The sequence below is a fragment of the Clostridium beijerinckii genome, assembly GCF_018223745.1.
GTDB classification, from domain to species: domain Bacteria; phylum Bacillota; class Clostridia; order Clostridiales; family Clostridiaceae; genus Clostridium; species Clostridium beijerinckii.
Genome location: NZ_CP073653.1, coordinates 3,310,001 through 3,425,343, shown reverse-complemented (window position 1 = coordinate 3,425,343; position 115,343 = coordinate 3,310,001). Strand labels below are relative to the sequence as shown.

At 29.8% G+C, this 115,343-nt stretch carries 109 protein-coding genes, 4 pseudogenes, 1 riboswitch and 1 other annotated feature (2 of these 115 running past the window's edge); of the genes and pseudogenes, 90 read left to right on the top strand and 23 right to left on the bottom strand.

The window, feature by feature from the left end; all coding sequences use genetic code 11:
* The 35 genes and pseudogenes from hypF to KEC93_RS15225 form a co-directional block, all read left to right on the top strand.
* Positions 1–101: the end of a carbamoyltransferase HypF gene (hypF, locus tag KEC93_RS15390; RefSeq protein ID WP_077868181.1), read on the top strand. 2,200 nt of this gene lie to the left of the window's left edge; only the last 101 of its 2,301 coding nucleotides appear in the window; its start codon lies off the left edge, out of view; the stop codon is at positions 99–101.
* A gap of 159 nt (positions 102–260) precedes the next feature.
* Entirely contained in the window at positions 261–488 is a 228-nt protein-coding gene (locus KEC93_RS15385) for a HypC/HybG/HupF family hydrogenase formation chaperone (protein WP_023975572.1), read from the top strand.
* Positions 485–1,564 carry a hydrogenase formation protein HypD gene (hypD, locus tag KEC93_RS15380; protein WP_077868182.1) on the top strand — a complete coding sequence of 360 codons (1,080 nt, stop codon included), beginning with the start codon at positions 485–487 and terminating at the stop codon, positions 1,562–1,564. The genes KEC93_RS15385 and hypD overlap by 4 nt, the downstream gene beginning before the upstream one ends.
* Positions 1,565–2,566 carry a hydrogenase expression/formation protein HypE gene (gene hypE / locus KEC93_RS15375; RefSeq protein ID WP_039771517.1) on the top strand — a complete coding sequence of 334 codons (1,002 nt, stop codon included), beginning with the start codon at positions 1,565–1,567 and terminating at the stop codon, positions 2,564–2,566.
* Positions 2,567–2,880: 314 nt separating this feature from the next.
* Positions 2,881–3,903, top strand: a complete 1,023-nt coding sequence (locus KEC93_RS15370) for a methionine ABC transporter ATP-binding protein (protein ID WP_023975569.1) — start codon at positions 2,881–2,883, stop codon at positions 3,901–3,903.
* Positions 3,900–4,553 carry a methionine ABC transporter permease gene (locus KEC93_RS15365; protein ID WP_023975568.1) on the top strand — a complete coding sequence of 218 codons (654 nt, stop codon included), beginning with the start codon at positions 3,900–3,902 and terminating at the stop codon, positions 4,551–4,553. Before KEC93_RS15370 ends, KEC93_RS15365 begins: the two co-directional genes overlap by 4 nt.
* Before the next feature lie 124 nt (positions 4,554–4,677).
* The gene (locus KEC93_RS15360; RefSeq protein ID WP_077868183.1) at positions 4,678–5,523 is read left to right on the top strand and encodes a MetQ/NlpA family ABC transporter substrate-binding protein; all 846 of its coding nucleotides are present in this window, start codon (positions 4,678–4,680) and stop codon (positions 5,521–5,523) included.
* A 175-nt stretch (positions 5,524–5,698) separates the two neighbouring features.
* Entirely contained in the window at positions 5,699–7,033 is a 1,335-nt protein-coding gene (locus KEC93_RS15355; protein ID WP_171786303.1) for an amidohydrolase, read from the top strand.
* A 129-nt stretch (positions 7,034–7,162) separates the two neighbouring features.
* Positions 7,163–8,311 (top strand): ROK family transcriptional regulator, encoded by a 1,149-nt coding sequence (locus tag KEC93_RS15350; RefSeq protein WP_023975565.1) that lies wholly within the window; start codon positions 7,163–7,165, stop codon positions 8,309–8,311.
* 4 nt (positions 8,312–8,315) lie between these two features.
* Positions 8,316–9,098, top strand: coding sequence for a prolipoprotein diacylglyceryl transferase (gene lgt / locus KEC93_RS15345; RefSeq protein WP_077868185.1), 783 nt, complete (start codon positions 8,316–8,318; stop codon positions 9,096–9,098).
* Between the two features lie 392 nt (positions 9,099–9,490).
* Positions 9,491–9,579 (top strand): annotated as a pseudogene (locus KEC93_RS26905) (4Fe-4S binding protein); the annotation flags it as partial.
* Positions 9,580–9,750: 171 nt separating this feature from the next.
* Positions 9,751–10,569: a sulfite exporter TauE/SafE family protein gene (locus KEC93_RS15340; RefSeq protein WP_039771509.1), complete on the top strand. Its 819-nt coding sequence runs from the start codon at positions 9,751–9,753 to the stop codon at positions 10,567–10,569.
* A 121-nt stretch (positions 10,570–10,690) separates the two neighbouring features.
* A complete protein-coding gene (locus KEC93_RS15335) occupies positions 10,691–11,557 on the top strand; it encodes a ferredoxin-like domain-containing protein (RefSeq protein WP_172462763.1) in 867 nt (288 codons plus the stop codon).
* A gap of 339 nt (positions 11,558–11,896) precedes the next feature.
* Positions 11,897–13,597, top strand: a complete 1,701-nt coding sequence (locus KEC93_RS15330) for an FAD-dependent oxidoreductase (protein WP_077868187.1) — start codon at positions 11,897–11,899, stop codon at positions 13,595–13,597.
* 299 nt (positions 13,598–13,896) lie between these two features.
* On the top strand, positions 13,897–14,784 hold the full coding sequence (locus KEC93_RS15325) for a prenyltransferase (RefSeq protein ID WP_039771504.1): 888 nt from the start codon (positions 13,897–13,899) through the stop codon (positions 14,782–14,784).
* Between the two features lie 229 nt (positions 14,785–15,013).
* On the top strand, positions 15,014–15,457 hold the full coding sequence (locus tag KEC93_RS15320; RefSeq protein ID WP_023975559.1) for a hypothetical protein: 444 nt from the start codon (positions 15,014–15,016) through the stop codon (positions 15,455–15,457).
* A 50-nt stretch (positions 15,458–15,507) separates the two neighbouring features.
* Positions 15,508–15,711, top strand: a complete 204-nt coding sequence (locus KEC93_RS15315) for an SHOCT domain-containing protein (protein ID WP_031276011.1) — start codon at positions 15,508–15,510, stop codon at positions 15,709–15,711.
* A 551-nt stretch (positions 15,712–16,262) separates the two neighbouring features.
* Positions 16,263–16,619: an NADH-quinone oxidoreductase subunit A gene (locus KEC93_RS15310; protein ID WP_012059188.1), complete on the top strand. Its 357-nt coding sequence runs from the start codon at positions 16,263–16,265 to the stop codon at positions 16,617–16,619.
* Positions 16,610–17,119 (top strand): NADH-quinone oxidoreductase subunit B, encoded by a 510-nt coding sequence (locus tag KEC93_RS15305; RefSeq protein ID WP_023975556.1) that lies wholly within the window; start codon positions 16,610–16,612, stop codon positions 17,117–17,119. The genes KEC93_RS15310 and KEC93_RS15305 overlap by 10 nt, the downstream gene beginning before the upstream one ends.
* Positions 17,112–17,549, top strand: coding sequence for an NADH-quinone oxidoreductase subunit C (locus KEC93_RS15300; protein ID WP_023975555.1), 438 nt, complete (start codon positions 17,112–17,114; stop codon positions 17,547–17,549). Before KEC93_RS15305 ends, KEC93_RS15300 begins: the two co-directional genes overlap by 8 nt.
* An 18-nt stretch (positions 17,550–17,567) precedes the next feature.
* Positions 17,568–18,680: an NADH-quinone oxidoreductase subunit D gene (locus KEC93_RS15295; RefSeq protein WP_077868188.1), complete on the top strand. Its 1,113-nt coding sequence runs from the start codon at positions 17,568–17,570 to the stop codon at positions 18,678–18,680.
* A 295-nt stretch (positions 18,681–18,975) separates the two neighbouring features.
* Positions 18,976–20,010: an NADH-quinone oxidoreductase subunit NuoH gene (gene nuoH, locus KEC93_RS15290; protein ID WP_077868189.1), complete on the top strand. Its 1,035-nt coding sequence runs from the start codon at positions 18,976–18,978 to the stop codon at positions 20,008–20,010.
* 172 nt (positions 20,011–20,182) lie between these two features.
* Positions 20,183–20,572, top strand: coding sequence for a NuoI/complex I 23 kDa subunit family protein (locus tag KEC93_RS15285; protein ID WP_012059183.1), 390 nt, complete (start codon positions 20,183–20,185; stop codon positions 20,570–20,572).
* Between the two features lie 89 nt (positions 20,573–20,661).
* Positions 20,662–21,153, top strand: a complete 492-nt coding sequence (locus tag KEC93_RS15280) for an NADH-quinone oxidoreductase subunit J family protein (RefSeq protein ID WP_041897377.1) — start codon at positions 20,662–20,664, stop codon at positions 21,151–21,153.
* On the top strand, positions 21,154–21,462 hold the full coding sequence (nuoK, locus tag KEC93_RS15275; protein WP_012059181.1) for an NADH-quinone oxidoreductase subunit NuoK: 309 nt from the start codon (positions 21,154–21,156) through the stop codon (positions 21,460–21,462).
* Positions 21,463–21,470: 8 nt separating this feature from the next.
* Positions 21,471–23,324, top strand: a complete 1,854-nt coding sequence (nuoL, locus tag KEC93_RS15270; protein ID WP_307725788.1) for an NADH-quinone oxidoreductase subunit L — start codon at positions 21,471–21,473, stop codon at positions 23,322–23,324.
* On the top strand, positions 23,325–24,848 hold the full coding sequence (locus tag KEC93_RS15265) for a complex I subunit 4 family protein (RefSeq protein ID WP_077868191.1): 1,524 nt from the start codon (positions 23,325–23,327) through the stop codon (positions 24,846–24,848).
* Positions 24,849–24,850: 2 nt separating this feature from the next.
* The gene (locus KEC93_RS15260) at positions 24,851–26,254 is read left to right on the top strand and encodes an NADH-quinone oxidoreductase subunit N (RefSeq protein ID WP_172462762.1); all 1,404 of its coding nucleotides are present in this window, start codon (positions 24,851–24,853) and stop codon (positions 26,252–26,254) included.
* A gap of 371 nt (positions 26,255–26,625) precedes the next feature.
* Entirely contained in the window at positions 26,626–27,309 is a 684-nt protein-coding gene (locus tag KEC93_RS15255) for a response regulator transcription factor (protein WP_023975547.1), read from the top strand.
* Complete coding sequence (locus KEC93_RS15250; protein ID WP_023975546.1) at positions 27,306–28,679, top strand: sensor histidine kinase; 1,374 nt, start codon at positions 27,306–27,308, stop codon at positions 28,677–28,679. The genes KEC93_RS15255 and KEC93_RS15250 overlap by 4 nt, the downstream gene beginning before the upstream one ends.
* A gap of 292 nt (positions 28,680–28,971) precedes the next feature.
* Positions 28,972–29,475 carry a cupredoxin domain-containing protein gene (locus KEC93_RS15245; protein WP_077868193.1) on the top strand — a complete coding sequence of 168 codons (504 nt, stop codon included), beginning with the start codon at positions 28,972–28,974 and terminating at the stop codon, positions 29,473–29,475.
* A gap of 167 nt (positions 29,476–29,642) precedes the next feature.
* Positions 29,643–29,873 (top strand): heavy-metal-associated domain-containing protein, encoded by a 231-nt coding sequence (locus KEC93_RS15240; RefSeq protein ID WP_012059175.1) that lies wholly within the window; start codon positions 29,643–29,645, stop codon positions 29,871–29,873.
* A gap of 30 nt (positions 29,874–29,903) precedes the next feature.
* Complete coding sequence (locus tag KEC93_RS15235; RefSeq protein ID WP_077868194.1) at positions 29,904–30,188, top strand: hypothetical protein; 285 nt, start codon at positions 29,904–29,906, stop codon at positions 30,186–30,188.
* A 217-nt stretch (positions 30,189–30,405) separates the two neighbouring features.
* Positions 30,406–30,615, top strand: a complete 210-nt coding sequence (locus KEC93_RS15230) for a DUF378 domain-containing protein (RefSeq protein ID WP_077868195.1) — start codon at positions 30,406–30,408, stop codon at positions 30,613–30,615.
* Between the two features lie 225 nt (positions 30,616–30,840).
* Positions 30,841–31,398 (top strand): TVP38/TMEM64 family protein, encoded by a 558-nt coding sequence (locus KEC93_RS15225; protein ID WP_077868196.1) that lies wholly within the window; start codon positions 30,841–30,843, stop codon positions 31,396–31,398.
* Positions 31,399–31,461: 63 nt separating this feature from the next.
* Here the strand turns inward: KEC93_RS15225 and KEC93_RS15220 are convergent, their stop codons facing one another.
* Positions 31,462–31,746 (bottom strand): TlpA family protein disulfide reductase, encoded by a 285-nt coding sequence (locus KEC93_RS15220; RefSeq protein ID WP_238892967.1) that lies wholly within the window; start codon positions 31,744–31,746, stop codon positions 31,462–31,464.
* Between the two features lie 396 nt (positions 31,747–32,142).
* Between KEC93_RS15220 and KEC93_RS15215 the strand changes: the two genes are divergently transcribed.
* Positions 32,143–33,855 (top strand): methyl-accepting chemotaxis protein, encoded by a 1,713-nt coding sequence (locus KEC93_RS15215; RefSeq protein ID WP_077868197.1) that lies wholly within the window; start codon positions 32,143–32,145, stop codon positions 33,853–33,855.
* A gap of 151 nt (positions 33,856–34,006) precedes the next feature.
* The gene (locus KEC93_RS26545) at positions 34,007–34,201 is read left to right on the top strand and encodes a YncE family protein (protein WP_238892966.1); all 195 of its coding nucleotides are present in this window, start codon (positions 34,007–34,009) and stop codon (positions 34,199–34,201) included.
* 147 nt (positions 34,202–34,348) lie between these two features.
* Here the strand turns inward: KEC93_RS26545 and ftsX are convergent, their stop codons facing one another.
* Together ftsX and ftsE are read right to left on the bottom strand one after the other, a co-directional pair.
* On the bottom strand, positions 34,349–35,242 hold the full coding sequence (ftsX, locus tag KEC93_RS15205) for a permease-like cell division protein FtsX (protein ID WP_077868222.1): 894 nt from the start codon (positions 35,240–35,242) through the stop codon (positions 34,349–34,351).
* A pseudogene (gene ftsE / locus KEC93_RS15200) lies at positions 35,232–35,918 on the bottom strand (cell division ATP-binding protein FtsE). The gene ftsX and the pseudogene ftsE overlap by 11 nt, the downstream one beginning before the upstream one ends.
* Positions 35,919–36,126: 208 nt before the next feature.
* On the opposite strand from ftsE, the gene KEC93_RS15195 reads away from it, so the two are divergent.
* From KEC93_RS15195 to KEC93_RS15145, 11 genes are all read left to right on the top strand, one after another.
* A complete protein-coding gene (locus KEC93_RS15195; protein WP_077868198.1) occupies positions 36,127–37,230 on the top strand; it encodes a C40 family peptidase in 1,104 nt (367 codons plus the stop codon).
* Between the two features lie 70 nt (positions 37,231–37,300).
* Entirely contained in the window at positions 37,301–37,441 is a 141-nt protein-coding gene (locus tag KEC93_RS15190; RefSeq protein WP_155715492.1) for a hypothetical protein, read from the top strand.
* A 41-nt stretch (positions 37,442–37,482) separates the two neighbouring features.
* A complete protein-coding gene (gene lgt / locus KEC93_RS15185; RefSeq protein WP_077868199.1) occupies positions 37,483–38,316 on the top strand; it encodes a prolipoprotein diacylglyceryl transferase in 834 nt (277 codons plus the stop codon).
* A gap of 312 nt (positions 38,317–38,628) precedes the next feature.
* Complete coding sequence (locus tag KEC93_RS15180) at positions 38,629–39,456, top strand: polyprenyl synthetase family protein (RefSeq protein ID WP_039771463.1); 828 nt, start codon at positions 38,629–38,631, stop codon at positions 39,454–39,456.
* Positions 39,457–39,497: 41 nt separating this feature from the next.
* Entirely contained in the window at positions 39,498–39,992 is a 495-nt protein-coding gene (locus KEC93_RS15175; protein WP_039771460.1) for a DoxX family protein, read from the top strand.
* A 77-nt stretch (positions 39,993–40,069) separates the two neighbouring features.
* Positions 40,070–40,609: a FixH family protein gene (locus KEC93_RS15170; RefSeq protein WP_077868200.1), complete on the top strand. Its 540-nt coding sequence runs from the start codon at positions 40,070–40,072 to the stop codon at positions 40,607–40,609.
* A gap of 26 nt (positions 40,610–40,635) precedes the next feature.
* A complete protein-coding gene (locus tag KEC93_RS15165; RefSeq protein ID WP_039771456.1) occupies positions 40,636–42,027 on the top strand; it encodes a 4Fe-4S binding protein in 1,392 nt (463 codons plus the stop codon).
* Between the two features lie 126 nt (positions 42,028–42,153).
* Positions 42,154–43,053 carry a 1,4-dihydroxy-2-naphthoate octaprenyltransferase gene (gene menA, locus KEC93_RS15160; RefSeq protein WP_077868201.1) on the top strand — a complete coding sequence of 300 codons (900 nt, stop codon included), beginning with the start codon at positions 42,154–42,156 and terminating at the stop codon, positions 43,051–43,053.
* Between the two features lie 15 nt (positions 43,054–43,068).
* Positions 43,069–43,695 carry a CPBP family intramembrane glutamic endopeptidase gene (locus KEC93_RS15155; protein ID WP_077868202.1) on the top strand — a complete coding sequence of 209 codons (627 nt, stop codon included), beginning with the start codon at positions 43,069–43,071 and terminating at the stop codon, positions 43,693–43,695.
* Between the two features lie 117 nt (positions 43,696–43,812).
* A complete protein-coding gene (ubiE, locus tag KEC93_RS15150) occupies positions 43,813–44,517 on the top strand; it encodes a bifunctional demethylmenaquinone methyltransferase/2-methoxy-6-polyprenyl-1,4-benzoquinol methylase UbiE (RefSeq protein ID WP_077868203.1) in 705 nt (234 codons plus the stop codon).
* 334 nt (positions 44,518–44,851) lie between these two features.
* On the top strand, positions 44,852–45,298 hold the full coding sequence (locus tag KEC93_RS15145) for a DUF134 domain-containing protein (protein ID WP_012059156.1): 447 nt from the start codon (positions 44,852–44,854) through the stop codon (positions 45,296–45,298).
* Between the two features lie 88 nt (positions 45,299–45,386).
* Here the strand turns inward: KEC93_RS15145 and KEC93_RS15140 are convergent, their stop codons facing one another.
* The gene (locus KEC93_RS15140) at positions 45,387–45,743 is read right to left on the bottom strand and encodes a NifB/NifX family molybdenum-iron cluster-binding protein (RefSeq protein WP_077868204.1); all 357 of its coding nucleotides are present in this window, start codon (positions 45,741–45,743) and stop codon (positions 45,387–45,389) included.
* 301 nt (positions 45,744–46,044) lie between these two features.
* Here KEC93_RS15140 and KEC93_RS15135 point away from each other — a divergent pair, with 301 nt between their 5' ends.
* The 3 genes from KEC93_RS15135 to trxA all read left to right on the top strand — a co-directional run bounded on the left by KEC93_RS15135 (position 46,045) and on the right by trxA (position 47,785).
* Positions 46,045–46,716 (top strand): cytochrome c biogenesis CcdA family protein, encoded by a 672-nt coding sequence (locus KEC93_RS15135; RefSeq protein WP_077868205.1) that lies wholly within the window; start codon positions 46,045–46,047, stop codon positions 46,714–46,716.
* A 9-nt stretch (positions 46,717–46,725) separates the two neighbouring features.
* On the top strand, positions 46,726–47,328 hold the full coding sequence (locus KEC93_RS15130; RefSeq protein WP_039771447.1) for a TlpA disulfide reductase family protein: 603 nt from the start codon (positions 46,726–46,728) through the stop codon (positions 47,326–47,328).
* 139 nt (positions 47,329–47,467) lie between these two features.
* Entirely contained in the window at positions 47,468–47,785 is a 318-nt protein-coding gene (trxA, locus tag KEC93_RS15125) for a thioredoxin (protein ID WP_012059152.1), read from the top strand.
* 193 nt (positions 47,786–47,978) lie between these two features.
* On the opposite strand, the gene KEC93_RS15120 is transcribed toward trxA, so the two are convergent.
* On the bottom strand, positions 47,979–48,875 hold the full coding sequence (locus KEC93_RS15120; RefSeq protein WP_012059151.1) for a cation diffusion facilitator family transporter: 897 nt from the start codon (positions 48,873–48,875) through the stop codon (positions 47,979–47,981).
* 333 nt (positions 48,876–49,208) lie between these two features.
* Here KEC93_RS15120 and KEC93_RS15115 point away from each other — a divergent pair, with 333 nt between their 5' ends.
* Complete coding sequence (locus KEC93_RS15115; protein WP_077868206.1) at positions 49,209–49,367, top strand: peptidoglycan-binding domain-containing protein; 159 nt, start codon at positions 49,209–49,211, stop codon at positions 49,365–49,367.
* A 20-nt stretch (positions 49,368–49,387) separates the two neighbouring features.
* Here KEC93_RS15115 and KEC93_RS15110 read toward each other — a convergent pair whose 3' ends face one another.
* The gene (locus KEC93_RS15110) at positions 49,388–49,693 is read right to left on the bottom strand and encodes a hypothetical protein (protein ID WP_039771444.1); all 306 of its coding nucleotides are present in this window, start codon (positions 49,691–49,693) and stop codon (positions 49,388–49,390) included.
* 242 nt (positions 49,694–49,935) lie between these two features.
* Here KEC93_RS15110 and KEC93_RS15105 point away from each other — a divergent pair, with 242 nt between their 5' ends.
* The 9 genes from KEC93_RS15105 to helD all read left to right on the top strand — a co-directional run bounded on the left by KEC93_RS15105 (position 49,936) and on the right by helD (position 59,309).
* Positions 49,936–50,523 carry a cupin domain-containing protein gene (locus KEC93_RS15105; protein ID WP_077868207.1) on the top strand — a complete coding sequence of 196 codons (588 nt, stop codon included), beginning with the start codon at positions 49,936–49,938 and terminating at the stop codon, positions 50,521–50,523.
* Positions 50,524–50,825: 302 nt separating this feature from the next.
* Entirely contained in the window at positions 50,826–52,934 is a 2,109-nt protein-coding gene (locus KEC93_RS15100) for a methyl-accepting chemotaxis protein (protein WP_077868208.1), read from the top strand.
* Positions 52,935–53,135: 201 nt separating this feature from the next.
* Complete coding sequence (locus tag KEC93_RS15095) at positions 53,136–53,372, top strand: SHOCT domain-containing protein (RefSeq protein ID WP_077868209.1); 237 nt, start codon at positions 53,136–53,138, stop codon at positions 53,370–53,372.
* A 113-nt stretch (positions 53,373–53,485) separates the two neighbouring features.
* Positions 53,486–54,202: a response regulator transcription factor gene (locus KEC93_RS15090; RefSeq protein WP_077868210.1), complete on the top strand. Its 717-nt coding sequence runs from the start codon at positions 53,486–53,488 to the stop codon at positions 54,200–54,202.
* On the top strand, positions 54,199–55,608 hold the full coding sequence (locus KEC93_RS15085; RefSeq protein ID WP_077868211.1) for a sensor histidine kinase: 1,410 nt from the start codon (positions 54,199–54,201) through the stop codon (positions 55,606–55,608). The genes KEC93_RS15090 and KEC93_RS15085 overlap by 4 nt, the downstream gene beginning before the upstream one ends.
* A gap of 124 nt (positions 55,609–55,732) precedes the next feature.
* Positions 55,733–56,206: a spore coat protein gene (locus KEC93_RS15080; RefSeq protein WP_077868212.1), complete on the top strand. Its 474-nt coding sequence runs from the start codon at positions 55,733–55,735 to the stop codon at positions 56,204–56,206.
* Positions 56,207–56,365: 159 nt separating this feature from the next.
* Positions 56,366–56,623, top strand: a complete 258-nt coding sequence (locus KEC93_RS15075) for a hypothetical protein (protein ID WP_241394824.1) — start codon at positions 56,366–56,368, stop codon at positions 56,621–56,623.
* 8 nt (positions 56,624–56,631) lie between these two features.
* Positions 56,632–56,754: a hypothetical protein gene (locus KEC93_RS26720; RefSeq protein ID WP_276517136.1), complete on the top strand. Its 123-nt coding sequence runs from the start codon at positions 56,632–56,634 to the stop codon at positions 56,752–56,754.
* Positions 56,755–57,041: 287 nt separating this feature from the next.
* The gene (gene helD / locus KEC93_RS15070; protein WP_077868213.1) at positions 57,042–59,309 is read left to right on the top strand and encodes an RNA polymerase recycling motor HelD; all 2,268 of its coding nucleotides are present in this window, start codon (positions 57,042–57,044) and stop codon (positions 59,307–59,309) included.
* A gap of 208 nt (positions 59,310–59,517) precedes the next feature.
* Here helD and KEC93_RS15065 read toward each other — a convergent pair whose 3' ends face one another.
* Positions 59,518–60,894, bottom strand: coding sequence for a DUF2334 domain-containing protein (locus KEC93_RS15065; protein ID WP_077868214.1), 1,377 nt, complete (start codon positions 60,892–60,894; stop codon positions 59,518–59,520).
* Between the two features lie 822 nt (positions 60,895–61,716).
* Between KEC93_RS15065 and KEC93_RS15060 the strand changes: the two genes are divergently transcribed.
* Together KEC93_RS15060 and KEC93_RS15055 are read left to right on the top strand one after the other, a co-directional pair.
* Entirely contained in the window at positions 61,717–64,203 is a 2,487-nt protein-coding gene (locus tag KEC93_RS15060) for a CoA-disulfide reductase (RefSeq protein WP_077868215.1), read from the top strand.
* Between the two features lie 189 nt (positions 64,204–64,392).
* On the top strand, positions 64,393–64,755 hold the full coding sequence (locus KEC93_RS15055) for a DsrE family protein (protein WP_077868216.1): 363 nt from the start codon (positions 64,393–64,395) through the stop codon (positions 64,753–64,755).
* A 60-nt stretch (positions 64,756–64,815) separates the two neighbouring features.
* Here KEC93_RS15055 and KEC93_RS15050 read toward each other — a convergent pair whose 3' ends face one another.
* The 8 genes and pseudogenes from KEC93_RS15050 to dapB form a co-directional block, all read right to left on the bottom strand.
* Entirely contained in the window at positions 64,816–65,181 is a 366-nt protein-coding gene (locus tag KEC93_RS15050; RefSeq protein ID WP_077868217.1) for a DUF4363 family protein, read from the bottom strand.
* A 14-nt stretch (positions 65,182–65,195) separates the two neighbouring features.
* A complete protein-coding gene (locus KEC93_RS15045; RefSeq protein ID WP_077868218.1) occupies positions 65,196–65,924 on the bottom strand; it encodes a DUF421 domain-containing protein in 729 nt (242 codons plus the stop codon).
* 412 nt (positions 65,925–66,336) lie between these two features.
* Positions 66,337–67,128, bottom strand: a complete 792-nt coding sequence (locus tag KEC93_RS15040; RefSeq protein WP_012059135.1) for an SDR family NAD(P)-dependent oxidoreductase — start codon at positions 67,126–67,128, stop codon at positions 66,337–66,339.
* 296 nt (positions 67,129–67,424) lie between these two features.
* Positions 67,425–67,760, bottom strand: coding sequence for a hypothetical protein (locus tag KEC93_RS15035; protein ID WP_238892964.1), 336 nt, complete (start codon positions 67,758–67,760; stop codon positions 67,425–67,427).
* Between the two features lie 8 nt (positions 67,761–67,768).
* Entirely contained in the window at positions 67,769–67,924 is a 156-nt protein-coding gene (locus KEC93_RS26540; RefSeq protein WP_241394823.1) for a hypothetical protein, read from the bottom strand.
* A gap of 270 nt (positions 67,925–68,194) precedes the next feature.
* Entirely contained in the window at positions 68,195–69,775 is a 1,581-nt protein-coding gene (locus tag KEC93_RS15030; RefSeq protein WP_077868219.1) for a chloride channel protein, read from the bottom strand.
* A 247-nt stretch (positions 69,776–70,022) separates the two neighbouring features.
* Positions 70,023–70,301 (bottom strand): annotated as a pseudogene (locus KEC93_RS15025) (putative beta-lysine N-acetyltransferase); the annotation flags it as partial.
* Positions 70,302–70,527: 226 nt separating this feature from the next.
* Positions 70,528–71,388: a 4-hydroxy-tetrahydrodipicolinate reductase gene (gene dapB, locus KEC93_RS15020; protein WP_077868220.1), complete on the bottom strand. Its 861-nt coding sequence runs from the start codon at positions 71,386–71,388 to the stop codon at positions 70,528–70,530.
* A 120-nt stretch (positions 71,389–71,508) separates the two neighbouring features.
* Positions 71,509–71,640: riboswitch (cyclic di-AMP (ydaO/yuaA leader) on the bottom strand.
* Between the two features lie 330 nt (positions 71,641–71,970).
* Here dapB and KEC93_RS15015 point away from each other — a divergent pair.
* Positions 71,971–72,588: a GGDEF domain-containing protein gene (locus KEC93_RS15015; protein WP_077868221.1), complete on the top strand. Its 618-nt coding sequence runs from the start codon at positions 71,971–71,973 to the stop codon at positions 72,586–72,588.
* 86 nt (positions 72,589–72,674) lie between these two features.
* Positions 72,675–72,730, top strand: a sequence feature (sodium ion sensor (DUF1646 type); this cis-regulatory element may regulate processes involved in with the transportation of sodium ions).
* Between the two features lie 200 nt (positions 72,731–72,930).
* Here the strand turns inward: KEC93_RS15015 and KEC93_RS15010 are convergent.
* Positions 72,931–74,236, bottom strand: a pseudogene (locus KEC93_RS15010) (IS110 family RNA-guided transposase).
* Between the two features lie 419 nt (positions 74,237–74,655).
* Here KEC93_RS15010 and nhaA point away from each other — a divergent pair.
* A complete protein-coding gene (gene nhaA / locus KEC93_RS15005; RefSeq protein ID WP_077869069.1) occupies positions 74,656–75,870 on the top strand; it encodes a Na+/H+ antiporter NhaA in 1,215 nt (404 codons plus the stop codon).
* 122 nt (positions 75,871–75,992) lie between these two features.
* On the opposite strand, the gene KEC93_RS15000 is transcribed toward nhaA, so the two are convergent.
* On the bottom strand, positions 75,993–76,445 hold the full coding sequence (locus KEC93_RS15000) for a MarR family winged helix-turn-helix transcriptional regulator (protein WP_077869070.1): 453 nt from the start codon (positions 76,443–76,445) through the stop codon (positions 75,993–75,995).
* A 199-nt stretch (positions 76,446–76,644) separates the two neighbouring features.
* On the opposite strand from KEC93_RS15000, the gene KEC93_RS14995 reads away from it, so the two are divergent.
* A complete protein-coding gene (locus tag KEC93_RS14995; RefSeq protein WP_077869071.1) occupies positions 76,645–77,523 on the top strand; it encodes an SDR family NAD(P)-dependent oxidoreductase in 879 nt (292 codons plus the stop codon).
* A gap of 122 nt (positions 77,524–77,645) precedes the next feature.
* On the opposite strand, the gene KEC93_RS14990 is transcribed toward KEC93_RS14995, so the two are convergent.
* A complete protein-coding gene (locus tag KEC93_RS14990; RefSeq protein ID WP_077869092.1) occupies positions 77,646–77,843 on the bottom strand; it encodes a YvrJ family protein in 198 nt (65 codons plus the stop codon).
* Positions 77,844–77,997: 154 nt separating this feature from the next.
* The gene (locus tag KEC93_RS14985; protein ID WP_077869072.1) at positions 77,998–78,318 is read right to left on the bottom strand and encodes a hypothetical protein; all 321 of its coding nucleotides are present in this window, start codon (positions 78,316–78,318) and stop codon (positions 77,998–78,000) included.
* A 300-nt stretch (positions 78,319–78,618) separates the two neighbouring features.
* Between KEC93_RS14985 and KEC93_RS14980 the strand changes: the two genes are divergently transcribed.
* Positions 78,619–79,317: a FadR/GntR family transcriptional regulator gene (locus KEC93_RS14980; RefSeq protein WP_077869073.1), complete on the top strand. Its 699-nt coding sequence runs from the start codon at positions 78,619–78,621 to the stop codon at positions 79,315–79,317.
* Positions 79,318–79,411: 94 nt separating this feature from the next.
* Here KEC93_RS14980 and KEC93_RS14975 read toward each other — a convergent pair whose 3' ends face one another.
* Entirely contained in the window at positions 79,412–79,978 is a 567-nt protein-coding gene (locus KEC93_RS14975) for a sigma-70 family RNA polymerase sigma factor (RefSeq protein WP_077869074.1), read from the bottom strand.
* A gap of 169 nt (positions 79,979–80,147) precedes the next feature.
* On the opposite strand from KEC93_RS14975, the gene KEC93_RS14970 reads away from it, so the two are divergent.
* The 20 genes from KEC93_RS14970 (at position 80,148) to KEC93_RS14875 (ending at position 104,789) form a co-directional block, all read left to right on the top strand.
* Positions 80,148–80,285, top strand: coding sequence for a hypothetical protein (locus KEC93_RS14970; protein ID WP_172462761.1), 138 nt, complete (start codon positions 80,148–80,150; stop codon positions 80,283–80,285).
* Positions 80,282–80,569 (top strand): YciI family protein, encoded by a 288-nt coding sequence (locus KEC93_RS14965; protein ID WP_077869075.1) that lies wholly within the window; start codon positions 80,282–80,284, stop codon positions 80,567–80,569. Before KEC93_RS14970 ends, KEC93_RS14965 begins: the two co-directional genes overlap by 4 nt.
* 82 nt (positions 80,570–80,651) lie before the next feature.
* Positions 80,652–81,218 (top strand): GNAT family N-acetyltransferase, encoded by a 567-nt coding sequence (locus KEC93_RS14960; RefSeq protein WP_077869076.1) that lies wholly within the window; start codon positions 80,652–80,654, stop codon positions 81,216–81,218.
* 558 nt (positions 81,219–81,776) lie between these two features.
* Positions 81,777–81,968, top strand: coding sequence for a cold-shock protein (locus tag KEC93_RS14955; protein ID WP_039771389.1), 192 nt, complete (start codon positions 81,777–81,779; stop codon positions 81,966–81,968).
* A 236-nt stretch (positions 81,969–82,204) separates the two neighbouring features.
* Positions 82,205–83,779, top strand: a complete 1,575-nt coding sequence (locus KEC93_RS14950) for a DEAD/DEAH box helicase (RefSeq protein ID WP_077869077.1) — start codon at positions 82,205–82,207, stop codon at positions 83,777–83,779.
* Between the two features lie 348 nt (positions 83,780–84,127).
* Positions 84,128–84,334 carry a hypothetical protein gene (locus KEC93_RS14945; RefSeq protein ID WP_077869078.1) on the top strand — a complete coding sequence of 69 codons (207 nt, stop codon included), beginning with the start codon at positions 84,128–84,130 and terminating at the stop codon, positions 84,332–84,334.
* Between the two features lie 28 nt (positions 84,335–84,362).
* Positions 84,363–85,349: an HlyD family secretion protein gene (locus KEC93_RS14940; protein ID WP_077869079.1), complete on the top strand. Its 987-nt coding sequence runs from the start codon at positions 84,363–84,365 to the stop codon at positions 85,347–85,349.
* 15 nt (positions 85,350–85,364) lie between these two features.
* Complete coding sequence (locus tag KEC93_RS14935) at positions 85,365–86,018, top strand: HlyD family secretion protein (protein ID WP_077869080.1); 654 nt, start codon at positions 85,365–85,367, stop codon at positions 86,016–86,018.
* Between the two features lie 8 nt (positions 86,019–86,026).
* Entirely contained in the window at positions 86,027–87,574 is a 1,548-nt protein-coding gene (locus tag KEC93_RS14930) for a DHA2 family efflux MFS transporter permease subunit (protein ID WP_077869081.1), read from the top strand.
* A gap of 470 nt (positions 87,575–88,044) precedes the next feature.
* Positions 88,045–89,499: a sensor histidine kinase gene (locus tag KEC93_RS14925; protein WP_012059116.1), complete on the top strand. Its 1,455-nt coding sequence runs from the start codon at positions 88,045–88,047 to the stop codon at positions 89,497–89,499.
* Between the two features lie 174 nt (positions 89,500–89,673).
* On the top strand, positions 89,674–90,372 hold the full coding sequence (locus KEC93_RS14920; protein WP_077828886.1) for a response regulator transcription factor: 699 nt from the start codon (positions 89,674–89,676) through the stop codon (positions 90,370–90,372).
* Between the two features lie 688 nt (positions 90,373–91,060).
* Positions 91,061–92,323 (top strand): efflux RND transporter periplasmic adaptor subunit, encoded by a 1,263-nt coding sequence (locus tag KEC93_RS14915; protein ID WP_077869082.1) that lies wholly within the window; start codon positions 91,061–91,063, stop codon positions 92,321–92,323.
* A gap of 12 nt (positions 92,324–92,335) precedes the next feature.
* Positions 92,336–95,428, top strand: coding sequence for an efflux RND transporter permease subunit (locus tag KEC93_RS14910; RefSeq protein ID WP_077869083.1), 3,093 nt, complete (start codon positions 92,336–92,338; stop codon positions 95,426–95,428).
* A gap of 138 nt (positions 95,429–95,566) precedes the next feature.
* On the top strand, positions 95,567–96,910 hold the full coding sequence (locus tag KEC93_RS14905; RefSeq protein WP_077869084.1) for a sigma-54 interaction domain-containing protein: 1,344 nt from the start codon (positions 95,567–95,569) through the stop codon (positions 96,908–96,910).
* 452 nt (positions 96,911–97,362) lie between these two features.
* Positions 97,363–98,661 (top strand): CitMHS family transporter, encoded by a 1,299-nt coding sequence (locus KEC93_RS14900; RefSeq protein WP_077828882.1) that lies wholly within the window; start codon positions 97,363–97,365, stop codon positions 98,659–98,661.
* 396 nt (positions 98,662–99,057) lie between these two features.
* A complete protein-coding gene (locus KEC93_RS14895; protein ID WP_077869085.1) occupies positions 99,058–100,413 on the top strand; it encodes an acyclic terpene utilization AtuA family protein in 1,356 nt (451 codons plus the stop codon).
* A gap of 4 nt (positions 100,414–100,417) precedes the next feature.
* Positions 100,418–100,717: an AtuA-related protein gene (locus KEC93_RS14890; protein WP_023975780.1), complete on the top strand. Its 300-nt coding sequence runs from the start codon at positions 100,418–100,420 to the stop codon at positions 100,715–100,717.
* 44 nt (positions 100,718–100,761) lie between these two features.
* Positions 100,762–101,418, top strand: a complete 657-nt coding sequence (gene atoD, locus KEC93_RS14885) for an acetate CoA-transferase subunit alpha (RefSeq protein WP_077869086.1) — start codon at positions 100,762–100,764, stop codon at positions 101,416–101,418.
* Entirely contained in the window at positions 101,418–102,074 is a 657-nt protein-coding gene (locus KEC93_RS14880; protein ID WP_077869087.1) for a 3-oxoacid CoA-transferase subunit B, read from the top strand. Before atoD ends, KEC93_RS14880 begins: the two co-directional genes overlap by 1 nt.
* Before the next feature lie 720 nt (positions 102,075–102,794).
* The gene (locus tag KEC93_RS14875) at positions 102,795–104,789 is read left to right on the top strand and encodes a methyl-accepting chemotaxis protein (protein WP_077869088.1); all 1,995 of its coding nucleotides are present in this window, start codon (positions 102,795–102,797) and stop codon (positions 104,787–104,789) included.
* 222 nt (positions 104,790–105,011) lie between these two features.
* Here the strand turns inward: KEC93_RS14875 and KEC93_RS14870 are convergent, their stop codons facing one another.
* Complete coding sequence (locus KEC93_RS14870; RefSeq protein ID WP_077869089.1) at positions 105,012–106,607, bottom strand: NHL repeat-containing protein; 1,596 nt, start codon at positions 106,605–106,607, stop codon at positions 105,012–105,014.
* Between the two features lie 525 nt (positions 106,608–107,132).
* On the opposite strand from KEC93_RS14870, the gene KEC93_RS14865 reads away from it, so the two are divergent.
* The gene (locus KEC93_RS14865; RefSeq protein WP_172462760.1) at positions 107,133–107,861 is read left to right on the top strand and encodes an MORN repeat-containing protein; all 729 of its coding nucleotides are present in this window, start codon (positions 107,133–107,135) and stop codon (positions 107,859–107,861) included.
* A gap of 275 nt (positions 107,862–108,136) precedes the next feature.
* Here the strand turns inward: KEC93_RS14865 and KEC93_RS14860 are convergent, their stop codons facing one another.
* Positions 108,137–109,189 (bottom strand): galactose ABC transporter substrate-binding protein, encoded by a 1,053-nt coding sequence (locus tag KEC93_RS14860; protein ID WP_077869091.1) that lies wholly within the window; start codon positions 109,187–109,189, stop codon positions 108,137–108,139.
* A gap of 324 nt (positions 109,190–109,513) precedes the next feature.
* On the opposite strand from KEC93_RS14860, the gene KEC93_RS14855 reads away from it, so the two are divergent.
* The gene (locus KEC93_RS14855) at positions 109,514–110,635 is read left to right on the top strand and encodes an IS4 family transposase (protein WP_172462699.1); all 1,122 of its coding nucleotides are present in this window, start codon (positions 109,514–109,516) and stop codon (positions 110,633–110,635) included.
* 76 nt (positions 110,636–110,711) lie between these two features.
* Here KEC93_RS14855 and KEC93_RS14850 read toward each other — a convergent pair whose 3' ends face one another.
* A complete protein-coding gene (locus KEC93_RS14850) occupies positions 110,712–112,730 on the bottom strand; it encodes a Na+/H+ antiporter (protein WP_077870008.1) in 2,019 nt (672 codons plus the stop codon).
* Positions 112,731–113,367: 637 nt separating this feature from the next.
* Here KEC93_RS14850 and KEC93_RS14845 point away from each other — a divergent pair.
* A protein-coding gene (locus KEC93_RS14845; RefSeq protein ID WP_077870009.1) for a methyl-accepting chemotaxis protein crosses the window boundary here: on the top strand, positions 113,368–115,343 show its 5' portion. It continues 28 nt past the right edge of the window; 1,976 of the gene's 2,004 nt are visible here — the first part of the coding sequence; its start codon is at positions 113,368–113,370; the stop codon falls past the right edge of the window.

The window sequence follows — 115,343 nt, the reverse complement described above, 5'->3', positions numbered from 1 at the left end:
AAGGATTTAAAGTGTTTTATAATGAACAAATCCCAACTAATGATGAGGGAATTTCTTTTGGCCAGCTCCATGTGGCAAATGCAATTATTGAAAAGAAATAATATATTTAAATTTGTTATGTATATTTTTCATAAGACTAAGAAGCAAAGTGAATTCATATTGTATTTACTAAGTTAATCTACTAATGCTATGTTAGAAAAATAGGTTGTCAGATTGATTTACGATTTTTATAAGTGTGAATAAAGAAGGAAGGTAAGTTTATGTGTCTTGCAATTCCAGCACAAGTTAGAAGCATAGATAACTATAGTGCAATAATGGATATTATGGGATTAGAGAGTAGAATTAATATTCAGCTTATTGAAGAACTAAAAGTGGGAGATTATGTTTTAGTTCATGCAGGCTGTGCTATTCAAAAGATTGACAAGGATTATTTTGAAGAATTACAAAGTATATTTCAATCAATACTTAATAGCGAGGAAAAAGTATGAATAAAGAAATTTTGATTAAAAATATTCTTAATGAAATTCAAAAGTCTCAAGTCAAAAAGTTTAATGTCATGGAAGTTTGTGGAACTCATACTCAGGCACTTTCAAAACTTGGAATTAGACAATTGGTTAATCCTAATATAAATTTACTGTCAGGACCAGGATGTCCAGTTTGTGTTACTCCAGAAGGTTATATAGATGCAGCTATAGAATTACTTAAGAATTCAAATGTGATTTTAAGTACTTTTGGAGATATGATTAAAGTAAATGGAAGTAGAGAGAATTTAATTAAGCAAAGAGAAAAAGGAAAAGATATTAAAATATTATATTCACCTTTAGATTCAATAGCACTTGCAGAAGAAAATAAAGATAAGGAAATAGTTTTTCTTGGAGTAGGCTTTGAAACTACAACTCCTATAATTGCTTTAGCTGTAAAGATAGCACAGGAAAAAAATATAAGAAATATTTCATTTTTAATAGGAATGAAAAGAATGGAGCCAATACTCCATTACATACTTAAGCAGCCTAATCACAATATAAATGGATTAATGTGTCCAGGACATGTAGCAGCAGTAAAGGGAGCAGATTATTTTAAATTTATTGTAGAGGAATATAATATTCCAGCAGTAATTGCAGGTTTTCAAGCTCTAGATATTGCTAGTGCTTTATATTTTTTGACGAAACAACAAAATAAAACTGAAAAAAGATTTGAAAATTTATATAAAACTTGTGTAAGCCAAGAAGGAAACAAAAGAGCAAATGAATTAATAAGTGAAGTATTCACATATTGCGAACATGAATGGAGAGGAATAGGAGTTATTAAAGATTCTGGATTTACTTTGAGGGAGAAATATAAAAAATATGATGCTTCTGAAAGATTTGGAATAAATTTAAGTAAGACTTCTGAGAAAAACTATATTAGAACTTGTGCATGCAGTGAAATTTTATTGGGGAAGAAATTACCTAATAAATGCGAGCTTTTTGGAAAAGGTTGTACACCAGAGCATCCAATAGGACCTTGTATGGTATCTACGGAGGGATCTTGCTCTATTTTTTATAAGTATGGGGGAGTGGAATAAATGAATGAAATGATTAAGCTTATTCATGGTGATGGAGGAAAGCATACAAAAATATTAATTGAGCAGCTTTTTTACAAATATTTTAATAACAATATTCTTTTACAAGAACAAGACTCAGCAACATTTACAGCAGTACAAGGAAAAATGGCTTTCACCACAGATTCTTTTGTGGTAAAGCCACTGTTTTTTTCTGGGGGAAACATAGGAAAGCTTGCAGTTTGTGGTACTATTAATGATTTAGCTGTATCTGGAGCACAGCCATTTTATTTAAGTTCGAGTTTTATAATTGAAGAAGGATTTTCAATGCAGAGCCTTGAAGAAATTGTTAAGTCTATGGGGCAAACCTGTTTAGAATGTGGGGCTAAGATAGTAACAGGAGATACAAAGGTAGTTGAAAAGGGAAGTGTAGATGGAATATTCATTAATACTAGCGGAATCGGGTATATAATTAACGGATATGAAGTAAAAACTATTGAAGAAGGAGATAGAATTATAATAACTGGTGGAATCGGCGAGCACGGAACAACAATTGCAGTAGAGAGATATAACTTAAAAGTAAAAGGAGACTATAAAAGTGATTGTGCACCACTATTTGCTTTTATAGAAGAACTTAAGGAACAGTTTCCTTCAATAAAAATAATGAGGGATGCAACTCGAGGCGGATTAGCCACTGTATTGCATGAATTTTCATCACTTTGCAAGCTTGGGATACACCTAATAGAAAAGGAAATTCCAATTAGTGAAAGTGTTAAGGCTATAAATAATCTTTTAGGATTAGATCCATTGTATATGGCTTGTGAGGGAAGAATGGTACTAGTTGTTAAAGAAACCGAAGCTGAAAAAGTATTAGATATAATTCACTCACTTGATCAAGGAAAAGGAGCTAGAATTATAGGTGAATTTGTTAAAGAGTCTAATCAGAACATATTTATAGAAAACGGATTTGGTGGAAAGAGATTATTATCGCCTTTAGAGGGAAGTATGCTGCCTAGAATATGCTAAGGCGCGTAAATAAGAAGTAACATAATAATGATTTTAATTTTGTAAATATGATAATATGGAGTAAAACTGCTATAGATAATTAATATTATTTATAGCAGTTTTACTTGTTTCTATATTTTGCTTTAATGGGTTTGTATAAAAGTATATGTATATTATTTATTATTATGATATTTTATGGTGAAAAGTAAAAAATATGAAAAATTATATTGACAATTCAGATAAAAATGGTTAGAATTAAAAACAACAAAAACACACTAACCCTATAGGGAATATGTAATAAAGTCTTTTTATTATATATAAAGGGAGGACTTTTAATGATAGAGTTGAAAAATATACAAAAAATATTTAATAAAAAGGGCGTAAAAGTAGAGGCTTTAAAGGGCGTCAATTTACAAGTTGATAAAGGAGATATTTTTGGCGTTATTGGATTTAGCGGAGCGGGAAAAAGTACGTTAATAAGGATGGTAAATTACTTAGAACAACCTACTTCAGGAGAAGTGATTGTTGATAATAAAAATTTGGGAAAGCTTACAACTAAAGAACTTCGTGAGGTTAGGAAACAGATAGGAATGATATTTCAACATTTTAATTTACTTGAGTCTAAGAATGTTTTTGAAAATATTGCTATTCCTCTTGTATTAAATCATAGAACAAAGGATGAAATTGAAAGCAGGGTAAATGAACTATTAGAGTTTGTTGGACTTGAGGATAAAGCTAAAGCTTATCCTAGTGAATTATCAGGAGGTCAAAAGCAAAGAATTGGTATAGCGAGAGCACTTGCTACTAATCCATTAATACTTTTATGTGATGAGGCAACTTCAGCATTAGACCCTCAGACTACAGGATCTATATTGCAGCTGCTTAAGAAAATAAATAGAGAGTATAATATAACAATTTTAATGATTACTCATGAAATGGCTGTAATTAGAGAAGTTTGTAATAAAGTAGCTGTTATGGAAAATGGAGAAATTATTGAACAAGGCAATCTATTGGAGGTATTTGGTAATCCTAAAGAACAAACGACAAAGAATTTTGTTAAGACTGTTGTGCATGACGAGGTACCACAAGTTATATTGGATGAAATTAATAGTGAAGATGAGAATAGCAAAGTCTTAAAACTTAAATTTATAGGTGAAAATTCAAAGAAGGCTATACTTGCAGAAGCATGTAGTGAATTCAATGTACAACCAAATATATTATTTGCTAATGTTACGGAATTACAAGGGAACATACTTGGGAATCTCATAGTTGAATTAAAAGGTGAAAAAGAAGATATAGAAAATGCTCATAAATATATGAAAGATAGAAAAGTTGGAGTTGAGGAGGTTTTGATATGACAACAATAACAGGACCGCAGATTATTAAGGCTATTATTGAAACTTTACAAATGGTAAGTGTGTCGCTTTTGATTGGCTCCCTTTTGGGAATTCCACTTGGAATATTACTTGTTATTACTAATAAGGGAGGAATTATAAAAAACAAGGCTGTATATTCAGCACTAAATAATGTGATTAATATTGTTCGTTCAGTACCATTTATAATTTTGCTTGCAGCAATTGTTCCATTTACAAGACTTATTGTTGGGACCTCAATTGGAACTAAAGCAGCAATTGTTCCACTTATAATATATATAATTCCTTATATTGCAAGGCTTATAGAAAATTCTTTGCTGGAAGTTAATGATGGGATAATTGAGGCTGCAGAGTCAATGGGGGCAACGCCAGTACAAATAATATGGCATTTTCTTTTACCAGAGGCAATGGGATCTTTAATTTTATCGCTGACAACAGCAACAATTGGATTAATCGGAGCAACTGCAATGGCAGGAACCATCGGAGCTGGGGGAATAGGTGATGTGGCTATTTCTTATGGATATCAAAGATTTGATACAAAAGTAATCCTCATTACGGTAATAATATTAATAATTTTTGTCCAAGCCATTCAGAATTTTGGAAATAAATTAGCTAGAAAGGTGAGAAGGCATTAACAAATAGGATGTCAATCATTATAAATTTATAAGAATAAATAGAATTATTATGGTCTTAAATGCTACTAAAACGATGGGAAGTATAAAAATAGAACTAAATAATCAATAAGTTAGGAGAATAAAAATGAAAAAGAATATATTTACTAAAATTATTATAGGTTTAACAACAAGCCTGTTTGCATTAGGGTTAGCAGGATGCGGAAACAGTGGAAGTACTGATACAAAAGCTACGGAAAAGAAGGATTTAACAATAGGAATATCTCCTGGACCATATAGTGAGCTATTTACAAGCGCTGTTAAGCCTATATTAGAGAAGAATGGTTATACAATTAAAGAAGTGAATTTTTCTGATTTGAGACAAGCTGATGTGGCATTAACAGAAGGAAGTATTGATTTTAATGTAGATCAACACAGTGCATATGCAAATAATTTCAATAAAGAAACTAACAATAAGCTAACTCCAATTACTCCTATTCCAACAGTTCCAGCAGGAATTTTTTCGAATAAGCATACTTCAATTGACCAAGTAGCTAAAGGTCAAAAAGTAGCAATTCCTAATGATCCATCAAATACAGCAAGAGCTTTTAGGCTTCTAAAAAAAGCTGGATGGATTAAGTTAAAGGAAGATGCAAATCCAACAACATTAACTATAAATGATGTAAGTGAAAATACTTACAATCTTGATATAACACTAATGGATTCAGCACAAATTCCACGTGCATTAGATGATATAGACTTTGCAGTACTTCCTGGAAGTATGGTTTACGCATCTAAAATAGATCCTTCAAAATCATTATTATCAGAAGATGTTAGTAAAGAATTACAACTTCAAGTAGTTGTTGATGAAAAGAATAAGGATAGTAAATGGGCAAATGATATAGTAGAGGCATATAAATCTGAGGAGTTCAAAGATTATATGGCAGAACACAATAAGAATAATTACTGGTTCATACCAGATGAAATAAAGTAAGACAGTTTTATATAAGCAATTATATATTGATATTTAATATTAAAAGGTTACTCTGATTAATTTTTTTAAAAGAGTAGCCTATATATTTATTGAATATGAAATTATAGAATATTACTAACTTGAAAGACCGATGAAATTACGATTAGTAGATCTATTATAAAAGGAGGGAATAATTATGAATGAAATTGAAAAAAAGATAATAGATATCATTGATAAAAATAGAGATAAAATTATTGCTTTTGCAACAGATATATATAAGCATCCAGAGCTTGGCTATAAGGAAAAGAGAACATCAGAAAAGGTATTAAAAATTTTAAAAGAGAATAGTGAAGAAATTGAAACCAATCTTGCAATTACTGGTATAAAGGGGTATTTAAAGAGGAAAAATTCAGAGGAGATAAAGGTGGCATTAATTGGTGAGTTAGATGCTGTTGTATCACCAGATAACCCATTTGCTGATAAAAAAACAGGAGCCTGTCATGCATGCGGTCATCATACTCAATTGGCTGGAATCATAGGAGCGGCATTTGCACTGTCAGATGATGAAATAAAGAATTCATTAGATGGAAATGTAGTGTTTTTTGCGGTACCCGCTGAAGAGTATGGTGAAGTAGAATTTAAACTTTCTTTAAAAGAAAGGAATTTAATTAAGTATGGAGGAGGAAAAAGTGAGCTTATTAGAATTGGAGCATTTAATGATATAGACCTTTCTGTGGTACATCATTCTGATCCTACAGGAGCTGATATTGTAGTAGGAGATAGTACAAGCAATGGTTTTGTATCGAAAGTTACAAAATATAAAGGAAAAGCATCTCATGCAGCAGGAACACCACACTTAGGTATTAATGCTGTAAACGCAAGTTCACTGGGCTTGAATGCAATAGCATATCAAAGAGAAACTTTTAAAGATGAAGATTCAGTTAGAGTTCATTCAATAATAACCAAAGGAGGCGGATTAGTGAATGTAATTCCTGATGAAGTAGTAATTGAAAGTCTAGTCAGAGCAAAAAATGTTGAAGCTATTAGAGATGCCAGCAGAAAGGTGGATAGAGCCTTTAAGTCTGGTGCTTTAGCAGTTGGAGCGGAAATAGAGATAATTACGGCACCAGGGTATCTTCCAGTAGTACCTTTAAGACCGTCAAAAGAAATTTTAGAAATAGCACATGAAATACTGCCTAATGGAAGGGTTGAGGAAGTTGATCCTAATAAACATACAGCAGGCTCTAGTGATGTTGGGGATTTGACTCATATTATGCCAGTATTAAAATTTACTACAGGTGGAGTTGAAGGCGGATTACATTCAGAATATTTCAAAGTAGTAAATGATGAAATAGCTTATATTGCTACTGCAAAAATCATGGCTTTAACAGCCTATAGATTACTAAAGGAAAAAGCAAAGGAAGCTAAAAAGATTAAGGACGGGTTTAAGCCTAAGTTTACTATTGACGAATATAAAGAATACATGGATAATTTTGATGAGATATTTAAGGGTGATTATAAAAATGAATAAACCCGATAGCAGGCACATTTAGTGAATCAAGAATATATTGTTCACTAAATGTGCTTTATGCTTAAATTAAAACTTATATCCATAATGGCTAAAAGATGATATACTAATATGAGAAAGGGAGCGGGTTTCTTGGAAGCATATAAAAGTTTTGAATCATTAAATGATAGATGTAGATATATCTTTCGAATCATACAAGAAAATGGTCCTATAGCTAAAAATGAATTGGCAAACGTAACTAAGATAAAATTAACTACATTAAATAGAGATCTTAAAATATTAATTGACGAAAAAATTATTGTGGAAAGTGATATTGGAAAATCTACAGGGGGAAGAAAGCCTAGTTTATATGATGTTAATCATAGTGAATTTTATATTATTGGAATTGATATTTCAAGAATTTATACTAGAATAGTTATAACAAATTTGAAATTAAAAATAATAGAAGAAAAATTATTAAGCCATGAATATGATATGGATACAATATCTGAAATTATACCTAATGTTATAAAAGAATGTTATATGAAATTAAAAATACAAAAAGCATCAATTGTTGGAATTGGAATAGGAATAGTTGGTGGATTTAATTCAGATCAATTAAAAGATGAATTAAAAAGAGAATTTGATACAATGATATGTATAGATAATGGTGCAAATGCAGCTGTTATAGGTGAATATAACTTTGGGATTGGAAAAGGTAAAAAGAATATTGCATATATTAACTGCGGTGTAGGAATAAGAACGGGGATCATATCATCTGGAGTTCTAATTCGAACTATTAACAACGTAGAAGATGCATTTGGACATATGGTTGTTGATGCTGACGGGGAATTGTGTTCCTGCGGAAATTATGGATGTATAGAAAGTTATGTATCAATATCAAATATAACAAAAAAATTTATAGATGAAATAAAAGAAAATGAATCATCTTTGTTAAAGAAAAATTTAAATGATATTAATTATATAGATGTTTGTAACCTTGGGGAAAGAGAAAATGAAGAGGCTATGGGTATTATAAAAGATTCGGCTTTATATTTTGGAATAGGACTTTCAAATTATATTAAGTTATTTAATCCAGAGCTTATAATTTTAAGTGGCCCATTAATACAACAATCAAAGTTGTTTTATGAAACTACAAAAGAAATAGCTCTTCAGAAGTGTCACATAAAAAATAATAATATTCAATTTATTAGGGGTGGATATTTTGAAGATAAATCTATAGCTGTAGGAGCTTGTGCTATGGTTATACAAAAAATACAAAACGAGAAGATAAGGAAGTGAAATTATGAATCCAGTAGCATTTTCAATTGGAGGATTTGATATTAGGTGGTATGGGATATTAATTGCAACAGGTATTATGCTTGGAATACTAATATCTCAATATAATTGTAAGTGGAGAGAAGTTGATTATGATAATTTACTAAACATTGTATTATTATCTATTCCAATTGGTATAATAGGTGCAAGACTATATTATGTAATATTTGAATTTGATAACTATAAAGATAATATTATTAATGCTTTTAATATAAGAAATGGAGGACTTGCGATCCATGGGGGGCTAATTTTTGCATTAGGAACAGCATTAATTTATACAAGAGTTAAAAAATTAAGCTTTATTAAGTTTGCAGATGTGGCAGCACCGTCAATTATTTTAGCTCAGGCTCTAGGAAGATGGGGGAATTTCTTTAATCAAGAGGCACATGGGGATGTAGTTAGTTATGAATTTATTAAGCATTTTCCTATGTTCATTCAAAAGGGGATGAATGTAAATGGATTATATTACAATCCTACTTTTTTATATGAATCTCTCTGGAATTTAACTATATTTATAATACTGATGATTATGCTCAGAAAATGCAAAAAAAATGGAATAGTATTTTTTACATACATAGGATTGTATTCTATAGGTAGATTCATAATTGAAGGAATGAGAACAGATAGTTTAATGATAGGAAGTTTTAGAATGGCTCAATTGGTAAGTTTAGCGGGAGTCATTGTATGGATAATATTTATAGCTGCAAGTTATTATAATAGCAAATCTAAGGAGAATACTTATAAAGAGTAAAATTTATAATTTTATTTGTTAAAAAGGAGCTCAATTTAGAGTTCTTTTTTTATAATGTTATAAAATATCATTTGATTTGTTTAATAACTGAAATTTTAAAAATAATTTAATGAAGTTAGAATAATGTTAAGTAAAAGGTAAGCTGATATTTTAATGATATATTGGCTTACCTTTTTTTGCATTAATATATATGTCGCAAAAATAATTCTTCATCACAATTCTAAAAATATTGCAAGAATTTCAGCCATAATTGTGAAATGTGTATTGCAACATATACATAGTTTTATTGTGTGATAAAGTTACTGATAATAGAAGAGCAATTTTATAAAATAAAAAGAGACAAACAAGTAAGGTTAGAAGTTTAGTTGGAAAGTGATTAGTTACCTTTTAAACTAAGCCATCCAGATTGTATTCAATGTGGAAAGTGTGTTATTGAATGCCTAAAAAAGCAATTGGATATAATAAAATTACTATAATGTAAGGAACTAAGCACAAAATTGTGTTTTGAAATATAAAATTTAAAACTTATATCCAAAATGGTTAAAAGATAGTGTATAATATAGGAGAGTTATATTAATATAATTAATAGTTTTTAAATTTTAAAAACTTGTTTAATTATAATGCATAATTGTTATGGAAGAAGGTTTTAAATTTGATACAATTTTTATGGTTAACCCCATTGGGATTTTTAGTTGGAGCATTTGGAACTCTAATAGGTGCAGGTGGAGGCTTTATATTGGTACCTATTTTATTATTGTTATATCCAGATAAGAGTCCAGATACAATAACTAGTATTTCTCTAGCAGTTGTATTTTTTAATGCATTATCTGGCTCTTTTGCTTATTCTAGAATGAAACGTATTGATTATAAATCAGGAATAATTTTTGCAATAGCAACACTACCTGGCTCAATATTAGGATCAGTTATAACATCATACGTACCAAGGCAGCTTTTTAATGGGATATTCGGTGTGTTATTGGTTATTATATCTGTATTTTTGATATTAAGGACCAAGGAGGAGAAAGTAGAAAATAGCTTGGTAGTTAAGAATGGCTACATTACAAGAACAGTGGTAGATATTGAAGGGGTAGAACATACATTTTCATATAATCCCGTAACTGGAATAGTTGTAAGTATTTTTGTTGGCTTTATGTCTAGCTTTTTAGGCATAGGAGGAGGAATAATACATGTTCCAGTACTTGTCAATATATTAAATTATCCCGTTCATATTGCAACGGCTACTTCGCATTTTGTTCTAGCAGTAATGTCATTATCAGGAACTATGGTTCATATAGTCAATGGAGTGCTTCAGTCAAGCTTTATCCAAACAGCTGCATTATCTATAGGTGTATTATTTGGAGCGCAGTTAGGTGCGAAGCTTTCAAAAAAGATTCACGGAGTAGCGATAATTAGAAGTCTTGCAGTTGCGTTAGCTATTGTAGGGGTAAGAATATTTATTATGGCATTTTAAATCTTGAATCATTAAATATTTTAATGGTTATCATTAGGTATTTATATTATATTTATTATCATATATCTATTATACTGAAACAAAATGAGAAAGAATTAGTAATTCATAGTTAGGGAGATGTATGATTATTATGGTTAATGAGAAGAGACAAAAAGAAATGAAGGCATTAGGTTTTTTATTACAAAATGATAGGGAACATTACGCAGTAAGGTTTTTAAGTAGAGCAGGAAATTTTACAGTTGAAGAATTAAACAACATAAATGGGATTGCTAAAAAATATGGACGAGGGTATTCAGGACTTACAACAAGACTTCAAATTGAAGTTCCTTGGATTAAAGATGAAGATGCAGAAAAAGTAATGGAAGAAGCAAAATCTTTTGGACTACGTCATGGTGGAACGGGTCAAAAGATAAGGCCATTAGTTGCATGCAAAGGAACTGTATGTCTGCATGGTAACATTGATACTCAGGCAATTTGCAGAGAACTAGAGGAAAAATATTTTGCTACAGATACTCCTCATAAGTGCAAAATAGGAATAGTTGGTTGTGCAAATAATTGTGCAAAAGCTAATATAAATGATATTGGAATAATGGGAAAGACAATCCCAGAATTTAATTTGGACAACTGTGTTGGATGTGGAATTTGTGTTAAAGGTTGCAGGCAAAAAGCATTAGAGGTAGTAAATAGAAAAGTAGTATATCATGAAGAATTATGTGTAAGTTGCGGTGAATGTTCTAGACTATGTAGAACCAATGCAGTTGGTATTAAAGAAAAAGGTGCAGAAATTTTTGTTGGTGGAAGATTTGGACGAGGAATAAGAATAGGAGATTCTTTAGGAAAGATATTTAAAGAAAAAGACATAGTATTTGTAGTTGATAAGATTATGGAATGCTATAGAGAAATTGGAGTAAAAGGAGAAAGAATCTCGACAGTAATGGATAGAGTAGGAAAAGAAAAATTCATATCTGAAGTATTAAGCAGACAATAAGACATTTTATTTGTTGTCCTTTATAAACCTTAGCTTAGTTATAGAGAGAAAGACTATGAATTGGTTTTATCTCTCTTTTTTGTTATAATTTGTTTATGTGACTATGTCACTTATATTTTCTAAAGATTTATATATAATAAAGTCATAGAAGGAAATAGGTAAGTAATTGTGGAAAATAGACATAAGGTAACTTAACAGAATTTTCACTAATTGTGATTAACTTAATTAGCAGAATACTAATAAGTATAAAAAGAAAATACATAGAGCTTAATAGGTATAAAATCATAATTGATAGAGATTTATATTAAAATTATAAGTTGAGGTTAGGAGGAAATGGTCATGAAGAAAAAAATATTAATAGTTGGAGGGGTTGCGGGTGGAGCATCTGCCGCAGCAAGACTTAGAAGACTTAGTGAAGAAGATGAAATAATAATGTTTGAAAAAGGACCTCATGTATCTTTTTCAAATTGTGCACTCCCATATCACTTAAGTGGAATAATAGACGAGGCTGATAGGTTGGTTCTAATGAGTCCTGAAAAATTTCTTGTTCAATATAATATTAAAGCAAGGGTGAACAATGAGGTTTTATCAATAAATAAAGAGGAGAAGTATATAACAGTTAAAAACTTAGAAAATGGTGAAACATATAAAGAAGACTATGATAAGTTAGTATTATCTCCAGGAGCTAAGCCAATTGTACCTAATATTCCCGGAATTGAAGAAGTGAATATTTTTACAATAAGAAATGTTGTTGATATAGATAAGTTAAATAAATATGTTAAATCAATTGATACACAGGATATTGCAGTTATTGGTGGTGGATATATAGGAGTTGAAGCAGCAGAAAACTTAAGAGATGCTGGTTATAATGTATCCCTAATAGAGGCAACTGACCAAATATTAAGACCTTTTGATTATGATATGGTTCAAATATTTCATAAAGAATTATATGATCATAGTATAAATTTAATTGTTGGAGATAAAGTTGAAAAGTTTGAAAAAGATACGGTGATACTATCATCAGGCAAAAGAATTAGTGCGAAGGTTGTTGTAATGGCAATAGGAGTATCACCGGAAACAGCCTTAGCAAAAGGAGCAGAGTTAGATATTGGAGAAACTGGAGCAATAAAAGTAGATACAAATTACAAAACTAATGATGATAGTATATATGCGGTAGGAGATGCCATAGAAGTTTATAATTCATTAACTCATTCCAATGTGAAATTATCACTTGCAGGCCCAGCTCAAAAGCAGGCAAGATCTGTTGCAGATCATATAAATGGAAAGAAAGGCTTAAATAAGGGATATATAGGTTCATCAGCTATAAAAGTTTTTGATTATAATGGAGCATCAACGGGGTTAAATGAAGCACTTATAAATGTTCTCAACATGAATATACAATATGATGTTGTAAGGGTAATACTTACAGATAAAGTTGGAATAATGCCTAATTCATCGCCTGTACATTTAAAATTATTATATGAAGTTCCAACAGGAAAAATTTTAGGAGCTCAAGCTATAGGTAAAGGTGATGTTACAAAAAGAATTGATGTAATTGCTACTGCTATAAAGTTTGGTGGAACAGTAGAAGACTTAAAAGATTTAGAATTATGTTATGCACCACCATTTACTACAGCAAAAGACGTTGTTAATTATGCTGGTTATGTTGGCTCTAATCTTTTAAATGGCGATTTTAAGCAGGTTAATATAGATCTAGTCAGAGGACTTGTTGAACATAATGCTTATATAATAGACGTTAGAGAAAGAGGAGAATATGCTAATGGGCATATTAAAAACGCAATTAATATTCCATTAAGTGAACTTAGACAAAGGATAAATGAGATACCAAAAGATAAACCAGTATATTTACATTGTAGAACTGGTCAAAGAAGTTATAATGCAACATTAGCACTACAAAACTTAGGTTTTAATAATGTTTATAATATTACAGGTAGTTTCTTAGCACTATCATTTTACGAATATTTTAACGACCAAACTAAGAATAGAGAAAGCATACTTACTGAATATAATTTTAAGTGATTTTTAATATTTAATTTATTAGTTGCAAAAGGAAAAGTAAGTAAATTATAATATTCAAAAGGTTCAAGTGTTGAATAAGAATAGCACTTGGACCTTTTATTAAATGCAGATGTAAAAAATAATTAGATATATGGTATCTTCATAATTTCTCCACAGTTAAGCGGTAAAATGAATATATAAAGAGAAGATAATTAAAATATAATTTGTATTACTATCATCGACTTCTTCATAAAATCTTTACAAATATTTTGTATTATAAAATAAAAAAGATTAAAGATATTGATAAGGAGAAGAGATCAGTGGGATTTAAAACAATAATAAAACTTATGGATATAAAAACCCTTGTTGCAGGGTTAGTTCCTGTAATTTTAGGTTCAGTTTATTCAAAGTATGCTTTTGGAAAGTTAAATGCTTTGTATGTTATATTATTAGCAATTGCTATGATATTGATTCAAAGTGCTACTAATATGATTAATGATTACTTTGACTATAAACGTGGAGCAGACAGTAATAAGAGTGGAGATGAAAAAGCTCTAGTTAGCGGTGAAATCACATCTAAGCAAGTATTATTTATAATAATCTTATATCAGTTTATTGCTCTTATGATTGGTCTTTTTTTAGCTAGCCAAACAAGCTATTACATTTTACTAGTCGCTGTAATAGGAGGTCTTATCTCAATTTTATATGCTTTTGGTCCTTTACCTATTTCATATACGCCATTTGGAGAGATTATATCTGGAGTTACTATGGGGATTGGTATAACTACTACAGTGATTTATATTCAATCAGGCATATTTAATATAAATACAATTTTGGTTGCAGTCCCTACAGTATTATTTATTAGTACTATATTACTAACAAATAATTTAAGTGATATAGAAGAGGATAGTGAAGCTGGAAGAAAAACACTGCCTATTATGATAGGTAAAAAAAATGCAAATAAGCTTTGGGTTTTTAATATAATAATGTTACTTGTACTAACAGTCTGTTTAGTGTTAATGAGCATTTATCCCATTGTCGTGTTATTACCTGTAATTTTAATATATCCCTATAAATCAATTAGGAGTTTTCTTTCATATGAAAAAAGTTCTAAAACAAAAGGTAGGAGTATGGGACTTATAGGACAGGTTGGTCTAAAATATCATTTGGCCGTAGTTATTGGATTGATAATTGCAATTATAATGTAAAAAATTATTATGATGTAATGTATTAAAATTTAGATTCTGTCTGATTTGAAATTATAAAAATCCTATGAATATGCAAAAGATTCAAGTGTTATAATCAATAGAGCACTTGAACCTTTTATTATATATAATTAGAATATTTTTTGAAAATATATTATCTTCATAATTACTCCATAATTGAGTAGTAAAATAAGTATATAAATTAAGAAGAAAATTAAAGGAGTGATACACAATGAAAAAGAAAGTTATGATTCTAGCATTAGCAGGTATATTAACTGTAAGCGGAATATCACTTGCATATGCGGCAGATAACAATAATACAAGGTTTAATAAATTTAATGGACAAATGATGAATGTGAAAAATGGTGAGGTTAAATCATCATCAAATTATAGAGGAACAATGATGAGCATGATGGGGTCTGGAGCGCAATCAGATGATAATATCAATAAAATGACTGAACTAATGAAAGAGAATGGTTTTAATGATGAAGCAAATGCTATGGAAAATAGAGATTTTAATGCCATGAAAAATTTAATGTCTAATATAAGTGATGAGGATTATAACAAGATGATTGATGTAATGAAAAATAACGGATATGGATCTATGGCAAATATGATGCAATCTGTAGGAAAAGAAAAGATGGCAAAACTTCATCAAAGCATGATGAGGAATTAGTATCATCAAATTTTAAAAAATCGAAATAAATTTAGAATGATAATATGAGAATGGAAGGATGGTCTGGAATGATGATTATACCAATAATTTTAATTATTGCTGTTATATATTTAATTTTCAATCAAGAAGAAAGTAAAAAGCTTAAAGTTTGCAGTGTTAGAGATAATTCTCTAAATATACTAAATGAAAGATTTGTTCGCGGAGAAATAAGTGAAGATGAATATAATAGAATAAAAAGTACATTAAGATCATAGGTAACAGTAAAAAGTCATGTAAAAGGAGTATAGATAATTCTTCTTTTACATGACTTTTTCTGTATAGAGAAAAGGAGTTATCTTAATACATATTGATCGATTTGTAAGAATTTTAATTTTTAAATGTAATAAGGGCATAATGTATATTTTTACGAAAATTTTTCTACATAAAATCTTTATAAATATTTTGTATGATAAAAAATAAAAGTTAAATAATTAAATACGTGTAATAAGTCGCTTATTAATAGGAATAATGCAGTAAAACAGAAGTTTGTATTTTATAAACCTCTGCTTTTTTGATATTTATTATGAATGGCTTTAATAAAAAATTCTTTAAATTTACTTTAATAATGTCTCGGATTTCAGCGGCACATGTGGAATAATTTGAAAATTATGTGTTAACCTATAGGATTTCTACATAATAACTTCATAAAAACTTGTTAATATGTGAGCAGATATAAAATTATTAATAACTTTTAGACTTTGTACCTGTAGAAGGAAGGTTTGAACGTGTTGATTTTGATTTTAAAGTAAATTGAAAGGGGATAAAAATGATACAAGATTATTTGATTATTGGAATTTTTCTTATAGCTTCATTTATTTTTGGAATGGTCGTCTTATTAACGGCTTCCTTAGTAAGACCGAAGAAGCCAAATAAAGAAAAATTATCTACTTATGAGTGTGGTGTTGAAACTACTGGTTCAACGTGGATTAGATTTAAGGTCAGTTACTTTATGTACGGCTTAGTATTTCTACTCTTTGATGTTGAAACAGTATTTTTATTGCCATGGGCAGTGAAATTTAAATCATTAGGATTATTCGCACTTTTTGAAATGGTTATTTTTATAGGCATTTTAATCATTGGTTTATGGTATGCGTGGAAAGAGGGGGCATTAGAGTGGAAGTAAATTTTAAACAAGATAAAGAGATTCAAGAGCAAATAGAAAAAAATATTATTTTAACTAAATTAGATGATACTTTAAATTATTTCCGCGTACATTCTTTTTGGCCGTTAACATTTGGACTCGCATGCTGTGCTATTGAAATGATGGCAGCAGGAGGTGCTCGTTATGATATTGCACGTTTTGGATATGAAGTTTTCCGTGCTTCACCAAGACAAGCAGATTTGATGATTGTTGCAGGAACAATTACTGAAAAAATGGCACCTATAGTTAAAAAGATTTATGACCAAATGCCGGAACCTAAATGGGTAATTGCTATGGGAAGCTGTGCAACTAGTGGGGGACCGTTTGTAGATTCCTATAATGTTGTTCCAGGTGCTGACATATTTTTACCAGTAGATGTTTATATTCCAGGATGTCCTCCACGGCCAGAAGCATTAATCCATGGGCTTTTAACGTTAAAAGAAAAAATTATTCATCCGAAAGAGGTGGGAAGAAGTGAGTAAGACTTGTGAAAATCTAATTTTTGAACTGAAAGCAGAATATAAGCAAGATATTGAAATTATAGAAAATACGCAGATTGCTATTCACACAGAAGCAAGTAAATTTCTAGACGTTATAAAAAAGGTAAAGCAATATGGATTTGATTTTTTAGTTGATTTAACAGCTATTGAAGATGATGTATTAAGCTGTATTTATCATTTTATGTCATTAAATACTCATGAGATGATTAGAATTAAGGTAAAACTTAATGAAAAGCTTGAAATTCCATCATTAACTAAATATTGGCTTGCAGCAAATGTTCAGGAAAGAGAAGCTTATGATTTATTTGGAATTAATTTTATTGGCCATCCAGATTTAAAAAGGATATTATGTCCTGATGATTTTCTAGGACATCCGCTTAGAAAAGATTTTAAGGTTGAAAAGCGAAGGTAGAAAGGAGGAAGTTTGAGAATGGAATATAACAGAGAGTTGCACACTGAAGAAATGACTTTAAATTTTGGACCACAGCATCCTAGTACCCATGGTGTATATAGAGCAATCTTTACTTTAGATGGTGAGCATATTGTAAATGTAGAAAATATCATAGGCTATTTGCACAGAGGTATGGAAAAGCTAGCTGAATCCAGAACCTATACTCAATTTATACCTTATACTGATAGATTAGATTATTTATCTGGAATGTTAAATGAGTTAGGTTACATTCAAACAGTAGAGAAGCTTGCTGGGATTGAAGTTCCAGAAAGAGCAGAATACATTCGTATAATAATGGCTGAATTGCAGAGAATAGCAAGTCATCAAGTTTTTTTAGGAAGTATGGCTCTTGATTTAAATGGGCATACCCCTTGGATGTATTTCTTTAGAGATAGAGAAAAAGTTTTGGATTTATTCGAGATGGTTTGTGGTTCTAGAATGACTACAAATTATATGCGTATCGGTGGAGTAAGCTATGATCTGCCTGAGGAATTTATGCCTAGCTTAAAAAGCTTTCTTAATGATATGGATAAGAGCTTTATAGAGTATGAACGAATCATCACTGGTAATGAAATATTTCAAGCAAGAACTAAAGGTGTTGGAATAATTAGTGGAGAAAAAGCTTTAGCTTATGGTTTAACAGGTCCAAACCTTAGGGCTTCTGGTATAGACTTAGATTTAAGACGTGATGCGCCATATGGTATTTATGATCGTTTCAATTTTAAAGTGATTGTCGGTAAAGATGGCGATTGCTATGAAAGATGGATAATGCGTATTGGAGAAATGGAAGAGAGTATAAAAATAATTAAACAGGCGCTAGAGCAAATAAAAGAAGGTCCAGTTTTAGCTAAAGCTCCAAGGCTGATAAAACCGCCAAAAGGAGATATTTATCATCAAATTGAAGGCTCTAAAGGTGCACTCGGATATTACTTAGTAAGTGATGGGTCTGATAAACCTTATAGAATTCACATACATGGCCCATCTTTTGTTAATATAGGTGCCTTTCCTGAAATGGCGACTGGAAGCACTATTCAGGATGCTGTTGCAATACTCGCATCACTTGATCCTATATTAGGCGAAATTGATAGGTAGTTCAGGCACATTCAAAAAATAACAAGTCCATTTGCCAGAAAAGTTCTTATATGCAGCATAGCTGCTTTTTTCTAAGGTGCCCATTTTCCATCATGGGAAGCTCGATTCGCATACGCTCACTGAGTGCTCACAGAGTAAGCGACCATCATCAAATCGTAGATTTGGGTTCACTGCTCACGTCGGCAAATTGACCTAATAGGGCCACTATAAGGGCAACTTGTCTCCTTGCCTGATGAAAAATAATCATGGCAACTTTGAACTTGTTATTTATTTTCATGTGCCTTAGGAGGTTGAAATGGAGAATATATTTTTAAACATATCTAATTGGATTAAGGGTTTAACTTCGGCATTGGCAATACCAAATGCCTTTGTAAGTATTATTATGAGCTTAGTTTATTTTATTGGGATTGTAGCTTTTGTTTTATTAAATGCTATGTTTTTGATTTATTTAGAAAGAAAATTTTGTGGTTATCTTCAGCAGCGTCCAGGGCCTAATAGATTTGGGCCACAAGGAATATTTCAAAGCGTAGCAGATGTTGTCAAACTTCTCGGCAAGGAAGATATTATTCCAGAAAAGACAGATAAATTAGTTTTCGTAATGGCATCATTTTTAGTTATGGTTCCTGCTTTATTAATATATGCTGTGTTACCTTTTGGAAAAAATATGGTTGCTGTAAATTTAAATTTGGGATTGCTTTATTTCTTAGCCATATCTGGAGTTTCCTCAATACCTATATTAATGGCAGGTTGGGGATCTAATAATAAGTATTCCCTTTTAGGTGGGATGAGAGTAGTTGCCCAAATGATAAGTTATGAGATACCTATGATTTTTTCTCTTCTTGGAGTAGTTATGATAAGTGGTTCTTTAAATTTGACAGAAATTATAACAGCCCAAAATAGCGTGTGGTTCATTTTTTTACAGCCTGTTGCATTTATTATTTATCTTATTGCCGCGACTGCAGAGTTAAATAGAGCTCCTTTTGACTTAGCTGAAGGAGAGCAGGAAATAGTAGCTGGTCCATTCACAGAATATAGCGGAATGAGATATGCACTTTTTTATCTTGCTGAGTATACAAATATGTTTGCTACTTCAGCACTTACAGCTACTTTATTCTTAGGAGGAGCTAGTGGTCCGTTATTACCTTCTTGGATTTGGTTTATCCTAAAAACTTACTTAATAGTGTTACTGCTTATGTTAGTTCGTTGGACTTTTCCTAGGTTTAGGTTAGATCATATGATGTCTTTAAACTGGAAATATCTTATTCCTATTTCTCTAATAAACATTTTACTAACTGGAATTGGTATTAAAATATTTCAGTTAGGTATATGAAAGAAAATAATAAGTCCATGATGCGATGTATATTTTCAGTCAGGCAAGGAAGTATTTTTATCTCATAGTGGGCCTATTAGGTAAAAATGCTGACGTAGTATGACTAGAAATAGACTAGCATGATGACTTATTATTTCTTGAATATGCCACAATTAGTTAAGAGGTGAATTTAATGTTTGGTAAAGGATTATTAAATGGTCTTAGAGTAACACTTGGACATTTATTTGAAAAAAATATCACTCAGCAGTATCCAGAAGAACATCCAAAGCTTCCATTGCGTTCTCGTTGTTCTTTTAGACTGGATTCAGAAAAATGTATTTCATGCAGCATTTGTGCTTTGAGCTGCCCAAATAGAGTTATTAATGTTGAAAGTTATAAAGATGAAAATAATAAAAAACATTTAACTAAATATGAAATGCAATTAGAATATTGTCTTTTTTGCGGATTATGCGTTGAAAGCTGCCCAACTAAGGCACTTCAGGTTACTTCGGATTTTGAACTAAGTGCTTACAGTAGAGCAGAAACTAAGTTAACACTATTTGATGAATATTCAAAGAAGTAACAGGTCAGAATACTTTTTTGCATGATGAGAAACATGCATTATATTAATGACCAATATTTACTTCATATTCTTAACAAGGAGGATTTATAATGATTTCAGCTTTTGTTTTTTGGCCTATAGCATTTTTAATTATAGCTTTTGCTATAGGTGTCGTTCATTCAAAAAATATTATCCATAGTGCTTTATCAATGATTTTAACATTCATAGGTATAGCAGTGGTTTTCATCTTGCTTCAAGCTGATTTTCTAGCTTTAGCACAGATTTTAATTTATGCTGGAGCAATTTCAATCTTAATCGTATTTGCTATAATGCTTACACGAAAAAATGATATGAAAAACAGTAATCCCTTTAATAAATTAAGATGGACAGGTTTAGCATTTTGTTTAGGATTCTTTGGGCTTATTACACGCTTAATTTTACGTAGTAACTTTACTTATAAGAATTTAAATATAGAAAATACCATTAGTGCTATTGCAGATGGATTCTTTGGAAATTATATGATTCCCTTTGAAGTTTCTGCATTACTCTTATTAATAGCCTTGGTAGGCGCTATTATTTTAGCAAAAGGAGTGAAAAATTAGATGGTTGGTTTAGAAGGTTATTTAATACTCGCAGCAGCTTTGTTTTGTATTGGTCTTTATGGAGCAGTTGTTAAAAGAAATGTTATCAGTGTATTAATGTCAGTGGAAATCATGATGAATGCAGTCAATATTAATTTAGTAGCTTTTAATAGATTTTTAGCACCAGAAAAGGTTACAGGACACCTTTTTGCTATATTCGTTATTGTTGTTGCAGCAGCCGAAATAGCTGTAGGTTTAGCTATTATCTTAAATATTTATCGAAGTCTACCTACATCTAATGTAGAAGATTTCAATATTTTAAAATGGTAGGTGTTATGATGAGATTTATAGATTTAGCTTGGATAATTCCCATATTTCCCGCAATTGCATTTCTAATTATTGGGTTCATTACAGAAAAATTAAAAGGGATTAGTTCAGCAATTGCAATAGGTGGGATGGTTCTCTCTTTTATATTTTCTTTAGGTGTTTTTTATGAGGTTATTACTTCGAAAGTTAGCATAAATAAACCTGTTGAATATGCTGTTTCGTGGCTATCAGCTCCAATTAAGATTGAAGTAGGAGTATTAATTGATCCACTTACAGCAACTATGCTTATAATCGTGACTTTTATAGGTTTATTGGTTGAAATATATTCCTTGGGTTACATGAAAGGAGAAAAAGGTTTTTCAAGATTTTTTGCGAATTTATCTCTATTTACAAGCTCAATGTTAGGACTCGTAATTTCTAATAACTATTTTCAAATGTTCTTTTTCTGGGAACTCGTAGGGTTATGTTCTTATCTTCTAATTGGTTTTTACTATGACAGGCCTTCAGCTGTAAAGGCTAATAAAAAGGCGTTTGTCGCTAACAGAGTTGGAGATTTCGGATTTTTAGTCGGAATGCTTTGCCTTTTCATGGCTTTTGGAACTTTTAACTTTAGAGAACTAGCTGCAAGTATTCCAGCATATCAAGATGTTGTTTATTTAACTATAATAGCATTATTAATTTTTGCAGGACCAGTAGCAAAGTCAGCTCAATTTCCACTTCATGTTTGGCTTCCAGATGCCATGGAAGGACCAACACCAGTAAGCGCATTGATTCATGCAGCTACTATGGTTGCAGCTGGAGTATATCTTTTAGCGCGTGGTTATATATTATTTTCTTCTTTACATGAAGTAAGTTTAGTAATTGCGTACATTGGTGGAATAACTGCATTCATGGCAGGTACAATTGCAATAGTTCAAAGAGATTTAAAAAGAATATTGGCTTTTTCAACTATGAGTCAATTGGGATATATGGTTATGGCAATGGGAGTAGGCGGATTTACTTCTGGAATGTTTCATCTTACAAGCCATGCATTTTTTAAGGCATTATTATTTTTAGGTGCAGGTAGCATTATTCATTCTATTGGTGTACAGGACATTTTTAAAATGGGCGGCTTAATTAAAAAAATGAAACTTGTAAGCATAACTTTTATAATTGCATCTTTATCACTAGCTGGAATTCCACCTCTATCAGGCTTTTTCAGTAAGGATGAAATTTTAACTGTAACTTATGAGCATGGCTATATATTTTTATATTACTTAGGCTTAATTACAGCATTTTTAACAGCATTTTATATGGCTCGTTTAGTTTTAATAGCCTTCTTTGGAGAGGAAAGAGAAAAACATTCTGTCCATAAAACGCCCTGGTGTATGACTGTTCCATTAATCATATTATCAGTTTTTTCAGTATTCTATGGTTTTATAAATGAAACATTTGCTTCATATATATACTTTCAAACATCTCAAATTCCTGAAGCAAATTTAATGGTTATGAGTGAATCAGTAGCAGCAGCTTTTAGTGGAATACTGCTCGGGTGGCTTATATATGGTAAGAAAATAATATCAAGTGAAGCTCTAAGTGTGAAGTTTAGACCAATTCATCAATTTCTTTTTAATCAATATTATATAAATGAACTTTATCACTTAATATATGAAAAAGTAGTTTTAAATATTTCTTATCTTTTTAATTGGTGCGATCGTAACGTAGTAGATGGAATTTTTGATAATACTACTTCTTTGATATGGAGAATAGGAGCTAAACTTAGACTTATTCATTCAGGACGGGTGCAAAACTATGCATTGATTTTTTTCATTGCAATTGCTTTAATAATTCTTTGGCTCGCAGCACCAATTTTAGGAGGGATGTAGATGCAATTTCCAATATTAACGTCAATATTATTAGCACCCATTTTGGGTATAATCATAATACTTTTGCTTCCAGAAGGTAAGAAAAAGGAAATAAAAGTTACAGCAGCAATTGTCACGTTTATTTCATTGTTGCTTTCGATTATAGCTTTTGTTACTTACAATAAGGAAATGGGAGGACTTCAATTTCAAGAAACATATTCTTGGATACCTGCCTTCGGAATTAATTATTCTGTGGGTGCGGATGGTTTAAGCATACCTTTAATATTGCTTACTGCTATCGTTATTTTTGCAGGTGTTTTTTCATCATGGAAAATGGAAAAAAGAATAAAGGAATTTTTCATATTTCTACTTTTGCTAGTTGTAGGTGTTTTTGGAGTATTTATTTCAAGAGATTTATTTTTATTCTATGTATTTTTTGAAATAGCTGTTATTCCAATGTATATATTAATTGGAGTTTGGGGAAGTACTAGAAAAGATTATGCTGCAATGAAGCTAACTCTTTACTTATTAGTAGGCAGTGCATTTATTCTAATTGGAATTATTGCAACTTTTGTATATGCTAATAAACTTGGTATAAGAAGTTTTGATATACAAACTCTTAGCACTATTGAATATAGCTCCAGTTTTCAGAAATTTGCTTTTTTTCTAATGTTAATAGGTTTTGGGATATTAGTTCCTATGTGGCCGTTTCACACATGGTCCCCAGATGGACACGTAGCTGCGCCAACAGCTGTAAGTATGCTTCATGCAGGGGTTTTAATGAAACTAGGTGGTTATGGAATTATCCGCGCGGGGGTGTTTTTATTTCCAGAAGGTGCAAAATACTGGGTTCCTTTAATTGCAGTGCTATCAATAGCTAATGTAGTATATGGTGCTATGGTTGCTATGGCTCAAAAGGATTTGAAATTTGTAATTGGTTATTCTAGTGTAAGCCATATGGGGTACGTACTACTCGGAATTGCTTCATTAAACTTTGAAGGAATAGATGGAGCAGTAGCTCAGATGTTTGCCCATGGTATTATGACAGCATTATTCTTTACGCTAATAGGAAATATTTATCATCAGGCTCATACAAGAGAAATAGCTAAGTTTGGTGGTTTAATACATCAAATGCCAAGAGTGGCAATTGGTTTTATAATTGCTGGTTTTGCATCATTAGGATTACCAGGACTAAGCAACTTTGTTGCTGAATTTCTAATATTTTTAGGATCCCATGATGAGCCAAGAAAACTATTTTCAGTAATACCTTTTAAAGCAATCTCAATAATGGCTATTCTAGGAATTGTTATTACTGCGGCTTATATATTAAAGGTAATTCAAAGCACTTTTCTTGGCCCAAGAAAAGAAGAATGGGATCATTTAGAGGATGCAAAAGGAGTGGAAATGATACCTATAGTGATGCTCGCAGGTGTATTAATATTTTTTGGTTTATTCCCTTCACCACTAATTGACCTTATTCATAGTGGAGCAATGTCACTTATGGGTAAGATATCAGATATAGGAATGATAATGGGAGGATTTTAATTATGAGTTATATAGTTGAACTTTTAACTGCAGCTTTATGTCTTGTACTTTTAGTATCAAGTTTATCGTTGCCGAAGTGCAAAGAAAAGTTGTGGTTATTTACAAGCATATGCCTTTTTATAATTTTAGTAATTTCTTTTTTTAATGGAAGTCAGTCGCAAACTTTGTTTGATGGAGCTTATATTAATGATTCCTTTAGTACTTTTTTTAAACAGCTATTTTTAATAGCTGCAGTATTAACAGTGTTAATTTCTAGAGATCATCTAGTTTCAAAACAAGGAGAGTTCTATGCATTAATTGTGTCTGCGCTACTTGGAATGATGATTATGGTATCATCGGGAGAACTCATTGCAATATATATAGGGCTAGAATTAATGACTATATCATTTTGCGTTTTAATTGCTTATAAAGGTGATGATAAATCAAAAGAAGCAAGTTTAAAATACCTTATTTTAAGTGCAATGTCTTCAGCAATTTTCTTGTATGGATTAAGTTTAATATATGGGATTACTCAAACAACGGCTATTAAAGAAATTGCAGAAGCACTGGTGACAGGACAGATAGCACCATTAGAAATACTAGGCATGATATTTTTAATTGCAGGTTTTGCTTTTAAAATAGCCATTGTTCCTTTTCATATGTGGGCTCCAGACATTTATGAAGGAGCACCTACTTCGATTACAGTATTTTTAGCGGTAGCATCTAAAACAGCAGGTTTAGCAGTTTTATTAAGATTATTTATGACTGGCATGTCATCTGCGTCTAGCTACTGGATTGATTTAATAATAGTATTATCTGTTATAACTTTAGTGCTTGGAAATTTAGTTGCTATTCCCCAAACTAATATTAAAAGGCTGCTTGCTTACTCAAGCATTTCACAAGCAGGTTATTTTTTACTAGGGATTATTGCGAATTCAAGTCTTGGCATCGCATCAATTTTGCTTTATAGTTTGTTTTATCTGTTTGCAAACATGGGAGCATTTGGAGTTGTAATTGCAGTTTCAAAGGCAACAGGAAGTGATGAAATTAAAGATTATGCTTATTTAGCTAAAAGATCACCATTTTTAGCTGCTGTTATGCTTATTTCCTTACTTTCTTTAGCAGGAATTCCACCTTTAGCAGGATTTATAGGCAAGTTCTATTTATTCTTATCTATAATAGAAAAGGGACAGATATGGTTAGCATTTTTAAGTATTGGTATGAGCGTTATATCAGTATATTACTATCTTAAAGTTGTTAAGGTTATGTATTTTGGAGAAAGTCCTACTAAACTTGAATCAATTCCGGTATCCATAAGTACAAAATTAGCATTAACTATATCTATGACAGTACTTGTTATTCTTGGAATTTATCCTAGCCAAGTAGTAAATGTAGTTTTGTCAGTATCTAAAGCATTTTTATCCTAATATAAGAATTACTAAAGATTCTATTTTGTAATAATCATTATCTTCATAATTTCTACATAATTTTAATGTATAATGAGAATCATTTTCAAATGATAGATAGTAGGAAGGATGAGGAAAATGGTTGCTACAATATTAATAATTGCAGTTGTTGCTTTTATAGTTTTTAGAGTATTCAAAGGCGGTGGAGGATGCTGCCATTAAGGATGTACTTCAAAATGATTTTTTTATCATTTTGAAGTACTTTCTTTTATTAAGTGTAACAGAATTTGAAATTTAAAATAATAAAAGAACTTATTGGAGGAATAATTTTTAGTTAAATTATTAAATATATGATAAAGTAATATTAAAATTAACTATATGGGGGGAATATTATGAACAACATTTTAATAATTGAAGATGAAAAAAGCGTATCAGACGTTGTAAAAGCATATTTGGAAAGAGAAGGATATGGGGTGTATTCCACTGAAAATGGATTAGATGGAATTGAAGTTTTTAGAAAAGAAAGGATTGATCTTGTAATTTTAGATTTAATGCTTCCAGATATTGATGGTGAGGAAGTTTGTAAGATATTAAGAAAAATATCAGATGTATATATTTTTATGCTAACTGCTAAAAGTACATTAAGTGATAAAATTGAAGGGTTAAATATTGGAGCAGATGAATACCTAACAAAACCATTAAGTCCAAGAGAACTTACTGCGCGTGTAAATGCATTGTTCAGAAGAGTAAGAACAAGAAAAGAAAATGTACTTTCTTTTAATAATAACAAATTAATAATTGATTTTGATAAGAGATTAGTTAAATTGAGTGGAGAGGAAGTAAGTTTAACTCCAAATGAATTTGATATATTATATATTTTAGCTTCAAATCAAGGAAAAGTATTTACACGGGAAGCAATAATAGAGAGAGCTTTTGGAATCGAATTTGATGGTTCAGACAGAAGTATAGATGTTCATATCAAAAATTTACGTAAGAAAATTGAAGAAGATACCAAGTCTCCTCGATATATAGTTACTGTTACAAAAATTGGTTATAAATTTGGTGATGAAGTATGAAGCAAAGTATTAGGGGGAGATTGAGTTTTATTATAATATTTTGCGCAGTAGCTACCGTATTATTATCAGCTTTATTAGTAAATATAACTATAACGAATACATTCAATAAGTATATGGAAAATATACAAACTCAAAGAAATACAAGGTTAGTAGAATATTTTCAACAAGTTTATAAAAGTGATGGTGGATGGAATATTACTTCGGGGGAAGAAATGATGCATGAAGCGTATATGAGTAATTACTGTTTAAGTCTTTTGGATGATAATAAAAAGGTTGTATGGGAAATGAACCATGAAGATATACAAAATAAAAATCATATGACAGTAAATGGCAAGGAAGAAACCGGAGTGTATACTTCCAATACTTTTGATATAAATGTAAATGGAAAAACAGTAGGTTATATTATTGTCGGACAGTATTCGCCTGTTTTGCTTTCACAGGAAGATATAAGCTTCAAGGGACAAATTAATAAGAGTATTGTATTTAGTGGAGTATTAACACTAATAGTAGTAGCATTGATAAGTCTTATTATATCAAAGCAATTTTCTGAACCAATAAAGGAAGTTTCAAAAACTTCTGTAAGTTTATCAAAAGGAAATTATAATTCTAGATCAAATATAAAAAGTAATATTGAAGAAATTCGGAATTTAACTGAGAGCATAAATGATTTAGGTGAGAAATTAAATAGTCAGGATGTATTAAGAAAGCGTCTTATTTCAGATATATCCCATGAAATTAGAACTCCATTAAATGTATTACAAAATAATTTAGAGGCAATGATAGATGGAATTATACCTGTAACTACTGATAAACTTAATAGCTTAAATGATGAAGTAATAAGATTTGGCAAGCTTTTAAATAATTTGAATTCATTAAAACAAATAGAGTCAGATGAAATAGTGCTTAAATTAGGAAGGGTTAATATAGGGGAGCTTATTTCAAATGTAATTAGTGATTTTAATATTGCTGCTGATGAAAAAAATATAAAGTTAATTATTAATAAAGAAGAAGGTAAAAATTTTATTGTAGTAGGCGATTACGATAAATTGAAACAAGTATTTATAAATCTTATATCTAATGCAATTAAATTTAACAATATAAATGGAACTGTATGGGTCAATATTAGTAGCGATATAAACTCAGTTATCATTAAAATTAAGGATAATGGAATTGGAATTAAAAAAGAAGATTTACCTTATGTTTTTGAAAGAATGTATCGTGGAGATAAAAGTAGACATAAAATTGAGGGAAGCGGAATAGGTCTTACACTTGTAAAGAAAATATTAACTTTGCATTCTGGAACAATAGATGTAGAAAGTAAGGAAGATAAGGAAACTGTATTTACAGTATGCATAAACAAAAGTAATTAATACATAAATTTTTATCACAAACTACATAAAAAAAGAAGGTATCTATAAACACTTTAAAAAGTGATTTTAAGATACCTTTTTTGTTTTTTTGAGAATTATTAAATTTACATTTATTCCCTTAAAATATAGATGATTTATTATGTTTTAATAATAGCATATAACTACCAATATAATTTGACAGAAATTTCATATATCATCCTTATAGAATCTTCATAACTTTTTATTATACTTTACTATATAATAAGCGACTTTTTTCTGAAATAATATATTTATAATTATAGAGGTGACAAGCATGAATATTATAAGAAAAGTTAATAAAGCAATATATAAATGTTTAAACAACAGAAAATATGTAAGATTATTTGCTATAGGTGCAATTATTCTATTATTTAGTAGTATTGTATCAAGTTTTGATATGAGTGAAAAATTAAAACATAACTTATCAGTAAATAAAGCTAATGCATCTCGCTTAAATATAGCTAATGCGTCTATTGAAAATGGGGTTCAGGTAGTAAGAATAACAGTAGATAATAATGGTTATACCCCTGATGTTATTTATGTTCAAAAAGATATTCCTGTTAAGTTGATATTTGAAGGAGATCAACTTAATTCGTGTAATAATGGAATAGTATTACCATCTTTCAATATAGATAAAGATTTCAAATCAGGAGAAAATATAATAGAATTTATCCCCAAAGATGAAGACATAGAGTTTAGTTGCTGGATGGGAATGATAAAAGGAATAATTAAAATTACAGATAGCATTGAGTCCATAAATGAGACCGAAAAATTTTAATAGAAATTCAGATTTTATTGTGAAAGTTATGTAATATAAGCACTAATTATATAGAGGATTACATTTATCCTGATAATTAGATTTTAATTAATATTTAAAATTTATTTTTATCTACACAATATCTTCATAACATTTATTTATAATGTATTTACAGGGAGGCGATAGTGATGAAAAGCTATAGTTTACGTTTTAAACAAGAAAATATGCTTTGTCATAGGTGTCTAATGAATGTTGTAAAAACATTAAGCTCCATTCAAGGTTTATTAGGAGTTGATGTTAGTTTAGAATCAAAGAAAATTAAAGTAATCTATAGAGATAAAGAGATATCAAGAGATGATATTAAAGAAATAGTAAATAGATCAATTTTAAGTGGTAAAGTAGTTAAGCTTAAACATTAATTATAATGAGAATATGAGGGGGAATTTATTATGAATTGTCATGGAAATAATAAAAATGAAGGAAATAAAAAACACAATCCAATAAAGCATATGTTAATGATGGTGCTTTGTTGTGGATTACCGTTTATAATTGTAGCAGCACTTCCTTTTTTAAGTGTTGGAACAGGACTTAAAGCAGCTATAGGTGGGATAGCACCTTTCATATGTCCAATAATGATGGCACTTATGATGGGAATGATGTTTAAAGGCAAGCATGGAAGCTGTTGTAGTGAGAAGAAAGAAGTTAATGAAAATCAAAACAAAATAGAGCAATAGGCTAATAAAAAAAGAGGTTAATCAGTATCGTATGTTACTATTAACTTCTTTTTTAGTTAGAGAAATAAATAAAGAATGAACAGTTATTAGATTGGTTTTGGGTATAATAAAAGGTAATTTACAAATAATAGATTAGGTATTTAAAATATCTAAATATTATTTGTAATTCAAATTTAACATAATATAAAATATATTTAATAAAAGGGAGTGAATGAAAATGAGAACAATAACATGGGTATTGATTGTTGCAGCTGCTATAAGATTAGGAATAATAGGTTTTTTGGGAGATGATTTCATAGGGCTTGCCTTTGGTTCTGCACCTGTAACAATGTCTTGGCTCGATCGGATAGTTTGTGGCATTGTTGGTATAGCAGGGATATATGCAATTTATTTATTATTCAAAGGAACGAATAGTGAAGTAGCCTAGAAGGATAAGAAAAGTAACACAATCATTTTAAATATGTTTAAGCAAAAGTACCATGGATATGTAAAAGGCTCAAGTGCTGTAAAAGCTAAAATTTGAGTCTTATTTTATTTGAATTGATTATAAGAATGTTGTAAAATAGCAGATAGTAATCAAGATAGTACGTGATAAATAAATGGCATTTAGAAATTAAGATTTTAAGTTAGAATATTAATAAAGGAGAAATCCATGTTCAATATAAATGATGTAGTGGAGATCTTGAGAAATAATAGCTCTATTGCGATACCTATAAGTCTAATAATAAGTATAGGCATTTCCCTTGTTGGTATATTACCGTCAGTATTTATAACAGGAGCGAACATAGTTTTCTTCGGGCCTATTAATGGCTTTTTCATATCTCTGTTAGGTGAAGCAATAGGAGCATATATTACTTTTATTATCTATAGATTAGGTTTTAAAAGGAAGATTGAAAAATTCACAGATAGAAATAGGTTAATTTCTAGAATAGTTAAAAGTGATGGAAGAGAGGCGGGGCTACTAATATTTCAAGGAAGAATCATTCCATTTATACCATCAGGAATTATAACACTTGCAGCATCAATAAGTAGTGTTGATAGTACAATATTCACTGTTGCAACATTGATTGGAAAGGTTCCATCTATAGCGTTAGAGGCACTTGTTAGCTATGACATAATTAATATTTACGATAATTGGATAAGGCTAGTCATAACATTTATTAGTCTAATAGTTATTAAATTTACAATTGCAAAGAAAAAAGATTATTAAGTAAAAATGAATTAGAATAATCTCAGATTAGAGAGTTCTAATTCATTTTTTTATTAAAGCCGGTTATTTATCTAGAGTTTTGATATAGGCTTTCATTTGGTTGATATTCATGTCACCAACATGCTTAGAAAGTATATTTCCGTCTTTATCAATAAAGTATGAAGTAGGAATTGAAGTTATGTTATATTTTGTAGCTACACTTTGATCAGGGTCTATAAGTACCTTAAAGTTATATTTGTTACTATCAATAAATGATTTAACAGCATTTAATGGCTCACCGATTTCTACAGAAACTATAACTAAGTCACTATCCTTTGTTTCTTGATATAATTTTTCTATCTCGGTCATTTCAGCTTTACAGGGGGGGACACCAAGTTGCCAAAAAGTTAAGAAACACTTTCTTGCCTTTTAAATGGTTAATCCCCAATATATATAAGTCAATAATTATCATAAGTAAAATTATTATATAAAAAAGATATGAAGATTATATGTATTTTTGATAACTTATTATTAAAATAAAAAAAGTTAAATTTACATGGTGTGAAATTTATTATATTAGACAGCGTAAAATTAGGGAATTAGAAATTGAATATATTATTATGAATTGGAATATTCTTCATAAGTTCTTCATAATAGAATGGTATTATTTGAGTTGTTAAAAGTTAATATTTTAAGAATGATTTAGAAAACAAAATAATGTGTGTATTCAATTAGGAGATAACATATAAACTGAGGAGGAACAATATGAAAATATTTAATAATTTAAAACTTGCACAAAAACTTATATTTTGCTTCTTATTAATTTCATTACTTATAGGGATTATTGGATTTAGAGGTATATCAGAAATAAAAAAAATAAATGCAAATTCAACCTCTATGTATGAAGATAATTTAATACATTTAAAAACAGTTGAGGAGTTAAAAGCAAACTTTTTACAGATACATTCAGATTTATTAGCGCTTTTAACAACAAAAGATGCAGCTAAAAAACAGGATATTGAAAATGAAATAGAAAAATTAACAAATGAAGATATGATGATTTCTGAAGAATTTAAAAATGCAGGTGAAACAGGTGAAGAAGAAAAATTATTAACAAATTTTATAAAGCTTCACGAAGAATATATGATGTCACGTAAAGATTTTATGGACTTAATAAATGCAAATAAATATGATGAAGCACAAACGGCTTTTCAAATGGTAACTGAGGCTAGGGATAAGACTTTTGATAGTATTAATAAAATAATTGATTCAAATATAAAAGAAGCTGAAAATGCAAATAATGTTAATAATTTAATATTTAAGAATTCGTTTAATTTAATGATTGGTATAGTTATATTCGGTTTCATATTTGCAATTTTACTTGGAGTTTTGATTTCAACATTAATATCAAAACAAATAAATAAGGTTTTAGTATTTGCGGATGCTCTAGGTAGAGGTGATTTAACTCAGAGAATAGATTTCTATTCAAAAGATGAAATAGGAAAAATATCAAATGCTTTAAATAAAGCTGCTGAAAACACTAGAAGTCTTATATCAACAATAATTTCAAATTCTAGCAGTATAAAAGAATCAAGTGAAGAAATCTATAACACTATAGAAGGAATTTCTACAAAAATGAACAATATTAATGAAGCTACAAAGGAAATAACAACTGGTACAGAAGAATTGAGTGCAACATCACAAGAAGTAAATGCATCAATTGAAGAAATAACTTCAAATTCTATTGAGTTATCAAATAAGGCAAAGGATTGCGATCAAGCTTCTAATGATATTCAGATACGTGCCTCAGAAATAAAAGATAAGGGACTAAAATCAATAAATATTTCTAAGAAAATATATAAAGAAAAGCAAGAAAATATATTAAAAGCAATAGAAGAAGGAAAAGTTGTTGAAAAAATTAAAGTAATGGCTGATTCTATAGCAAATATAGCATCGCAAACAAATCTTTTAGCATTAAATGCGGCCATTGAATCGGCAAGAGCTGGTGAAATGGGGAAAGGTTTTGCTGTAGTAGCAGATGAGATACGCAAGCTTGCAGAACAGTCAGCAGAGAATGTTTCAAACATACAAGAAGTTATTACTCAGGTAAACAATGCCTTCAATAATCTTTCACATAACACTCAAGAGATATTGGCGCATATTGATAATAATGTAAATCCAGATTATGAGCTTTTTTTAGAAACTGCTTTTAAATATGAAAAGGATGCAGTCTTTATTAAATCTATGTCAAAAGAAATTGCAAATGGTACAAATCAAATACTTAGTTCTATAGAGCAAACTAGTGCTGCAATAGAAACAGTTTCGTCTACTGCTCAGCAATCGGCAGAAAGTTCAGAAGGGATATTAAATAGTGTAGATGAAACAACTGCCGCAATTCAAGAAGTTGCGAATTCTGCACAAAGGCAAGCTGAATTATCTGAAGAACTTAATTTCTTGGTACAAAAATTTAAAATATAGATAATATGTTGTATAAAAATATAAAGGGAATGGTACTATCGCAGTAGGAAAAGGACCTACCCAAGTTTACATTGAATCAGATGATAAATATTCATTCCTAGCAAATCAAGGAACTGAAGATGCACCATCTAATACTGTTTCAAAGATAGATATGTCAACTAAGAAAGTAGTTGCAACAATAGAAACTGGAAAAGGAGCTCATGGAGTAGTAGTTAGCTCTGATAATAAATATGTTTATGTTACTAATATGTATGATGGAACTGTAAGTGTTATTGACAATAGCACAGATAAGGTTATTAAAACTATAAAAGTAGAAGGAGAACCAAATGGAATAAGCTACAGGTAATTAATATTCTAATGAGAATAAATTTAATTTGAGTTAATTAAATTTAGTAATTTATGCAATCATAATTCATAGTTCTTAATATATAAAAAAGTGTATTGAATTCTAAAATAATTAGTTTTCAATACACTTTTTAGTATCTTTTATGATTTATACTTTTAAAAATTTAATTAAAGACCAGAAGCTTCCTACACTTCCAATTAAAATCCCAACTAATATAAACTGCCATTGGAGGGTTTGCGTAATATAAGATGGTGATATTAAGTTTATTAAAAGTAAATTTTCATTTATCTTTATAAAAACTAGTTTATAGAGATAGTATATTAATATATTTGAACATACTGCTCCAAACAAACCAATAAGTGCACCTTCAATAATAAGCGGCCATCTAATAAACCAATCAGTTGCTCCAACAACTTTCATTATTCCAATTTCTCTACGTCTTGAGTAAATAGCTAATTTTATAGTATTACTAATAAGGAATATAGAAACTGATACCATTAATATGAATAAAGCAATTCCAATCCATTTCACGTTTTTGGATATTGGAATTATTTTATTTGTAAATTCCTGATCATTGCCAATGGATTCTATACCAGGCATATTTTCGATTGCGCTTATCACTTGATGTGATATTTCAGGATTTTCTAGATCTATTATAAATGAATTAGGCAGCGGATTATTGGAAGAATCATAATTATTTAATAAAGAACTATTATCTTCAGAAACCTGTTTATTAAACTTTTTTAAAGCCTCTGATTTATCTTCAAATTTAACACTTTTGATACCAGAAATATTATTTAACTTTTGCTCTAAGTTTTCTTGATCTTTATTAGTAACGCTATTATTTAAAAATACTTGTATTTGAACCTGGGATTTAGCATTACTCATTCCTATATTTATATTTAGCATTAATAGCATTGAGACTCCCATTATAAATAAAGTTGAGGTCACTGTAATAACTGATGCTATACTAATGGTTCTATTTCTATTTAAACTCTTTAATGCATCAATAATATAATATTTGAAGGTATTAAAATTCATTATCATAAGTCCCCCTAATTTCATCTCTTATTATAGTTCCATTCTCAATAGCAATAACTCGCTTCCTCATTGAATCAACGATATCTCTTGCATGAGTAGCCTAAGTATTGTAGTACCGTTTTTATTAACATTGTCGAGCGTGTCCATTACTCCCATTGCAGTTTCAGGATCGAGATTTCCTGTTGGTTCATCGGCAATTAAAATATTAGGATCATTCACTATAGCTCGAGCAATTGAAACTCTTTGCTGTTCACCGCCTGACAATTGGCTTGGAAATGACCTAAATTTATCAGATAATCCAACTAGTGATAAAGCCAATAGGTACCTTCTTTTTTATATCTTTAGTACTGACACCAATAACCCTTAATGCAAAAGCTACATTTTCATAGACATTAAGAGTTGGAATTAGTTTAAAATCTTGAAATATTACACCTATCTTTCTTCTGTAAAACGGTATTTGATTCTTATTTAGATTGGTTACATCAGTATCGTTTAATATTAACTTACCATGTGTCGGCTCAATTTCTTTAAAAAGCATTTTTATTATTGTTGATTTGCCAGCACCACTTGAGCCTACTAAAAAAGCAAAATCACCTTTTTCTATAGTTAAGTTAACATTTTTAAGAGCCAAGGTGTTATTGTCATATACTTTAGTAACGTCTAGAAATTTAATCATTAGTAATCCTCCAATTAGATGTTAGTTAAATATACTTGTGTGTTTTTGTAATATTATAACTTATTATTATGAAGAAATTATGTGTTTCCTTATGGTAATGTATTCCTTTATACGAATCTACATAATTTCTACACAATTTTAGTGTAGTATAGGATTGAATTTACAAAAGAGAGACAAGTATTACTCTATAAATAAGGGAGCGATATAAGTGAAAAAAACAATTAAAACGGTTATGCTTGCAACAGCATTAGTGATGATTACTCAAGTTTCAGCATTTGCTGCACCAACATCTAATCAAGCACAAACTCAATTGGAGCAAAATAAAAATTCCTTAAAGGAAGTACAAGATAAACGACACCAGCTTGAAGCAAGCATTGAAGAGTTGGATAATCAAATTGAAGATTATATGATGAAGATTGAAGCAAATAAGAATAACATAACTGGGGCAGAAAACGATATCCAAACAACAAAAAAGCAAATTACTCAGGTTGAAAAAGAAGTAGAAGCTAAGCAAGATGTATTAGATCAAAGAGTAAGAGCTATGTACATAAATGGGCAGTCTAACTATCTAAAAATCTTATTGGAATCTGAAAGTTTCAGTGATTTAATAACAAGAGCTGAAGCAATTAGAAAAATAATTGGACTTGATAAACAAGTAATAAGTGATTTAAATGATAAGAAGTCAGAAGTAGAAAGTAAAAAAACATCTCTTGAAGTTAAGTATAATGATTTGCTTGCATTAAAAAGCGAAAATGAAGACAAGCTTATAAGTCTAAATACAAATATAGCAGATCAAAAGAAGCTTATTCAAGAGGCCAAAGATCAGGAAAAATTATTTGCATCAAAAGTAGATGAATCTCAAGTGCAAGTAAGCGCAACTATGAATCAAGTAAATAAAATAAGAAATGAAGCACCTAGAGTTACTAATGCATCGAGAGGCGCAAAATCTGCACCCGTTTCTGATAATAACATAATAGCATATGCTTCAAATTTCTTAGGAACTCCTTACCTGTGGGGAGGAACAAGTCCTTCTACAGGATTCGATTGTTCTGGTTTTACACAATATGTATATGCACACTTTGGTATTAGCCTTGGAAGAACAACTTATGACCAAATAAATGATGGATATGAAGTTTCAAAATCCGAACTACAGCCTGGAGATTTAATATTCTATGGTAAGGGCGGAAATCCTACTCATATGGGAATGTATGTAGGGAATGGGACATATATTCATGCGCCGAGAACAGGTGATGTAATAAAAATATCATCAATAGATAGACCAGATTATATTACAGCAAGAAGAGTTAAATAAGCTAATATTTTTAGCCATTAGAATAGAAAATATCAAATTTTAAATTAAGATATTGTAGTTGGAGGTATGAATGATGGTCATTGAAGTAGCAATAACGGTGGTAGTAGTTTTATTTGTTGCGCATATTCTTTATCACAAAGTAATAAAAAAAGCTTCAGGGGGATGCTGTTGTAATAAAGATGGTAAGTCCAAGAAAAAGTGTAGTAAATAGTTTTATAGTTATTTTAAATTTGTAGGAAGGAAGTTAATAGTATGAAGGAACTGTTTAGTTTTGGCCCAATACATATATACTTTTTTGGACTAATGATAGCATTAGCTGTAATTACAGGCGGAGCATTTGCAATTAAGCAAGGGGAAAAAAGAGGAATAAATGAAGACATAATATTTAATCTAATTTTTATTGTTGTTATAGCGGGTGTATTAGGAGCTAGATTATTTTATATTCTTTTTTATAATCCATCATTTTATTTTAGTAATCCAGGAGAAATATTTAAAATAAATGAGGGTGGGTTATCTATACACGGAGGAATTGTTTCCGCTGTGCTTGCAGGATACATATACTCTATTAAGAGTAAGATATCATTTTTAAAACTTGCAGATATTTCAGTGGTGGGTATTGCATTGGCTCAAGGTATAGGTAGAGTAGGGTGCGATGTATTTGGCAAACCAATGGCAAACATAATGATATGGGGGATTAACTATAATGGGCAACTGCTTCATCCTGCACAAGTATATGAGTTTATTTTAGACTATATATTATTTATAGTTCTATGGAGAAGAAGTTACAAGAAAAAATTTGAAGGTGAATTATTTATAATTTACTTAATCGCTTTTGCCATAATAAGAGGTATTGTAGAATTCTTTAGAATAAATCCTGTTATCTGGGGTCCGTTTTCAATTTCGCATTTATTAAGTCTTGCTTTAGTTATTATAGGATTAGCCATTTATATATTCTTATCCAAGAGGGTCGCAGGAAACGATAGGATTTATGTGGAAGAGAATAAAGTAAATTTAACAAGTTCAATAATTATTTTAATTGCATTGGTGGTAATATCTGTATTTGTATTTTATTTTGTGCAAGGATAACTAATGAATTGTGTTTGTGTTTCAACTAGAGGTAAATAAAATATTATAAAGTTAAAGAGCTCTAATAAAATTTTGGTTTTTATTGGAGCTCTTATTATATTTTTAATGCCAGAGGTTACGGGTGACACTGACTAAATTTGAATTACATATAGCAGATCTGAAAGTAATTATTATTTTGATTATTTATAAAATTATCTTCATAATTTCTACACATGTTCTTTGTATACTCTCTAAAGAACAGTAATTCAATTATATAAAAATTAAAATAAATAATTATACTAAAAGATTAGATTATTGAGAGGTGGTGAGGTCATGTCAAATTTTATAAAAGCTAAAAATGCTGTGAGTAAAGAGCTTTATGAAGTTGAGATGATTTTAAAAAATATTGGAAAAGATTTTAGTTCGGGTTCAACTCAAGAGATATTTGAATATTTCTTTAAGGTTCCAGGAAAATATCTTCGTCCTAGTTTGATAATACTTTCAGCTAAAGCTATAAATCCTGAAATGACTATAGATGAGAGAATGCAATTAATTAATTTATGTGTAGCAATTGAGCTAATACATAGTGCTAGTTTGGTACATGACGATATAATTGACAATGATTTATTTCGCCGTGGTCAAAAGACGTTAAATAATATATATGGTAGAAAGATAGCGGTTCTCGCAGGGGATGCCTTTTATGCTAAAGCATTTTCAATATTATTAAAACTACCAACAAATGATGCAGAACAAATAATTACACAAGTTATTGAAAAAATGTGCGTTGCAGAAATTGAACAAGCTCAAAATCATGAAATTACAAAGCAGGATTACTTTAACATAATAGAAGGCAAAACTGCATCCTTTATGGCTGCCTGCTGTAAGCTTGGAGCAAAAACAGTTAATGCAAAAGAAGAAGAAATTGAAGCCTTGGAAAATTACGGCTTAAATTTAGGAATGTTATATCAAATCATTGATGATTGCACAGATGGTGATTCTAACGCTACTAAAAATAATATAACGGTTGAAGATGCTAAAGAGTTTGCTTTAAAAGCTGAACAAGCAATTAAAAATTTAGAGACTTCGGTTTATAAGGATAGCATGAATAGTCTTTTAAATCATATACTTGAATCTTCAAATAAGAAAACAAAAAATGCTTAATCTTAAATTCATAATAAATATCACAAGGGAGATGACATTAAATGAGATTTTTTAGAAATAAATATTTAGTTCCTGTGTGGACAATTTTGCGTATATGGCTAGGCTATCAATGGATAGTTCCAGCAATAGAGAAACTTAAGGATCCAACTTGGGTAGGAAGTCAATCAGGTGTAGCGATAACAGGATTTTTAAAAGGAGCTTTAGCTAAAGCAACCGGAGATCATCCATCAGTACAGTTGTGGTATGCAAGATTTGTTGAAAGTGTTGCTTTGCCAAATGTAGGAGTATTCACGTATGTAGTTCCAGCCGGAGAACTTCTTGTTGGTATTAGTTTAATCCTTGGAGCTTTTACTATAGCAGGTTTGATTGGTGGAGCATTTATGAATCTAAATTACTTATTAGCAGGAACTACTAGCACTAATCCAATTTTATATACTGCAGCTATAATTTTAATGGCAGCTGGAGCAAACGCTTATAAAATTGGGATTGATCAGTTAATTGTATCCTTTTGGAAAAAGAAATATGGTAAACAATAAATATAGCATAGAAAATAAAAATATAACAAAAAAGAAATTAAGTCTTTAGACGTGATAATGAAGGGAGTCAAAAAACAATGAAAAAGAAAACAATTAGAGGTGCAATATTAAGTTTAATTCTTACGTTAGGCCTTTCAACAGCAGCTTTTGCTGATGGAATGGGTAACATGGATATGGGGAAAGGAACAGAAAAAAGTGTAAATGGTATAAATGCAGAATTAACGTTTAATAAAGATAACAAAGTTAAAACCGGTGATAATGATGTAATGATCACATTGCATGATAATAATGATAAAAAAATTGAAAATGCTGATGTTAAGATTAGTGCAGAAATGGACAAGAACTCTGATATGGGCATGGATATGAATGGTAAAAAGCCAATTGAAGTATCATTAGAAAATAGTAAAGATGGTCAATACATGGGGAAAATTAATTTCACTGATAAAGGTAAATGGGTTATTACAGCTAACATTATGGTAAATGGAGAACAGAAGGATGTAGAGTTTGATGCGGATGTGGTTAGCGGTGGACCAAACTGGGTAGTTATAGGTGGATTTGTAGGAATAGTGGTAGTAATAATTATAGTAGCTGCAGTAAAGAAAAAAAGTAGCAAATAAAGATAAAGAATAGAGGTGATAGTTTAATGTCGAAGTTGGACAAGAAACTTAGTGATGAAACAAAGGCATCACAAGAGCAAAGAGGAAATAATTTATTAAATAATAAAATACTTAAGAGCTTCATTAAAAGTAAGTGGTATCCAGGAATATTTCAGCTATTTGTAGGAATAGTATTTGCATTCATCGTGTTTGAATTACTAACTGGACCTGACGAAGCTCACGATAACTTTGGTACAGCGGGAACTTGGGTATTGTGGTGGCCTATACTTCCAATACTATTATTTTTAACAGGTAGGTTTTGGTGTGCTATATGTCCATTTGGAGCCTTAAGTGATGTAGTACAAAAATTTGTAGGAAGCAAAAAGCCAGTACCTAAATTTCTAAGAAAATACGGAGTATGGCTTATAGATGCAATGTTCTTAGCAATTACATGGAGTGATCACGTTTTTGGAGTCGTTGAATCACCTAGAGGTTCAGGAACATTACTCCTACTTATTACAATTGGTGTAATATTCTCAGGTGCTTTTTGGGAACGTAGAACCTGGTGTAGATATCTATGTTTCTTAGGCGGATTATCTGGAAATTATTCAAGAGCAGGGATGCTGCAATTACGTGGAACAAAAGATATATGTGCTAAATGTACAGCAGCACATTGTTATAAAGGGAGTGAAAGGGCAGAAGGATGTCCTATGTTTGAATTCCCAAAAACTATGGAAGATAATGCAGAATGTAATTTCTGTGGTAATTGTGTAAAGAATTGTCCTAACAATTCAATTCAAATATCATTGCGTCCACCTACTAAAGAATTATGGTTTATTAGAAAGCCACGATTAGATGCATCATTTTTAGCTGTTGTAATTATGGGTATAGTATTTGTACAAAACATTACAATGTTAGAAATATGGGATGGAATGCTTGCATGGCTTGAAAATGTAACAGGAACACAAAATTATGCTATTACTTTTACTATAACATTTATTATAGCTATGGCTATACCAGTAGCATTGTTATCTATAACAGGATTAGTTGCAAAAACATTTAATAAAGCTTCGTTAAAAGAAAATTTCACGAAGTATGGATATGCGCTCATACCATTAGATATGGCTGCACATATAGCTCATAATTTATTCCATTTACTAGCAGAAGGAAAATCTGTATTCTATACATTTATAGAATTATTTGGAGTTGAAATTCAACATACATCTTCAGCTATTTTAGATGACCCAACGATACAAGCGTTTCAGTTTATATTAATAGCAATTGGAACTCTTGGTTCAATATATACTGTATATAAAATATCGAAGAATAATTATGAATCTAAAAAAGTTAGCACAACAATAGTATATTCTATTCTTTTAATATTACTAGCAGTAGTTAATATAATGTTATTCTCACTACCTATGGCAATGCGTATGTAATGATCCTTTATAGCTTATCTAAAAATTATTTTAGATAAGCTATAATATTATTTTTCTTGCATCTTATAAGAAGAATAAATTAATACAAATGAAGAAAGATTAGTTGATAGAGGTGATTAAAAGAAAATGACAATTGAAAAAATTAAGTTATTTATCAGAGCTTCAAGACCTTTTTCTTTAACAGCTTCAGCAATTCCAGTTGTGCTTGGGGAAATATTAGCATTAAAAGAGCCTAATTTTAATCTTGAATATTTTATACTTTCGATCATAGCAATTGTTTTTCTGCAGGCTTCAGTTAATTTACTGAATGATCATGATGATTTTATAAATAAAGTTGATACAAAGGAATCTCATAGTTCTAGCGGAGTTGTTGTTGAAGGCTTGCTGACTTTAAAAGAAGTTTATAGAAGCGGTATTCTATTACTTATTTTAGGATGTTTAATTGGTTTGTTTTTAGCTTACAATGTAGGCATTATGATTCTCATTTTAGGGATTGTTGGAGCTTTATGTGGATATTTTTACACAGGAAAACCGTTAATGCTTAAATATAGAGGATTAGGTGCACCATTGGTGTTTATAATTTTCGGACCATTAATGACCCTTGGAGGGTATTATCTGCAAATGCAGAAGTTTACTATTCAGTCATTAGTAATATCAATTCCAACAGCACTTCTTACTACTGCAATATTGCATGCTAATGATATCAGGGATATAAAACATGACAAGAAAGCTGGTATTAAAACACTGTCAATAAGTGTAGGCTATAAGAATGCACAAATAGTATATTCAAGCTTGATTATACTTTCGTATATTTCACTCATCATAATGATTATTTTTAAATATATTCCTTATTTAAGTTTGATTTGTTTATTAACAGTATCAGCTGCTGTTAAAAACATTAACAAATTAAGAACAGCTGGAGATTCAAGTAGTAATATCGCAGAACTTGATAAAGAGAGTGGAAAGCTTCAAGGTCAATTTGGAATTCTTTTAATTTTATCTATACTTTTAGCTTATATTTTATAGAAAGGTGGCAAAGTTTTGGAGAGAGAGAAAAGTAAGAATAAGATCATTATTTCTTCATTAATTATGGCTACAATATTGTGGTTTGTAATATTTGTATTAAAACCATTTAATTTTTGGATTGAAATGGGAGTATCCATATTATCGTTAGTAATGGTAGCTTTGTTTTCTGAAAAGAACTTAATTTCATTTAGAAATATAAAGTTAAGACACATATTAATCGGAATTATTTCAGCAATAATATTGTACTTTGTTTTCTATGCTGGAAATATAATTTCGGGATATTTATTTCCGTTTAAAGATGCTCAAATTGCATCAGTTTATAGCAATAGAGCACAAGGAAATTCATTACTTATTGGAGCTCTATTATTATTTATAATAGGGCCGGGAGAAGAAATATATTGGCGTGGATTTATACAAAACAATCTTGCAAAAAAATTTGGTAAAGATAAAGGATATATATTTGCAACTCTATTGTACGCTGGTGTTCATATAATTACATTTAACTTTATGCTTGTGGTAGCTGCTTTAGTATGTGGAATATATTGGGGATGGATTTATAAGAAAGAAAAAAGCCTCGTTCCAATAATAATATCTCATGCAATTTGGGATTTTACTGTATTTGTTTTGTTTCCACTAATGTAATAAGATATATGGAAATTATAAAATAGTAATTAAAAAGCTTAATTATAAGAAACATAATTAATTTAAATACTTATTAGGTTTTATAAGCGTAAAATAAAAGAATGTGTGGTGGTTATAATGGCAGAAATCAATGTAACAGATGTGGAAAAGATTTTTTCTGTTATTGCAAAGAGATATGATATGTTAAATTCAATATTAACATTAAATATTGATAGATTATGGAGAAGAAAAGCAATAAAAATCTGTAATATTAAGGAGGGGCATCAAGTATTAGATTTGTGCTGCGGTACAGGACAAATGATTAATTATGAATGTAAGGCAGTTGGAAAAAATACAGCAGTTATCGGTATAGATTTTAGCCAAGAAATGCTTAACGTTGGAGCGAAAAGACTAAATCAATCATTAAAGGATTATAAGTATGAATTAATCAAAGGCAGTATTTTAGAATTACCCTTTGAAGAAAATACTTTTGACTGCATCACAATTGCTTTTGGATTAAGAAATATTCCAGATAAAAACAAAGCATTATCAGAAATATACAGAGTCTTAAAACCAGGAGGAAAAGTGGTATGCCTAGAACTTTCTAAACCCAATATACATATTTTAAAAAATATGTACGACTTATATTTTAATCATGTGTTACCAGCAGTAGGATCAATAGGTACAGGTGATAAAAAGGCATATTATTATCTTAGAGATTCAGTAAATAATTTTATGAATAAAAAGCAGCTTAAAGAAGCGCTAGAGAAGATAGGTTTTAAAAATTCAGAATATGAATCTTTAACTTTTGGAATTGCATCCATACATTATGGCAATAAATAAAGTTAAAGTTATATCTAATATATTTATTATAAAATAGAATGTTAAACTATAGTAATATTAAACAATATAAAGGCAGCTAGCTATTAGCCGCCTTTATTTATTTTGATGAATTAAATACAAGTATTAACACAAATTTGAAGCATTTTATTTAATCTAGTATAATTAAATATATGGTTTCATTAATAAACTTATATTTAAACTTTTAGTAAGTAAAGTAAGGTACTTGATTAAGAAAAAAAATATAGGAACTTAACCTTATCATATATATCAATATTTATAATAGATTTAGGTATTACGTGCTTTAAATATATAGTAATCCAAGGAGGATAAAAAAGTGGCAAGACCAACTAAATTTAGAAGAGTGGAATTTTTCCCAGAAGATGATTATTTTGTACCATGTGGAAAGCCAAAATGTCAAATCGAAGAAATAGCTTTAAAAGTGGAAGAACTTGAAGCCATGAGATTAAAGGATATTGAGGAGTTAAATCAAGAAGAATGTGCTGAAAAAATGCAGGTATCGAGGCAGACATTTCAGAATATAATAGATAGCGCAAGAAAAAAAGTAGTTACAGCTCTAACAGAAGGTAAGGCAATAAGGATAAGTGGTGGTCATTATACTACAAAGCTTTGTAAATTTAAATGTGCAGAATGTGAAACAATTTATGAAATAAATTATGATCAAGATAGAGCGGTATGCCCAAGTTGTGGATCTGATAAAGTTATGTGCAATAAAAAAGCAGGATTTTGTAAAAATTGGTGTAAAGGAAATAATATAGAGTAGTAAGTTATTTAAAGTTATAGAAGCCTAAGCTTATGAAAGTAAATAATAATAGACCAATATAATATTGAGTCTATTATTATTAGATATATTAGTTATGACATTCGTGATTGTGACACGAATCTCCAGAATCTATAAGAGAACCTTCAAGCCATTTTTCAGCAACTGCTTTTACATCTCCAGAACATCCACGTAATACTTCTATTCCTGCGTTGCTTAAAACTCTTACCGCTCCTTCACCCATATTGCCAGCAAGTAAAACTTTAACACCCATATCAGAAAGCGTAGATGCTATATTAGATTTGCAGCCACATCCAGCTGGAGATTCAAGGGTTTCAGAATCTACTATTTTTTTGGCTTGTGTATCAACCGTGAAGATTGTGTAATATTCACAGTGACCGAAATGATCATCAATATTGTTATTACGTGAGGGTAATGCAATTTTCATAATATAAACCTCCAATAAGTATATAAATGTAGCATATGTAGCAAATGAAATTGTTGGCATATGCTATTTATATATTATAATAAACTTATTAATGGCATATGTCAATAATATAAAATTAATAAAAAAATATGTAATTTCAGTTAATTACAACATAAGTCTAAGTTAGTAAAAGCTATTTATCTATATATTAGGTCTTTATTAAAATGTGACTAAATTACATAAAAATTTTAATAAATAATTTATAATGTATAATAAAGGTAATATATTATAAAATCTCATGCTTATAAGGAAAGGACAAGCTATGGAATATTTTCTATTATTTTTAGAAGGAATTATAACATTTATATCACCATGCATTTTGCCTATGATACCTCTTTACATATCGTATTTTGCAGGAGACAATATAACAAATAATAAGTATAATGCATTAGTAAATTCTTTAGGGTTTGTATTGGGATTTACAGTGATATTTACGCTGCTTGGAAGTCTTGCAGGGTCTTTTGGAAGTTTCATAAAAACTGAAAGTAATATCATTAATATAATAAGCGGATTATTGTTAATTGTTTTTGGAATCAATTATATTGGGTTATTTAAAATATCATTTTTAGAAAGAAGTTCAAAGATAAATGTGCAAATAAAAACTTTTAAGTTTTTATCATCAATTTTATTTGGAATGATTTTTGCAATAGGATGGACACCTTGCGTAGGCATATTCTTAAGTGCAGCTTTAATGAGTGCAGTTAACTCTCACGATATATTAAAAGGGACACTAATGCTTTTAATATACAGTATAGGACTTGGAATACCTTTTATAATATGCGCTATTTTAATAGATAGCTTAAAAGATACTTTTAACTTAATAAAACGAAATTACAAAATTATAAATATGTTATCTGGGTTAATCCTTATAATTGTAGGAATTGCAATTATGACTGGATATCTAAACAAATTAATTTCATTCCTTACAATCTAGGAGGTTTTTATGAAAAATAAAAAATTAATATTAACAGTAACAGCAATAGGTTTTGCAGGATTTTTAGCTATATCATATTTGGCATATAACTCATTAGGTCCCAAATATGATAAGAAAGATATAAACATAAGTAAAGATACTTCTCAGGATAAAGAAGAAGAGACTGACACTCCTACTGTACAAGATAAAAAAGCGGAAAAGGACTTTGTTGTATATGATGAAAAGCTTAATAAAGTGAAGTTATCAGATTATAAAGGAAGACCTGTTATAGTAAATTTTTGGGCTAGCTGGTGTCCTCCTTGTAAAGAAGAAATGCCTCTATTTAATAAACTTTCAAGTAAATATAAAGCAGAAGAATTAACAGTTTTAATGGTGGATTTAACAGATGGTCAAAGAGAAACAATGGATAAAGCTAAAAAATATATATTAGATAATGATTATGAGATGAAAATTTTATTTGATAATGATGGAACTGCTTCAATAAATTATAATATTATATATATACCTAGAACTTTATTTATTGATAAAGATGGAAATATAATTGAAGATCATTCAGGAGAAATAACTGAAGATGAATTAAAAAGTCAAGTGCAGCTATTATTGAGTAAATGAGATAAACATTAAATTAAAGTATTGATTAATCAAAGAAGTAAAATATATGGTGATTAAGTCACAGAATTAATTTGAAAATAAGACTATACTTTAAGTGTAGGAAAAGAAAAATTTAAATTATAAATTGGAGGAGTTAATTATGGCTAGAATAATAAGCAGTAATGAATTTATTGAAAATGTTGAGAACTCAAAAGGAATAGCAGTTGTTGATTTTTTCGCAACTTGGTGTGGACCATGTAAAATGTTAGCTCCAGTATTTGAAGAAGCTAGTATGGAAGCTAGGGGGAAAGCTAAATTCTTTAAAGTTGATATAGATGCAAGTGAAAGAATAGCAGAAAAGTACGGAATATATGCAGTACCGACTATGATTGTATTTAAAGATGGGAAACCAGTGGAGAATTTAGCAGGCTTTATGCCAAAACAAAATATACTAAATAAAATTAATGCACATTTATAAATAATAGAATATAGGTTTAAATTCAGGCGGATTGCAAAAATCTACTTTTAAAAGTTTCGCTTTGTTTGAATAACTTTTAAAAGTGTATGAAGGCAGATTTGCAAATAAAGCGGTGGAATATGTTTAATCCATCGCTTTATTTAGTATAACTGTATCTAGATTATTATGATTATATATTCTGTATAGCTTAGCTTTAATCACACTTATTCTTACATTTAGCGCAATTAGGATTATACTCTGAAGATTCTAAGTGAATCATAATTTCGGAGTAATTTAGAGATTTTTTTATATCATTTTCAATTCTATCACATACGTCGTGAGCATCTTTAATTCGCATATTTTCAGGAAATACTAAATGTAATTCGATATACCTAATTCGTCCAGATTTTCTTGTTTTAAAGTTATGGTAATTACAATAGATACTCGAAAACTTATTTATGCTATTTTGAATAATTTTGATTTCATCATTAGATAGCTTAGTATCTAAAAGTGGATTGAATGCAGAGATCAATAGTTCAATGGCTTCTTTTAATATAAATATGGCAACTAAAATAGCCACAACTGGGTCTAAAAAATTCAACTTAGTTATCCATATAAGAAACAAACCAATTCCTACACCTAATGATGTATAAACATCAGCTTTTAGATGAAGAGCATCCGCTTCAAGAGCTATAGAGTCTTCTTGTTTAGCAACCTTATATATTTTTCTGGAAACCATAAAATTTATAGCAGAGGAAATAAACATAACTATAAATCCAAGGCCAATTGATTCCACAGATCCAGGAATTGTTAATTTTTTTACTGCTTCAATTATTATCCAAATAGAAGCTGATAGTATAAGAATTGCTTCAATTACGCCAGAAACATTTTCTATTTTTCCATGTCCATAGGGATGTATATCATCAGCTGGTTTATCAGATATTTTAACTGAAAAAAACGCTATTATAGCGGCTAACAAATCCATAGTCGAATGTATAGCTTCAGATATTATGCTTACTGAACCAGTAGCAAGTCCAACAATTAATTTTAGAGTTATTAGGATGCTATTTGATAATAGAGATAATCTTGCAACTTTAACTTTTGCATTCATATAAAACGCCTCCATAATTTAACATGAGTTTTATCATTTGATAAAACAAATTAACACTATAATATATTTATATGCTTGAAAAGTCAATAGATTAATGTTGAAGTGTGTTATCAATTGATAATGATAGCTATTGTGATAAGAGTTAGTGTTGGAATTGAGATTATAATGATTAAATTAATCATTAGCTATGGAATAGGGTATAAGAATTATGCTAGATTTAAAATATATAAAAAATATATTACTGCGCAGGTCAATATGGCCCTTTTGAAAAAATGATTAGTAAATTTAAAGCCTGGAGATAGTGGCTCAGATGTTTTTGAGATACAAAGAAAAATGAAGGAAAAAGCTTATTATCCTGGAAATTTAGATGGCATATATGGAGAAGGAATGAAGCAATATGTAATAAAATTTAGGAAAGATAATAGTATTAAAGAATGTCATGATATTAATAAGGAATTCTATGAAAATCTTGGGATGACCCTAGTAGATTAAGTATATTTAATCTACTAAAGCTAACCAATTATTACATCATCAGCTGCAGTTGATTTAGCAGCATTATTATTATTATTATTATTATTATTATTGGTGTTGTTGCTGTTATTGTTGTTATTTTGTGTAGAATTAGAATTCCTAGATTCCTGTAATACAGTTAAATACTGTTGTTGTGAGGCTATTGTCAGTAGTAAACAACCTATACCCACAAGGAAATTTCCAATAACATTTATTTCATCAGCGTTTTTACCTTTTGCAAGTGAAATAGCAATTGCATTTGTTAAAATTAAAGAATCTTCAGGAGTTAAGTTTTCAAAACCTGTCATGACTTACACCCACTTATATGTAGTTTATAATTAATAACTATGATATTTACTTAAATAATATGAGTATATGATGTATTAAATAAATAATTATAATCTTCACAAGACGTCTCTAAATCTTTATGTTTTAAAGTAGATGTTAAAAATTAAAAAATATCTTTTAATACGAATATTTACTAAAAAATAGAACATTCATGGAATTATAACATATTATATTTTTGAAATAATAAACAAGGAAGAAAAATATGAATAATGATGGAATGTATTCAGTAGATTATTCATCTGAAACATCAGATTATAACTTAGAGAACGGATACAATAATAATTGGACATATCAGAATTCTAATTTCAGGTCTGTTCCATATTCTATGCTATTTGATGAAATGGAGTACGATTATAGGGCTGATATTCCACAATCATCAACTGGAAATAGCAAAATGGATTTGAAAGACTATGGACCACAACCTTTGGTAATTAACATTGATAAAGCTACAAAGCAAAATACCAGCTTTCGTACTGCTTTATGGACAGGAGAGCATTTCCAAGTTACATTAATGAGTATCAATGTAGGCGATGATATAGGCCTAGAAATCCACCCAGATACTGATCAATTCATACGTATTGAAGATGGGCAAGGAATTGTTAAAATGGGAAAAAGCAAAGATAATCTAGAGTTTCAAGCAAATGCCCGTAATGACTTTGCAATCATTATCCCTGCTGGTACTTGGCACAATGTTATTAATACAGGTACGAAACCTCTTAAGGTATACTCTATTTATGCGCCACCTAAGCATCCACGTGGAACAGTGCATGTAACTAAACCTTCTGAATAAATTTTTTTATAAAATTAGAATTAAACTAATGCGAGTCTAACCTAGTAATTTATGATCATAGGGTTAGACTTTTTTGGTTTCTGTGAAATTATATAGCTAGACAATCTGTGGCATTGTATCACTTATGGGTATAAATTATGAAAATGGCGGATTAGTAAAAAAATCTAAACTCGCACAGTATGATTATACTGATTAGTATAAACCTGTTAGAATTGTGTTAAAAAACTACAATATATGACAAATTAGTGCTATAATTACTTATATTGTTGCAATAGATTAGAACATAAGGGGGGACACGTTGCATGATTAAAAAGTTTAATTTAGGGACAAAAATAAGCATAATAATAGGATCAATAATTCTTGTGTGTTATATAGGAGTGTTTGCAAGTATATTAGTACAAATAAAGTCTAAAAGCATAATGGATAGTGAAACTTTAGCAAAAGAAATATCTTTATCTTATGCAGCACAAATCACATCTAACTTTGAAAAGCTAGAAACAATAGGTCAGGATTTAAGGGGGGCACTAACCAATGAAATTAAGCTTAATTCTCAGAATAGAGATCTTGTTATTGAAATTCAAAAAGAAATATTAAAGACTGATCCTGAAATTTTTGGAGTTACAGTTGCATTTGAGGCGAATGCATTTGATGGAAGAGATGATTATTATAAAGGCAGAAAAGAGTTTGCAGAGGATGGAAAGTTCATACCTTATGCAAGTAGAAATGGAGATCAAACAGTAGTATTACCAGCCTATGATGATCAGACAGATATGACATGGTACAATAAGCCAAAGGAATTAAAAGGAACTTATATTACAGAACCAACAGTTTATACTGTTAATGGACAAGATATTTCAATGGTATCTTTAGCTATGCCTATATTGGATGATAGTGGAAAGTTCTTAGGAGTAATATCTATAGATTATAAGCTCGATACATTAGAAAAACTTGTATTAGAAAAAATACCACTAGGAGGCACAGTTGAACTAATATCTAATCAAGGTATTTATGTGGCAAGTGGTGAAGATCCAAGCCTAAAGATGAAAGATGCAAAACAAAATAATGCAACTTGGGCAAAAGTTATAAGTGAAACTTCACAAGGTAAAGAATTTTATACTTACGGAACTTCGGTAAAAAAAGGACAGGAAGTTTTAATGGTAGCAGATCCGGTTAACTTAGAAAATACAAAGACTAATTGGATACTATGCAGCCAGATTCCAAAAGAGAAAACATTAGAAAGCTATAATAAAATATTTAATGTTATTTTAATTTCAGCAGTTTTATCATTATTAATTGTTATTGCTGTAATACATATTGTAATTAAAAGAATGACAAAAGGAATAAGATACGCAGAAGAACAAATGGGGTTATTAGCTAAGGGGGATCTTACAGTAGAGGTTGACAAAAAATATGTGGACAGAGAAGACGAAATAGGAAAAATGTTTAAGTCTATAAATGAGATGCAAAAATCATTAAGAAATATAATATCTGGCGTTAAAGGTGAATGTAATGTGGTTTTAGATTCAATAAACTTTACACAAGAGAATATAATTGACTTAAATAATCAAATTTCAGATGTATCCGCTACAACTGAGGAGTTATCTGCAAGTATGGAGGAAACGGCGGCATCTACAGAAGAAGTAAATGCTTCATCAGTAAATATGAAATCCATAATAAAGACTATGGAATCAAGTGTTGAAAGCGGAGAGGTAACTGCAAAGGAAATTGAAGAAAGAGCTAAAAAACTTAAATCTGATGCTTTGCAATCAAGAGAGCAATCTAGCAGCATAACTTCGAAAATGCAAGAAAGCTTAAGAGTAGCTGTGGAGAAATCTAAGGCAGTAGATAAAATAAATGAATTAACAGCTAGGATATTAGAAATAACAGAGCAAACAAATCTATTAGCACTAAATGCAGCTATAGAATCAGCAAGAGCAGGGGAAGCTGGTAAAGGATTTGCTGTTGTAGCAGATGAAATAAGGAAACTTGCGGAAAACTCAAAAGAAACGACAATGGAAATACAGCAGATAAATAAAGAGGTTGTTATGGCTGTGAATGACCTTAAAGGAACATCGAATGAAGTTATTAATTTTATTGGAACTCAAGTGATGAAAGATTATGACAAACTTGTAGACACAGGGGAACAATATAGAAATGATGCTATTGTATTTAATGAATTAGTTAGCACTATAGGTGAAATATCAGATGAGCTGATTAATTCCACAGAAGATATTATAACAGCTATAAATGAAGTCGCAGAGGCAACTAATGAAGGCGCTACAGGAACAACTTTAATTGCAAATAAGTCAAATGAGGTAGTTAATTTAACAGAAGAAGTTGTAGAACAAACACATAAGACAAAAGAATGTGCAGATAAATTATTAGAAGCAGTATCCATATTTAAGATATAGGGAATTAACATAAAAAAATAGAAGCTTGTAAAGGCTTCTATTTTTTATATAAAACTAATCTACTTTAAATTTTGAAACTTGTCTTTGATTTAATTGGGCACCAGATTTTTTAACTAAATCTCCATAATTCCTCCATAATTGACTTGTATAATTAGTTACATAGAAAATAATTAATTTATAAGTGTAAGGAGGAAATTATACATGTTTTGTAGTGGTTTTGGAGCAGCAAGCTCTATAGGATATGGGGGAATGTTTTTAGCTATGGGAGTTAGAATGTTAATATTTATTGCATTAATTGTGCTTGCTTTTAAATTATTTAAAAACTACACCAATAAATCAAATGATGCAATGAAAATCCTTAATGAAAAATTTGCTGGAGGAGAAATAACTCAAGAAGAATATTTGAAGAGAAAATCAGTACTTTCACAAAAGAATTAGGTTTATTATTAAGATTAGAGTGGAGAGATGTTTATAATTTATTGTCTCGCTCTAGTCTTTTTTATAGGCTTACACTATAATATAATCACAAAAAGAGAGTCGGGGGTGTAAATGTGAATAATAAATTCAAAATATTAGTTGTAGATGATGAACAAAATATATTAGATGTAATAAAGGCATACCTCGAAAAAGACGGCTTTGATGTTATTACAGCCATGGATGGTAAAAGTGCGTTAGATATATATAGTAACGAAAATATTCATTTGATTGTTTTAGATTTAATGCTTCCTAAAATGACTGGTGAAGAAGTATGCAATAGAATCAGAGTAATATCGAGTATTCCCATTATAATGCTTACTGCAAAATCAGAAGAGAACGAGAAAATAGAAGGCATATCGATGGGAGCTGATGATTATTTAACAAAACCATTTAGTGTTCGTGAGCTTGTAGTAAGGGTTAGGGCATTGTTAAGGAGAGCTTACAGAGATTTTTCTCCAATGGCAGATATTTTGACTTTTAATAACGGAGATTTAGAAGTAGATATTAAAAAGATGGTAGTTAAGAAACAAGGCGTGGTTGCAAATTTGACAACAAATGAATTTAAAATCTTAACAGTTTTTCTTTCAAATCCAACACAAGTATTTTCAAGAGAAAAATTAGTGGAAAAAGCTTTTGGAGCAAACTACGAAGGGTTTGACAGGACAGTTGATTCTTATATTAAAAATATTCGCCAAAAAATAGAAAGTAATCATAAGGAACCTACGTATATAACAACTGTATATGGAATGGGATATAAATTCATTCCGAGTAATGATGAGGTAAAAAAATGAAGGTATCTTTAGTGAAAAAATTGTCTTTAGGCTTTATTTTAGCAGTATTGGGTTCGATAATTTTAGCAAGTGCTATATCAAATTATACAGTAGGGAATAAATTTAAAGACTACTTAGTTGATGAACACAAAGAAAAAATAGATAATGCAGTAAAAATCATAGATGACCTATATGGTGGACAAAAAAACTTTTCACAAATAAATAATGATGAAATTCAAAGGTATGCTGAATTACAGGAATTATATATAGAAATTAGGGATTTAAATGATAATACAATATATACTTCAGGGAAATCTTATTTGCAGCATAGAGGAATGATGGGAAATGGAAACATGATTGGACCTATGGCTGGAATGATGCGTAATTATTCTGGGATAAACATGGGGGAATACACTGAAGAAAATTATCCTCTAAATATTGATGAAAAGGAAGAAGGCAAGATAATTGTGGGTTACTTTGGAACTTCTTATTTATCTTCTGCATCAGTAACGTTTATAAGTACATTAAATCACTCATTTTTGATATCAGCTATTGCAGCTTTAATATTTGGAGTTATTATCAGCATAATCATTTCAAGACAAATATCAAAACCTTTAGCTAAAATAACGGAAACTGCAAACGAAATGAGAAAGGGTAATTTAAATGTAAAGGCAGTGGTAAATTCAAGTACTAAAGAAATAGTTGAGCTGTCTGATTCTATGAATTATCTTGTAGAATCTTTAAATAGTCAAGAAATGCTAAGAAAAAGATTAACTTCGGATATGGCGCATGAATTGAGAACCCCTTTAACTACATTAAAAACTCATATAGAAGCATTTGCAGATGGAATTTGGGAACCAAATAGTGAGAGATTTGAAGTTTTTTTTGAAGAAATTGATAGAATGACTAAAATGATTGATGACCTTCGTGATCTATCAAAACTTGAGCAGACTAGTATAGGATTAAATAAAAGTAGGATTGATATTTCTAAAGAATTAGAAAAAATTATATATACCTTTAAACCACTTTATAGCAAGGAAAATTATGAGTTAGATACCAGTATAACTCCTAATATAGTTACAATGATTGATGTGGATAAATTTAAACAGATTATAACTAACTTGCTTTCAAATTCTTACAAATATCTAAAACCTAACGGAAAAGTAAAAGTTGAATTAAAAAATGAAAATGAGAATGTAGTTATCAAAGTTATTGATAATGGGATTGGAATACCTGAAAAAGATATACCTTATATTTTCGAGAGGTTTTATCGAAGTGATTTATCAAGAAATAAAAAGACTGGAGGATCAGGTATAGGACTTACAATCACAAAAGCGTTAGTTGAAGCCCATGGAGGGAATATATATTTAGAGAGTAAAATTAATCAAGGTACTAAATTTACTATTCATTTTCCGTTAAACAATTAATTATAACTGGTCAAAGAAGTTATAATACAGCTTTAGCGATGTAAAAGAAGAGGAAGATAAATTTTAATTATAAATGAATAAAAAATAGAACACTTTCAAAGAATAAAAATGGAGGTGTTTTATTATGCAAGTAAATTTAACGCAAAAAGAAAAAATGTTACTAGAAGACCAAAAAAGTCATGAAGAAATTTGTATACAAAAATATTCAAATTATGCTAATCAGGTACAAGATCCACAATTGAAACAAATTTGCAAGAATAATGAGCAAATTGAAAGGAGCCATCTTAATACAATTAATCAGTTACTAAGTGGCAATGTTCCTCAGATGAATCAACAACAAGGTGGGCAACAAAAACAAGGTGATGATCAAAATGTAAATAAATCTCAAAGTACTACAAGTAATTTGTCAGATAAGGAAATATGCTCGGATTTATTAATGACAGAAAAATATGTGTCAGGGGCCTATGATACTGCAATTTTTGAATTCAAGGATACTGAAGTACGAGATGTATTAAATCATATACAAAAAGAAGAACAAAAGCATGGAGAATCTATATTTAAGTATATGGAGAGTAAAGGCATGTATAATGTTCAATAATTAAAAAACATTATTAAAAGTATAAGAAAGTTTAGCTTTTTCAAGCTGAGTTTTTTTGTACTTTTAATAATTTGTATTTATGTTTTATAGGGTAAAATTGACTACATAAGACTCTTAGTGATAAAATTTAATGAAAAGTTATTTGGTTAAATTTTATTATTGGGTATCGCCAGTTCTATTCATTTAGTATTAGATAGCATGTGGTTATATCCTAATATATTGTTTTGGCCATACTTGGGATGGAAGTTTCCTGCAAGACCAGAAGGTAATTGGGTAAATAGCGATATTGTTAGACTTATCACAGATCCAACTTATTATTTACCTGAATTAATAGGCTTTGCTATTATTGCATATTTCTTTATAAGACTTTTTAGGAGAAGGCAAATAAAATATTTTTTAAATAGAGGAAAGTTATAGCGTTAATCATGATAGGTATACTTGTGGGGAAGGGAATGACTTTTGATGAAGCAACTAGTAAGATAGAAGATTGGGAAACATCTGGTATATCTAAACTTTTAGATAAGAGTAAAATGACTCAAAGTAAATGAAAAAGATAATATTATATTTACAGAACGTTAAAAACTCAAGTGATTCTAATAAGAAATTACTTGAGTTTTTAATTTTATGTTGTGGTGTTTAAAAAACCAACTGCCAAGCGAGTAGTTCTGACTGTATTTAGTAAAATAATATACATTGATCTAGAAGTGAAAATTTATTAGAAAATTTAAATTATTAATTCGAGATATTATGGTATAATACCTAATTATAGTAATTTATCTTAATGGAAGGAAAAGTATAATGAATTTTGCTACCTGTCATTATATAGTGTGTAAATATGGATACAATTTTGAACGAAGAAAGAGACGTATTACTGCAGAAGAAAGATATAATAAAACAAGAATTAAAGGAAAAGAAACAAAAATTTGAAGAAGTAGGGGAAAAAATTAAGACTTTAAATAAACAAGTAAAGAGCTTTAGTGAAGAAAAGCAGGCTAATGAAAGGATATTTAGCTATTTATCTCAAGATATTGAGAAATATGAAGAATCGTTAATAGAGCCCTATTTTGGTAGAGTAGATTTTAGAGAAAATATGGGGTTTACCGAAAGTATATACATTGGGAAAAAAGGTATAAGTAATAGCAAAGATGGAGAAGAAATTGTTGTTGATTGGAGAGCGCCAGTTGCGGATCTTTATTATAGCGGAACTGGTGGAGATGCGTATTACAAAGCACCACAAGGAATAGTTGAAGGAAAGCTAGAATTAAAAAGAAAATTTTTATATAAGAATAGTGATATAGAAAAAGTATTTGATGAAGGAATAAATAACATCATTATAAATGAAGAAGAAGGACAAAATTTAGTTGATGAGTTTTTAAAGATAAATCTTGAAGAAAGCAGTGGGAAAAAGCTAAAAGAAGTTGTTGCAACAATTCAGAAAGAACAAAATGAAATAATAAGATGGCCTAAAAATCTGCCTATAATAGTACAGGGTTCAGCAGGTTCAGGTAAGACAACAATAGCGTTACACAGGTTAGCTTATCTCATTTATAGATATAAAGAAAGCATGAGTGGAGATGAAATTTTAGTTTTGGCTCCTAATAAACTATTTCTAAGTTACATTTCAGACATTTTACCTAGCCTTGGAGCGGAAGAAGTAAATCAAAGTACCTTTGAGGAAATGGTATTATCAAAGTTAAAACTAAAAGGAAAAGTTTATAATAAGGATGAAAAATTATTAAAGATAATAGAAGAAGATGATGAGAATCTAAAAAAGCTTATTGTAAATTCAAGCAAAGTTAAAGGAACCATGCTATTTAAAACAATGCTTGATAGATATATAGCATTAATGGAAAAAGATGCGATTCATATTGAAGATATTAAAGTTGGAAATGAGATATTATTTCATAAAAAAGAAATAATGAGATTATATATAAAAGATCTAAAAGCTTATCCTATCAACAAAAGGAAAAAGGAGATAAAAAGATATTTAAATTTAAAAATAAAAGAAAGAATAGAAAGCCTATTAATAGAAATAGATAATGAATGGGAAAAGAAAATAAGAGAAATAAGAAGAGAAAATGAAGATTCGCCGGAAAGAAGAAAATTACTTATAAGTCTATATGAAGAGAGAGATAAAATAAAGGAAAATGTAAAAACTAACGGTAAAAAGGAATTTAATAATTACTTTAAAGATTGGAAGGATATAAATTCTAGAGATATCTATTATAATTTTTATAATGATGAGTTATTTGAAACGGCAACTGGAAGTAAGATTCCTAAGGTATTGGCAGATTATATGAAGGAAGAATTTAATAGTGATTTTGAAAAGAATATAATCGATGAAGATGACTTGCCAGCTCTTGCATATATAAGAATTTTACTTGAAGGAATTGATGAGAAAGAAAAATTTAAATATATTATAGTGGATGAAGCTCAAGATTATAGCCCATTCCAAGTATACTTAGTTAATAGTTTTGCTAAAGGCAATGCGTTAACTTTAGTAGGGGATTTAGCTCAAGGTATTTATTATTATAAAGGATTAAAGACATGGGAAGACATAACAGAGCAAGTCTTTGATGGAAATGCAACATATATTCAATTGACGCAAAGCTATAGATCAACAGTTGAAATAATTGATTTTGCAAAGAAAACATTACAATCTCAAAACTTAGGACTTAAGGATGCTAAACCAGTTTTAAGACATGGTGAAAAGCCTAAAATAGTAAAGATTTCTAGTGGAGATGAGTATATTTCAGCTATAGAGAAAATCATTAATGAAGTGCAGAACCACGGAAAAAGAACAGTAGCAATAATTACAAAAAATATGTTACAAGGTGAAGAAATATACAAACTTCTAAAAGGAAAGAGCAAATATAATTTTGAACTAATATTAGGCAAGGAAAAAGAAATAGCAGAAGATCTAATAATAATCCCATCATATTTAACAAAAGGATTGGAGTTTGATTGTACAATAATATTGAATCCAAGTGAAGACAACTATAAAGAAAACATTTTAGATGAAAGGTTATTATATGTTTCTTTAACTAGGGCATTACATTTAGAATATATAATAATAAAAGATGAAGCTACAAATTTAATTTAGAGAGAATTTATCTGCTATAAAAGTTACTGGAAAGGAAAGAACATATAGTCTAATACATTACTTAAAGTTATAGAAGTTTAAGTTGATTATATAATAAAAGATTATTAACATATGCCGTTTATATATTATGATTATATTATTAGTGGCATATGTCAATAATCTTTATTAAGTAAAAAAGAGAAATAAATAAATTTGAAAGTTTTTAAATTTATTTATCTATAAGTTCATCAATATGAACTGTAACATAATTATCGGATTTAAGAGTTTTAACTATTTTTTGCAACGGAGAATTTTCATCATAGGTTACATTAAGTTTATTATCATCAATATTAAAATGTACATAATTTAATTCAACAAATGGATGATAATAAAAACTATGAAGTATATCAGGATCATCATTATTAAGCCCATCAGTTATGGATGTAGGGTCTGAATTGTGTACATATCCTAAAGGTGTTGGAACAAATAAATGGTAGTCATCTAAATTATATATATTGTTTCGTGTACTGTCGAAAGGTTCATATATAAATTGAAAATAATCTTCAATAACGTTTCTTTGAAGTTCAGTTTCCCCATAATGAGGACTTTCGTAGTAAGAAATAGGAATATTTAAAGCACTTGCAGTATCAATTCCCTTTTCGACTATATCACGTACTTGATCAACTGTATTATTCACATCTTTAGTCATTTCATTACCAGGTCCACTTTTTTCATCATCATGTTGATGAGTATAACCATGCAGTCCTATTTCACCACCTTTATTAATGAGATAATCTAATAGATTGACAAATCCAACATTTGTTATATTGTCAGTTGTCAATAAATCATTATCAATATTCTCAGTAGGAGATTTAAATCTAGGAATCCAGCTAACATGATATTTCATTCCTTGTGAATAAAAAAGATTCGCCATTAATTTTATTTTTGTTTGATTTTTATCACTAGAATAATTACCTCCACATCCGAAATCTTCTAATCTTATTAAAGCAACTTTATCACTATAAGATATTGAAGGATTTTCAGGTACTGAGACGCTGTTATCAAGTAAGCTTATACTATTGTTTTTAAAGTCAAAAATAGCAATTAAATTAAAAAGTTCCTCTATATCAGAAATAGAAATATAGTTAACGCCATCATTATTTATCAGATCCCCACGAAGAGAGCCTGTCCCAGAATTTTTAGTATAAGAATTTTCAGTTAAAGAAATTTTATTATTTTTGTTAGATAATAAAATTTTATTATTTGAAGTATCAATAGTATAGTTGAGTTTATTACAAATAAAATTGAGTGGTATATAGTATCTCTGTGATTTAAGCAGCATAGGAACATTAGTAATGTTAGATTCATTTAAAATATTTAAACTTATGCCATTAACCTTTGTTATAGGTCTATCTTCGAATTTGATTTTTGGAGTATATGTACTTTTAAAAGTATTATCGGGAAGTGAACTAGCATATACAGTATTGTTTATAACAGTTAGATCTTTATCTAAAAACTTGTAGTAAAAAAGTGGATGAAAGAATATAAAAACTGATAAAGATATTGATAATATTAAAAAAATGGATACTTTCTTTTTCTTTTGCATAAATTTTTCCGCCTCTTTATTAATAAAATAATTTCCAAAAAATATACTACTATAAGTTTGTGACAAATAGTTGTCATAAATATATGCAATATGAATAAATTATTCTTTAAACATCTCTTTTAAGATTGATGATTCTCAACAATTAGCTTTATGAGTGATGGAAGATATCTAAAGAAATAGCAAATGTGTTATTTTTAGATTTTTTGTTCTATTTTCTTTTTTCTATAATAAGCAATAGTTGATTATTTAGAGACTTTAATTAATTCGCTTTTGCTTATACAAATCTTTTTAGAAGTATATATTTATCATAATTAACTTATTTAAATAATTTATACAAATACTAAGAGTTCGAAATAGATTAAGATAGTTTTATTACTAAACGATATCAAATCATATGGCTATAACATTTGAAGAACTATTATAAAATTTTATAAATTAGAAATTTAAAAGATTATACACGCTTCATAAATTAATAGTTTAAGTTTAATATGTATGATAATATATGAATTTATGTACATAACAGGTAGTCTAAGTAAAAATAGACTACCTGTTTTAATATACAGAAATTTTATTATAATATTGCACAATATATATAGGTTGCAGCATTAACCAGGATAAAAATATAACACAATTTTCAAAAGAATAATCTAAAAAGTCATATGTGTGATAAAGTCACAGACAATAATAACTATATAAATTAAACTTAAATTAAGATATATTGCAATGCAGAAAACGAGATTAATGAATATATCTTGAAGATATAAAAGAATAGCAATTTTATGATTTCCAATACTAGTTAGTTAATTAAAAGGAGAGATTCTTATGAATAAAAAGATTATTATTGTTGGTGGCGTTGCAGGTGGTGCATCTACAGCAGCTAGACTTAGAAGGCTAGATGAAAATGTTGATATAATTATGGTGGAAAAAGGTGAATACATATCTTTTGCTAATTGTGGACTTCCATATTATATAGGAGAAACTATTGATGAAAGAGGAAAATTAATAGTACAAACAGTAGAAGAAATGAGCAGCAAGTTTAATTTAGATATAAGAAATTTAAATGAAGTTATAAGTATAGATAAAGAAAATAAAAAGGTTAAAATAAAGAATTATAGAACAAATGAGGAATATGAAGAAACTTATGATATTTTAGTTTTATCTCCAGGCGCAGCTCCACTTAAACCAGCGATACCTGGGATAAATGAATGTGATAATTTATTTACTTTAAGGAATATACCAGATACAGATAAAATTAAATCTTATGTAGATAACAACAAGCCTAAACATGTAACTGTAATCGGAGGTGGATTTATAGGACTTGAAATGGCCGAAAATCTTCATGCTAGAGGAATTGATATTACACTTGTAGAAGCAGGTGAGCAGGTAATGGCTCCTCTAGATATAGAAATGGCAAGTATAATACATGAACACTTAATTGATAAAAATGTAGAATTGATATTAAAAGATGGAGTGTCTTCATTCGAGAGTAAAGGTAAAAAGATAATACTAAGTAGCGGAAAAGAAATCACAACTGATATGATTATATTGTCAATTGGTGTTAAGCCAGAAACAACAATAGCAAGAGAAGCTAATCTTAACTTGAATGAAAGAGGCGCCATAGTAGTTGACAAATTTATGAAAACTTCTGACCCAAGCATTTATGCATTAGGAGATGCAGTAGAAGTTATGGATTTTGTAAATAAAAAGCCAACAATGATTCCACTTGCTTGGCCAGCTAATAGACAAGGAAGAATAGTAGCAGATAATATATGTGGGAAAAATACTGAATACAAAGGAACTCTTGGATCATCAGTTGCAAAAGTGTTTGACTATACGGTAGCAACAACAGGTAATAACGAAAAGATACTAAAGAGATTAGGGATAGCATACGAGACTATTCATATTCATCCAGGTTCTCATGCTGGATATTACCCTGGATCATTCCCAATAGCTTTTAAATTGCTATTTGATCCAAAGTCAGGAAAAATATTTGGGGCTCAAGGTGTAGGACTTGATGGAGTTGAAAAAAGAATAGATGTACTTTCAGCTGCTATTAAAGGAAATTTTACAGTCTTTGATTTACAAGATTTTGAACCTTGTTATGCACCTCCATATAATTCAGCAAAAGATCCTGTTAATATGCTTGGATACTATGCATCAAATATTATTGAAGGATTTGAGAAAACAATTCAATGGAACGAAATAGATAAATTAGACAAAGAAAAATCATTAATAATTGATGTTAGAGAAGAGTTCGAATTAGTTACGGGAGGTTTTGATAATTCTATTCATATTCCTCTTGGGCAATTAAGAAGTAGATTAAATGAAATTCCAAAAGATAAAAACATATACGTAACTTGTCAGGTTGGACTTAGAGGATATGTTGCTTGCAGAATTCTAGAACAAAATGGAATACGGTGCGCAAATATAGATGGTGGTGTAAAGACATATCTATATGTAAAAAGAGCAGAAGAAAGCATTAAAAATCAATATGAAAATAATGAAGAAATAAAAGATGAGGTGGCTGTAATGAAATTAGAAGATCTAGATATAACAGAAATAAATGCAAATACTACGTTAAATGCATGCGGTCTCCAATGTCCAGGTCCAATAAAAAGAGTATTTGAAGAAATTAAGAAGATGGAAGATGGCAATATATTAGAAGTTAAAGCAAGTGATCCTGGATTTACAAAAGACATAAAATCATGGTGTGATTCAACAGGAAATACTTTATTAAAATCTGAATTTGATAATAAAGAAAAAGCCTTCATAGCATATATTCAAAAGGGAACATCATCAGACTTAAGGAAAAATGCTTCTTCACCAAATGTTGTGGAAAAGTATGGAGCAACATTGGTTGTATTTAGTGGAGATTTAGATAAAGCAATAGCTTCATTTATAATAGCAACAGGAGCAGCATCTATGGGGAAAGAAGTTACTATGTTCTTTACATTCTGGGGGCTTAATATACTAAAGAGTGCAGATAAGCCTAGTGTTTCTAAGGATATGATGGAAAAAATGTTTGACGTTATGTTACCAGCTCATCCTGGAAAATTACCGTTATCACAAATGAACATGATGGGAATGGGACCTGCAATGATAAAGCAAATAATGAAAAAGCATAATGTCGATAACCTAGAAACTTTAATAAAAAATGCTATAGACATGGGTGTTAAAGTTGTTGCATGTTCAATGAGTATGGACTTAATGGGAATAAAAAAAGAAGAATTTATTGATGGAGTTGAAATAGGTGGAGTTGCTTCATATCTGGGGGCAACAGAAGATTCTGGATTAAATTTATTTATATAGTATATAATATCTGCTATTCTTGATATTATATTTAAGGATAGAGTTTAGTAAGAAAATGGACTTTGTGAAAAAATACAATATGGAAAATAAAAAAGTGCTTAAAAAATTCCATATAAAATCTTTATAGGCTTCATATTATTAATTGAAAAATAAAGATATATGAAGCTTATAGTATATTTTTAAAAGGAGATGACTATCATTTTAGAATATAAAGTTATATTTCATATAGATGAACTAAGTAAATGGAGTATAGTCCTAAAAAATACAAATAATTTATTGGAGGCTATAAATACTAACAATTTTAATATTGAAATTTTAGCAAATTCAGAAGCTGTAAAGGCTTATGCTTACGATAATGAATTAGATTTAAGGATTAGCAGTGAAATGAAAGGGTTAGATCATAAAGGGATTAAGTTTGTTGCGTGCAACAATGCGTTAAAATCTTATAGTATAAAAAAGGAAGATTTAATGTCGTTTGTAGATATTGTTCCTACCGGAATTTTGGAACTTGTAAATAAGCAAAGTGACGGTTATAGTTACATAAAACCATGAATAATTTATAGTTTTAAGTATTTTAACAAGCAGATTATTTATTTAGAAAAGCTCTAATATTTATTTTCCAAGGTCATTCCAATGAGCATAAGCCTCATTTAAAGCAAGAAGTGAACTAGATTTATCTCTAGCCATTATGGCACCGCGAAGATGTGAGATGCATATATTAAATTGATTTATTTCATCTCTTTCAGAACTAAATTGAACTCTTTTGGCTATTTTTTTCCATGAATTAGAGAGGTTGTCTGTTTTAATATTGGCACTTTCCCAATTTCCTGATTCTATATCCTGTATAAGTAGCTGTATTGATTCGGGAATGTTATCATCATTGCCTATAGGTTCCTTCAAAATATTGCCACTAAGCATGATTAATACAAAAAAAATTAGTGCAACTATAGGTATCGATATTACTAAAAATTTTCTCATGATAAATTCCTCCTTTAATATGGTCCTTTATAATCACCAATATCAGTTACTTTTACCATATGATCATCATATTTGTCTATATATAAGGAGCCAGAAGGAGTTAAGGTCGCAATAAATACTTCTGAAACATCCTTAACTTTATGAATTTTTAGTTGATTCATAAGCCATTTTTCAGTTTTATTAAGTTGTTTCAAATTTTCATTTATAAGAATTCCATCATATATGAGTTCAGTACTTATACCGCTTGGTTCTTTTTGAATACTCATATCCTTAGGTGTTAAAGGTTCATACTCTGGTTTCTTTAGAACAGATAATTGGCCATTTGGCTCAATAATTGCAAAATCTACTTGAGACAAATCAAAAATATCTTTAACTCTTAATAGTCCCATGAGATCTGATGCTGTATATTTCATTTTTTTTAATGCACTTTCCATTATCTTGCCATTCATAATTACAATTGTAGGTTCGCCTTCGATATATTTTGCAGCGTATCTCCATTTCTCGGTAATGTACTCCATTAAATATCCAAGTAAACACCAAGTAAGCAATCCGACAAAATGAGGCCATGCCCTGCTTGATAAGTCCGTAGTAAGAGTTGCAGCAATTGATCCAATTGTTATTCCAAGGGCATAATCAAAGAATGTCAGTTGACTTATTTGTTGTTTTCCAAGTATCTTTGCGAAAATAAGTAAAGAAAAGAATGCAATAATAGCACGCACAAAAACTACTAATCCTTCATTCAATTATCAATACCTCCGATCTTAGCAGGATATATTTATTATTCTACTTGAATCATATTTTATACTGTTAAATTAATTTTTATGTAGTTCCGGAAGAATAAAAGGTTTTTCGGAGGTAGCAAATAAATACATAAAAACCGAGAAGGGATCATTAGGACGTGTATGGCTTATATCAATCTTTACTTTTATAGATTATTGTTTCCACGCTATCTCTACAGGAACAATTGGAAAGGCATTGATAGAAAAAACTAAAGGAATCAAAGAAAAATTAGCCTTACAACATTGCTATCATAATAATTTCTGTTTACTATTTTGGAATTTACATATATAAATATATAACATAAGAGTTATTTTTGATTTTTAAGAACCAATAGAACCGATATAATGAATTACTAAGTTCTATTGTTTTTTTTAGTTATTTTTTTAGGATGTTTTTAATTTTAATGAAAGCACCTTGGCTTGAAGGGGATACATATCTTTCCTTTGGATATCTGTCTTCTACTGCTTTTATGTATTTATCTATAATAGAATCAAAATTAGTGGATTCTGTCAGCTTAAAGTATGTATATTGCTTGTTTTCTAGGGAATGTATATTATTTTTGAAATAAGAATGAATCTTCATCCAATTAAATTGTTTTGATATATTTTTTTGATTAAATCCAGTAGCATAGCTTCCTGGCTCTATTAATATTACAGGAATATTAACATTTTTAAGTTCTTTAAGCTCTTCGTTTAAAGACGGACATATGGATTCCAGTGCAAATTTAGTTGCGCAGTATGGAGATAAAAATGGAATGGGGGAGCGTCCAGCCAAAGATGATACAAAAATTATCCTTCCTTTTTTTCGAGGGATCATTTGTTTTAATACAAGTTGAGTCAATTCAATTGGACAAAAAACGTTTGTTTCAAAAGTTTCCCGATATATATCAGAATCCACTTCAGCTACTGAACCTGAATTTCCAATGGCTGCATTATTTATTAAAACATCAATTTCAAGATTAGTTATCTTCAATCTATCATTACTATTTAAAATATCCAATTTAAAGCTTTCAATAGGAAGGTTATATTTTTTATTGAAAGAGTTAATTTCATTGGCTTGTTCTTCAGTATGAGTTGTTGCATAGACATAATGACCTCTATTTGCTAAAGCAAATGAAGCTTTACGTCCAAGACCGGAACCACAGCCGGTAATTAGAATTTTTTTCATGAGATCACCTTAATTTACTTAAGTATAGTATATGATATTTATAAATTGTATTTTTGAATAAAAACTTAAAAATGCAATTTATATGAATACATTTATGTAAGAGTTACGTTATTATTATCTCTATATTTAACAAAAATATTAATAGAGTGAATATATCTATAGATGAATTAAATTAATATAGCTTAAATACCGCATGTTCACAATAGGAATTTGCGGTATTTTATTTTAAAACTATTTAATTATGAAATTAAAAATACAGATGTATTATATGTCTAATAAGTTAGTTAGACTTTTGATTATAAAATGGTTATTTGAGATTCTTCATCAACTCTTTGGATAGCGCCAATTATTCGTAATAAAGTACCAATACAAGAATATGTGAAACCAGTAGTTATATTTATATTAGGGGTAATAGTAAAGTTAGTATTACCTTCTTGAATATTGTTATATACTTCGTAAAGTCTAATAAAAGAAACATTAGTATATGAAAGAACGACATATATGCCAAGGCAACTTGCAAAAGCGGCTATTTCACTTGGGGTTGGATGTGAAATATCAGATTGTTGTTGAGTCAGACTATTTTGTTGCTGATTTTGTGCATTTTTTTGACTCTTGCCACTCTTCTGCTGCATTATACTGTTTAATAGTAGTTGTTTGGCTTTTTTGCTGAAATAATACCAAGTATAGTTGATAATATATCAAGATAAGCAGTTGATATTTCTATATTTAACAATTGCAAATCTAACTCGTCATTGCTTGTTAAAAAGTGTATAGTACTATTGTAATTTTCTTGCATACTTTTGCCCTAAAGATTGATATACTATAATATATTTGGTTAATATGGTTGATGTGATTATACACAGCTGATTTAATTACAAATGAATTTATCAAAAATTTTGTTTTAATAATTAAATAAGTTGTACTTTAAAGGCGTATGAAAGTTTAGTGAATGAAACATAAAGATTTAATATAGAATATTTTCTAAAGAAATAAACAGGTATGATTTTATATAAAGAAATCAAACCTGTTTATTTTTATTTAAAAGACAAATTAAATTATAATATATTTATTTTAGAGAGTCAGAAGTTTCAGACATTAATAATAGGGTATCATTTATTTTAGGAACTCTATCCTCATTAGTTAAGACAGTTAAATAGTCTCCAGGCAAAATAACAGTATCTCCCTTAGGAATTATTTCATTTTCGCCACGTCTAACTGCTACAAGGAGACAGCGAGATGGCCATTTTACATCTTTGATTTGTTTACCATCTAACTTCGATCCTATACATACAGCAAATTCCAGTATAGCTTTATTTATCTTATCGCCAATGGGTGTTCTATCACCTTGATTTTGCAGAAATTTTTCTAGTAAAGCTTCATATATAGGCTTAGAAGCAAGAAGGTCTGCTACAATATATGATATTACCGAGACAATAGCCAAAGCAAGCAAATGGTTAAATGAACCTGTCATTTCGGTAATTAGGATTGTTCCTGTTATTGGCGATTTTACTACTGAGGCGAAATATCCAGCCATGGCTAAGATTATAAAATTATTTATGTAAATGCTATCTAAGTGAGCAATGTGCATAAGAACTTCGCCATATACATTTCCAATTAGTGCTCCAATTGTAAGTAGCGGAAGGAAAATTCCTCCGGGAGCACCTGAGCCGAAACTAGCCATAGTAAATGAAAATTTAATAACTAGAATAATAACTAATAATATTAAAGAAAATTTACCTTCAGTTAATGAAGTTATTAGTTCATGACCTCCACCTAAAGCTTCTGGTAATAAAAGACCTAGGGCTACTGATAATAATAGAGGAATTATAATTCTAAATTCTTTTTTTAGCCAAGCTTGTTTTATATATAGGTTTTGCGTCTTTAAAAGAACTTTATTAAAAAGGACCCCAAGAAATCCTACAATTACACCTAATATGATTACATAAAAGTAAAAGTTTAGTGGCAATGTAGCAAAAGCTCCAAAATTAAATACTGGTTTTAGTCCAAAGAAGCTGCTTGCAATAAAATCTGCTGATAATGCAGAGGAGAGTGCAGAAAGTAAAATTAATGGTGAAAAGTTTTTATGAACTTCCTCTAATGCAAACATTGCTCCAGCTAAAGGAGCGTTAAATGCAGCTGCAAGTCCTGCACTAGCACCACTAGTAATAAGATATTTTTCCTCAATTTTTATTCTTCTAAAGACTTTACTAAATCCTTGTCCTATTGCTGCACCTAATTGAACAGAAGGACCTTCTCTTCCTAATGAAAGGCCAGAACCTATTGAAAGGACACCTCCAAAGAACTTACCGAGAATGACTTTCCACCAAGTCATATCTAGTTCCCTAAGTAGAACTCCTTCAACCTGAGGTATTCCACTACCACTAATCATAGGTTCGTTTTTTACCATCAATCCCACTATGTAGCCAATGATTATCAGCAGCATAATCCATGGTAATATAATAATGGGGTTAATTGATATAAGCTTATAAATATAACTTAAAAGATATCCTGCTTCTTCAAGTGCTAAACGATATAGCACAATTACTAAACCAGTGACCATACCTATGCATATTCCTTCAAATACAAGTTTTAATTTAAAACTATGCCAATGAAACAAAGTGCTATAGGTACTCTGTTTTTTTTCCATTTCTATTCCTCCAATTTATTTATATGAAAATTATTTGCTATATAATTATACAAACATATATATGTTATCATATGTATAAGAACATGTTAATAGTTAATGTGATTTTTAATTTTATTAAAGGTGAATAATTCATAACAAATTTGCACTAGTTTATAAATATAAAAAAGACTGCCTTTTCTCTAAAACTGAAAAAGCAGTCAATTAGTTCTTATTAAATATATTATAATTTAAGCTTAAGTTCCAATTATTAATTAATAGTCTTTACCCAAATATTCATATCTTCAAAAGTGCCACATATATTGCAGTTGTTTACCATTCTTCCTGTAAATTTATAATTATGCTTACTTAATACAAAGTTTATACTAGGGTTTATAGCTCTACATAAACTATATAAAGTAAGGAAACCTTTAGCTTTAAGATCGCATTCTAAAGAATAGATTACATTTGCAAGAATCCCTTTACCTCTATATGCAGGAGAAGTAGCGCAGTCTGTTATTTCAGCATTTAAATTTTCCATATCCATATCTTTTCATTCTAACGTTACTTTTTGGCGACAAATTCTTTCATCCCTATAGAGTTTTTCAAGACCTTTATATTCGTCTTTCTTAAATTTATCACATATTCCACAATTCTTGCATTCATGGCTTTTATCAGAAGGTTCAGTATAGGTGCACAATGTACCTTCATAATTTCTTTTACAAATTAAAAACTCCTCTCAAACGTTAACATATTTATGAGAAAACTCTAATGAATTATTGAATATCTGTTGCTATTAGATTTTTAATAATATTATTAGTATCAGAATTATTTTCATGAGCATATAAATCTTTTATTACCTTTGATAAGCTTAGAACATCACTCATTTCATAGAATCCAATCTTATTTTGTATGAAATTTATTGCATGGATTGCTCCAGTGGCAAAAACTTTTCTTGAAAAGGATTCATGAGAAATCGTAATTCTATCATTTTCTCCAACAATCATAACTTCATGCTTTCCAACAACACCACCAGCTCGAACTGAATTAATTGGAATATTTTCTTTAGAGATATCCTTACCTAAGTAAACTAACCCATCTTTTATTTCATTAGCTATCTTTAAAGCAGTACCAGATGGAATGTCCTTTTTTTCTCTATGATGTATCTCAGAAATTTGAAAATCATAGTTATTCAATAGGATGGAAGCCAATTTTGTTAATATCATCAGCACATTTACTCCAAGAGTTATGTTTGGAGCATACACTATGCCAGTATGATTTCTATAGGCTAGATTTCTTATTTTATCTAAATCTACTTCTGAAAAGCCTGTGGTACCTATTATCATATTAATCCCCATTTGCGATATTATTCTAGAGTTTTTTAAAGTAGCTTCAGGAGTAGAAAAATCGACTACAACATCTGGCCTGCAAAGTACCAGTGTTTCCTCGAGTTTATTAGTTCCTTCAATTTTTATACCAATTTCTTGAATTCCAATTACTTCACCTAGATCAATATGCTTTTTCAAGCTTCCAGGGCTGCACATGGCAGCTACAATTTTCATATTCCTTTGGTTGAATATCATTTTTGCAATTTCTCTTCCTGTTTTTCCAAGTCCAATTAAACATACTTTTAACATAAAAAGCCTCCTTTTTTAAATTGCTAGTTAAAAAAATAATAAGCTATAGAGAAGTCTCTATAGCTTATTAAGCAATAATATTTATGGGTATACTAAAAAAAAGTATATTAGCAGTATACAAAAACTTCTCTTCAACGCTTACGAGATTAGCTGACGGATTCGGATTGAAGAAAAATAACCCTACTTATCCTAAAATAAGATTCACCCCAAAAAATGGTTCTCCCGCTCAAAAAGATTCAGCGTTATAATTATTATTTTTTTGTCATTATCTGTATATAAGCATATCATTCTAACATATATATGTCAATATATATATTTAAGGATATGTATCATAATACAAGCATATATTAGGTAAGATATGGGTTTCTGCTTAGTCTCCATATGAATTTAATATTTAGGAATTGTAATAAATAAATTTTAATATTCTTAAAATTTTGAATATATAACATAGCAGAATGGATATTAATGTTTAGTATATATTGACGCATATATATGTTGGTGTTAGTATAATTAAGTCATAGTATATTTATAAAAAAATAGAGTGATTTCTAATAATCACTTAATTATATATGGAGGTTATTTATGGATAACAAGCTTACATCAAAAGAGGAATTAATAATTAAAATGGAGGAATTAATATCAAATAATGAGGGTCCTTTTAGTATAGTTGTAGCAGATATTGATGATTTTAAGAATTTAAATAATTTATACGGTAACACTATTGGGGATGAAGTAATAAAAAAGCTTATTTCAATTTTAAATAACAATTTATCTTCAACGGACATGGTATTTAGATCAGGTGACGAATTTAATATATTACTTGTAAAAAAAGGTGCGGAAAGAAGCTTTATGGAGCTTGAAGAAATAAGAAGATATTTATCGGATAATACTTTTAACTTAAATGAAAATTCTGACGACAATGTTTATTTTACTTTAAGCTTCGGTGTAGCAAGTTATCCAAGAGATGCTAAAAACGTAGTTGAACTTTTTAGAGTGGCTGATAGTGCATTATTTAGGGCAAAAGAATTAGGTAAGAATAGAATATGTCTTTCTGAGGCAGAGAGTATGGTGCTAAAATCTAATTATTTTACTAAGACTCAACTTGATAGATTATCAAGGTTGTCAAAAGCAACTGATAGAACCGAAGCATTTCTTCTTAGAGAAGCCCTAGATGATTTGTTTAAAAAATATAGCAAATAGTCATTAAGCGCATTGAGCAAATCTTGATTATTAAATTAATGTGTAATATAATATATAATATAAAATGAATTAATGTGGTTAGATACGGTTGGGCAAATTATATAATTTGTTTTCAAGCAATTAGTTTCTGGGGTGGGAAACTCTTTTTTTGAGTTTTTTCGCCTCTTTTTTATGGAGATTTTTAATAGAGCCAAAACATTTCTAAATAATATTTAATTAGTATTGTATTAAAAAGACCAGCTAATAATAGTCAAGTTAATTTTCAAAAAAATAGTTTTTGGAAAAAGAGTATGGCAAACAAACCGTTTTAAAACACGAACGGTTACAGAAATTGGAATAAAATTAAGCGACTTTGTTTAAAGAGTTATTTTCTAGGAACATTTGCTTATGTATTTTGGGATCTCTTTGCTCAAACGGAGTTTGATTTCGGAGAACAGCAAAAATGTAGTTTATAATTTTATGCATTATAGCGACTAAGGCGATTTTAGGCTTTTTGCCTTTAAGGTTTATTTGATAATAATCTAATAGGACTTTATTTATAGGAACTCCATTACGATTGTTACGGATTGAAGCTAGTGCAACAGAATATAATGCTCTTCGACCGATTCGAGTTCCTCTTTTTGAAATTTTATTATCATCGCCTTTAAAATTACCTGATTGATTAACTGAGCTATCAATACCAAAGAAAGCTACAAGATGTTTGGGCTTAAGAAAACCATCAATATCACCTATTTCAGCTATTATAGTAATAGCAGTTAATTGCCCTATGCTTATGAATTGAATCAATTAGTTCAATATTAGCTCTAATAGATTCAGGAAAAGTTTCAGACTGTATAAAATTGTTAATTTTCTGTAGCAATGTATCAATCTCTGATTGAATAGTTTTTATTAATGTTATAGAGCTGGCTATTTTGACGGCTAAACCGTCTAACGGTAAGCCAATTATTTTAGCTTCATTAGCAACCTTAAATAATTTGGAATATGTATTTTCCGACCAGATAATGCCCTTTTTAGAGCTATTAAGGAAAATCTTAATTATATTTTCCTTAGGTGCCTCTAAAATTGATTGTGGCGTTGGATATTGACTTAAAAGCTCAATTGAACTTTTAGATGTTGAATCTGAAAATATAGTATTATAGCCATAAGGAAAAATAACTCTTAAATCAGCGGATAATTTTTTCTTAAAAGTAGAGCTAGTATCTGTAAGTTTGTAATACTCTCTTACAAGATTTTTCAGAAGAAAAATATCAAGGCTAAGTTGTTGTGATAACTTAATGTTTTGAAATTTTCCTATTGTTGCAATAGATAAAGCGTCTTTTTTTTCATTTTTCACTTTTCTTATGTCACCATTTTTGTTAGACTTAGTAACGAGTGGATTGATAACAAATGTGTTATCGAAATATTTATTAAGATAGTGGAAAAGAGATAAATGGTACACGCCAGTGGACTCCATGAAAATTGCAGTTTTCATGTTAAACTCTTCTTCCACTTTTTTTATTTCATTAACTAAGTGGTTGAAGCCATTGAGATCATGCTTTATTTTAAATGACTTCTTATAAATATCACCATTCGGTGCGAGTATTGCAGTATATGAAAAATCAGCTGAAACATCAATTCCTATTACAGGACTATAAAAAAAATTAGACATTGTATATATCTCCTTAAATTAAATTTTAGATATAGAATAGAACTTCCACTCTGTCAGATAGCTTATAACCTTGTTTGTGACACGGGTAATTCCCGAAGGGAAACCCAACCAGCTAAACATAGAATTCTACCTGATGAAATGATACGCTTTTTTACGGGTATAGGTTCTAAAAGACCTCCCAGGAGGTTTACATCTATCTTCTATTCAGGAGTATTATACTAGACTATATAAAACTTGGTTAGATTCCTTTAAGGAATTTAAATAAAAAACTATTTAAGATATGAAATGCATATTCCCTATCGGGGCGTAGGCAAAGTAATAAATTAGAATATTAAAAATAATAAGAGGTGTAATGTTCGTTAGAAAGATAAATAGTTTTCTATCAAATGTTACAACTAGATTATACAAGGAGGTTAGTAATGAAAACTAAAATTAAAACTAAAATACTAAGTCCATTCTTATACTTTTTAAAAAGTGAGTCTTCTAGTGGTATAATTCTTTTAATTTGTGCTATTGTAGCAATTATAATTGCGAATTCGAGTTTTTCAGGGAGTTATGAGCATATATTGCACACAAGTATAACAATTGGATATGGTGTATTTTCTTTATCAATGTCAGTTCTTCATTGGATTAATGATGGATTGATGGCTATATTTTTCTTAGTTGTTGGTATGGAAATAAAGAGAGAGGTTGTATTTGGTGAGCTAAAATCTTTTAAAAAGACAATACTCCCAATATCTGCAGCCATAGGTGGAATGATTGTTCCTGCAATTATTTATGCATTATTTAACTATAAGGAGCCAACTATTACAGGATGGGGGATACCGATGGCAACAGATATTGCATTTGCAATTGGAATGCTTTCTTTAGTTGCAAAAAATGCTCCCAAAGGAATAGTTGTATTTCTTACTGCACTTGCTATAGTTGATGATTTAGGCGCTATTATAGTAATAGCAATATTTTATAATAGTCAAATTTCATGGATGGCGCTTTTATTAGGATTAATAGTTTTTGCTGCGCTTATCTTGGCTAATAAATTTAAAATTAAATATATATCTATTTATATTATTTTAGGTATAATTCTATGGATTTGCCTTTTGAAATCCGGTATACATGCAACAATTGCAGGAGTCTTACTAGGCATGTCGTTGCCAATTGGAGAAAATATTCATAAATTTAAAACTTCAATATTGTATAAACTTGAACATACTTTAACACCATGGTCTAGCTTTTTAATTATGCCAATATTTGCGTTTGCAAATGCAGGTATAGTAATTAATACAGATAATTTTTCAAACAATTTGTTTTCATCAACTTCATTGGGAATTATATTTGGTCTTTTTGTAGGAAAGCAAATTGGTATATTTGGAACTTCATTTATTTTAATAAAATTGAAAATAGCTAAGTTTCCATCTAATGTAACCAAAAGACATTTATATGGTGCAAGTGTTTTTGGTGGTATTGGATTTACTATGTCAATATTTGTGTCATCATTGTCATTTGCAGATGCCAATATATTATCTGAAGCAAAAATGTGTATTATGATTGCATCAATTTTAGCTGCAACATATGGTACAATAGTATTTAAATTTATAAATTTTAAAAATGAGAAATTAAACTACAAACAAAGCTAAAGGCTATAAGCATTGAATTTTCAATGTTTATAGCCTTTACTTAAGCCACTTTATTAGAATCATCACTAGGATCTATATCAAGTTACATTATCATATTATTAAGTTAAGAATTTATGGTAGGCTTATTTGGGATCTTGGCAATTAAAATCTCTGAGCATTTCAGTAAATAATTCTAGTTTAGAATCGTCCCATTTTGAAATACGTTCATAAAATAGAGATTCTTTCTCTTTTAGCGCATCAATTGTTTTTTTTCGTCCAAGTTCAGTTAAAGATAATAATATTCCACGACGATCATTAGGTGATATTTCACTTTGCACATAGCCTAGTTTTTTAAGTTGATTGACAAGCCGGCTGACAGAACTCCGATCCATAGCTGTTGATTCCGCTAAAACCGTGGCACTTGCTGGTCCAAATGAGAAAAGCCAACGTACAAGTAAAAAGGCAGCAGGTTGTAATGTTGAATCGAAACGAGCTGCTGTTTTAACATTTAATGCATGGGATGCACTTATGAGTGCATTTAATTCCCTACCTAATTTTAATTCTAATTCTATTCTTTTAATATTATTATTGTCCATATTACACCTCGACTTAGTAATTAAATTATATGATACTTGACATATGTCAAACAAACAAATATAATTGACATATATCAAGTATATTTGTTTGTTTATTACATGTCAAGTAATATTAACACATGTATTATATCAATAATACTTTAGAGGAAAATCCTACAAGAAATATTAAATTAGTATATAAATATTAAGGAGGATTATTATGAGTACTAATCCAATAGTTATAATAACTGGCGCTACTAATGGCCTTGGACAGATCGTTGCAAGTGAATTAGCCAAAAGGGGTGCTCATCTTGTATTGACAGCTAGGAGTAAGAGCAAAGCAGAAGCGACTGAAAGGCTTATAAAAAATATAGCGCCGGATGCAGAAATAGATTTTTTCTTTGGAGACTTATCACTAATGAAAGATGTTAAAAGAATAGGAAATGAAATCAAAGATTCATATCCAAAGATTGATGTTTTAGTGAACAATGCTGGGCTTCATGCTTTTGAGCAAAGAATAACTTCTGAAGGTTTTCCAGAAATGATAGCTGTAAACTATTTTGCACCTTGGTTATTAACTAATATATTAATAGAATCATTAATAAAGTCTGGAAATGCTAGGATTGTTAATGTTGCTTCTGAAGCATCACGCAATCACGGTGAGTTAAAACTGCCTGATGATTTGACTGATATAAATACATTTACGTCTAGACAGTCTTCTTCTCTTTATGGAAAAACAAAGTTGCTAAACATTATGTTTACGGGAGTACTTTCACGCAAACTTGAAGGAACTGGAGTTACTGTTAATGCACTTAATCCAGGATTTAATGTTACAGGACTTGGACGTGAATTATGGTTTGCCTCTACACTTGAACATATATTGAAATTTCTGCATATTGGAGATCCACGTAGAGGGGCGGATATTATTCTTAGATTAGCATTGGAGAAAGAGTATGAAGGTGTAACAGGTGGATATTTTAATGTTGGAACTGGTAAACCAATTATACCAGTACAACCTGCAGGTAATACTGATATAGAAGATAAACTTTGGAATTATACTAAAGAATTGCTAGAAATAAATTTTTTAGCGCAAGTTTAGGAAAAACAAGCAAGACCAATTGAATAGATAAAAGCTAATGGTGTGATTTTTAAAAAAGAGATAATTTTTCTAATAAGAATGTTATCTCTTTTTGAAAGTTTAAAATGATACCAATCTTCTTTTTAAACCACTTTATTAGAATTATTACTAGGATTTACATCTAGAGCGATTCCAAGTTTTGCTGATATTATAGCATTTAATTTATTAATTGAATTAGATAGGCTTCCAATTTGTTTTTCCAAGCGGATTAGTAAATATGCAGCTACTGCTATAGGAAAACCATTGTTAGCCACGAGACTAATTAATTCATTAGCATCCATCATGTTACCACCTCCTATTAAGGATATATGGCTAACATGTGTATTTAACATGGTAAATTTAAATACACGCTTATATTTGATGATTAGTCTAATAATAGAATATTTAAAATTGTTAAATTCTCGATATTATTAATCACCATTTATAGTAGTGTTTTTATGAAAGTAATACAGTTCCATTAGTGAAGATTATAATTGAGTAATCATAGTCAAGTGGCGGTAAAATTTGCTTAGGGACCTTTTGATTTAGCCTTACTAATGCCTGCATGGTCTGATCAGAATCGATAACTAAGATTATTGATTTACTGTCAGGTGGAGTAATTCTTGCAGTAAGTGAAGAACCTATCAATAAGTTAGTATCTCTTGCATTATAAACACCTGTAGTAAAACTTCTAGTAGGATTTGCAAATGTAGTTGTTATATTTATTGCAAAGAATAGAATTATAGAAGTAAAGAAAATTGTAATATTTTTCTTCATTATTTAGCCACCTTTCAGTATCTTTATAATAAGTAATTAGATTGTTTGATTATATTATTTCTAAGTTAGAAGAAAATATTCTGTCTATTGAACTCCTTAAAATGCTTTTGGGAGAGTTAATGTTTTTAAATATGAGCATTGGATAGATTTATAAATAACATATATTCTAATATAGCAAAGAATAAATATTGTGAAGAATATTACCATAGAAGAATACATATTTTTCAGAATATTAGAATTTAGAAAATTGATGTATAATGTATTAAGAAATATCAATAAGAAAAGGAGGGGAAATAACATATGCTTGTACCTAATAAAAATCCAAAAGTATATGATCAAGTTATAGAGAAAATTAAGGATAAAATAAAATATGGAGAAATAAAAAAAGGAGATAAATTACCGACAGAAAGAGAGATGGCAGAATCTCTTGAGGTATCGCGTGCATCTGTGAGGGAAGCTATAAGGGCTTTAGAAGTCATAGGATTAATAGAAAGCAGACATGGTGCTGGAAATTATATACGAACAAATTTTAATAACTCTTTGCTTGAACCTCTTTCAATAATGTTTATGCTGCAGGAGAGTTCGCCAAAAGAAATGTATGATTTAAGGGAAACACTAGAACTTCAATGTTCTAAATTAGCAGCTAAAAATATAGACGATAGTGAGCTTAAACTCTTAACAGAGTTATTGGATAAGATGTATGTTGCTAGTAGTGAAGAAGAAAGTGTTGAATTAGATATTAAGTTCCATCAATTAATTGCAAAGGCATCGAGAAATGTATTATTAATTAATGTACTTAATGTTATATCTCAACTTGTAGACGAATTCATACGGAATGCTAGAATGCAAATTTTTCATGAGGGAAATACAAAAGAAAGCTTATTATGGATACATGAGAATTTATTAAGAAATTTAAAGAAAAGGGATGAATCGCTAGCTCACAATGCTATGCAAGAACATTTCGATCTAATTAGGAAATCTTATGGATACGAAAATTAGAATTGTTCTTGTAAATAGAATATTGATATCTTATAAAGTAAAGATCCAAGGCCTTAATTAACTTTGGATCTTTTAAACAATTATATTTTTATAATTATATAGAAATATAATTAGAGATTTTCTTAAGCGTAACTTTCTTTCTAAGGATAGCCGTAGAATAACACATATCTTTTAAATAAGCATAATTTTTAACTGTATTATTCTTGAAGAAGAGAAAATCTATAAGTTCCATCTCATCTTTTGTTAGATTATTTAAAGCTGATCTTAATTCATCATAATCACATCTGTCGCATAGCAAATCTTCTAGGGGAACTTCTTGCGATGGGATATCTTTTTCAAAATCATCATACAAACGTAGAGCAGCATTTCCTTCAGTCGAACTTCTGTTTTTAATTTTCCTAATCAAATCATTTATATTATTCTTAATAGCATTTGTAGCATAAGCAACAAACCTATGTTTATCTAAATTGTACATTGAAACACATTTAAAAAGGTACTTATAACATTCATGTTGTATGTCATATATATCATAACCATCTATGAAAGTCTTTTTAGAAATGTTAAGGATTAAAGGCTTAAATTCATTTACTAACTGTTCTTTTGCTAATTCATCATTATTTTTACACTTGGTAACTAAATCTTCAATATAATTAAAATCCATGTAAACCTCCTTTTAATTTAAGAGTAATGAATGAAAAAACGTTTATTTCACATATATTGTGGTTATTTATAAAATTATATCTATATTTAGTATATATGGTTGAGAGACATATATTATATGAAAATATAAAATTAATCTTTTAATTTTGCATATAAAATTGGTTTACACTGTGTTTACAATAATAGGAATATATGTTATTCTGGGTAAAAATGTATATTCGATTAGAAAAAGAATTGGAGAATATTATTTAGGATCTGCAGAAGATTTAGCATGGATAATTAAGAAGACGGAGGAAGAAGAAGTGTGAAAAAAGGAGACAAGTTATTTGTAAGAATTGATTATAAGAATAATGAATTAGAAACTACAGAAAAAGATTTCCAAGATCATGTAAAATATTTAAATGATATTGCTAGCGAAAGATACTTTGTTGGAGGAGGATTCGCTAATGCTAGTGGTGGTATGATTATATTTAAAGCCAAGGATTTACAGGAGGCAAGAATGATTGCTGAAAAAGACCCGATAATTAAAAGTGGACTATATAGAGTACAGGTTTATGAATGGGATTTGCTGATATCATCAGATAATAATTAGCTGTGCAGTAGAAAAGATATATTTTATAATCTTTCATGTGAAGTAATACTTTTTACACCTAATATGAGAGGAGTAGGATAATTTGAATAAAAATCCATATGAACAATTTCCACATATTTCAGATGATGAAATAACACTAAGAAAAATTGTTGATACTGACCTTGACGGAATTTTCGAAATATATAGCAATGAAGAGCTTTTTAAATATTCTCCTATTATGATTAAAAAGAATAAAAATACTGTTGCTAATATGATAGGACATTTTGAAAGAGATTTTCATAAGAAAAAATGCATATTTCTTGGTATATGTCTAAATAATGAACCTGAGAAGGTTGTTGGAATAGCAGAGATATTTGACTATTCTAGCGAGGTAAATATGATAACTATAGGCTACAGGTTGAACGATAAGTTTTGGGGTAATGGAATTGCTACTAAAGCTGTAAGGGTAATGGTAGACTATTTATTTAATGACATTGGAATCAATAGAATACAAGCATTTATCATGCCAGAAAATATTAAATCTCAGAATGTATTAGAAAGAAATGGTTTTATTAAAGAGGGTACAATTAGGCAGGGATATACTTGGAAGGGACAAGGTGTTGTTGATTTGAATCTATATTCTTTATTAAAATCTGAAGCTGAAAAATAGATATTTTTATTTCCTAAATTTCTCATTTTGTATACCAACAATCAAATCACATATAATACTATAAAGGATAAAACCAAGGAGCTTATTTTAATGCTAGATGTAGAAACTAATTTTGATGAATTAGTGGATTATTCTTTGAGTTAGAAAAAAGTGATAATAAATATCTAATCTGTAAATTTAAGATTTATGGAAAGAAAATCCTAATAAACATAGATTCTTCTCTAATAATATGTTACTATAATTATATCCATAATATTACTAGAAAACACCAATAAAGGTAAGTCAGTTAGAAATACTTGGCATGCCTTTTTTATAAATTTTCAAAATTTTATATGCAAAAATCAATCATGAAGCAGAAATAATCATATTAATTGCCAGGAAAATAAAAATTAATAAGAATGTATATTTTACTTTGTTCTTATAAAAGTATTGTTTTATGAAATGTTGGGAATACTTAATAATGGGAAAAGTCTAGTAAACTATAAATCATAACTTGCTTCTACAAGTGATGATATGCTTGACAAATCAAAATACAATATTTTTATAAGGAGGATATTTATGAAAACAGGTACAGTAAAGTTTTTTAATTCAGAAAAGGGATTTGGTTTTATAGAGGTAGAGGGAGAAAAAGATGTTTTTGTACATTCATCTTCTCTTTCAGGATTTAGTATACAAGAAGGAGATAAAGTTCAGTTTGATGTTGAAAAAGGTACAAAAGGTCCTCAAGCAACCAATATTCAAAAAGTATAAAATAGCTTCTTGATGTTTATTAACAACATAATAGGTGATTTTTGCCGCCTTGTTTAAGGTGGCTTTTTATTGAAATAAAGTAAAATTTGATTAAGGTGGGGGATTGGAATCACCATCTGAATCTTAGTTGAACCAATCTTAGGGCATGTTACTGTTATCTACAACCTAAAAAGAGGTGGGAGTGTTACATTGTCTAGAGATCAGATAAATTTATAAAAAAGAAAGAAGGGGTTAATTTGGGAAATAAGGTATTTAGTGAATTAGGTCTTGATGAGAGTATTCTTAAGGCCATTGATGCAATGGGATTTGAAGAACCTTCTAAGATTCAAGCTGAGGTAATACCAGTTCTTTTAGAAGGTCATGATGTTATTGGGCAGGCACAAACAGGAACAGGAAAGACACTGGCATTTGGTGCACCAATATTAAGCAGAATTGGAAAGCAAGATGGTAAGGTAAATAGTATAATACTAACGCCTACAAGAGAACTTGCTATACAGGTAAATGATGAATTGAATCGTATAGCTAAATTTACTAAGATTAAGTTGCTTCCTGTATACGGTGGTCAACCTATTGACAGGCAGATTTCAGCTTTACGTAGAGGGATAGATATAGTAGTAGGAACTCCAGGTAGAGTGTTGGATTTAATAAGAAGAAAAGTTTTAAATTTGAGCTCTATTAGATTTCTTGTATTGGATGAAGCCGACGAAATGTTAAACATGGGATTTATTGACGATATAGAAGAAATAATAAAAAATTCAAATCAAGACAGACAGACAATGTTGTTTTCAGCTACTATGCCTGAAGAAATCAAAAGACTTGCTAAAAGATATATGAAGTCTGAAACGAAACACATAGCCATTTTAAAAAATGCAATGACTGTAGCTACAGTGGATCAATACTATTATGAAATTAAAAACAAGGATAGATTTGAAACACTATGTAGGATACTTGATGTTGATGAACCTACATCTGCAATAATCTTTTGTAAGACCAAAAGGAACGTTGATGAACTTGTTGAAGGTCTTCAGGGAAGAGGGTATACTGCTGAAGGAATGCATGGAGATATGAATCAAAATCAGAGAATAAATACCTTAAGAAAATTTAAAGAAGGAAATTTAGAATTCCTGATAGCAACTGATGTTGCTGCAAGAGGCATAGATGTTGAAAATGTAACGCACGTAATAAATTACGATTTGCCTCAGGACGTAGAATCCTATGTTCACAGAATAGGCAGAACAGGTAGAGCAAATAGGAAAGGTGTTGCTTACACATTGGTTACTGCAAGGGAATATATGTCTCTTAAACATATTGAAAAGGTTACAAAAAGCAAGATAAGAAGAAGAGAAATTCCTACTGTTGATGAAATATTTGTTTCAAAGTACAAAAATATGTTTTCAAAGATAAAGGAAACTTTGGAGCAGGATAGCTATAAGAAATTTATACCAATGGCAACAGAACTTGATGAAGAGTTTAACCTTGTAGAAGTAGCAGCGGCATTAATGGATATGGTATATAGTAAAGAAGTGAACTATGACTATACTGAAAATGAAATAGGTTCGAAGACAGATTACAAGAGACTGTTTTTGAATGTAGGACGCTTGGATAAGATTAATCCAAGGAAGCTAGTGGATTTCTTTAATGAGAATGCAAAGGTAAAAAGAGAAGATGTCGGAGATATTGATATTCTTGAAAAGTTTTCATTTGTAAATGTAACAGAGGCTGCAGCGGAATCAATAATGAAGCATTGCACTGGAAAGAAATTTGCTGGAAGAAAGCTAAATGTCGAAATTTCAACAAAATCAAAAAGATAATTTAAAACTATACCTATGAACAAGACACATGAAGAAAGTGTTTGGTCTATAGGTATTTTTTTTATTGTTCTTGGCGTAGGGACAGAATACTAGAACCAATATGGTAATATTCTAAAAAATATATATTCTTGAGAATATGCACATTAAAAAGAAAATGGTAGAACTTACATCTATTAAGGATTCCGAAGTTTCAGAGATATTTATGATTTATTAATGCTAATATTTAGTATTGCATTTTGTAATTTCCAATGTTATACTTCTTTTAAGGTACTCGTGTACCTTAAAAGAAGTATAACATTCGTAGTATTTAGATTTTGTAAATTCTAGATTATTAATTGGATTAGTAGAGTGGTGACTTATCTCCAATGGCCACAAAAATGTTATCTTATACTTGCTGTTATAAGCCAGCAAGCACTATCGATAGAATTAGAAATCGCTAATCATGGTTCATTAATAGAAGATTTAATAGCTTTATTTAAGGTTTTAGATCCAATCTTTGAAATTATAAAACCTAATGACCTACGAGATGTAATTTCAGATGAAGGCATAAAATAGATTAGTTTGTTAAAGGAGTAATTAATTTATGAAGAAATATGTATTGCTAATTATATTACCAACGCTTATAGGAACCTCTCTTTTTACGGGATGCGCTGTAAAAAACAATAAGAATGAAAATGCTATTCAAGTAGAAGCGGTTAATAAGCAAAATTCCATATATCTTATGGCTGGAAGGATTGAGACTGATAATCAAGTTAATGTATCTTCAAAGATTTCTGCTAGAGTTTCAGATGTATTAGTTAATGTAGGATCAACTGTAAATCAAGGTGATGCCGTGATTAAATTAGATACTCAGGATCTTCAAGCACAGGTAGATCAGGCACAAGCAGCAGTAAATACTGCAAATGCAAATTTAAATAATGCTATGAATAGCACTCGGCCTGAACAAATATCACAAGCAGAGGCCGCTTTGGATAGCGCTAAAGCAACCTATGATGTTGCTAAAAAGAATTATGATCGTACAAAAGCTTTAGTTGATGCTAGCGCAGCTACAGAGGTTCAGCTTGAAACTGCACAGCAGCAACTTACCTCAGCTGAGTCAGGACAAAAGTCTGCAGAAGAACAATTAGAAATGCTTAAAAATGGTGCTACAGAAACAAGTATAGATGTTTACAAGGCTCAAGTACATCAAGCTGAAGAAGCAGTAAAAACAGCGCAGGTGGCATTAAATAATGGAACTATTACAGCACCTATTTCAGGTAAAGTTACTGTTAAGAGTATAAATAAAGGTGAAATGGCAGCACCTGGCAGTACGCTTATTTCAATATCTAATCCTGATGCTTTGTGTGTGAATGCATATGCACCTCTAAGGGTTATAAAAGATTTGAAAGAAGGACAAGCTGTAGAAGTTAAAGTATCCGAAATAGAAGATTCAGAATTTGAAGGAACCATATCAGTAATAAATTCAACATTAAACTCTCAAAACTCCAATGTTTTAGTTAAAATAGTTTTAACAGATTCAAAGGGGCAATTGAAACCAGGTATGTTTGCTGAAGTTGGTATAAAAGGCTAAGAAAGGATGACAGGGATGAAAGAAAAACGTAAAACAATAATTTTATTAATATTATGTGCAATGTTAATTACCCTTGGTAGAGTAGGTTTTTATTACTGGTATAACAATGAAAACTTTGTTTCAACAGAAGATGCAAAGGTTGATGGAGATTTTATCAGCATAACTCCGCAAGTATCAGGTAAACTTCTTGAATTTAATGCAAAAGAAGGGGACAAAGATGTAAAAGATCAAATTTTAGGTCGGCTAGATGCTAATGGCTTAGCAGATGCTAATATTGATTCAGTGTTACTTAGAGCACCAACTAATGGGATAATTATTAAAAAGGAAACTGAGGAGGGACAATATGTTTCGGCTGGATCGACACTTGCAGTAATGATTGACCCAGAAAAGCTTTATATAACTGCTAATATAGAAGAAATTAAGGTTGAAAAATTACATGAAGGACAAAGTGTAGATATAAAAATTGACCAATTTGAAGGGAAATCATTTAAAGGTAAAGTTGAGTATATAGGAAAAGCTTCAAATTCAGCATTTTCACTTTTACCATCCTCCTCTGGTGGAACTTTCACTAAGGTTGTTCAAAAGGTACCTGTAAAAATTGAATTTGAGAAAAATGATGCTAATCTTCTACCTGGTACAAATGCAGATATAAAAATACATATAAAGTAGGTGGGAGCATGGAAAATAAAAAAGAATCTTCATCTAAATGGCTTATTATGAGCGTTGTAATCATGGCGATTTTTATGGCAAATCTTGATACAAGCATTATTAATATCTCTATTACTAAAATGATGCAGACATTTAACGCATCAATAGATCAAATACAATGGGTCGTTAGCGCATACACTCTAACTTTGGGAGTTACAATTCCATCAACAAGTTATTTTGGAGATAGATTTGGAACTAAAAATGTATTTGTTACTGCGTTGATTTTGTTTACTTTAGGTTCGTTACTGTGTGGTGTTTCATGGAATGAAACTATAATGATAATTGCAAGAGTAATTCAAGGAATTGGAGGAGCTTGTATAATATCCCTTGGTATGACAATATTAATGACTACTTTTGATAAAAGTGAGCTAGGAATGGCAATAGGGGTAATGGGAATGTGCGTAATGGCGGCACCTGCCCTAGGACCAAGTTTAGGTGGATATATCATTCAAAATTTCAATTGGAGATTTCTCTTTTTTATAAACCTTCCAGTTGGAATAGCAGCTACAATAATGGCTATACTTATATTTAAGAAATCGGAACATAAGTCATCAAAGAAATTCGATATTATTGGATTTTTAACTTCAAGTATTGGAATGTCATGCGTTCTCTATGTACTTGGAAAAAGTGATTTGGACTGGAACGACATAAAAAATATCATTCTTATGATTATTGGATGTTACAGCCTTTTAATATTTGTCGTGAACGAATTACTTATTGAAGAACCATTGCTTGATTTAAAACTTTTAAAGAATTATACCTTCTGTATGAGCAATATTATAATGAATGTTGCGATGTTAGCACTTTATGGTGGTGTGTTTCTGATGCCAATATTTCTTCAACAAATAAAGGGTCTTGATTCGATGAGTACAGGCTTGATTTTATTTCCAGAAGCAATAGCCACAGCTATATCCATGATTTTATATGGGAAAATTGGTAATAAATTTGACGTTAGATTATTTGCTGTATTTGCGTTGATTTTGATAGGCATTAACAGTTATAGTATGTCAAAAATTACGTTGGATACTGCCAATATAGAGATTACAGTCTTATTAATGATTAGAGGTTTTGGCGTAGGATTTCTTATGGCACCTGTTCAAACAGTAGGTTTTAGTGGATTACCAAAGGCAGCTATGTCAAATGCATCTGCTTTGACAAATACAGTTAAGCAAGTAGGGACTTCCATAGGTGTCACAATTATTACAAGTATTATGCAACATAGAAATGTGGTTGATTATTCTAACTTAGCTTCGCAAGTGACATCTTTTAATAAAAATAGCATGAAGTTATTTGAAATGCTTCAAGGTGCACTTATTAAGGGTGGGATATCAGGCAGTGATGCTAAAGGAATTGCTTTAAGTAAGATTTTTGGTGAAGTTGCAAGTCAGGCACAGCTTCAAGCACTTAATGAGACAATGTTTATAATTTCAATCATAACTGCTATTGTAATAATTCCAACACTTTTATTAAAAGAAGGAAAACAAGAAGAAACAAGCGCAGTAGTGGCAGAAGGATAAAAACGACTTAATAAGGTATTTTAAAAATAAAATCATTAATTGTCAGAATGATATAGAATTAATAAATATACAGTTACAATTGTAAGCATATTTTTCATGAAATCTATTAAGACATTAATAATAACAGCTCTAAGGTAAAGATTGACCTTGGAGCTGTTATACTTTCATCTTATGCCTAGATAAAGTAAAAATTTATAGATATAAGGAGTAGATGTGTAAAAATGAGCAGTTTATAATAGTAGCAGGCCGTATTATTATAAGTGGACATATTGGTTGTGAAGTTATTGATAGGTTAGTTTAGAATGATTGAATTATTAAAATACTAGCATTGATTAACGATGAATAAAGTGGTATTTTATATTATAATTATGTTAATTTATGAGAGAAAGCTAAAAATTAGCCATTTAGGTGGGGCATACTTTAGCGAAAGTATTTGATTAACAAAGAAATTAGAAGGAGATATTGTAATTATGATGATAAAAAAACGGCTAGCTATGTCAAATCTTTTTATGTTGATAGTCCCAGCAATATTGATAGTAGTTATTGCAGTTGGAGTTCTAGAAGGATTTACAGAGATATATGGTAAGAAAATAAAAGTTTTTGAAGAGGATAGTGGAATATCATTTATTCAGAAAACTTTATTTATGTATAATAAAGAAATTAGAAATAATTATGATAAAATTAATGATTATAACAAGACGAAGGAAGATCTTAAAAATGCCGGTTATGATTTTATAATCACAAGTGACGGTGATACGATATTTTCTAATATAACTGATGCTGATAAAGTTGCTATGTCTAGGCTTGAACGTGACGTTCTTACATCTTCAGATTCAATAGTCCTTGAGGTTAATTCTATTAGTTTAGTTAAAAATAGTTTAACTAAAGATGGAAAAAATATTAATATGCTTGCTGTAAAATCAAATAATAATTTAATGAGCAGACAGCAAATGAAAGCAGAGGCAAGAACATTTCTATTAAGTTACATGGGGGTTGTATTCATAGTAGCGCTGCTTATAATTATTTTAACTAATGGGATATTATCGTCACGAGTAGCTAAAAGTTTGATTAAACCTTTAGAGCTACTAAGCTATGGTGCGGGACAAATAGAAGAAGGGAACCTTGATTTTAAGCTGAGTTATCAAGGGACAGATGAATTTGCAAAAGTTTGTAGGGATTTTGATAAAATGAGAGTAAGGCTTAAAGAATCAATTGATATGCAGCTAAAATATGAGCAAAATAGAAAGGAATTGGTCGCAGGAATATCTCATGATTTACGTACACCATTAACAACAATTAAAGGATATTCAAAAGGATTAAAGGATGGAATTGCAAATACAGATGAAAAACGTGAAAGATATTATGAAATTATATATAGTAAAACTTGTGATATGGACAAGCTTGTAGATAAATTATTTTTCTTTTCCAAATTAGATACTGGAAAATTTCCTTTTAACTTTGAAAATATAAATTGTAATGAGTTCTTTTTAGATTTTTTTAGCAATGCTATACTAGAATTTAGAGGTAAGGGGCTTGATTTAACTTATAAAAATAATTGTAAAGATAATATTTTTATTAGAATGGATTTTGAAGAAATTCGAAGAGTGCTTACAAATATACTCGAGAATAGTGTAAAATACAAAGTGAAAGAATATGGTAAGGTAGATATTACCATAGAAGAAGTGGAAGACAGCGTTGTTTTAAAAATAAAGGACGATGGACCAGGGGTTTTAGAAGAAAATTTGTCAAAACTATTTGCTAGTTTTTATAGGGAAGACCAATCGAGAGCCAATTCAAGTGAAGGAAGTGGACTTGGGCTTTCAATTTGCGAATATATAATAAAAGCTCATAATGGCACAATTACTGCTGAAAATGACAATGGATTAGCCATTATTATAACTTTGCCGATTAATAAGAAAATTTAGCATATATACTCTAAAAAGTTTAATTTATAAAAATATATCTTAAGCTAGAAGGAATTGTGTACTAAACGATAAAAAATGAATTGTATTGCTTTAAATTCGTATATTGACTGTTATAAGAAAAATTATATTGTTTATCAGGCTTAATTGCATATAAACATAATGGGAGAAAAGAAGATGCGAAAAATATTGATAATAGAAGATGATAAATTGATTGCAGAACTAGAAAGGGATTATCTTGAGGTAAGCGGATTTAAAACTGAAATTGCCTTTAATGGAGAAGACGGATTAAATTTCGCATTGAATAGAGAATTTGATTTAATACTGCTTGATTTAATGCTTCCAAGTAAAGATGGGTTTCAGCTTTGTAAAGAGATAAGAAGTAATAAAGAGATACCTATACTAATGGTTACAGCTAAAAAGGATTCGGTAGATAAAATAAAAGGTTTTAATCTTGGAGCGGATGATTATATTGTCAAGCCTTTTGACCCAAGTGAGCTTGTCGCTAGAGTAAATGCACATCTTTCACGCTATGATAGATTAACTTCAATGGGGAAAAAAGATAATATAAATAATGGAGTCATGGTGTTTAAACGATTAAAAATATTGAAAAGGGAAAGAAGGGTATATGTTGCTGATAAAGAAGTTAAATTGGCTAACAAAGAATTTGAACTTCTGCTATTTTTAGCAACAAACCCTAATATCGTATTTTCAAAAACAATTCTTTTAGATAGAATTTGGGGCATGGATTCCTTTGCTGATGTTGCAACTGTTACTGTGCATATTAATAGAATAAGAGATAAAATTGAGGAAGATAGTAGTAATCCTCAATTTATTGAGACTGTGTGGGGCGCGGGATACAGATTTAAATTATAGTTCGTTATTAAAAATATCACAAATGAGATAAGCAATATTACTTATATTTAAGTTATAATTTCTAATGAATATGTAAGATTGAAGTTTTGACAAATTTGTAAATATGTTTATTTAAAAATTTGAATGTTTAAATTATATATCTATAAAATTAAGAAAAGATCTTAGGCTAATAATAAATTTATTAATCTAAGATCTTTTTATTTTCTAGTATTTATAATACTAGAAAGGAGCGAAACTTTTGCGTTTTCAAAGGCAGTTATATAAATAAATAGACAAATAATATGGGGCTAACTTGCAAAAAAAGTTATCAAGAGAGTGTGTTGCGTAGCCACTTATGTTTTTATCTTGGAATTTATATCGTTAGTTTCAGATTATATTTTAAAATCTAAAAAAGTTTAGAAATTGTTTATAAAGATATGAAAAAATATACATAGATGCCCAGATTAATAGTGTTCTACATAATATGGAAATATAAAATATAACTAATGACAATGGGATTAGATAAAAATTATGCTTCTAAGAATTACGGATAAGTTAAATGTTAAATTCTCGGAAGTTTAATAAACATGAGCAAAAATGAAAATTATCCTATAGGAGCGTTTAAGAGGAGTGGAAGCACAAGAAAATGTTGAAGTAATTATATAAGAAAAGCAAATACATGGTGTGTTATAAATAGAGGAGGATCACAATGAAAAACGTAAAAAAAATAGTTGTGTATGCTGTGATTATTGCAGTTATTGCAGGGGGAGCAACTGTAGTTAAAAGTAAGTTATCAACAAGTGCTAAAGGCAAACCAACTCAGGCAGTTGCAAGCAAAACATCGGTAGAAGTACAGACAGCTAAAACAGTAGAAAAAAATATGGGAGATACATACAAGGCTAGTTTAGAAGCTGTTCAGCAAGGTACAGTAACAAGTAAGATAGCAGCAAAAATTATTTCTGTATCAGTTGAAAATGGACAATATGTAAATGCGGGTGATACAATAGCAACTTTAGATGATCAAGATATACAAAATAGTATAAAAACTGCACAAGCTCAAATAACTGTAAATGAGAAACAAGTAGAAGTCGCAGAGCAATCATTAAATGTATCCCAGGCAGCCCTGCAAAAATATAAAATTAATTTAGATGATGCTCAGCGTAATTATGATAGACAAAAAACATTATTTGATGGTGGAGCCATATCACAAACAGATCTTCAAGCATCTGAAAAAACTTTAAATTCAGCTAAGGCAGATTATGATTCAGGAAATGCAAGTATTCAAAGTTCACAAGCAAGTATTGAAACAGCAAAAGCAAATTTAGAAGCACAGAAGGTAGCTTTGGATAAAAATCAAAGTGATTTAGCCAATACAGTAATTAAAGCACCGATAAGTGGAGTGATAAGTGGTAAAAGTATGAATGTTGGGCAAATGGCATCTACAGGTACAGCCCTTGCAATTGTTAATGATGTATCATCTGTATATGCAACAATACAGGTACCACAAGAAAAAATAAGTGAAGTAAAAATAGGACAGGCAGCTACCGTTATAGTTGAAGGAAGTGACCAAACTCATAATGGAACAATACAAACCATTGATGCAGCAGCTGATCCAACTTCAAGGGTATTTAACTGCAAAGTTAAAATAGATAACAGTGATAAGTCTTTATTGCCAGGTATTTATGGAAAGGTAACGCTTGTAAGTGATCAAAACAATGAAATAATCACTGTACCAGTCAATGCTTTGGTAGGAAATGAGGGCGACTATTATGTTTTTATTAATGATAATGGAACGGTTAAGAAAACTAAAGTTACTATTGGAGAAACTAATGGCAATAATGTAGAAATAGCATCTGGCATTAAAGATGGAGATCAAATAATCTGTTCAAATACAAGTACACTGCAAGACGGTAGTGAAGTAGATGCAGTAGTAAAGCAAGATGACAGCACAGAAGACACAACTTCTAAGTAGGAGGGACCATAGGTGAATATAGCAAATATTAGTATTAAAAGACCAGTATTTATCACAGTTATCATGTTAGTTTTTGCGATTGTGGGTATGGTATGTTATGAAAGATTAGTTGTTAATGACATGCCAGAAGCTGAGAATGCATCAGTTTCAGTTTCGATTACAGAAACAGGAGGATCTCCAACAGATATAGAGACAAATGTTACAAAAACTGTAGAAGATGCAGTTGGAAAAATTTCAGGAGTTAGTCATATAACATCAACTGTAACAGAAGGAAGTTCAAGGACTAATATACAATTCGATTTAGATAAAGATCCAGAAGTTGCAGCGCAAGAAGTTAGAGATAAAGTTTCAAGTATCAGGGGGTTACCAAGTGATATAGATACACCGATTATTTCTAAATTCGATTCATCAGCAACATCAATTTTATCTGTTGCTGTTTACGGACTAGATGATAATCAACAATTATCAGATGTTGTTGATAATATTGAAAAGAAATTATACACAGTTTCTGGTATTGGTTCAGTAAATATATCTGGTGAAGATACAAGGGAAATCCATATAAAGTTAGATAATAATAAGCTTTTAAAGTATGGACTTGCAACAACTGATGTATCAAATGCTATTAAAAAAGATAATGTAGACCAATCTACAGGTAAAATCATCGATAAAGATAATGAAATTTCTGTTAAAATAAGCAGCAAGATAAAAAAAGTAGATGATTTTAAGAATATTTTAATAGCTAATAAAAATGGTACAGAAATTAGAGTAAAAGATATTGCAGAGGTTGAGGACGGAGTTGCAGATAGAAGCAGTTATGCATATTACGATGGAAAGCCAGCAATTGGTATTGATATAGTAAAACAATCTGGTTCAAATACTGTTCAATTGGCAGATGATGTAAAAAAGACATTGACTAAGCTTAAATCCTCTTTACCAAAAGGGGTACATGTTGATATTGTAAGTGATGACTCAGTATCAATACAAAGTACAATAGATAGTGTTTTAGAAACTATGAGAGATGGGTGTATATTAGCGGTTGTCATAGTATTCTTATTTTTAAATGAATGGGAAAGTACCCTTATAAGTGCAACAACACTTCCAATTTCAATAATAACAACTTTTGTTTGCATGAAAGTAAAAGCTTTTTCTCTAAATACAATGACTTTAATGGCATTATCAGTTGCAGTAGGGCTTTTAATAGATGATGCGATAGTTGTTATAGAAAACATTGTGCGGCATTTGCATATGGGAAAATCCCCAAGAGAAGCAGCTAGAGAAGCGACGTCTGAAATAGGCTTTGCCGTAATAGCTACAACATCAGCTGTTATCTCTGTATTTTTGCCGGTATCAATGGTAAGCGGAACAATTGGAAGATACTTCTTTCAATTTGGACTTACAGTTGTATTTAGTATGGCAGTTTCGTTATTTATATCCTTTACTCTTGTGCCTATGCTGTCATCTAAAATGCTAAGAATAAAAAGAAATAAGAAAGAAAATATTCTTAGCAAATTCTTTAAGGGATTTAATAGTAAGTTTGAAATATTAGCGCACAAGTATTCAAGGCTTTTAGTTATGTCTCTTCATCATAGATTAGTAATTATAATAGTTGCAGGAGTTATGTTTGCAGGAAGTCTTACACTTATTTCATCTCTTGGATTTACTATGATGCCATCAACAGATAATAATCAAGTGACTGTAAGTGCAAATTTTGATTCAGGTATAACATTAGATAATGCATCAGAAAAAGCTAAACAAATTGAAAGTATTATTAAGAAATATCCAGAAATCAATGGCATGTATACTACTGTTTCAAAAAGTAGTTCATCAATTAAAATAGAACTAACAGACAAAAACAAACGTAAAGAAAATTCAAGAGATTTTGCTAGAAAACTTAGTGGAAATCTACAGAACATACCAGGAGCACAAGTTTCAGTAGCAGCTGCCTCTATGGCAAGTGGTGGAAGATCATCAAAAGATGTTACTTTTGAGCTTGTTGGAGACAATAGGGAAGAGCTTCAAGCTTTTGGACAAAAAGTAAAAGAAGAATTGGCTAAAGAGTCTGGGGTAAGAGAAATAAGTAGTAATGATAAATCGGGTCTTCCAGAAATAGCTTTAGAAGTTAATCGTGATAAAGCAGCAGATTTAGGAGTAAGCAGTTCGGATGCTGCGACTACATTAAAGACTTTATTTAGTGGTACGACTGTCACTAAGTATGATGATGGAAAAAATAGAGATGACGTAGTATTGTATTTACAAAAAGATCAACGTGCAAGTCTTGATAATCTTAAACAAGTTTATGTTTCAGGTTCAAATAATAAGCTTGTTCCTTTATCAGAAGTAACGGATGAGGTTTTTGAAACAGCGTCAGCACAATTGACTAGATATGATAGACTTGCAGAAATGCAGATTTCTTGTAATATTTCAGGTTCAGCTTCAGGTACTTTCATGAATGCCTTCATGAAAAAGATTCAAACTCAAATGAATATGCCAGAAGGAATCTCAGTATCTTTAGGAGGAACTGGAGGATCTATGACAAGCAGCCTTGGAAGTTTAGAACAGGCAATGGCAATGGCAGCCTTATTCTTATATTTAGTTATGGCAGCACAGTTTGAAAGCTTTGTTGATCCTATATCCATATTATTCTCTTTGCCACTTGCAATTATTGGAGCTGTTTTAGGTTTATTTGTTTGCAAAACTCAATTAAGTTTAATGTCAATAATAGGTATAATAATGCTTATGGGCTTAGTTGCAAAGAACGGAATATTGCTTATAGATGCGGCTAAACAAAGAATTAACGAAGGCATGGAAAGAGAAGAGGCTATAAAGCAATCGGGTTTAATACGATTGCGACCAATAGTTATGACAACTTTAGCTATGATCTTTGGGATGATTCCTCTTGCCGTATCTAAGGGTATGGGTTCTGAAATGCGTGCACCAATGGCAGAAGCTGTAATTGGTGGACTAGTTACTTCTACAATTTTAACATTATTTGTAGTACCAATCATGTATACAGTTTTTGATGATTTGAAAAGAAAGTTTAGAAAAAAGATTCATTCTAAAGAATCACAAGGCACAGAAGATATCAATGGAAATATAGGTTTATAAGGTGAAAGATAAAAGAGATTATTCAAAATTCAGTTTTGGATAGTCTCTTTTAACTATCAAGAATGAATTCAACTATGTTTAGACAAGGAGTTATGATATTATTAAAATTAACAAATATTTTTAAGGAATGGAGTGAGAATGGTGGAGATAACTAATTGGTTAAGAATAATATTAGATTCCTTACATGATGGAGTTCTTATAGCCGATAAAAATGGGATTATAAAATATACTAATCCGGCATATACAAGGATAACGGAAGTTAGTGGAGAAGAGATAATTGAAAAGCCTTTGTCTGAGGTGAGAACAGGATCTAGACTTCCACATGTAATAAAAACTGGTGAAAAGTTATTAAGGGTTCCTAGAAAAGTAGGAGATGCTGAATATATAGTAAATATGGTGCCAATTATTGAAAGTAATGAAATAATTGGTGGTATTTCTATATTGAATGAAATAACTGAAATATATAAACTTACAGAACAATTAAATAAATCAAATTTAATAATAAGTAATCTTGAAAAAAGAGTTAAGAGCATGAATAAAGTCAAGTATACTTTTGATGACATAATTTGTGTTGATATAAATTCAGAGGAAACTAAAAAATTGTCTCAAAAAGCTGCAAGGAGTGAATCTAATATACTTATTACTGGTGAAAGTGGAACTGGTAAAGAGCTATATGCTAATTCAATACATGCATATAGCAATAGAAAAAATGGACCTTTTGTTGCAGTAAATTGTGCTACGTTTGATAGTAACTTATTAGAAAGTGAACTTTTTGGATATGAAGATGGTGCATTTACTGGGGCTAAAAAGGGAGGAAAAGAAGGACTTTTTGAATTGGCCAACGGAGGGACGCTTTTTTTAGATGAAGTATCTGAACTAGATTATGGACTTCAGGCAAAATTATTAAGAGTACTTCAAGAAAATACTATTAGGCGTGTAAGTGGACTAAAAGAAATACATATAGATGTTAGAATAATAGTAGCTACTAATAAGAGCTTAGAAAAAATGATAGAAGAAAATAAATTTAGAAAGGATCTATACTACAGAATAGCAATATTTCCAATAAACATACCACCATTAAGAAATAGACGCCAAGATATAAAACCATTAGTAAATAAGTTCATAAATCAAATGGCTTATAAAATAAAAAGAAATATCGAAATTTCTGAAGAAGCTGTTAATTTACTATATAATTACGATTGGCCAGGTAATATCAGAGAGTTGAAAAATTCTATTGAGTTTGCCGCGAATATGACAGATGACTATATTATTAATCCTGAACATCTTCCTAAAATTATTCAGACAGAGGGGATAAAAAAGAATATTATGAAATTAAAATCTCTTGAGGAAATAATAAAGGATGCAGAGATTTCAGTAATAAATGAAGCTATTACTGTTTATGGAGATACTGTTGAAGGGAAAAAGAAGGCCGCGAAAGCTTTAGGAATTTCATTGGCTACACTTTACAACAAATTAAAATAATATTTCTAAAATATTATAAATTATGCATTTTGTATTTCTTAGTTTTTAGAATAAATTTTTAAAACTTAATTACAGGGTTATAATCTATTGAAAATGTTAACCTATACAATGTTAAAAAGATAACAAGGATTGGAGGTATTAACGACCAATTAACTAGTTTTTGATAAACCGTCAGAAAGTAATTCTAAGATTTTAGAATATTTATTGACGGTTTATTAAATTTAATATAAAAATCATGAGAGTAATAGGTCTTATTTTATATTAATAAATTTTGAAGTTAAAGATGCAGAAATCCGCATTAACTATAATAATCAAGAACGTTTTCAACATATATGAATAGTGCTTTTTTTCATATTTTTCTTAATATTCTAAAATAAATATGATAATAATTAATTTTGGCACAGCTATTGCTATATATAAAAGTGAAAATATAAATTAAAGGAGGGTTATTAATGTTAGCTATACTTGGTTTCATAACTATAGTTATCCTACTAGCACTAATAATGACAAATAAAGCTACGCCAGTGACAGCTCTCATAGCTGTGCCGACAGTAGCAGCACTAATAGGCGGATTTGGGAAAAGTACAGGTGATTTTATAATCAAGGGTATTACATCCATAGCGCCAACCGGAACTATGTTCATTTTTGCAACGTTATTCTTTGGAATTTTAACTGATGCAGGGACATTTGATCCAATTATCAAGAAGATATTTAAATTAGTTGGAAGAGATCCAGTAAAAATTGTATTAGGTACAGCTATTCTATCTATGTTTGTTCACTTGGATGGTAATGGAGCAGTAACTTTCTTGGTAGTCATACCAGCATTACTTCCGTTATTTGATGCAGTAGGAATGAAAAGGACCACATTAGCAACCGTGGTAGCTTTATCAGCTGGTCTTGTTAATATGGAGCCTTGGGGAGGAGTTCCTCTTAGAGCAATGTCTGTTCTTAAGGTATCTTCTACGGAATTATTCAACCCACTTCTTGTACCTATTCTAGTAGGTGCTATATTCATATTATTTATAGATTATAGATTAGCTAAGAAGGAAGTTGGAAGAATTGGAAAGGAAAACCTTTTAAATACTGATATAGGTGAAATGATAATTGATGAAGAAAAACAAAAACTTTTTAGGCCTAAATTATTTTGGGTTAATATTTTAACTATTATTATTACAATTGGAATACTTATAAAAGGAATGTTTGCACCAACAGCAGTATTCATGATTTCATTCACTATTGCTTTAATTATAAATTATCCAAATGTAAAAGAGCAAAGGAAAAGAATTGATGCTCATGCAAAGGAAGCTCTTTTGATGTCTAGTATATTATTTGCAGCAGGTGCATTTGTAGGAATTATGCAAAATTCTGGAATGATTGAATCAATGGCTAAAGTATTAATTTCTATAGTTCCTAATGCGCTTGGACAACATCTTGCAGTTATTGTAGGTATTATAGGAATGCCAGCTAGTTTAATATTTGATCCAGATTCATTTTATTTTGGAGTGTTACCAGTAATTGCAGAAACTGCAAAAGGATTTGGTGTTCCAGCCATAGAAATAGGCAGAGCAGCATTACTTGGACAGATGACTACTGGATTCCCAATCAGTCCACTTACAGGTTCAACATTCTTATTGATAGGACTTTCAGGAGTAGAGCTTGGAGAGCATCAGAAAAAAACAATACCTTATGCTTTTGCAGTAACAATTGTAATGCTAATAACGGCGGTACTCATAGGGGTAATTAAATTCTAAACATATGTATTAATAAAGTACTATATTTAAGATTATAATTATTTAGTTTTAATTGAGTTTTAAGTGGAATTTGTAAAATGATTTAATCTATTAAGAAGTTGTTAAGGAATCTAGAATTTTAGAAAGTAGTACTAATAATTCTTAAATTCTAGAAATTCAAGTGATGCTGTAATGATTGGATAGATTCATATAAGGTAGAGGGCGGTTAATAAAGTTTTATTTCTAGTATTTTAGAAATAAAACTTTGCCTAGAAAGCTACATATTCCTTAATATAATATTCTGAGAATAGTACATTAGGTAAATTTAGAAATTTAAGTTTACAAAATTGCAGATTTGGCACAATAGTTGCTATGTATACTAATATATAAATTATTGACAATAAGGAGGTCATTAAAGTGAAAAAAGTTAGAATAGGTTCAGGAGCTGGTTATGCAGGGGATAGAATAGAACCAGCAGTAGAGATTATGAAAAAGGGAAAGCTTGATTATATAATATTTGAATGTTTAGCAGAGAGAACAATAGCAATAGGACAACAACAAAAATTGAAGGATCCAAGCAAGGGATATAATGAACTGCTTGAATATAGAATGAAACATGTGGTGCCTCTATGCAAAAAGAATAAAATGAAGGTTATAACAAACATGGGATCTGCAAATCCAGTGGCGGCAGCCAAAAAAGTAAGTGAAATTGCAAAAGAATTAGGGATTGAAGGATTAAAAATTGCAGCAGTTCTTGGAGATGACATTTTTGGAAATATAGATAAATATATGGATTACAAAATACTTGAAACAGGAGAAAAATTGGAAGCTATAAAAGAGCAAATAGTTTCTGCCAATGCGTACATCGGAACTCAGGGGATAATAGAGGCTTTAAATAACGGAGCAGATATTATAATAACCGGTAGAGTTGCTGATCCATCACTAACTTTAGCACCATTAATGTTCGAATTTGGATGGGATAAGAATAATTATGAGCTTCTAGGTAAAGGTACTTTAGCGGGACATTTATTAGAATGTGCAGGACAGGTGACTGGTGGATATTATGCTGATCCAGGATATAAGGATGTGCCAGAACTATGGAACTTAGGTTTCCCAATAGCAGAAATATCAGAGAATGGGGAAATAGTAATTACAAAACTTGAAGATGCAGGTGGAATCGTTACAGAGGATACTTGTAAAGAACAAATAATATATGAAATTCATGATCCGGAAAATTATTTTACACCAGATGTTATAGCAGACTTCTCAAAAGTAACTATTAAAGAAATTCAAAAAGATAGAGTTTTAGTAAAGGGTGCAAGGGGGAAAGCGCAAACTGGGTTATTTAAAACTAGTGTAGGTTATAAAGATTGCTATATTGGTGAGGGGGAAATGAGTTATGGTGGCTCAGGAGCCTATGAAAGAGCTGTGTTAGCTGGAGAGATAATCAAAAAGAGATTAGAGTATATAAATTCACCAATTGAAGAGTTAAGAGTAGATCTGATTGGGGTAAATTCGTTATACAAAGATTCTTTAAGTAATTATCTAAATGAAGGAAAGAATGATTTTAAAGAGGTAAGACTTAGAGTTGCTGGAAGAACATTGAAAAAAGAAGACGCGGCAATAATTGGAAATGAAGTTGAGGCACTTTATACAAATGGTCCAGCTGGAGGCGGTGGAGCAAGGAAAGGTGTTAAAGAAATTGTATCAGTAGCTTCTATATTTGTGCCAAGTGAAGATATAAATATAAAAGTAGTTTACGAGGAGGTATAGAAAAATGAAATTAAGAGAGATTGCACATTCAAGAACAGGCGACAAAGGAAATATTTCGAATATATCACTTATAGCTTATAAAGCCGAAGATTATAAAGTGATAAAAGAAAAAGTGACTACAGATAAAGTAAAAGAATGGTTTAAAGACATAGTACATGGAGAAGTTGTAAGATATGAATTACCTAATATTGGTGCATTAAACTTCGTTATGTATGATGCATTAGGTGGAGGCGTAACAAGATCATTATCACTAGATATGCATGGTAAGAGTTTAAGTTCAGTCTTACTGGATATGGAGATATAGAAATTTATTTTCAATATTATAATTATTAGCAAAGGAGAAGAGGTATGGCTAATAAAATTAAAAGTGTTAGTGAAGTTATTGAGTTTATAAAAGATGATATGACGGTAATGATAGGAGGATTCATGGCAGTAGGGACTCCAGAAATATTAATTGATGCAATACTTGAAAAAGGGGTGAAAAACCTTACAATTATTGCAAATGACACAGGATTGCCGGATAAGGGAATTGGAAAACTTATCGTAAACAAACGAGTAAAAAAAGTTATAGCATCTCATATAGGCCTTAATCCTGAAACAGGAAGGCAGATGAACAATAAAGAATTAATAGTAGCTTTAGTTCCACAGGGAACATTAGCAGAACAAATTAGGTGTGGTGGTGCAGGTATAGGTGGATTTCTGACAGAAACAGGTGTTGGAACTATCTGCGAAGAAGGAAAGCAGAAATTAAAAGTAAAAGATAAAGAATACCTTTTAGAATTACCATTGAGAGCGGATATAGCATTAATAGGAGGATCTATTGCAGACACACAGGGAAATATTTTTTACAAAGGTTCTACAAGAAATTTCAATCCATTAATGGCAACAGCAGCTGATTTAGTAATAGCAGGTGCTGAAAGGATTGTTGAGGCTGGAGAATTAGATCCAAATCATGTAATGACTCCTGGAATATTTGTAGATTACATTGTTGGAGGTAAAAACTAATGGTAGTGGAAAATGTAAAAGAATTTATTGCAAAGAGGATCGCGAAGGAATTAAAAGATGGGGATGTAGTGAATTTAGGAATAGGGCTTCCAACTATGGTTGCTAACTATATACCAAAAGGTGTTAATGTAGTTTTGCAATCAGAAAATGGTTTTGTTGGTTTAGGTTCAGAACCTGCAGAAGCAGAAACGGATAAAGATATTGTTAATGCGGGCGGACAACCAGTTACAATAAAAACAGGGGCTGCATTCTTTGATAGTGCTACTTCTTTCGGGATAATTAGGGGTGGACATGTAGATGCAACTGTTTTAGGTGCTTTGGAAGTAGATCAAAAAGGTAATTTAGCAAACTTTATGGTTCCTGGAAAAATGGTTTCTGGGATGGGAGGTGCAATGGATTTAGTAAGTGGTGCAAAAAAAGTTATTATTGCAATGACTCATACTGCTAAAGGGTTGCCAAAGATACTTAAAGATTGTAAATTACCACTTACAGCAGTAGGGAAAGTTAGTCTTATTGTTACAGAAATGGGGGTTATGGAAGTTACAAATAGTGGACTTGTGTTAAAAGAATATAATCCTAGATATACAATTGAAGAAATTAAGTCAGCTACAGAGGCGGAGCTTATTATTGCTAATGATTTATGTAAAATGCAGTAGTGTTCATGAAAGAATGTTACAAATAACTAAGAATATAAGTATTTTTAGAAGTAATAATTTAAGATGTGCTTGAAGCGGGAATTGGAACTTTTATAGTTGAGAAACAAAACACATAAATTATGCAGAATTTATTATGATTAATTAAGTTATTTAATGACTGTAATGTAAATTTTAAAGTATCCTATCTCTAAATATTTTAAGTAGTTAGAAAATAACTGATTAATATATAATGAAAAGTATTTCTCTTATTGTAAATTACCTCCAAATAAATGGAGGTAATTTTTATGTTTAATAAAGCCTATAAAAATATTATCAACTTATTCTAAGAAATTAGAAACTTAATTATAAACTTCTAATTTCTTAGAATAAGTTATTTTGTTGGTTTTAGTAGCTTGAGGAGGGAAATATAATTATTATGTTGAAAAATATTCTAAAATATTAGAATAATAATCTCTAAGAATTAAATTTGACTTATAAGTGGTATAGCTATACATCTAAGCTTGAAAACATTAAGCCAAAAGTTGGCATTATAATTGCTTAATAATTAAACTATGAAATAAATGGAAATATTAGAAACAGCGAACAGTTAATAATTAAGAGTAAATATTTGAATTTATAGAAATGTTTTTATTTCCTGTTTAATGATTAGATTGTAGTATATAAAAATGTATATCATGATTAAAGTTAATTGAAATTAACAATTTTGGAAAGGTGGACACTATGAAAAGTATAAAAATGAAATTAATGATGTCTTTTGGAATATTAGTTGGAATTATATGTATGGGATTGGGTATAATTTCTTTTATAAATTCATCAAAGACATTAAAATCAAATTTGAAAAATACCTTGCCTGAAATTGCAAAGCAAACCGCAAGTAATATTCAAGGCAGGATTGAAGGTGAGTTAAGTTCGCTAGAGTCTATTGCGGCAAGAGGAGATATAAAGGATACTAATAATTCAGCAGATAGCAAAATTCCGATTCTTTCAGAGGAAGTAAAAAGAACAGGAGGTATTAGACTAAGTATTATAGACAAGGAGGGAAATGTTACTACTTCTGAGGGCACACATACTAATGTCAAAGATAAAGAATATTTTAAGATAGCTTTAAGTGGCAAAAGCAATGTGACTGATCCATCTATAAGCAAAACTGATGGATCGGTGGTTGTTATATATGCAGTTCCTATAAAAAACAACAATGAAATTTCAGGGGTTTTAATTGAAACACGAGATGGAAATAAATTAAGTGATTTAACGGATCAAGTAAAAATTGGGCAGACAGGTACAGCCTTTATGATAAATAAAAATGGTACAACTATTGCAAATAGTAATAGAGACTTAGTTTTAAAAATGTCAAATATTATAGAAGAAGCAAAGAAAGAACCCAAGATTCAAGCTTTAGCAGACATTGAAAGTAAAATGATTACTAAAGCAACAGGCGAAGGTGAATATGATTATGAGGGAGAAAATAAAATTGTAGGGTATGCACCAGTACAGGGGACTGACTGGTCAGTAGGAATTTCAGTGACTCAAAGCGAGCAGCTATCAGAATTAGGCAGCTTGAAAATTTTAGTCATATTATCATCGGTAGTATTTTTGATAATTGGATTAGCTATAATTTATCTGATTTCAAATAGTATTTCCAAGGGGATGAAATTCACTTCTAAACATTTGAATATATTAGCAGAAGGAAATTTATGTGAAGAAATTTCTGCTAAGTATTTGAAATCAAAAGATGAAATTGGTGTCATGACTAATGCAATGAAATCAATGCAGGAATCTTTAAGAGCAATGATTGAAAAAATAAAAGAAAATTCTTCAAATATTAATGGGCAATCAGAAAATTTATCTTCTATTTCAGAAGAGATAGCAAATGTATCACAAAATGTTACTGAGGCAATATCTGAGGTTGCAAAAGGAACAAGCAATCAGTCTGAGGAATTAATACATATAACAGAAATTCTTAATGAATTTAGCGATAAGTTATCCGAAATGGTTAGAGAAATACAAGTTGTAGACTCTAATTCTAGAGGAATAAGTTTAATGGCAAATGATAGTAGCACTGAAATGAATAGGCTAAATCAATCAGTAATAAATGTAAGTAATTCATTTAAAGATTTTAATGATAAGATAAAATCACTTGGAAATGATATAAATGAAATAAATGAAATTACAAGTTTGATTAATAGTGTTGCAGAACAAACTAATTTATTAGCATTAAATGCGGCTATTGAAGCAGCTAGAGCAGGAGAAGCAGGAAAAGGATTTTCAGTAGTTGCAGAGGAAATAAGAAAACTCGCTGAACAATCAAAAGGTTCATCAGAAAATATTAGCAAATTAATAAATGAAATATCAAACAACACAGAAACTATAGTTAAGGAGTCTGTTGCAATGGATGGTGAAATGGCGAATCAAGCTAGAATTATAGATAATTCAATAACATCATTTAAAAAGATAATACACTCAGTAGATGAAGTGATTCCTAAAATCGAAGTAGTTAAGAGTTCTGCTGGTAAGATAGAAAATGATAAGGATACTATTTTGAACAGAATAAATGGATTATCTTCAATTTCAGTGGAGGTTTCAGCATCAGCACAAGAAATCTCGGCATCATCAGAGGAAATGAATGCATCAACAGAAGAAGTGGCTTCTTCAGCACAAATTCTTAGTAATATGACAAATCAAATGATAGAAGAAGTAAATAGATTCAAAGTTTAAAAAAGATTTTATAATTATTATTACATAAAGCTCTAAGTTGTTTGAAGAATTAAGATAAAAAATAGAATTTAATATATAGAAAAGAGATAGCAGGGAGAATGGGGGAATTGCTATCTCTTTTTGTGTTTGAGTTTGAACAATTATATTATCTGCAGAACATTGAGAAATATTCATTAAAGATAATTAAAGATTACTTAAAGAGCATTGTGGCTAGTCAATTCTTTATTCCTGCGCAGGATTATTTAGATTATATTCAAATATATCATCATTATCTGACATATAAATATTGTTGTTTGAATCCACACTAGTACTATAGTAATTTTTATCAGGTAAAATGTTAAGTAAATTGCCATTAAGGTCAAATTTATAATTTCTATTAAAACTTTTTACATATAAATTATCGCTATTATCTATATAAATTGTCTCAATGTTGGTATCTTCATTATTAAGTTTTAAATCTAAATATTTAATGAAATCTCCATTAGAATTATATACATATATCTTTTTGCTATATTCACTAAAGATATAGATATTACCAGAGCCATCTAATGCCAAGTCAGCATTCATACCTGGATCATCTTTATTAGCTTTCTTTATAATATTATTAAAACGAGCAAGTATTGCTCCATCAGAGTTTAGCTTAAATAATGTGTTTTCTGTTGCTGAAGAAGTTAGCAAATATATATTATTATCCTTATCAACTGCTAAAGGGCCATAATAATCATTTCCCTTAAAAGTTGCGGATAAACTACCGTCAGCTGTTTTGTATTTTTGAATCGTGCTGCCAGAAGAGACGTATAAATTTCCGTTCATATCTGCAGATAGTCCTTTAATTAGTTTGGAATCATTTTTATCTCCATTTATTTGAATCATCTTAATGAATTCACCAGAGTTATTAAACTGCTGAATCCTCCCATCAGTGTAATCTGCTATCCAAACATTATTATCAGAATCTACTGTAATATATCTTGCGTCATTTAATTTTCCAGAATCTGTACCTTTTCCGCCAAATATAGCGACTAATTCTCCAGCAAAATTACTGTTATTAATAGAAAGAATTTTTATATTTAACTCTTCAAGCTTTTTCTTGAGAGTAGAGTTTTCAGGATCCAGTTTTAATTGATCTTCTATATTAGATCTTTCTAATAAATAATTATTAAGCTGAAGCTTTGTTGCGTTTTCACTAGTATTACCACTATTGCTATCAATAATAGATTGAATTTTATTGTCCAATTCTTTAAGTTTTTCTTTAAGATTAGAGTTTTCAGGATCCATCTTTAGTTGGTTCTCTATATTAGATTTTTCTGATGAATACTTATTGATCTGAAGTTGTCTGCCATATTCACTATCATCATTGGCTATAAGAACAAAAGCTTTTGGATAAGCTTTTATATACTTTACATTAAACTTGACTCCAGTTGAAGGATATGAGTATCTATTAAGTGAATCGTTATGAACAATATTAAAATCTGATGATAAAAAGTAAGTTGAAATAGCATTGCCATCATTCTCTGGTTTAATCATAACATTATACCGATAGACTCTTTCATTATTATATTGGTCTGATGTTGGCGAATTATCTAAAATCATAGCTTCTCCTTTTTCACCAAAATTGTCAATAATAATATTAGTTAAAAAATGTCCTACAAAGATATTAGCAATAATAATCACAAAAAAGATTATAGAAAATTTTGCTAAATAGAATCTGGCTTTTTTGGGGAAAGCAAACTGACTAATGATACCAAAAAGAATACATCCCCAAATACTCAGCACTGGGTGAGATTTTAATATAACCAAAAGAATAGCTATATATGTCATTTTATTACCTCCATAATGTAAAAAAATATTCAATACACATAACTTGTATTTTTAAGCATGTTTTTTTATATATATTCATGATATGGCTTTTTAGATATATTGAGCAAATATAAAGTTATTCTATTTTCAAAAAATTAGTTTTAAACATATGAAATAGAATAACAAGTACAAATAGACAGAACGGTTGACTAGTTATTTTTTGATAATGCCTTATTATACCAATAATAAAATTTTCAATCAAGAAAGGATTGAGAAATATGTTATATTGTGCCAAAAGAATATATATTTTTGGTGAAATTTAGTTCCAATATTTTTATGCAGTGTATATTTGAAAATCATGGAGATACATGGAGATCTATTAAAAGAGCTAGTTAATGCATAATCTATGGATATTAGCACAGAAACTTAAATGTAATATAGACATTTAAGTTAGAGCATAAAATGTCAGCATGGTATGTTATAATACTATTAATGTAAAAAATATGGAAAATGAAAATGACAGTTATTGAAAAAAGGAGTAATAAAATGAAAAGTGGTGTTTTTAGTAAAAGAAATTATTCTTCCATTATAATAAGTGGAATTTTGCTTGTACTTGGTTCAGGTTTACTTATTTCATGTGATTCTAATAAAGAAAAGATTATTGATTATTCTAATGGGGATAAATATGTTGGACAGATAAAGAGTGAGAAGAAGGACGGAGTAGGAACATATACTTATGCAAATGGTGATGTATATGTGGGTGAATTTAAAAATAATAAAAGAGAAGGAAAAGGTACATTAACTTATTCCAATGGTTGTAAATATACAGGCGAGTTTGCAAATGATGAAATGGAAGGTAAAGGGATATATTCTAGTCCTAATGGCGATAGATATGAAGGCTCATACAAGAATGGATTAATGGAAGGAAGCGGTACATATGCATATACAGATGGTGATGTGTATGTAGGTGAATTTAAAAATGGAAAAATGGAAGGCAATGGGGAACTAACTTATTCTACTGGCAATATCTATAAAGGTGAATTTGTAAATGATAAAATAGAAGGAAGAGGTATATTTAATTACGCAAATGGTGCAAAGTACGAAGGTGAGTGTAAGGCTGGAGAAATGAATGGAATAGGAACATTAGTTTATGCCAATGGTAATAAATATGAAGGGGAATTTAAACATGGTAGAGAAGATGGGACAGGCACATTGATTTTGATAAATGGAACAAAAAAGCAAGGGCAGTTTTTAAATGGCGAATTCCAAGGATAAGATACATAAAAAGATAGTTTCAAATCTAAAGATATATTATATATAATGATTTTGTAAAACAAAAATTTAAACTGTATGCAATTCTTAATACCTTAACAAACATGGTTCAGAATACATATTCTAAAGAATATGCACTCAGAATGCGGGCTTAGAGTTACTTTGTATAAAATAGAATTTATATTTAGTATTTTTTTGTTTATTATGTGCTTCAATTATAGAATTGATGGAAGAAAAAACTAGGGAATAATTTTATAAGCAGTAGCTAGGTGATTCAGCTACTGCTTTTGTGGTTTATATTCCTGATAAGGGATGTTAATTGTAACTCCACTTTCATCAAATTTATAATTGGTACCATTAAGAGGATTGTTGCCAGAAATTAGATTCATTCCTATTGTGTAAATTGCATTGGCATGAGCTTGTGAATCTTGTACAACAGTACCTGTCATAATTCCTTGATTAATTAATTCTTGAGCTTTTGGCAAACCATCAATACCAACAATCGGAATGTTTCTTGAGTTATAACCTTTATTATAACCATATTTTTGGAGTGTTTTAATGGCACCTATTGCCATGGCGTCATTATTAGAAATTATTGCTTCAATTTTACCATCAAGTGTTAATAAAGTTGATTCCATTGAAGTTCTACCACATTCCTCTTCCCAATTGCAGGGTATTGATAAAAGCTCTTGAGTTTTTATTCCTGCTTCATTAATTGTTAATATAGAATATTTAGTTCTTTCAATTGTTTCCGGACTATTAGATGGGCCCTTTAACATGATATATTGAATTATATTATCTTTATTTTTATCTAATTTTTCTTTATTAGCATTCCATGTATCTACTATGATTTTGCCTTGAATAATTCCAGACTGATCAACATCTGTATCAATAACAACAGAATTATGATAATTTTTTATGAAATTTATTATTGGTTTAGTTTTGCCATAGTATAAAATTAATGGAATATCCTTTTGTGCTATTTTATTGAGAGTATCTTGAAGCTGATCCATATTGGTGCTGACTGGATTTAATACAAGAAGATTAAAGTTATCATTGAGTGCTTTGTCAACATCTTCATTTTGAACAACTTGGTTTCCATTTGCATTAAAAAAAGTAAATTGAACTTTATTTTCATTTTGTTTTTGAATATCCTCTAAGTTTTTCTTTACATTAGAAATAAATAGATCATTAAAACTATTTAAGAATACACCTACTTTAAGTGGAGTTTGAGAACTAATATCCGGGCTGGCATATGAAGTTTTGCTAATACTATATAATAAAAATATAGATATGAAAGTAAGAGATAGTAACTTTTCTAATATCTTCATTTTAATCCTCCGTGCATACTTGTCAAGTTATAATATTTAATATTAGATTATCTCTCAATGAAAAATTTATACTATATGGAAAGCATTTTTTAGGATTATAAGTGAGACAATAAATGCAAAATAACATAAAAAATCTTAGGTGGCTGTGGAGTAGCAACTTTCAGAATTAGTATCTCCCATAACTTATCCACAGATTTAACTTGAATATAAATTACCATATGTGTTGATTAACCAAAAAATAGAAGTGAAAATATATAAAAAATGAGGTCATTCTGTAGTAATATTAAAGTGCGAACCAAAATAATACTTAAGGAGAATGCCCTCATGAAAAATACTACCACTATATTTGATATATTTCAAACATTTTTAAGTGAAAAGGAAGTTGAAAAATTTAGTAAAATTTTAGAATATGTTGATACTGCAAGAAAATTCACATTATATGATTTAATAAAATTCTTTATTGCAGCAGCTACGAATGAATATAAGAGTTATAGGGATGGCGTTGAGCATATGGAATCAGTAGGGCTAACACCAGTTGATTATTCAACTATTTCTAAAAAAGCCTCTAAGGTAGATTACAAAATTTCTAAAACTTTATTTGAGATTATTGTTTCTAAATGTAATCGTAGAATGCGAAGAATTCTAAATTTGCCAAAACAATTAATAGCAATTGATTCAACTACCGTGACCGTAGGTGAAAACCGTCTTAAATGGGCAAAATTTAATGGGAAGAAATCTGGAATAAAACTTCATATATCTTTAAATATTAATGACTTTACACCACAAAAAGTTATTGAAACTATTGCTAAAAAGCATGATGGACCGATAGGTGAAGGTTTAATAGATGTACACTCTATTTTAGTTGAAGATAGGGCTTATGAAAATCATGAGAGATTTGATATGTTTAAAGAAATAAAACAATCTTTTGTTATAAGAATAAAAAATAATACAATACTTTCAAAACCAAAGAAATTGAGAAGTTTAGGAGTAGTAGAAAATTCTTCTGTAATTCGAGATGTTACATGTTATTTAGGAAAAGAGACTAAAAAAACTCAAAATAGATTTAGAGTAGTTGAATTTACTGATTATTATGGTAAATCAGTAAAAGTGTGCACTGACCTAATGAACATTACTCCAGAAAAAATAGCAGAAATATACAAGGAACGTTGGAAAATTGAAACCTTCTTTAAATTTATAAAACAAAACTTGAATGTAAAAAGAATATTTGGAACAACTGAAAATGCTGTCTATAATCAACTTTTCATATCATTGATAGCTTATGTTTTGCTTCAATTTACTTATGTTGAAACGACTAAAAATTTAAAATATGTTAAATTATCACTAATTCAATTTGTAAGAAAATTGCTTAAAAAAAGTCTTAAGGTCGAAGTCTATATATCTATTAACTTATTTTTGAAAAATATCAAAAATAAGTTAATAATTTAAAGTAAAAATTTGGTTAATCAACACTTGTGATAAATTACTAGAAAATAAAAAATAGGCCTATAAAAATAAAAGCCTATTATCTTAAAACATCACTTTCTATATAATTTAGATTCTTTCTTAGTTCAGATGCTATATTCCAAGTTATATCTCCATCTTCAAATAAAGATTGTATAGTATTTCTTTCTAATTGCATTGCTTTAATTTCAATTTTTTTCTTTTCATACTTGCTAGCTTTTTCTAAGATTGGTTTGCTTGCAACCCAATAGACACCTTGATAATATAAAATTACTTTCTTTAATGTTTCTTCATTTTCAGGAGTAACAATAGATTTAACATATTGAATTAAGTATTTTGCATTAGTAGAATAAAGTTCTTTCATGGCCAAGTCTTTTAATTCTTGCTCATTTCGTTTTTGATTTTCAATTCCTCTTAATAGATATCTAAATTTTTTTATATTAAAAATTAAGGAAGTAATGCGTGCTAAAGCTTCTTTGAATATCAAGGAAAAGCTTTCAACTGAGGACATTAACTTGATTTTATTTCTAACTGATTTTTCATAAAAATATGCAGTTGATTCATCTATCTTATTTTCTTGTAACATCTTTTTTGTATTTTCAATTTCTTTTTTAAAACATATAAGCATCCATTTCTTTTCCTCTTTGCTGCTTCTGTTCCAGTTTTTATAATAAGAATTTCCACGTTTTAATTGATGAATACGATATTTATACTCGCTTATAATCATATTAATGTACTTTTTATTATCAATTTCTAATTTTAATTTATTTATAGTGTTAGCCCAAACTTTTATCTGCGCTTTATTCAGTATCTCTAAATAATTGGTTTCTTTAGAGATACTTTTATTAGCAAATATCGGTAATATGAAAGTTGTAATAAGAAGTGTAGTTAGAATTACCCCAACGGACAAAAATAAAATTAATGTTCTCTCAGGAAAAGGGTCCCCATTTTCTAATGTTAAAGGAATCGAAAGAACTGTGGCTAATGTGACAGCTCCTCTTACTCCTGATAAAGAAGTAAGGAGCGCAGCGTGAAACTTAACATTTTTTTCCTCTGTCTTGCAGGAGCTATCTCCAAACTTATACATAAATAGAACCCATAAATATCTAAGTGTAAATAAGGCTAGTGTGATTAATAAAACATCAATAATAGCTTGAAAATTATTTATTGTGGCTTCATAAAAAGCGATTTTAATTATATTTGGTAGCTGTAATCCAACTATTATAAATATAAGACCATTTAGAACGTAGGCTAAAACTGACCAAGTATTTTCTGAGACTGCATTTAGCTTAGCATTTTTAAATTTTAACCTTTTAGATGATAGTGAGTATACCATTCCAGCTACAACCACAGCTAATATACCTGAGACTTTAAATACTTCCTCTGATACAAGATATATTATAAATGGTGTTAGAATTTGAAGTAGTATTTCAACTGTAATATCCTCCATTCCAAGACTTCTTATCCAAAATTCAAATTTAATTAGAATATTCTCTAAAACGAATCCTGCAATTATTCCCCCTATAGATACTATGAAAAAACTCATAGTTGCATCGAATAATGAGAATGTTCCAGTTAGTGCTGCAGCTAATGCAAATTTAAAAGATACAAGGCCTGATGCGTCATTCATAAGTCCTTCGCCTTCGATAAGATGAAGCACTTTCCTTGGAAGTGAGATTTTTTTTGAAAGTACGCTAACCGCAACATAATCAGTTGGAGATAAAGCAGCTGCAAGTGCAAAAGCTGAAGGCAACGAAATAGATGGAATTAACTTATTTATAATGAATCCAACTAATATTACTGTTGCGATAACTAAAGCTAGTGCCATTAAAAGTATATTTCTCCTCTGTTTCCATAGAGATCTTTTATCTGCATTTTTTCCATCACGGAAAAGAAGGGGAGCAATAAACATTACTAAAAATGTATGAGGATCTAGCTCAATGCTAAATTCTGAGTGTATTATTGCGATTAGTGATCCAATTGCAATTTGTACAATAGGAACTGATAAGGAAGGTATAAATCTACTTATTATAGTTGATAGTAAAATGCAAATTAATAATATTAAGATATAAGTAAACATATATAATCCTCCTTATTTAATATTTATGTAAAAGCATATAATTAATGCTTTATGTGAAATTTGATAGACTAACAGAAAATACACTAATTATAGTATATTAAATTGCTGAGAGTTTATGTAAGAGATTTATTTCTCGGATTTAATGCTTGAATCTCATATTATATAGGTTTTAAACGATATAGTCCATTCTTTTATAAAATTATTTGTTTTGTATTGCCTAATAGTTTTAAGAGAAACTTTAATAAATTAAACTTTTTTAATATATATTGCAAAAATAATTCTTCATTATAACTCTAAAAATATTGCAAGAGTTTTAGCCCTAATTGTGAATTACAACATATATATATTAAAAAACACTTGGTAATTTACAGCAAACCTTTTATCGACAAGTCAGTATTGTCGAATATAACAATTTTCGATAAAAATAATAAGTATTGACAGTAAAAGACATCACATATATAATGGTAATGTGATTAAATCATGGTAAAAGTTAATATAATTAAAGTTATAATAAAGTCTTGTTTTATGAAATGAGACTTTTTTGTTTTTATGATACAAGAATTCTACTTTACAATAAAATTTTGCAAAATAATTACTTATAAATATTTAATATACTTACGATAAAGGGGAAATAATAATGAAGTTAAAGAAAATTAAACTAAAAAGTATTAGAACCAAGCTTGTTATGAGTTTATTAGGAATATGCTTAATTCCTTTGATAATTCTTGGATTTGGTGCCAATGAACAAGCTAAATCCATCCTTAATCAAAAATTGAAACTTACAAGTCAACAAACTCTTTTAGAATTAAATGATGGAATTGATAACTATTTCAGTGGGTTTGTAAGCATGACTAAAGCATTATCAACTAATTATAATTTTGTTAATTCTGATAAAGATGAATCATACTTAGCTATAACTAGTATGTTAAAAGATGTCAAGGAAAGTGATAACGATATCTTTAGTACATATTTTGCAAGTGTAGATGATAAATTTGAAATATATCCTAGTGAGAAAATGCCAGATGGATATAAGGCTAGTGATAGGGATTGGTATAAACAAGCAATAGAACATAAAGACCAAGTTATAATAACTTTACCATTCAAAAGTGCCCAGACTGGAAAAAATGTTGTATCTATAGCTAAGGCAGTAGAAAAGGATGGAAAATTAGTTGGGGTATGTGCAATGAACGTATCTTTAGATGCAATTACAGAAAAGATATCAACTAAGAAAATAGGGAATACTGGATATATATTTGTTTCAGATATAGATGGTCAAAATATGATAGCGCATAAGAATAAAGATTTAATTGGTACAGATGTAGCGTCTAAGCAGCCATTTTGGCAAGATGTAAAAAATAATAATGCAGGATTTTTGACATATGAATTTAATAATACAAAGAAATTTGGAGTATATGGGACAAACCCTACTACTGGATGGAAGGTCGTAGCTACTCTTGATGAGAAGGAAGTAACTAATGATACCAATTCAATACTTGCGACAACAGTATACATATCTTTAGTTATATTAATAATTTGTATAATGCTATCATTATTCTTAAGTAAAGGTATAGCACAAAATATTAAAAAGCTAAAAGAAGTATTTGAAAAAGCTTCAAAGGGAGATTTAACTGCATCGATAAATTTATCTACAAAGGATGAATTTATGGAGCTTTCACAATCCTTTAATGATATGATATCTAATATATCAAAGCTTATAGAAAATGTTACAGCATCATCTAAAATAGTATTAGAGACATCGTCAAACCTAGCAAATATGTCGGAAGAGGTAACGGCATCAATAGAGGAAGTCTCAAAATCAATAGAAGACGTTTCACATGGTGCGGTTAATCAGTCACAAAATGCCCAGCATGGGGTTTTAGAAATGAATGAGCTATCAGGTAAATTGGATGAAATTAATGAAAATTCACATGAAATGGACAAACTTTCTGCAAATACGAAGGAATTAGGAGCAAAAGGATTATCTATGATTGATACTTTGATAGAAAAATCAGATAAGACTAAAACTGCTACGGATGAAGTTAATGGTATAGTTCAAGAAATGGCTGAAAATACTAAAACAATAGATACTATATCTGAAAAAATATCTCAAATAACAGAACAGACAAACCTCTTATCATTAAATGCAAGCATAGAGTCAGCTCGTGCGGGTGAAGCGGGAAAAGGATTTGCTGTTGTAGCTGAGGAAATAAGAAAACTTGCAGAACAATCTAAAGTATCTACTGAAGAAATAAAGGAGATTATTGTAAATATAAGAAATAAGTCAGATAAAGCAACGGGGGCTATTATAGCTGCTGAAAATATAGCAAAAGAACAGGAGTTAGCAGTAAGTAAGACACTGGAGATATTTAACGAGATAATAGAATCAATTGGAGTAATGAGTGCTAAAGTTAATGAAGTAAAAGCATCTGCAATTGATATAAATAGAAGTAAACAAAGTGTAATAGTGGAAATCGAAAATATTTCATCAATATCACAAGAAACTGCAGCTGCATCAGAGGAAGTTAGCGCATCAACAGAAGAGATAGATGCTGCTATGGTTAGATTCACTAAGCATGCTGAGGAACTTCAATCACTTTCGGAAATGTTAGGAGA

Bases quoted from the DNA above. Each gene is read 5' to 3' on its own strand.
- nuoH (WP_077868189.1), top strand. From the start codon at position 18,976: ATGGAGAATATATTTTTAAACATATCTAATTGGATTAAGGGTTTAACT.
- ftsX (WP_077868222.1), bottom strand. From the start codon at position 35,242: ATGAATTTTAATACCTTCAAATATTATATTATTGATGCATTAAAGAGT.
- KEC93_RS15130 (WP_039771447.1), top strand. From the start codon at position 46,726: ATGAAAAATAAAAAATTAATATTAACAGTAACAGCAATAGGTTTTGCA.
- KEC93_RS14915 (WP_077869082.1), top strand. From the start codon at position 91,061: ATGAAAAACGTAAAAAAAATAGTTGTGTATGCTGTGATTATTGCAGTT.
- KEC93_RS15260 (WP_172462762.1), top strand. From the start codon at position 24,851: ATGAGTTATATAGTTGAACTTTTAACTGCAGCTTTATGTCTTGTACTT.
- KEC93_RS14880 (WP_077869087.1), top strand. From the start codon at position 101,418: ATGGTAGTGGAAAATGTAAAAGAATTTATTGCAAAGAGGATCGCGAAG.
- ubiE (WP_077868203.1), top strand. From the start codon at position 43,813: ATGGCAGAAATCAATGTAACAGATGTGGAAAAGATTTTTTCTGTTATT.
- KEC93_RS14935 (WP_077869080.1), top strand. From the start codon at position 85,365: ATGAAAGAAAAACGTAAAACAATAATTTTATTAATATTATGTGCAATG.
- KEC93_RS15165 (WP_039771456.1), top strand. From the start codon at position 40,636: ATGTCGAAGTTGGACAAGAAACTTAGTGATGAAACAAAGGCATCACAA.
- KEC93_RS14920 (WP_077828886.1), top strand. From the start codon at position 89,674: ATGCGAAAAATATTGATAATAGAAGATGATAAATTGATTGCAGAACTA.
- KEC93_RS14925 (WP_012059116.1), top strand. From the start codon at position 88,045: ATGATGATAAAAAAACGGCTAGCTATGTCAAATCTTTTTATGTTGATA.
- KEC93_RS15095 (WP_077868209.1), top strand. From the start codon at position 53,136: ATGTTTTGTAGTGGTTTTGGAGCAGCAAGCTCTATAGGATATGGGGGA.
- KEC93_RS14855 (WP_172462699.1), top strand. From the start codon at position 109,514: ATGAAAAATACTACCACTATATTTGATATATTTCAAACATTTTTAAGT.
- KEC93_RS15230 (WP_077868195.1), top strand. From the start codon at position 30,406: ATGAGAACAATAACATGGGTATTGATTGTTGCAGCTGCTATAAGATTA.
- hypD (WP_077868182.1), top strand. From the start codon at position 485: ATGAATAAAGAAATTTTGATTAAAAATATTCTTAATGAAATTCAAAAG.
- KEC93_RS14985 (WP_077869072.1), bottom strand. From the start codon at position 78,318: ATGAAGAAAAATATTACAATTTTCTTTACTTCTATAATTCTATTCTTT.
- KEC93_RS15105 (WP_077868207.1), top strand. From the start codon at position 49,936: ATGAATAATGATGGAATGTATTCAGTAGATTATTCATCTGAAACATCA.
- KEC93_RS15335 (WP_172462763.1), top strand. From the start codon at position 10,691: ATGATTATTATGGTTAATGAGAAGAGACAAAAAGAAATGAAGGCATTA.
- KEC93_RS15315 (WP_031276011.1), top strand. From the start codon at position 15,508: ATGGAAGGATGGTCTGGAATGATGATTATACCAATAATTTTAATTATT.
- KEC93_RS15355 (WP_171786303.1), top strand. From the start codon at position 5,699: ATGAATGAAATTGAAAAAAAGATAATAGATATCATTGATAAAAATAGA.
- KEC93_RS15055 (WP_077868216.1), top strand. From the start codon at position 64,393: ATGACTATCATTTTAGAATATAAAGTTATATTTCATATAGATGAACTA.
- KEC93_RS14860 (WP_077869091.1), bottom strand. From the start codon at position 109,189: ATGAAGATATTAGAAAAGTTACTATCTCTTACTTTCATATCTATATTT.
- lgt (WP_077868185.1), top strand. From the start codon at position 8,316: ATGAATCCAGTAGCATTTTCAATTGGAGGATTTGATATTAGGTGGTAT.
- KEC93_RS14980 (WP_077869073.1), top strand. From the start codon at position 78,619: ATGCTTGTACCTAATAAAAATCCAAAAGTATATGATCAAGTTATAGAG.
- KEC93_RS14870 (WP_077869089.1), bottom strand. From the start codon at position 106,607: ATGACATATATAGCTATTCTTTTGGTTATATTAAAATCTCACCCAGTG.
- trxA (WP_012059152.1), top strand. From the start codon at position 47,468: ATGGCTAGAATAATAAGCAGTAATGAATTTATTGAAAATGTTGAGAAC.
- KEC93_RS15085 (WP_077868211.1), top strand. From the start codon at position 54,199: ATGAAGGTATCTTTAGTGAAAAAATTGTCTTTAGGCTTTATTTTAGCA.
- KEC93_RS26545 (WP_238892966.1), top strand. From the start codon at position 34,007: ATGTCAACTAAGAAAGTAGTTGCAACAATAGAAACTGGAAAAGGAGCT.
- KEC93_RS14955 (WP_039771389.1), top strand. From the start codon at position 81,777: ATGAAAACAGGTACAGTAAAGTTTTTTAATTCAGAAAAGGGATTTGGT.
- KEC93_RS15215 (WP_077868197.1), top strand. From the start codon at position 32,143: ATGAAAATATTTAATAATTTAAAACTTGCACAAAAACTTATATTTTGC.
- KEC93_RS15255 (WP_023975547.1), top strand. From the start codon at position 26,626: ATGAACAACATTTTAATAATTGAAGATGAAAAAAGCGTATCAGACGTT.
- atoD (WP_077869086.1), top strand. From the start codon at position 100,762: ATGGCTAATAAAATTAAAAGTGTTAGTGAAGTTATTGAGTTTATAAAA.
- KEC93_RS15015 (WP_077868221.1), top strand. From the start codon at position 71,971: ATGGATAACAAGCTTACATCAAAAGAGGAATTAATAATTAAAATGGAG.
- KEC93_RS15360 (WP_077868183.1), top strand. From the start codon at position 4,678: ATGAAAAAGAATATATTTACTAAAATTATTATAGGTTTAACAACAAGC.
- KEC93_RS15220 (WP_238892967.1), bottom strand. From the start codon at position 31,746: ATGACCGAGATAGAAAAATTATATCAAGAAACAAAGGATAGTGACTTA.
- KEC93_RS15180 (WP_039771463.1), top strand. From the start codon at position 38,629: ATGTCAAATTTTATAAAAGCTAAAAATGCTGTGAGTAAAGAGCTTTAT.
- KEC93_RS26540 (WP_241394823.1), bottom strand. From the start codon at position 67,924: ATGCAAGAAAATTACAATAGTACTATACACTTTTTAACAAGCAATGAC.
- KEC93_RS15370 (WP_023975569.1), top strand. From the start codon at position 2,881: ATGATAGAGTTGAAAAATATACAAAAAATATTTAATAAAAAGGGCGTA.
- KEC93_RS15100 (WP_077868208.1), top strand. From the start codon at position 50,826: ATGATTAAAAAGTTTAATTTAGGGACAAAAATAAGCATAATAATAGGA.
- KEC93_RS15365 (WP_023975568.1), top strand. From the start codon at position 3,900: ATGACAACAATAACAGGACCGCAGATTATTAAGGCTATTATTGAAACT.
- KEC93_RS15310 (WP_012059188.1), top strand. From the start codon at position 16,263: ATGATACAAGATTATTTGATTATTGGAATTTTTCTTATAGCTTCATTT.
- nhaA (WP_077869069.1), top strand. From the start codon at position 74,656: ATGAAAACTAAAATTAAAACTAAAATACTAAGTCCATTCTTATACTTT.
- KEC93_RS15265 (WP_077868191.1), top strand. From the start codon at position 23,325: ATGCAATTTCCAATATTAACGTCAATATTATTAGCACCCATTTTGGGT.
- KEC93_RS15250 (WP_023975546.1), top strand. From the start codon at position 27,306: ATGAAGCAAAGTATTAGGGGGAGATTGAGTTTTATTATAATATTTTGC.
- KEC93_RS15245 (WP_077868193.1), top strand. From the start codon at position 28,972: ATGAATATTATAAGAAAAGTTAATAAAGCAATATATAAATGTTTAAAC.
- KEC93_RS15030 (WP_077868219.1), bottom strand. From the start codon at position 69,775: ATGGAAAAAAAACAGAGTACCTATAGCACTTTGTTTCATTGGCATAGT.
- KEC93_RS14900 (WP_077828882.1), top strand. From the start codon at position 97,363: ATGTTAGCTATACTTGGTTTCATAACTATAGTTATCCTACTAGCACTA.
- KEC93_RS15330 (WP_077868187.1), top strand. From the start codon at position 11,897: ATGAAGAAAAAAATATTAATAGTTGGAGGGGTTGCGGGTGGAGCATCT.
- hypE (WP_039771517.1), top strand. From the start codon at position 1,565: ATGAATGAAATGATTAAGCTTATTCATGGTGATGGAGGAAAGCATACA.
- KEC93_RS15060 (WP_077868215.1), top strand. From the start codon at position 61,717: ATGAATAAAAAGATTATTATTGTTGGTGGCGTTGCAGGTGGTGCATCT.
- KEC93_RS15190 (WP_155715492.1), top strand. From the start codon at position 37,301: ATGATGGTCATTGAAGTAGCAATAACGGTGGTAGTAGTTTTATTTGTT.
- KEC93_RS15050 (WP_077868217.1), bottom strand. From the start codon at position 65,181: ATGAGAAAATTTTTAGTAATATCGATACCTATAGTTGCACTAATTTTT.
- lgt (WP_077868199.1), top strand. From the start codon at position 37,483: ATGAAGGAACTGTTTAGTTTTGGCCCAATACATATATACTTTTTTGGA.
- KEC93_RS14850 (WP_077870008.1), bottom strand. From the start codon at position 112,730: ATGTTTACTTATATCTTAATATTATTAATTTGCATTTTACTATCAACT.
- helD (WP_077868213.1), top strand. From the start codon at position 57,042: ATGGATACAATTTTGAACGAAGAAAGAGACGTATTACTGCAGAAGAAA.
- KEC93_RS15385 (WP_023975572.1), top strand. From the start codon at position 261: ATGTGTCTTGCAATTCCAGCACAAGTTAGAAGCATAGATAACTATAGT.
- nuoL (WP_307725788.1), top strand. From the start codon at position 21,471: ATGAGATTTATAGATTTAGCTTGGATAATTCCCATATTTCCCGCAATT.
- KEC93_RS14930 (WP_077869081.1), top strand. From the start codon at position 86,027: ATGGAAAATAAAAAAGAATCTTCATCTAAATGGCTTATTATGAGCGTT.
- KEC93_RS14875 (WP_077869088.1), top strand. From the start codon at position 102,795: ATGAAAAGTATAAAAATGAAATTAATGATGTCTTTTGGAATATTAGTT.
- KEC93_RS15140 (WP_077868204.1), bottom strand. From the start codon at position 45,743: ATGAAAATTGCATTACCCTCACGTAATAACAATATTGATGATCATTTC.
- KEC93_RS14990 (WP_077869092.1), bottom strand. From the start codon at position 77,843: ATGGATGCTAATGAATTAATTAGTCTCGTGGCTAACAATGGTTTTCCT.
- KEC93_RS15225 (WP_077868196.1), top strand. From the start codon at position 30,841: ATGTTCAATATAAATGATGTAGTGGAGATCTTGAGAAATAATAGCTCT.
- KEC93_RS14890 (WP_023975780.1), top strand. From the start codon at position 100,418: ATGAAATTAAGAGAGATTGCACATTCAAGAACAGGCGACAAAGGAAAT.
- KEC93_RS15135 (WP_077868205.1), top strand. From the start codon at position 46,045: ATGGAATATTTTCTATTATTTTTAGAAGGAATTATAACATTTATATCA.
- dapB (WP_077868220.1), bottom strand. From the start codon at position 71,388: ATGTTAAAAGTATGTTTAATTGGACTTGGAAAAACAGGAAGAGAAATT.
- KEC93_RS14995 (WP_077869071.1), top strand. From the start codon at position 76,645: ATGAGTACTAATCCAATAGTTATAATAACTGGCGCTACTAATGGCCTT.
- KEC93_RS15040 (WP_012059135.1), bottom strand. From the start codon at position 67,128: ATGAAAAAAATTCTAATTACCGGCTGTGGTTCCGGTCTTGGACGTAAA.
- KEC93_RS15110 (WP_039771444.1), bottom strand. From the start codon at position 49,693: ATGACAGGTTTTGAAAACTTAACTCCTGAAGATTCTTTAATTTTAACA.
- KEC93_RS15170 (WP_077868200.1), top strand. From the start codon at position 40,070: ATGAAAAAGAAAACAATTAGAGGTGCAATATTAAGTTTAATTCTTACG.
- KEC93_RS15285 (WP_012059183.1), top strand. From the start codon at position 20,183: ATGTTTGGTAAAGGATTATTAAATGGTCTTAGAGTAACACTTGGACAT.
- KEC93_RS15175 (WP_039771460.1), top strand. From the start codon at position 39,498: ATGAGATTTTTTAGAAATAAATATTTAGTTCCTGTGTGGACAATTTTG.
- KEC93_RS14905 (WP_077869084.1), top strand. From the start codon at position 95,567: ATGGTGGAGATAACTAATTGGTTAAGAATAATATTAGATTCCTTACAT.
- KEC93_RS15280 (WP_041897377.1), top strand. From the start codon at position 20,662: ATGATTTCAGCTTTTGTTTTTTGGCCTATAGCATTTTTAATTATAGCT.
- KEC93_RS15235 (WP_077868194.1), top strand. From the start codon at position 29,904: ATGAATTGTCATGGAAATAATAAAAATGAAGGAAATAAAAAACACAAT.
- KEC93_RS15080 (WP_077868212.1), top strand. From the start codon at position 55,733: ATGCAAGTAAATTTAACGCAAAAAGAAAAAATGTTACTAGAAGACCAA.
- KEC93_RS15065 (WP_077868214.1), bottom strand. From the start codon at position 60,894: ATGCAAAAGAAAAAGAAAGTATCCATTTTTTTAATATTATCAATATCT.
- KEC93_RS15240 (WP_012059175.1), top strand. From the start codon at position 29,643: ATGAAAAGCTATAGTTTACGTTTTAAACAAGAAAATATGCTTTGTCAT.
- KEC93_RS14865 (WP_172462760.1), top strand. From the start codon at position 107,133: ATGAAAAGTGGTGTTTTTAGTAAAAGAAATTATTCTTCCATTATAATA.
- KEC93_RS15120 (WP_012059151.1), bottom strand. From the start codon at position 48,875: ATGAATGCAAAAGTTAAAGTTGCAAGATTATCTCTATTATCAAATAGC.
- KEC93_RS15320 (WP_023975559.1), top strand. From the start codon at position 15,014: ATGAAAAAGAAAGTTATGATTCTAGCATTAGCAGGTATATTAACTGTA.
- KEC93_RS14975 (WP_077869074.1), bottom strand. From the start codon at position 79,978: ATGGATTTTAATTATATTGAAGATTTAGTTACCAAGTGTAAAAATAAT.
- KEC93_RS14940 (WP_077869079.1), top strand. From the start codon at position 84,363: ATGAAGAAATATGTATTGCTAATTATATTACCAACGCTTATAGGAACC.
- KEC93_RS15035 (WP_238892964.1), bottom strand. From the start codon at position 67,760: ATGCAGCAGAAGAGTGGCAAGAGTCAAAAAAATGCACAAAATCAGCAA.
- nuoK (WP_012059181.1), top strand. From the start codon at position 21,154: ATGGTTGGTTTAGAAGGTTATTTAATACTCGCAGCAGCTTTGTTTTGT.
- menA (WP_077868201.1), top strand. From the start codon at position 42,154: ATGACAATTGAAAAAATTAAGTTATTTATCAGAGCTTCAAGACCTTTT.
- KEC93_RS26720 (WP_276517136.1), top strand. From the start codon at position 56,632: ATGATAGGTATACTTGTGGGGAAGGGAATGACTTTTGATGAAGCAACT.
- KEC93_RS15115 (WP_077868206.1), top strand. From the start codon at position 49,209: ATGAAGGAAAAAGCTTATTATCCTGGAAATTTAGATGGCATATATGGA.
- KEC93_RS15000 (WP_077869070.1), bottom strand. From the start codon at position 76,445: ATGGACAATAATAATATTAAAAGAATAGAATTAGAATTAAAATTAGGT.
- KEC93_RS15295 (WP_077868188.1), top strand. From the start codon at position 17,568: ATGGAATATAACAGAGAGTTGCACACTGAAGAAATGACTTTAAATTTT.